Source organism: Verrucosispora sp. ts21, assembly GCF_002879555.1.
GTDB classification, from domain to species: Bacteria; Actinomycetota; Actinomycetes; order Mycobacteriales; family Micromonosporaceae; genus Micromonospora; species Micromonospora gifhornensis.
In genome coordinates, this window is sequence record NZ_PNOZ01000004.1 from 1 (window position 1) to 113427 (window position 113427).

Genomic DNA, 113427 nt, shown 5'->3' on the forward strand with positions numbered 1-113427 from the left:
CTGGACCTACACCCACCCCAACCCCGGCACCAGCCGCCCCCACGCCCTCACCACCGTCACCGCCACCGGCCCCCTCGCCGCCACACCCACCCGAACCTTCACCTACGACAACGCCGGAAACACCTCCACCCGACACACCGAAACCGGCACGGCACAGCAACTGACATGGAACGCCGAAGGCCGCCTCAACACCTTGACCGAAGGCACCGACCAAACCACCTACATCTACGACGCCGACGGCAACCGGATCATCCAACGCGCCCCGAACAAGACCACCCTCTACCTCGGTGCCACGGAGCTCACCCTCGCCAGCGGCGGCAGCCAACCCGACGGCACCCGCTACTACAGCGCCGCAGGTCGCACCATCGCCGTGCGCACCCTGACCGGCCTCGTCTGGAGTGGCAGCGACCACCACGGCACTGAACAAGTCCAAATCAACGCCGACGACCTCACCACCAGCCGCAAGCGCCGCCTGCCCTACGGCGAAGACCGCACCACTCCTCCAAGCATCTTCCTCGGCACCCGCGGATTCGTCGGCGGCACCCAAGACGACACCGGCCTCACCCATCTCGGCGCCCGCGAATACGACCCCACCACCGGCCGCTTCATCAGCGTCGACCCCATCCAAGACCTCACCGACCCACAACAGTGGAACGGCTACAGCTACGCCAACAACAACCCCACTACCTTCAGCGACCCAACTGGCAATATCTGGACAGACTTCTTAGTCGGCAGCGACCCGCACTTCAACGGCCCTGGAGCAGGAACAAAGTCGTACGGCCCAGTGGGTACGGGTGCTACCTCCAAGACTAGAGAAACCAACCACTGCGCCAACGGCAGCCCTTACTCTTGCCAAGCGGCCGCTGACAAAAAGGCCTACGCATCCGCCAAGATTAAAACAAAACCGCATCAGGAACTCGGATTCGTCGGTCAACTTCTCACTGACGTCACTTGTACAGTGATGGTCATATGCCGGCTAGCCGACACGGGAGTCGGCATCGCCACCATCGTAACCGCGGTCTACCATGGCGACTTCGCAGCAGCCGGCGACGGAGCCCTCGGATTCCTGCCGGGTTGCACCAGAAAATGCGGCGACTACGCGGGCGACACCTACAATTGGCTCCAAGGCAAACGCGGCAAACGAAGCGCCGGTGCCTGCATCGTGCCCAGCACGGGGAACAGCTTCGCCCACGGCACCGAAGTCGTGATGGCAGATCGCACCACCAAACCCATCGAAGAAGTCAAGATCGGCGAGTGGGTCCTGGCTACTGATCCCGAGACCAGCGAAACCTATCCTCGGCAAGTCACGGCCACGCACATCAACCACGACACCGAACTCGCGGACATTACGGTCAAGCTCCCCGGCGGCGGAACCGCCACCATCAACACCACCCAACACCACAAATTCTGGAGCGAGACCCGCACCACCTGGATTGACGGCGGCGCACTCACCGCCGGGGAAGACCTCCTCAGTCTGCACAGGCACGCCGTCCCCGTCGTCGCAGTAAAGGCATACGGCGGTGTGGCTACCATGTACGACCTCACCGTCGACCAGACCCACACGTACTATGTGCTGGTGGGCGAGACGCCGGTCCTCGTTCACAACAGTAACTGTGACGTCTCGGATCTGGCCTCGAAGATCGATATTGAGAACATTTCGATGACCAAGACTGTCGAAAATCACACCTGGGACATTGCTGGTACTCGGGACGTCGATGCCCCCAACTTCGGTAAGGCAGCACGTCCTTACATGAACGGCAATAACAGGTTGCTCCTTCGGGAGATCATGGAGGGATCTGCACCCAGGATGGATTCCCGTGGCGCTCCTGGGGTTGTCGAGTGGAGAACGCCTGGAGCGATGAACGGAAGCAACGGGATCTGGGAGCTCAACATCGACGCAAATTCCAACAGAATCGTCCACTTCGTCTTCAAGAGCACAAAAGGCTAGCCCGAGATGAAATTCTCCATCCAAGACGGATCTCCTCTTGAGGGTGTCCTCAGTTACGACGAGTCCGATTATGGATTCTCCTTCAGTGCGCAGAGCGGGGAGTCGTTGAGCGAGAGGCTCGGCTCGGAGGGGGTTGCGAGTGTGCTGATCGGCACGCTCCAACTCGAGGTCGATATTGAGTCCCGGGAAGTCCTGTTCGCCTGGGGGTACTTCCCGAACGTTCGGGGCGTGGTGGCCGAGTTGACTGCTCCACAGTTCAATCCCGGGCGGGTATTCATCTCGTCGGACCACTCTTTCGAGCCTGGGGTTTCTTTCGAGGTTCCTGGAGACAGGTGGCGGGTTTCGTATGATCCTTCCTCCGGGTGGGTCGCCGTTCGTCTGAACGATGCCACCGACGCTAAGTTCGTCCAAATCGCTAGCGGAACTGTCTTGGGCGTCGACAACGGTGATCTGGTGTCGGTCTGGCTTAATCCGGTTTTTGCCGAGTGACAGGCGCTGAGTCGCACGGTTAAGCAGAAGATCCGTTAGTGTCAGCAAAAATGAAGCCCCGCCAGGTGTGCCCTGGCGGGGCTTCTGCATGCGGTGACGGCAGTAGTTGACGGCAACGTCAGCGGACGGTGGCTCCGCACAGCGGCGGGTCGTCGCCGTCGTTGCGGGTCGACTCGTCGTTGGCAGGGCCGTCAAGGGCGGTGCTCAGGGTGTCGGCGCTGGAGGCGGAGCCGGACGTGGGCGTAGAGGTGGCGGTGACGCCGGTGGGCGTGGCCGAGGAGTTCCTTGATTACGACGAGTTCGACGCCCTGTTCCAGGAGGAGGGTGGTGGTCGAGTGGCGGACGTCGTGGAAGCGGATGCGGCGGAGGTCGGCTCTGCGCAAGGGCGTGGTGAAGGTCCGGGTGAGGTTAGTCGGGTCGATCGGCCTGCCCTGAGGCGTGGTGAACACGTACCCGTTGTGCTGCCACTCGGTGCCTGCCGTTTGCCGTTCGCGCTGCTGCTCCTCGTGGTGGTGCTTTAGCGACTGGAGGCAGCGGGCGGGGAGGGCGATGCGGCATTCGGAGGCCCGGGTTTTGGTGGGCAACGTGGTGAGTCCGGCCGTGTTGGTGCGCTGCAAGGTGCGGCGGACGGCAGCGGTGCCCCGGTCGAGGTCGAGGTCTTCCCAGAGGAGGCCGAGAAGTGCGCCTTTGCGGAGTCCGGTGTGAAGCGCGAGTTCGAACAGGGCATGAAAGTCGGCGTCCGCGCCCGGCCGCGAGGAACTGGCTGGCTTCGTCGGCGGTGAGGAGTTCAAAGCGTCGGGGCCGGGATATGCCGGTGCGGACGTTGCGGGCGACCTTGCGCGGGATCTCCTCCTCACACACGGCATGCTCCAGGGTGGACTTGAGCACGGAGTGGATGTAGGTGAGCGTCAGCGGAGAGAGCAACTTGTGGCAGCACTGGCCGGCGGCGCAGCAACGGGGCTCATCACGCCGGGCATCGATACCGCGCGAGCAGCACTGGCAGGTGGTGCGGAGCTGGTTGAGCCAGGTACGGACATCCTTGGCGGTGAGCTTGGTGAGCTTCTTCTTGCCCAGGCGGGGGATGAGGTTGTACCTGCCGAGAATGTCATCCGGGCAGCTCAGGCGGCATGTTCGTACTCGTGAAGTACGCCGCCGAGACGGTCGCGTCGGTGGATGTTCAGGTGGGCGAGCCGGTTCGGATCGGTGATCGCTTCGGGTAGCGGTGCGAGTGGCCGGGCGTCGGCGATGCCCTGATGAGGGCGATGCTCGTTGTAGAAGGCTTCGTACTCGCGTAGCGCGTGCAGCAGGTGCCGCTGGTTGAGGCTCAGGGTCCGGTCGAGTAGCTCGCATCGGCAGGTCCGTACCCAGCGTTCCATGATCGCGTTCATCCGGGGCATCCGGACACCGGTCAGCACGACATCGATACCGGCGTCGGCGAGAATCGTGTCGAACAGGGCCGGGTACTTGCCGTCGCGGTCGCGGATCAGATATTTCACCAGGCAGCCGGTGTCTTCGAGATCCATGACCAGGTTGCGGGCGTCTTGTGCCACCCACGCCGCGGTGGGTGCGCGGTCGCACCGAGAATCCGGATCCGCCGGGTGGCATGGTCGATGGTCGCGAGGACGTAGAGGCGGGCACCGGTCAGGGTGGTCGTTTCGAAGAAGTCCGCGGCGATGATCGCGTGGCCTTGGGATCGTAGGAACGCCGCCCAAGTGCTGCTGGTGCGCTCGGGTGCCGGATCGACACCGGCATCCTTGAGGATCTCCCAGACGGTGGACGCGGCGACCTTCACGCCCAGCACGAGGAGTTCGCCCTGGATGCGACGGTAGCCCCAGCCGGTGTTCTCGCGGGCCAGCCGCAGGACGAGCCGACGGATCGCCCGGATCGTGGGTGGCCGCCCGGCCCGTTTGGGCCGGGAACGTCGGGCGTGTCGGCGGGCGATCAGATCGCGATGCCAGCGCAGCACGGTCTCCGGGCGTACCAGCAGCCGTAGGCCGTCCAGCGAGGTACGGGGCAGTGGGTGCAGCAGAGCCGCGAGCCACGCCCGATCTGCAGAGGTGAACCGGACCCGGTCGCCGTGCAGGTGCCGTTCGAGCACCACGATCTGGTGCCGCAACGCCAGGATCTCGGCGTCCTTGTCGCGGTCGCTCACCGGCAGCAGCCGCAGCAGGGCCAAAGTGTGGTCACGCCGAGGTAGGCCAGTCGAAACAGCACACCCCTATCGTCGCGCAGCGCTCGATGTCGACCACTGCCGTGACTCGGCCGAACGAATCCGCGCCGGGAACCGGCCGCTCCAATGCCTGGTGATCACATCGCTGTGACCAGGGCGGATTAGGTTTTCGGCGTCCACAAGGTGCAGGCAGTGGCGTTGGAAGTCAGGGTCGGCGTGTTGCGCTCCTCGCCGAACTCGCCCAGACGGTTTTCGGAAGGGCTGGCGCGGCTTCTCGTCCGATCGTGTGTCGGCTATCGGTCACTTCGCTGGTGATGTCCTTCCTGGCTGGTTCGGTAGCGCGGAGGATCTGTCCGACCGGAGGGCGACTGCGGGGGAGTGTTCGTGACCGCGATGCTGGGTCCGGCGTGGACACTGAAGCCGGACACTCCGGATGACACCGGCCGTCAACCGCTTGCTGTTGAAACCGTGATCGGGGCGCATGCCGCAGCTCTGATCCCTGGTGTCATCACCACCACTCCGCACGCCCGTTATCTGGCTCTGCACGCACGTCTCGCGATCGAAGCGCAGCGGCGAGGCTGGACCGGTAGCAAGGATGTGCAGGCTTTCCATGCGCTGGTTCGGCGTAGCGAGGTCGTCCTCGCTGCGGTGTCAATCGCGCACGGTGAGGCGGAGGATGATCACCACCTGCGGGCGGGGCCTTTCGGGGTGCACGGCGTGAACACGATCCGGCCCGAGCTGCAGCGTCACCGTCTCGTGGATGTGGGCCGGGCAGCTGACAGGTACAGCCGGGTCCGGGGCGGCTATCTGCAGACGTACGCGGGAATCGAGGCGGTGCTCGGTCTCACCGATGGGGGACGAGTCCCGCTGCCCGGGCCCGCGGCGGATACCGACCAGATCGCCGCCCTCGACGAGGTGTTGCGTGTGGCGGAACGGGAGAAGCCACTCTCGTTGGCGGATCTCGACGGCTTGCGTCACTTGTGCGTGTGCGCCATGGGCGACACGCCCGACGGTGAGTGCGTGCGCAATGCCTACTTCATCGGCACGGAGCGCTCTGGTCACGCGCAAATCCATCGAAGCAGCGCGGCGTTGCTGGTGAGGGCGCTGGCTGGCGAGCATGTCGACGGCGAGTCGATCGACATGGCCATGGACCGGTGGTGCTGTTTCCGGCCGGGTCTGCGGGAGTTGGTGGGTGACGATCTGTACGCTCATGCCCTCGTCTGGCGCGGCGCACTGCTGCGTAACTGGTCGGTCTGGGCGTGGCGGCTGATCTGGGCGAGGTTGGTGTCGCCGTTGTCCGATACCGGCACCCTCGAAGAGGCGATCGCCGAGTTCGTCCGCGGTCTTCCGGACGCCACCGTTCGCGAGGCCCTCGTCGACGGTCTTCCTCAGGTGATTGACGGTGCCGGCACCCCGCTGCCGGTCGAACATGACCTGTACGACGAGGCGTTGAACAGCGAGGACTGGACGGTGTTCGGCATGCTGCGGCTGCTCGCCGTCGGTGCCCGGCGTGTGGAGCACCTTGACCCGATCACCCGGGATGCCTTTGTCGGCGCGTTCTCCGATGATCTGGGGCCTGGCTCTGTGACCGCGTGGCTGGCCCGCAGTGGTGAGCGGCCGTTGGTCGATGCCGTCTCCGATCTCGCGGGGGTGCTGTTTCATCGGGCCGAGGCGGTGAGCCGGCAGAAGATGCAGTGGACCCGGCACGGGCTGCGGCTTCCCACCCGGCTGCGGCGGGTTGGTGACCGATGGCGTTTGGAGGGTCGAGAAGGGCGGGCTGCGGTCTCTCTGCGGTTGCCGACATTCACCAATGTGATGCGGCAACTGGGTGTGCTCTCGTACGACGGTGACACCTGGAGTGCTGGCCGGCACGCCGCTGAGGTGAGGTTATGACGGTGTGGGAGGAACTGCGGGGCGCGGCACCGCCCGCGCTGCTGCGTGGCCGCCTGCTTGCGGATGTGGAGGAGGTCCTCGTCCTCACATACACCTGTGACTTGTCGTTCTTCGAGGACGTCTGCCTGCGGGAGGCGCAGGCCGTTCGAGCCCGCACCACGGTTCTGTACGACGCCGGCCAGCTCACCCAGCTTCCTGGCCGGGCCGACTACCTGGCCTTGCCGGTCGTCTGCAAGGCAGGCGGAGCTTTCCACCCGAAGCTCGTGGTGATCGCCTCCAAGACCGACGCAGTGGTGGGCGTTGGTTCCGGTAATGCCACCGCGTCGGGCTGGCACCACAACGCCGAGGTCTGGACGACGCTGCGTGGCGAGGGCCCGACAGTGCCGCAGATGTTCCATGATCTCGCTGACTGGCTGCGTCACCTGCCCGCCGTGGTCTGGATGGAGGAACTCGGCCGGGAACGCCTCGACCGCGTCGCGGAGTTGCTCACCTTCCGTCCGGCAGAACAGGCGCCCGACCAGCCTGTGCTGGTGACGACGACGGCACGTCCGATCATCGAGCAGCTCCCGGTGCCGAAGACGTCTGTCTCCTCGCTGGCGGTCGCCGCCCCGTTCTTCGACCCGAAGGCGAAGGCGCTGCGTCGGCTGGTCGACCGCTTCGAACCCGCCGACCTGCAGCTCCTGCTCACCCGGGACGTGCAGTGCGATCCGGACGCCCTCTCCCACGTGGTCAAGCGGGCCGGCACGAGCGTGGTCGCGACCCCGCAGAGCAGTCGCTACCACCACGCGAAGATCGTGGAATGGCGCACGGAGCGGCAGTCGTGGGCGCTGACCGGCAGCGCCAACTGCAGCACCGCCGCCCTCATCAAGACCATGGCTGCGGGTGGCAACTGCGAGCTGGGCTTGCTGACCGGCATGTCGGAGCCGCTGATCTCCGCCGTGCCGGCACACGAGGTGGACCTCGAACAGCCGGCTGACCTGCACATTCGGGAAGCCGCCGAGCGTGTCCCCTCGGGGCCCTCCCTGCGCGTACTCGGCGTCCGAATAGGCGAAGGGAGCGTGGAGGCGACGGTCCTCACCGACGAGAACCAGGCCCCGGCCTGGCTCGTGGTGGAAGGGCTACGACTCGACCACCAGCGCAGCGACGGGAAACTCCACCGCTATGCCGGATTTCCGGATCCCGACTGGTCCGTCGCGTCCGATGGTCATGCGACCACATCCGTGGTGACGGACACGGGCACACAGATCCGCGACGTCGTGGTGACCGATGTCGGCGCAGCGCTGTCACGCATCGACCACCCATCTCCGCTGGAACACACGCCCCTACCGTTCGTCATCGCTGACCAAGCGCACCAGGCCGCGCTCTTCGAGGCGCTCGCCCACCTCGCCTCGGTCCGCCCAGACAGAATCGCCAACTCGTCTGCTGACAATCGGCGCCGTCAGGTGGAAAACCGGATCACCACAGCCGTCGGACCCGCGCTGCTGCGTTTCACCCTCGGCACCAACCACCAACGCAGATCCACCCCGGCTGACAGCGAGATCTTCGACCCGAACGACGAGAACGACACGTCACCGTCGACCCGGCAGAGCGAGAACGAGACGGCATGGCACACCTCGCCGGCACATCCGGAGACCGTCGCGACCGTGCTGGACGCTCTCACGACAGGCCAACGCACCCGCCTCCGACGTGAGATTCAGGAACTGGTCGATGCATCGGAGGACTGGCCGCTACCGGCGAAGCTGGCCGTCAGCCGACTGGTGCTGACCGTGGTCGCCGGCGGACTCTGGGAAGACGCAACCGACTGGTCCGACCTGCTCTACTGGGTAGTGCTGCAACTCTGGCTGGCCGACCAGGAAGAAAGCCTGGACCACGAGCACGCAGCCCTCGCCACCATCGGACTCATCGCGCTGCGCAATGGTCTCGACCGTCGCAACGAACCGGACAGCGAACTCACCGCACAGTTCGAGGAACTACGGCAGGCATACACGGAGCGGACCGGCTGGCTGGCAGCGGTACCGGAAGAAACGATCCGACGCTATGCGGCAGGACTGAGCGGACACACCTTCGGCGTGCTGTTCGAGCACACCAACTTCGTCACCGAACTCGACTGGATTCTGCAACGCTCTGCGCTACACGACGCGGTGGACCGGCTCGCCAGCGCCCAACTCGACGGTACCGTCGTCCGCGTCGCACGCGGCCGAACCACTCGCCAGGCGGTGCTCGCCGCCCTGGATGCTCTGCGTAACTTCCCCGACGTCCACGTGGTGTCCGACGACGAGCCGACGGTGCACGGCTGGTGGAACGGGCGCCGCCTGCTCCTGGTCACGAAGGCGGGCATCGGCTGGCGAGCCGAGCGCTGGGAACGCCTGATCACCGGCATCGCCGCCTACTCACGCGGCACCCCGCTACGCCCGCCGGACCGACGCTGGACACCATCCGGACCCGACGATCCCTTCGACTCGACTGCCCTGACGCGTGGACGCATGCTGTCTGTGTCGGTTGAATGACCCCGCCCGCACCGCGATCACCGGCAGTTCGAGGCTGGACGCGGCGGCGACGGTGACCCGGCTTGGTGCAGTGGTGACCCTGATAAGACAGCTTGGTCGGCGTCCGGGTGCGGCCGACGACGCCTGGCCAGGGGGTGGGCGACGGGAGTCAGCAGGACATCGCCCCCCGTTTACCCCCCGAAAACCCTCACCAAAGGTCGACAATCAGTGACAAGAAGCGCCCAGTGCCTGGTTGTGTCTGTGCAGCTCAACGCCTGATTTTGGCAATCAACGACAAGTCTGATTCAGCTACGTTCCGTAACAAGGGGGTTTTGGCGACCAATGACAAGCCCCGACGAGCGTTGCTCGACAAGAGGTTTCGGTGGGTTCAAATCTCCTCGTTCGCCACGAGAGTCTGGTGTTTCGCCGGGGATGCGCCGGTCGAGAACTCTACTACTGGAAAGTGCCTCTCGGCGATTGCGGACGCCGCGCAGAGGAAGGTGTGCAGGTTGGGCGATTCGGTCGTCTGGATCGGTGATCCGCAGTTGAGACGGTTGTCGCTGCTGGAACGGCCAAAGCTGTCGGCGACGAGGTGGTCCCCGGTCTCTCCCTGTGATCTTCCCGGCCTCGGTGCCTTGCAAGTCTCGGTGAACTGCTCGTCAGTCTATGGAAGTTATGCCCAATTATTCTGATTGCAGATGACTTGTGTGTTAGGTCGTGGGCCGCCTCGGACAGTAACCTTTCTTGCTGAGAATTTTCTGAAGATCGCGTTGCGTGAAGGTGTTGGCTGGGCGGGTGGAGAGGTAGGCCCTTGATGCGTGCTTTGTGGCGGTATTCGGCGGCAGGTGTGATCCGACGGCCCGTCTGAGGGACTCTACTGTCGAGGGAGGTGACGTTCTACGACACGTACACCGTCGAGGGCTCCCAGACACCGTTCGATGGCAACATTGCCGAGAAACGTGTCTACACCAGCCCGAGCACCTATGTGTCCAGCGGACGCAGCACCTATGACAACACCGGCCGCCTCTTGACCTCGACCGATCCGGCGGGGCTGACCACCACGACTACCTACAGCCCGGCCGTGAACTGGCCCGACAACGGGATCACCAGCACCATCGGCGGTGGCTTCAACCACACCACCACCACACTGATCGACCGACACACCGGCCAACCATCGAGAATCACCGACCCGAACAGCAAGATCACCGATTTCGTCTACGACCAGCTCGGGCGCATTGCCGAGGTGTACCTACCGGGTCAGGCCAAGTCGTCCGGGGTGCCGTCGCTGCGGTTCAGCTACCAGATCAGCTCCAGCGGCATCGGCCAACCCACCGCACCCGCGCGCACTAGGACCGAAACGCTGCAATCCCACAGCGGCAGCCCCGTTTACCTGAACTCTTACCAGTATGTCGACGGCCTTGGCCGCATCAGGGAAGCCCAGCAGCCGGGCCCGAATGGTGGACGGATCGTCACCGCCACCACCTACGACGCCCGTGGCAACGCCTCCGCCACCACTAGCCCCTTCCACAACAGCTCAGCAGCAGGGTCCGGGCTGGTCAATCCGAACCTAACTACTGTGCCGGCTGTTCACGAAGCCAGCTACGACCACCTCAACCGGGCCACCACCCAGGTGGACAAGAAGCTCGGCACGGCGTGGCGGCAGACGGCAACCACCTACCACGGCGACCGCGTCACAGTCATTCCCCCGACCGGTAGCACCAAAACCGTCCGCCACGCCGACGTACGCGGCAACGTCACCCGCTTGGACCAGTACACTTCGGCCACCAACCCGAACACCTTTCAGAGCACCACCTACACCTACGACCTGCTCAACCAACTCACTAAAGTCGTCGACTCCGCCGGCAACACCTGGACCAACACCTACGACCTCGCCGGCCGTCTGACGCAGAAGGTTGACCCGGACGCCGGCACGAGCACCACCCACTACGACAGCGCCGGCCGGCTCGCCTACACCATTGATGGCCGCGGCCAGAAAATCTCCACCGAGTACGACACCATGTCCCGGGCGAAAGGCCGCTGGTCCGGCGACGTCGGTAGCGGCACCAGACTGGCCAGCTACGTCTACGACACCCTTGCCAAGGGATACCTGACATCCTCCACCCGCCACCACGGCGGCAGCGACTACACCACCGCCGTGACCGGCTACACCAACAGCTACCAGCCCACCGGCACCACCGTGACCATTCCGGCGGCCGAGGGTGCCCTCGCCGGCATCTACGGCAACATGTTCACCTACGACAAGGCCGGGCACCTCACCAGCAGCAGTCAACCCGCCGCGGGCGGGCTGCCCGCCGAGACCCTCACATTCGGCTACGACAACAACGGCTACCCCACCACCATGACCGGCGCAGCCACCTACATCGCCGCCACCAGCTACTACGCCAACGGCCCCACCCACCAACTCCTCCTCGGCGCCACCGGCAAACGAGTCCGACTGACCAACACCATCGACCAGCAGACCGGCCGGCTCGACGCCACCAGCATCGACCTCGAAAGCACCCCCGGGACCTTCACCACCAAATACGGCACCGCCTACCGCTACGACCCCATCGGCAACATCACGTCCATCCTCGGCAGCACCAACGGCACCGCCGACCAGATCGAATGCTTCCGCTACGACCCCCTACGCCGACTCACCACCGCCTGGACCGGCAACACCCCAGCGACAACCGCCTGCGACCAAACCCCGCAACGAGGCGGCAGCATTGACCCCTACTGGCGATCCTGGGAATTCGACACCGTCGGCAACCGCACCACACAAACCGACCACAACACCGCCGGCAACACCACCTGGACCTACACCCACCCCAACCCCGGCGCCAGCCGACCCCACGCCCTCACCACCGTCACCGCCACCGGCCCCCTCGCCGCTTCCTCTACCCGCTCCTTCACCTATGACACCGGTGGGTACAACCTCACCCGGCACACCGACACTGGCGTGGCGCAGCAGTTGGAATGGAACGCCGAAGGGCGGCTCCACACCCTCACCGAGGGCGCCGAGACGACTTCATACATCTACGACACCGAAGGTAACCGACTCATTAGTCGGGCCTCCGACAAGACCACCCTCTACCTTGGCGCCACCGAACTCACCCTCAACGCCGGCGCCACCCAAACCGGCGGCACCCGCTACTACAGTGCCGCAGGCCGTACCATCGCCGTCCGCACCCAAGCTGGCCTGGTCTGGAGCGGTGGTGACCACCAGGGCACCGAACAAATCCAAATCAACGCCGACGACCTCACCACCAACCGCAAGCGCCGCCTCCCCTACGGCGAAAACCGCACCACTCCTCCAAGCATCTTCCTCGGCACCCGCGGCTTCGTTGGCGGCACCCAAGACGACACCGGCCTCACCCATCTCGGCGCCCGCGAGTACGACCCCACGCTTGGGCGGTTTATGAGCATCGACCCGATCATGGACCTCGCAGACCCGCAACAGATGCACGGTTACGCGTACGCCAACAATTCCCCGGCTACTTACAGCGACCCCAGTGGGCTCTATTTCGAAGAAGGCAGCCATGGTGGCGGTCAGCGCGGCTACGTCACCAAGACCTCGTCGGGGAAAAACCAGGTGAAGGTTGCTGGCAAGAGCGTGGCGGTTGGATGCTCGAGCTTCAAGTCCTGTGAACGCGAGGCCGACCGCTCTTCCAGCTGGGGTAAAGCACCGATAGCCCCAAAGCAGAAGTCAAAATTTCTACCAGCTCTTAATAAGCTCCTTCCGTCGAATTGCTCGAACGGTTCCGACAGCAAGTCTGGGTGCGGTGGGCCGGCTATGTGGATGCTCGACGCCGTGCGATATGGCGTGGAGGCTGGTGTAGATCCGCGGCTTGTTCTGTCCGTGCTTATGGCAGAGGTTGCGAACTCTGAGGATTGGGGCTTCTTCGAGAGACCGTTGCAGCGAGCCTCGGTTGTCGCTGATTGGCTTGGCATCTATGGTCCGCTCAAGAGCTTCGTTGGCAACGTCACCGGGTTCAAGGATGGGGAGGGCAGTAATCCGCCATCGATTGGATGGGGGAATATTCAAAAGCAGACCTTCGAGAACGTCAAGAAGAATCACCCGGAAGCGCTGGGTGCCGTCGGATGGACCGATCTTATCGGTGATAACTCCCTGGCGATCCGGGTAACTGCCTATGCTCTTGCGGACAATCAAGCCTTGGCGGAGAGGACTGCTCCAGCGAGCATGCGGCGGACCTGGACTCCAGAGCAGGTGGCAGCGGGGATATATAATATCGGAGAAGATAACTATGCTGCAGCTGTCGGGAGAGGAGGCTTCGGCCCCGTGGGCTCCACTTACGCTTCGACAATAGGCCGGTATATGCAAAGGTCAGACGCCTTGATCTGCGGATCGGGTGTGTACAGTTGCTGATCCGGGGGCCTCTAGCGACCGTTATGTTGACTCCGTTATTGGCTGTCGGAATGGCCGCCTGCGGAGTGGAGCCCAATGAATCAATCGATTACCAGCGGCTGATTTCGGTCAGCAATTTCGACTTGATTCGTGAAGGCTATTCAAAATCTGCTTTTGGGGTTTATGTCGGCTCGGCGAAGGTCAGCCTTGTTGACTCGGTGTCTGGCCCCGGTTTGACGTTGGCAGCTGGCCCGGTCGACCTTTCGAACGGGTCATTCAAATACATAGCCGAGGGCAGGGGGCGCGCGGATAGCACGGGCGACTGCTGGGTCTGGTTGTACAGCCTGGACTCAGATCCGTCTACCGTGGAGTACGCTGGTGTCGACCGGCTAACACCCGCCCAGCGTGCGGGCGTATTAGACGGTTCGCTTGTTGTTATCAGGCTCAATGTGCTATGCGACGCCCAAGCTGACGGTTAGCAGGGCAGGGTCATTGCGTTCTAGCCGTGCGGGCGTCTGAGCTGGGGTTTTCCGAGGTGTATTGCCTCTGTGGAAGCGGGTGAAGCCCCCAAGGCGATCATGGAGTTCTCACGCTGCACGACAACCGAGGACTTCACCCGCCGATGACATCATCTCTGATCTCCGTACTGACCGTGACAACCCCCGGGACCGACACGCCACCAGAGCCGATCACCGACAGTGAATGCGGAGGGCTCCTGGTCGCGGTGAGCCTGGTCCCGGACCCACGGAGCCCGCGCGGGGTGCGGTATCCCTTGGCAGCGTTGCTGACCGTCGCGGTGTGTGCGGTCCTGGCCGGTGCCACGTCGTTCACGGCGATCGCCGACTGGCTGTACGACCTGGACGAACCGGCCCTGGTCCGGCTCGGGTTCACCCGTCGCGTACCCGCCGGCACCACGGTGTGGCGGCTGTTGACCCGCCTGGACGCCGCCCTGATCAGCACCGTTCTGGCCGGCTGGCTGCGTTCCCGGGCACGACCGCAGGCCGTACGGCCACGCCGCTACCGGACCGTGATCGCCGTCGACGGTAAGACGCTCCGGGGCGCCCGCCTGGGCGACGGCCGTCAGGTGCACCTGCTGTCCGCGCTGGACACCAGCAGCGGCATCGTCTTGGCCCAGGTCACCGTCGACACGAAAAGCAACGAAATCCCCCGCCTTCACCCCACTGTTGGACGCCGTCGAGCGCGTGCTCGGCAGTCTGGACGGCGTCCCGTTCGTCGCCGACGCCCTGCATACCCAGACGTCTCACGCCGAGCAGATCACCGCCCGCGGCGCTCACCTGCTACTGCAGGCCAAGGGCAACCAGCCAACCCTGTTGTGGGTTTAAATCCTCTTGTGCTGGTGCTCTCCGTCAGAGCTCGGCGAGGGTGAGCAGTCGGTCCATCTCGGCCAAGGGTAGCGCCGTTGCCGGGTCAGGTGCTGCGTGTGGCGACGTGGCCGAAACCGCGCCGGTAGCGCATTAGCCGGCGAACGAACCCGGCCGGCAACGCCGGATTCTCGGCGAGACCGTCCAACACCTTCGTCAGGTGGGCCGGCGTCGGGGCGTCCTCAGTCATACGCCGCACATCCCCGCGCCCGTTGCGCCGTCACGAGTCTCGCACGTTCAGCACAAGGCGGGAATGCCCCAGGTCGGTGGCTGAGGGCAGCAATCAGCGGCATCCTGGAATGGTTCGCTAAGAGGGCGTCTGATTCACGTAGTTTGTGTGTTATGTGGTTTCATGTTTCTCGCCAGGTCGGTGTGGTTTCGGCGGAGAGTCGTTTGGCAAGGTTGTCGATCATTGCGATGGTGATCATGCTGGCGGAGTTGTCGGGACGGGTCTCGTAGTCACGTACGAGATGACGGTGCTGCATCAGCCAGCCCAAGGTGTGTTCGACCACCCATCGGCGCTTGACGACGCTGAAGCCCTTGACGCTGGGGTCTTTGGTGACAACCTCGACGTCAACGCCCAGGCGGGCACCGTGTTCGACGACGCGGTTTTTGAAGCCGGCGTCGACCCAGGTCTTGGCCAGGGTGGGATGGGCGGTGGTGGCCTGGTCGAGCAGGTCCATGCCGATGGTGTAGTCGCTGACGCTGGCGGCGGTGACGATCACGGTGCGTAGGAGGCCGAGGGTGTCGGTGATGATGCCGCGTTTGCGGCCGACGATCTTCTTGTTCGGGTCGATGCCCTGGGTGGTGGTCGGAACGTTGGTGGATGTCTTGACGCTCTGGATGTCCATTATGGAGGCGGTCGGGGTGGTGGTCCGCCCGTGGTGGTCACGGACCAGGCCGGTGAGGTGGTAGTTCAGTTCGGAGAAGATGCCTTCCTTGCTCCAGGCGGCGAAGTAGGCGTAGACGGTCTGGTAGGGCGGCAGGTCGTGGGGCAGGTGTCGCCAGGCGATGCCGGTGCGATTGACGTAGAGGATGGCGTTGAGGATCTCGCGCAGGTCGCGGGTGGCGGTGCGGCCGCCGACTCCGGCGTCGGTGCGGGCTTGTCGCCAGGCGGTCAGTCGGGGTGCGATCAGGGCCCAGCGGGCATCGGACAGGTCGGACGGGTAGGCGCGACGCTCAGAGGACCCGCCCGGTCATCAGAATCGATATATGAATCCGCCGCTCTCGCCACGAGCGTGGACTAAACGTCCAGTCAGGGGTGTGCCGGAACCGGCGAACCTGCCGTCCCACTCGCACCTCCCATACGTCGGTGCCCAGGCCACCGAAGCTGGTCCACCCCCACCGTTCTGTGTACAAGATCGCCGCGAGCCGCTTCACGAGACAACTCAGGTCCACGGCTGGAGAGCGTCAGGCCTCTGCCTCCTTCGGCTCCATTTGCACGTACCCCCGGGCGACGAAGAACCGCTCGAGCAGGTAGCACCACCACAGGAGGATCAGGCCGGGCACCACGAACACCGCGGGCATGAAGTTCCAGATGGTGACGCCCCCGAGGACCACGGCGATCCCGAGCAGGAACGTCAGGCTGGGCGTCGTCAGCCCCAACGTGAGCCCGTTGAGCACCTGGCGCCAGGTGGGGTTGGTGAAGCGGGCTACGAGGGGGAGGCACCAGAAGACCAGGAGCAGGAGGAAAAGTCCGACGACAATGAGCGACACCCAGACCTCGGCCAGCCCGCGAGTGGGCAGGTAGGAGAGCGAGAGGATGCCGACGGCCGCGACCGGGACGGCCAGCAGACCGACGACGGTCGCCTGCCTCCAGCTCTGCCGCAAAGCCTTCGCAGCAATGGCCCGGACGCCACCGTCCTTGCCCAGGACGTACCGGCGGCACACCTCGTAGGCGACCACCGTTCCCGCTCCCGCCGTCACGACAAGGCCGAGGCTCAGGAGCCAGAACAGGCTGATCACGATGATGGAGCCGAGCGAGTCCAGGATGCGCCACAGTCGCGACGTGGGGTTGAAACGGAGAATGGTCGGGGCCTTTCAGTGTGCGCAGTTGCGGGTCCTGGGGACGGGGTCGGCCTCCTGCGGTGGGCGGGAGGCCGACGCGATCAGCCCTTCACGGAGCCGATCATGAGACCGGACACGAAGTGCTTCTGCAGGAACGGGTAGACGAACAGGATGGGGACGGCCGCCACCATGGTGATCGCCGACCGCAGCGCGATCGGTGTGGTGACCTGCCCGCCAGAGGACGCGGCGCCCGTGGCGGCCACGGAGTTCACGCCGGCGTTCATCGAGCTCGACAGCAGCTTCTGCAACTCGTACTGCAAGGTGGTCAACGCCGGATTGCCCGAGGCGTAGAGCAGGGTGTCCAGCCAGGCGTTCCAGCTGCCCACCGCCACGAACAGACCCACCACGGCCAGCGCGGGCTTGCACAGCGGCATCACGATCTGCCACCACGTGCGGAACTCGCCCGCACCGTCCATCCGTGCCGACTCGATGATCTCCTCAGGGATCGACTTCATGTACGTGCGCAGGATGATCAGGTTGAACGCGCTGATGATCGTCGGCACCCAGTAGGCCTGGAAGGTGTTCAGCATGCCCAGGTCCTTGATGAGCAGGTAGTTGGGGATCAGCCCGGCGTCGAAGTACATCGTCAGCACGAAGATCACGGTGATCGGGCGGCGGAAGATGAACTCTGTGCGGCTGAGCGCGTAGGCGAGCATCGAGGTGAAGAACAGGTTTGTCGCCACCACCACGACCGTCTTCAGGACGCTCATGAAGAACGCCTGGTAGATCGTGTGCATGTTGAACACGACGTTGTAGTTCTGCAGCGAGAAGTCCCGAGGCCAGATGCCGATCCCGCCACGGACGGCGTCCATGCCGTCGTTCAGGGAGATGGCGAGCGTGTTCAGCAGCGGGTAGACCATGACCGCCGCGAGGGCCAGCAGGAAGGTCGTGTTGAGCGTCGTGAAGATAATCCGCTCGGTCGTCCACTTGCGACGCCGTGACCCGCCCCGTGATGCGCGCCGCGCCGGAGGCTTCGCGACAGTGGTGCTTGACATGAAGTCCTCCTAGACCAGCGTCTCTTGGTTGAGGCGCTTGGCCGCTTGGTTCGCCGCGCCCACCAGGATGACGGCGACGATGGTCTTGAAGATGCCCGCGACGATGGCGAGGCTGTAGTTGCCCAGCTCGTAGCCATAGCGCAGCACGAAGACGTCGATGGTCTCGGACCTGTCGGACACCAGGCCGTTGCCGAGGAAGTACGGCAGCTCGAAGTTCGTGGACAGGATCCAGCCGCTGTTGATGATGAGCAGCACGACGATCGTGGGCCTGATGCTCGGGAGCGTGATGCTGAACATCTTGCGAAAGCGGCCTGCTCCGTCGACCTCGGCGGACTCGTACAGGCTCGGGTCGATCGCGGTGATCGCGGCCAGGTAGATGATCGTGTTCCAGCCCAGTTCCTTCCACAGGTTCGTCCCGGCGACGATCCCCCAGAAGTAGTTCGGCTCGGTCAGGAACAGGATCGGTTGGTCGACGATGTGCAGGTTCATGAGGCCCTGGTTGATGAACCCGCCGGAGGAGGGCAGCGAGAGCGCCACCGATGCCATGCTCGCCACGATCACCCAGCTGAGGAAGTGGGGCATGTAGGTGATGTTCTGAAGGACTCGCTTGAACGGCAGGTTCTTGACTTCGTTCAGCAGCAGCGCTAGGACGATGGCCCCGAGGGTACCGACGGTCAGGGTCAGGAGCGACTGTCCTATCGTGTTGATCACGACCCGGATGAACCGCTCACCCATGACACCGGTGAACAGGTTGTGGAAGTTCTCGAGGCCCACCCACTGCTGGTTCCAGAGGCTGCGGGGACCCGGCCAGGGGCTGCTGCCGCGAGCCGGCTTGAAGTCCTGGAAGGCGATCGCCCAGCCGTAGACCGGGACGTACTTGAACAGGATCTGGTACAGCAGCAGCGGGACGGCCATCGCGAGCAGGGCTCGCTGCGCCCAGACCAGGTCCCAGGTGATCTTGCGCTTGGGATCCTTCGCGGCATTCTTTCGGGCCTTGCGGTTCCGGGCACGCGAACTGCTCGCGGGCTCCGGGGCCGGTTCGAGCCCGGTGGCGGTCACGGGGATGCCGACCGGGGCGTCCGTCATCTGTCCAACCTCGTCGTCAGGAGCAGTGGGTGGTAATCGAGAACGCGTCGTGGTGGGGGGCGCACGCCCCCCACCACGACTGCTCGCAGACTGTTACCAGTTGGCCAGACGGTCCTTGATGCCAGCGGTGACTGCGTCCTCGTACACCTTGACGTCGATCTTGCGGATGGAGTCGACGTAGGCCTGCCAGTTCTTGTCGAAGTCGGCGGGCGGGCCGGCGATGATCCCCGGCAGCTTCTGCACGCTGGTGTCGGTCAGCTGCTGGTTGACCTGGTTGGCGTCGTCGGAGAGCGTGAGGTTCCACGCCGGGTAGTACTTGGGGTTGTCCGGTGCCTTGTTCACGAAGTCAAGCCAGGTCTTCTTGCCGTACTTCGCCATGAAGTCCTTGTCGTAGTCGCTCAGCGTCGCGTAGAACTCGGCGGGCTGGTCGTCGGGGCTGTAGGCGTTGCCGTCGGAGAACTGGCCGTTGCGCTTGGGCAGCATGTCGAGCAGCGCATCGAGACGGTTGGAGGCACGCCAGGTGAGGTCCTTGTAGTTCTTCCGCTGCTCGTCCGTGCGGGAGAAGACGCCGTCGGCGCCGACCTGGTAGTCCTCGCCAGCGATGCCCCAGGAGAGCGTCTTCTGCCACTCTTCGCTGAGCATGATGTCGAGGAACTTCAGTGCCTTCTTCGGCTGCTTGCTGGAGACCGAGACGCCGAACCCCTGGTTGGTGTTCATGACGGGGCGGTCGGCGTACCAGGGCTTCACCCCGTCGTAGACGGGCATGAGGGGCACGTAGGTGTACTCGTCCTTGCCGGCGCTCTGCAGCGACTGGGTGGCGGTCTGGAAGTTCCAGCCCTGGTCGTGCATGCCGAGGACGGTGCCGGTGGCCAGCTTCGCGGTGTACTGGTCGAACGTCAGGGTGAAGGACTCGGGGTCGACGACACCCGAGTTGTACTGCTGGTTGAGGACCTTGTAGAAGTTCTTCGCGATGTCCTTGTCGGCGAAGATCGACGCGTTGTTGTTGCCGTCGACGACGACGCCACCGTTGTTCGGGAAGCCTGCCAGCTGCGCCGGCGGGTTAGTCATGCCCCACTCACGGCCCGTGGACGCCAGAATTTCGAAGCCGACGGTCGGGGCGCCGGCGGTCTGGGGGTGCTTCGCCTTGTAGTTCGAGATGAGCTGGAAGTAGCGGTCGAGCGTCATGTTGCTGAGGTCCGGGTAGCCGGCGTCCGCGAGCACACGCTTCTGGATCCAGAACGCGGGACCGTAGTAGACGCCGCCCGTGACGTCGCCGTAGAAGCGGTTGTAGTTCGGGAGGATGTACAGGCCCTTGTCCACCTCGTCGCCCGAGTAGCTCATCTTCTTGATGTCGTCCTTGACGTGCTCGGCGAGGTTGGGGTAGTCCCCCTTGGCCAGCATGTCGTCCAGGCGCCGCAGAGCGCCGCCCTGCAGGAGACGCTGCTTCAGGTCGCCGGTGCCGATGAGGTCGGGGAACTCACCGCCGGCGAGCATGACACCGATCTTCTGGTCCTCGTTGTCCGGCGTGACGATCTCGTACTTGAGGGTGACACCGAGCTTGTCCTTGAGCAGCTTGGTGATCTTGTTTTCGGGTGCCGGGGCCTGCTGGGCCGACGTGATCCAGACCGTGAACGTCGTGGGGTCACTGGGGGTCAGCGTTCCCGAGTCGTCTTCGGGGTTGTCGGCAGAGGTACATCCGACAAGTCCTACTAACACGGCTGCAGCCAGGACAACAATTGACAACTTCGTTCTTGTGGTACGCACCGAGGGCTCTCCCTTGAGAACAGTTCCGGTCGTCCTTGACTGGAATTTGTGGGCATATCGACGCGAGTTGGGGCTTGGCGGCCTCATTCCGAGCGGATTTTAGCGTTAAAGTAGAGAGTCGATCGTGTTACGTCAAGGCCCGCCCCGGCGGGTGGATGGGTGGCGGGCTTCTCGCCAGACGACGTTGCTGAGCTGGCAGAATGCCGCGATAAGGAGGATATGTGGTAAGGATGGCGGACGTCGCCCGTGAGGCGGGCGTCTCGGTCATGACCGTGTCGAACGTCGTCAATGAGCGCCTCCCGGTCAACGAACCGACGCGCGCCCGTGTCATGGCCGCCGTCGAGGCGCTGGGGTACGAGGTCAACCTGACCGCGCGCCACCTGCGCGCGGGACGGACCGACACCGTCGCCTTCATCGTGCCGAGCTTCCACGACTACTTCGGTGAGGTCTCCGACAAGATCGCGCCGCTGATCGAGGCCGAGGGGCGGCACCTCGTCCTTGAGCGGACGAGCGGCTGCCCCGAGCATGAGATGGCGGCGCTGAGCGTCGCGCGACTCCAGCTCTACGACGGCGTCCTGCTGTCCGTCGTCGGACTCGACCGCGACCAGCTGGACCGCGTGCGTACCGCCAAGCCCATCGTGCTGCTCGGCGAGCGTGACGTGCCCGACCGGTTCAACCACGTGCGGCTGGCGAACGAAGAGGGCGCCCGCCTCGCGACGGCGCACATGATCGAGCACGGCTCGCGGCGCATCGTTGGGTTGGGCTGCACGTTCGACACCGCGCACATGATGACGTCGGACCGCCGCATTGGCTGGGAGCGCGCACATCGCGATGCCGGCCTCGATGTCGACGCACGCTATGTGGTGCCCATCTCCACGTTCACGTCGGCGGCCGGACGTGATGCCCTGCTCGATGTGATCGCGTCCGGTCTGCCCTTCGACGGCGTCTTCGCCGTCACCGACGTCGTCGCGCTCGGCGCGGTCGCGGCCCTGGCAGAGAGCGGGCTCCGGGTGCCCACCGACGTCCAGCTCGCCGGGTTCGACAACCTCGACATGTCAAGCTTCGTCCCGCCCGGCCTCACCTCCGTCGACGCGAACCATGAAGGTGTCGCTGAGACCGCGGTGGGTCTGCTGCACCGGCAGATGGCGGGCTGGACCGGCCCGGCCGAGCACGTCGTCGCGCCCGTCCGTCTCGTGGTACGTGGCTCCACCCGCGGTGGGGCTTAGGGCCGTGCAACCACCCGCGCCGTTTAGCCCGTTTCGGTCGAAGGAAACCATGTCGAGCACCTATGGGCGCACGTCCGCCTTGCGCGCCTGTCCCCGCATCCCCGATCACCGGGACGCGGCACCGGCCTCCACGACCCCGACACCGCCACCGAGCTCGTCGACGAGCACACGGTGACAGCGATCCCGTTCTCGACCTGGGGCAACCGCGCCCCCGGCCCGATGCGGGTCTGGCTTCCGCGAGCTCCTCGCTGAGGCATGCAATGACGGAACACGCAACTGATGGGGAGACAATGACGACGACCACGACCGCAGTGATCGACCTCGACCTGCCCGGCGCCACGATCAGCCGGCACGTGTACGGGCACTTCGCCGAGCACCTGGGGCGGTGCATCTACGGCGGGTTCTGGGTGGGTGAGGACTCGCCGGTCGCGAACGTGCGGGGCATCCGCTCGGACGTGGTCGAGGCGTTGCGGGCGATCTCGATCCCGAACCTGCGTTGGCCGGGCGGCTGCTTCGCCGACGACTACCACTGGCGTGACGGCATCGGCCCGCGCGAGAGCCGCCCGCGGATGGTCAACTCGCACTGGGGCGACGTGGTGGAGGACAACGCGTTCGGCACGCACGAGTTCATGGACCTGTGCGAGCTGCTCGGTGCCGACCCGTACGTGTCGGGGAACGTGGGGTCCGGGTCGGTGGCGGAGATGTCGGACTGGGTGGAGTACCTGACCCGGGCGGACGACTCACCGATGGCGGCGCTGCGGCGGGCGAACGGGCGCGAGAAGCCGTGGCGGGTGCCGTTCTGGGGCCTGGGCAACGAGGCGTGGGGCTGCGGCGGCAACCTGCGCGCCGAGCAGTTCGCGTCTCTGGCCCGGCAGTACGCCACCTACTGCCGCAACCACGGCGGCAACCTGCTGTACCGGATCGCGGCGGGCGCGAACGAGGCCGACCTGCACTGGACCGAGACGCTCATGCGCTCGTTCGACGACCTGGCGGCGGACCCGGCCGGGTCGGCGGGCCCGTTCCAGGCCGTGTCGCTGCACTATTACACGATGGCCGGGTCGTGGTCGGACAAGGGCGACGCCACCGGGTTCAGCACCGACGAGTGGTACGTGACCATGGCCCGCGCCCGGCGCATGGAGGAGCTGCTCACCCGGCACTCCACGGTCATGGACCGCTACGACCCGCACCGCAAGGTCGGCCTGGTCGTGGACGAGTGGGGCACGTGGTGGAACGTGGAGAAGGGCACCAACCCCGGGTTCCTGTACCAGCAGAACACGCTGCGCGACGCCCTGGTCGCCTCCGTGCACCTCGACGCGTTCCACCGGCACGCCGAGCGGGTGGTCATGGCGAACATCGCCCAGACCGTCAACGTGCTGCAGGCCATGATCCTCACCGACCCCGACACGGGGGCGCTCGTGCTCACCCCGACATACCACGTCTTCGCTATGAACACCGGCCACCACGATGCCGCCGCCCTCGCGGTTCACCTGCGCGACGTCGAGACTCGCGCCGTCGACGCGACCGAGCTGCCGCTGGTCTCGGCGTCCGCGTCGGTCAAGGGCGACACCGCCCTGGTCTCGCTGTCCAACCTCGACGCCGAGACGGACCGCACCATCGTCCTGGACCTGCGCGGCCGCGACGTCGTCGGGCACACCGCGCGGGTGCTGACCGCCACCGCGCTCGACGCGCACAACAGCCCCGAGCAGCTCGACGCCGTCGCCCCCACCGACCATGCCGGCGTGGGCCCCCATCCCCGGGGGCTCGAGGTCGACCTGCCCGCCCACTCCTACGTCACCGTGGCGCTCGAGCTGCGCTGATGGACCGATCGAACGTGAACATCCGCGACGGCGGGGCGGGGCAGACTTCACCAACCCTGTCATCTTCGCGGACGTGCCCGACCCGGACGTCGTCTTCGACGGCCGGTACTACTACATGGTCAGCACGACGATGTACTTCGCGCCGAGCGTCCCGATCATGCGCTCGAGCGACCTGGTGCACTGGTCCATCGCCGGGTACGCTGCGGCGATCCTCGACGACGCGGACGCGCTGGCGCTGCGCAACGGCCAAGACGCGTACGGCCAGGGCAGCTGGGCAGCGAGCATCAGGTTCCATGACAGGACCTACTACGTGTCGGTCGGCAGCCTCACCACTCAGCAGACGTACGTCTACTCGACTCCCAACATCGAGCACGGGCTGTGCAGCAGGTCGGTGCTCGACGGGTACGCCCACGATCAGTCGCTGCTGTTCGACGGCGACGACGTCTGGCTTGTCTACGGTGGCGGGTCGATCGACCTGCGCAGGCTGCGGCGGCACGACGACGGGACCCTCGGGTGGGACGGCCCGGCGACGCGGCTCGTCGAGGACGCCAACGTCGACCAGACCAGCGGTCTGCACGCCGAGGGCGCTCACGCGTACAAGATCGGGGACTACTACTACGTCTTCATGATCGAGTGGCCGTCGGGTGGCGTCCGCCAGGAGGTGCTGTGGCGGTCGCCGTCCCTCACGCCGCAGTCGGCGGGCGGCGCGTGGAAGGGCCGGGTCGTGCTGAGCCAGGGCGTGACGATCGGGGGCCGGCCCGGAACCGGCGTGGCCCAGGGCGGAGTCGTCCAGACGTACGACGGGCAGTGGTACGCCATGCTGTTCCAGGACGAGGGCCCGCTGGGTCGTTCGCCTCAGCTCGTCGGCGTGACCTGGGACGACGACGGGTGGCCGGTTTTCACTCTCAATCCGCAAGCGCCCGCGGCGGCGCACGGACGGCCGGCGACGGGGCCGCCGTCGTTGCCTCGGACGACGTCGACAACCTCCGTGAGCGCGCGGGCTACTGGAACACCACCAACGCGGATTTTCTGACAGAGTCGGCCGAGAACGCATGGAACGGGTCGAACCTGGGGCTGCAGTGGCAGTGGAACCACAACCCGGACAACCGGGGCACCGGCATGACCGACCACGCCCCGCCCGTCCCCGGCCACCGTGATCTTCGGACGTGTTGCGGTAGACTTCACCCAGCAAGTGCCTTCCGTGACAGGAAACTCGGACCCTCAGCAAGTCCAATTTCCCTGATCAGAAGGCACTTCTCCGTTCCCGGTCCACTCCTTGGACAGCCCTTAACGAAGGGCCGAGGCTAACGACTTTGCCGGGGCCTTGGGAGTGGGGCGGGCATTGTTCGGGTGTCCTTTCGCGGTCCCAGTAGGGCTGGGATCGGGAATCGTTTGCGTTGTCGCTGCGATGAATGGTCGCGAAACTGGTCCGTTGTGGACCTCTATCCACCCGCTGTGGGCCTGGGGTGTCAAGCCTGCTGTTGATCTCTGCCACCGTGAGGCGATGTGCGTTCTGCGGCTCGTTCGAGTGGGCCTCCTTGCCCTGGCTCTTCAGGCATATCGCCGGGGGAGCAGGCAAGTCCGCGGGTGGGGATTGTGAGGAGTCGCGTGAAGTCGCGTAGGGCTCGGGGGTCTGAATGGGTGTTGATCCGTCTCGGGTTTCCGGCTGATTGGCTTGGTCGAGATCTGCACGAGTGTGCAAATTCTGAAGAGTTCCCATGGTGGATTGCCTTTCGATGAAGGTGAGGTGCTCGGGGTAGGCGCTGGTTCGGTCGTGTTCTGCGGGAGCGCCACGTGTCGGCCGTCGCGGCCGAGGGGAAGGAGTTCAAGACCCGTACGCCGGGCAGGCTTTGTGTCGGCACACCCGTCGCTCGGGCTGGCCGATCTGCCTGCGGTGGGGTCGAGTACCTGCTGGACGAGATCGAGGGCTGCGGGCACAAGAACGCCCAGCTGCGGCTCCCGCCTCCGAAGGCGGGAGCCGCAGCTGGGCAAGGGCTGATGGATGAGTGGGAGACGCGCCGGCACGCTCTCCATCCGTGCGCAGCTACGCATCGACCTGCCTGGAGGCCGAGGTCAGATGCGAGTCGAAATGGGCGGCGGTTGGAGTTGGTCGAGGTGAACTGGCGCAGTTCCCTTCGCCGGCTACACGTATGCCATCGCACGGGATCGCAGACGCTGCCGGCCAAGGCCGTCACACCTCGTCCGGGGCGGTTCAGATCCGCCGGCCGTTGCGTCGTGGTATGAACGTGCCGTGCCGATCACCGTTGATGATGATCTGTTGAATCGTGCGGGTGAGCTGAAGCAGCGGCTGGTGGCGTTCTCGCAGCAGCGACGTTATGCCCGGGCGTTCGATGATGTGCTGGCGGACCAGCACGACGGGCGCGTTGCACTCGATGAGCACGCTTTGATGATCCTCTGGGACTACTTCGTCCTAGAGCATCGGCTGCGTAACGGCCGGACGGTGGTGGAGCAGTTCGTCGCCGCGCACCCGGACTTGTCCGAGCCGGAGCGTCAGATGCTGCTCGGGTGGCGGGATGTGGTGCAGGGGCCGTTCGAGGTGCAGGGGCGCGACGGGGCGGCGTTGATCGTGGTCAACCTTGTGGATGAGTTGACCTACCGAGTGCGGTCCAACATGGGGTCGTCGGTGTTCCGGCGTACGCCGCGTCGGTCGTTCCTGCTCGCTCGGCTGGTGGCGGTGGGCGAGGAGTGGATGATCAGCGGCCCGATGAACGTATGGCGTCCGCAGGAGCGAGACATCGCCTACCAGATGGCGTTGGAAATGTCGCTGCGTGCACCCGAGGCGGTGTACCGAAACCCGGAGAAGCTGGCCCAAGCGTGGGAGCTGCAACGTCAGGATCGGAACCGGTTCGTGCGGTTCTTCGGCAGCGACCTGGTGGTGGTGACCGGTGATCAGATCGTTGACCGGATGGCCGACTACCACGCGTTCTGCCGTGCGGAGGTGTCGGCCACGTCGCCGGCTTCCGAGCGGGCCGTACAGAAGACACCGATGTTCGAGTTGCCGCCGGATGTCGTGGACGCGGAGACGGTGGCGATGATCTACGACGAAGTCGACGGATTGGGCTTCTACGCCGAGTTCGCGCTGGTGGAGGCAGCGTTCGCGGATCCGGACCTGCTGCGCCGCCGCCGCTATCGGGAGCACACGTCGGCCTACCTGCACGATGACAGCGTCGGCCCGCTGGTGCTGCGGCGGCTGGCCGCGCGTGATCCCGAGCGGGCGAGTGTAGTGTTCCGGCGGCTGCTGAAGAAGCCGCGTTTCGACTGGACCCGCGACGGTGAGGATCTTCTCCGCGCATACAAGCCGGAGCACTTCCGGCAGGTGCCGCGACCGCGGATCAGCCCGGTCAGCGAACGGCTGGCCGCGTACGCCCGCCGCCGCTGAGGCGCAGTCAGGTGCTGGCCCAGGCCCACTCGGACCTGAACCGGGCGGGGAGCGGTGTGAGGCTGAGGTGACGCCGGTAGGTGGTGTGGATCCGGGCGGTGACCGTGTCCGGCGGGAACGTCAGGCCGGCGAGGGCGACCTCGCCCGTGTCATCCGGGCCTTGGCAGGTGGGCCACGGTGCCTCATTCGTGTAGTCGGTCGAGGCGACGGTGACCGGGGTGTCCAGCAGGGTGGCCGCGGTGGGCTGGTGTGTCTCGTCCTCGATCACGGCGAGGACCGCGTTGTGTTGCTCGTCGGCGCCGTAGGCGTCGTCGACGATCGCCTCGATTGCGTGGTCCAGATCCTGGTCATCCGGCACGCCCCTCAGCTTGGGGTGGCGCGTTCCCGACGCCGGGTCGCGGTCTGCTGAGATGGAGAGGTGACCGGTGACGAACTGACGGTGTTGGTGGACCGGCTGCGCTGGGATCGCCGACGAGATCCCTACCGGGGTCGACGGGAGTACTCGAAGATCGCCCGCCAGGTCGCCGAGGAGTGTGATCGGTTGGTCGCCGACGGTCGGGCGGATCTTGCGGTGCCGGTGTTGCGCAAGGCCATCGACCGCATCACGCGGGCCCTGATGTATCTGGATGACTCTTCCGGAATCATCGGAGACGACCTGCAAGAGCTCATGGACCTGTACGCGAAGGTATGCGTGGCGGCACTACCGAACCCGGTCAGTCTGGCCGGCTGGCTCGTGAAGCTTGCGTGCGACGGTCCCGGTTGGCCCCGCGTCCGCCTGGCCGACTTCGCTCCGGCGTTGGGGAAGCGGGGGATCGCGGAGGTGGAGCGGCTGGTCGCCGAGCGGGCACGTGTCGCCGACCCGGAGTCGTGGACCGCCGGGTTCGCGGTGCGTGACCTGCGTGAGCAACTCGCTGAGGTGTCGGGCGACGTCGACCGGTACGTCGCGGTGCTGGCCGAGCACCTGACCAGCGCCGCGCAGTACCAACGGATCGCCGAGACGCTATGTACGGCCGGGCGTCGAGACGAGGCGATCGGCTGGGCCCGGCGGGGCGTGGCCACCAACGCGGGCTCGCCCTACACCGACCGGCTTCGCGACCTTCTGGTCAACATGCTCCTCGCCGCTGGCGACACGTCGGGTGCAAGGCGGGTCCGGCGGAAGGAGTTCAGCCGGCATCCCACCGCTGCGGGGTACCGATCGTTGATCGACACGGCGGGGGCGGCCGGCGGCGACGATCCGACGGGTTGGGCGTTGGAAGTGCTGCGCGACCGGGTCGACCAGGAGCCGGTGTACGCCTCGGAGTTGGTCGGCGTGCTGGTGGCGGTGGGCCGCGAAGATGAGGCCTGGCAGGAGGCCCTTCGCCACCGGCGGTGGCTCGGCGGGCCGCAGTGGCAGACCCTGCTGGAAAGGCGGGCCGTGATGCATCCGGCGGAGGTGATCCAGCCGTACCGGGACCTTGTCGAGCAGGTGATCCTCAACTCGGCTGACAAACGGCGCTACCGACGGGCCATCGCGTTGCTCCCGGCCTTGCGGGCCGCGTACCAGGCGGCAGGAGAGCCCGCGGCGTTCGGGCGGTACCTTGCGGAGCTGCGTATCGCGCACAAGCGCCGGCCGACGTTCCTCAAGACTCTCGACGCCGCCGGGCTGTAGCTGACCGGTCTCCCGATTCCGGATTGCTGGAGCAGTAGTCACCTCACGGCCTCGGTCCCCATGCTGATAATTCACCGGGCCGGCGGTCTCGCCGGCCGAGAGGGAAGCGGATCTACCGTGGTTGCCGACGACCACGGCAACGGGAGTGGACATCATGCTCGACGTACGCCACCTCGATCTCGAGGAGATCGCCACGGCGCTGCAGGACCAGAGCGCGTACGAGTACCGCTGGCTCATCGATCCGGCCAGCGGAGAGATCGTGATGTGGACGGCTGACGGCGGCATCGACGGGAAGACGCCGATGGACCTCGATGAACTCGACCTGGTTCCGATCGAGGCGTTACCGCCCTCCGTCTGGCACCGCGACATGGTCGACTTTGCCGAGCGGGTCAGCGACGAGCAGGCGGGCCGCCGGCTCTTACGGGCCGTCCAAGGCAAGGGTGCCTTCCGACGGTTCAGGGACGAACTGCACGACGAGTATCCGCACCTGCTGACGGTCTGGCACGCCTTCCACCAGGCTCGGGCAACCCGCAGGGCCATTGACTGGCTGCTCGACAGCGGCCTGATCGATGACGCTGCCGCGAGCCTCCGTCGGATCGAGCACCCTGACCCGGACGTGCCGTGAGTCGAGCAGGCCGAGGAGACGGGGGCAGCAGAGCAGGCTGATCGAACCTTTTCGACTTCTCGGAGCAGGGCGGTCCGCCATGCAGAGACGCGAGCCCGCATGTCGGCGACCTCACGCGGCGCCAAACCGTAGTCGGTGAAGTCTTCGTCGTCGAAGCGGTCGACGTGGCGAAGCATCGCGGCGAACCTGCTCCGGTCGAATCCGTTGTCGGCGGCGTGCGCGAGGTCGCAGAGCTGGTCGAGGGTGTACCGGCCGCTGCTGATGGCGGCATCGATGTCGAGGAAGTCGCGGGCGGCTGCCCGGTTGTAGAGGGCGTCCATCTTGCCGGCCATCACGTCATCGGGGTGCAGGACCGGACCGATGTCCATCTGGACTGGCGGCTGGGCGCGCCAGTTCGCGACCAGTTCCACGCGGTGCTGCTGGTCTGGTTGGGCCGGTTCGGTGACGTGTAGCCGAGCGAACGTGTCGAGCCACAGGTCGATGTCGACGCGGAAGCCCTCGGCACGATAGGCGGTGATCACCTCGTCGACGGCGGTGGGGAAGTCGGCGCGGCGTTGCCAGTCGGCGAACAAGATCGACGTCTTCACTGGGGCGCTCGAGGATGCCATGGGCGGCGATCGCATGCCCGCCGGCCAACGCGAACCCGTACTGGCCGCCGACCTTCAGGGCGATCTGCGCCAGCTGGCGATGGATCGGCGGGCTCTGCTCGGCCACTATGCGGCGTGCCGGCGTGCTCTGGCCAGGTCGGGAAACCGCGCTTCCCACAGATGGCGAACCTGCGGAGGCAATACCAAGATCGGCCACAGACGGAGCAACGTCGCGCCGTCCAGCCATTGGGTGAGGTCATCGGGCGCGGTCGCCTCGCGCAGCACGGTCTCGTACATGCTGGCCAGGCGCCGGGGGCTGCTCAGGTCGTAGCGTGCCCGCCCGGACCAGTCGAGCCGGCGATCCAGGCTCACGACGCCGCTCGTTGGTCCCCGTAGATCGTCGAGCTGGTCGGCGACGACATAGGGCCGCTGGTCGGCGTAGTGGGAACCGGCGGGGGCTCCGCCGGTGTTGGCACCAACCATGATCGACCAGCCTCCTCAGGCTGCTTCGTGACGACAACGTTCAGGACCACGGTAGTGGACGGTGCGACGGGCGAAGGACTCGCGCACTTTGTCGGACCCTATCCAGCCTGACATCGATGATCGGCCACTGGCGGTCGCGCCACGTCGCAGGCCCGCCGGACTGCCGAGCAGAGGAAATCCTTGACGATCCGCGGTAACGAGCCCGGTAACGGGGGGATTGCAGCGAGCGGATGAGACGGCAAGGCGCGGTATGGGACGGCATTTCGGGGCGTCACTCTTGTCCGATTCCGCGGACGTTTCAGCCTGTTCCGGCATGGCGTGACAGAATCGTTGTCAAACTGGGGGTCAAGGGGTCGTCGGTTCGAATCCGGCCGTCCCGACGCAGGCCAGAGGGCTGATCCGGATATCGGGTCGGCCCTTCTTGGCGTTCTGGGGACCAAGATCAGTCAAGTTGAGGCGTGCCTAGGCTAGCGCTGCTTGACCGCTGGTCAAGTCTCAGGTGGCTACCTGACAGACGACGAGACCATGAAGACCTCGGGGCTCCGCCCCGAACCCCGGCTCTCCTCAGAGATTGGCCGGCGAGGTGATCGCGCCGCTACTGGTATACGGATTTGCCCGTCCTGTGCATCACGAGCCATCCCACCGCAAGTGACAGCAACACCGCTCCCTGCTGAGGCGCGATCAGCCAGAACCACTCTTCGTTGCGGTAGACCTGAACCAGGTGGGCCAAGGACAGGAGAGCAAGACCGGCAGCCCCGAAGTAGCTGGCAAACACAGCTCGGGGCAGGTTGGCGGCCTGCCCCCATGCCCGTTCGCTGGCGCGCTGGCCTTTCACGCCGACCAGGATCACGGCATATGCGAAGACGACCGCCCCCGCGCACCCCACGGCGGCAATAACGGCCGCGAGGATCGCTCTGATCAGCACTCAGTCAGGGTCCCACAGCCGTCAAGTGATCCTGCCAGCCGGCAGCGGATGAAGGCTTGGCTCTACAGCCATCGGCGGCGGTCGCTGCGAACCCCCCGGCATGCCATTGGGTGAGGTCAGCGGAGGCCCGCGAGACTGCCGAGACCAGGTCGTCAAGCCCGTGGCCTGGCGGAGATCGGCAGCTCTCAAGCGGACAGTCGGCCCATGCCCGTCGCGATGGGCAACGGCGGTCAGTGATTGTCAGATCCTGGACGTAGATGCCGGTATGGGGAGCAGGCCGAGCCAGGCCATTGCCGAACGACTTCGGGTCGTGCCCACACTTCCTGAACCGTGCGCTGCGGTCATCGAACGGGTCAGCGTCCCGGGAACCAAGTAGGGACCACACGGCCTGCGCGATTGTGCGCGGCACGACGTTGACCGCACGGCCTGATCTTGGGATAGCGTGCGTGAACGTGTGGCGAGTCGTCGGTCAAGTGCGCCGCCCGGTAGCGCTCCTTGGCCGGGACCGCTGGTCATGTCTAAAGCGTCAGCCGGGATGGTTGACGAATCGTTCGCTGTTTGGATCAGGGCGGCCCGTAGAACGGAGCGCCTCCCGGGGCCCGGTCCCGGCCTGCTGGCCGACCTGCGGCCAGCATTGGCCCGGGCCGGCCGGCCACGCTGATGGACGACAAGAACCATGAAGACTTCGGGGCTCTGCCCCGAGGCCCGGCCCTCGGAGATCCGCTAACACCTTCGGGCGAAGGTAGGTGGCAGGACCGGGCATGATGCTCGGATGACATTGGCCGAGATCTGGCCCGTGCGCGGTCTGCGGGTGACGACGTCCGTGCTTGAGTTGGCTGTACCGGGTGAGGATGAGCTTGCCGAACTGGCGATCCATGCGGCAGCCGGCATCTACGATCCGCAGAACCGCTTTCTGGCGCGTACGCCCGTAGCGGGATGGGAGTCGGGACCGTCTCCCCTGGCCGAGTGGTCGTTCCTGCGGTACTACTGGGCGTCCCTGGCGGACTGGCGGCCGAGCAGATGGAACCTGGTAATGGCGGTGAAGGTCGATGGCGCGTGCGTCGGGGTGCAGGAGATCGGCGCGCAGGATTTCGGGATCACCAAGACCGTCTCGACGGGGTCATGGATCGCGCGGCGGTTCCAGCGGCGTGGTTACGGCAAGGAGATGCGGGGCGCCGTCCTGCACCTTGCGTTCGCCGGGCTGGGAGCGGATCGCGCGGAGTCTGCCGCCTGGTCCACCAACGCGCCGTCGCTGGGAGTCTCGTGGTCGCTTGGCTATCAGTCGAACGGCACCACAGTCCGGGCTTTCGACGGTGCCCGCCAGGAGCAGATCAACCTGGTGCTCGACCGCGAACGGTGGGAGAGCCACCGTGACGACATCGCGATCCACGGACTCAGCGACGAGGTGCTTGAGCTGATGGACGTTGAGCGGGCAGCGTCCCGGTGATGGCCGCTGCCCGCGTGGCCGCACGTCCGTTTGGGTTGTGCAGCCATCGGTACAGCCGAGCAGGCCGACAGGCGTGGGTGACGAGCGATGGCAATCGACGGGTTGGGCAGGTCAGCCGCGCGTCGGTCGACAAGGTCGCTGCCCGCCACCATCCATCAGGGCTGGAGGACATCGAACGCCGCGACCATCGGGTCACGTCCGCGCGAGTGGTGTAAGAGACGGCCATCGCGGGATCCGGTCTGATGTTATGCGGCGATCGGGGTGGGGTCGGTCTGATCGTTGTGGTGTTGGTCGGTGTTGATCGTGACCATGCGGGCTTTGGCGAGGAGTTCCAGGCCCATGTAGCGGCGTCCTTCGGTCCATTCGTCGGTCTGCTCGGCCAGGACCGCGCCGACGAGGCGGATGATCGCCGGGCGGTTGGGGAAGATCCCGACGACGTCGGTGCGGCGGCGGATTTCCTTGTTCAACCGTTCCTGCGGGTTGTTGGACCAGATCTGGCGCCAGATCTCCCGCGGGAAGCCGGTGAAGGCAAGCAGGTCGTCGCGGGCGGTGTCGAGGTGCTCGGCCGCGGCGGGGAACTTCGCTTCGATCGTGGCAACGACCCGTTGGAACTGGGCCCGGACGGCGTCGGCGTCGGGCTGGTCGAAGATCGTGCGGACCAGGGTCGCGATCCATGGCTGCGCCGACTTCGGCACCTTTGTCAGCAGGTTGCGCAGGTAATGGGTGCGGCATCGTTGCCAGGAGGCTCCGGGCAGGGCAGCGCCGATCGCCTGCACGAGGCCGGCGTGGGCGTCGGAGATGACCAACCGGACGCCGGTCAGGCCGCGGGCGGTCAGCGACCGTAGGAACGCCAGCCATCCGGCGCCGTCTTCGTCGGAGGCGACGTCCAGGCCCAACACCTCGCGTTGGCCGTCGGCGTTGACCCCGACGGCGATCAGGGCGTGGACGTTGACGGTCCGGCCCGCTTCGCGGACCTTCATCGTCAGCGCGTCCATCCACACGAACGTGTAATGCCCTGAGTCGAGGGGCCGGTTGCGGAACGCCTGCACCTGCGCGTCCAAATGGGCGGCCATCTCCGACACCTGCGACTTCGACAGCTGCCGGATCCCGAGCTGCTCGACGAGTTTCTCCACCCGCCGTGTCGACACGCCGAGCAGATACGACGTCGCCACGACCGACACCAGGGCCTGCTCGGCCCGCCGCCGATGCGTCAGCAACCAGTCCGGAAAGTAGCTGCCCTGCCGCAGCTTCGGGATCGCCAGGTCGATCGTCCCGGCCCGGGTGTCCCACTCCCGAGGGCGGTAGCCGTTGCGGGAGTTCACCCGCTCGTCGCTGCGCTGCCCATACCCGGCGCCGCAGATCGCGTCCGCCTCGGCGGACATCACCGCCTGCGCGAACGTCTTCACCATCGCCTGCAACACGTCCGGCGACGCGCCCGCGATCTGCTCGCACAGCAGGTCAACAGGGTTCACACTCTCAGATGCGGCCATCGCGCATCACTCTCCTTCGTTGGATTTAGCCGTCTCGAAGGATCGCGCGGTGGCCGTCTCCTATCTACGCAACACGCCCAACACGGGCAAGTCGTACACCACTTCCGTGGACGCAACCGACCATCGAGCTGCCCGTCATCATCGGACCGTCGATGGACGCTGACCAGCGCGGCCGCTGTCGGTGATGTCGGGTACCAACAGCAGCCGGCTGGACTGGCGGTCAGCGAGCGGTGGACAGGAACTCGGTCTGGGCGTGTCTGAAGCTGGCGAGGCCGTTGGGTACGGGCACGCCACAGGGACCGTAGGGCTCGGTCGACGTTGTCGTCGTCAGATGCGCCGAGGAGCAGGCGGAGTTCGTAACTCAGCCGCACAGGTCGCGGCATGTCCGGATGGCGCTGGCGGGCACAGGTCCGGGTTTGCCGCTGACTTGTGCGATGTGGAGTCGAGTCGGATGGGATTCGCTGGACCGCTGCGCGGCTCCCGGCTCGGGTACGTCCCCACAGTTCGAGTCGGTTGTGGGCGCATGGTCAAGGCCGGCGGGCGAGAGCGCGTGACCGGGCAGCCGGGCGTAGCGTCGCAGGGCTGCGCCGACGTCGTTGTCCTCCGGGGTGACGAGGGCCTTCAACCGGTGCTGACGTAGGGCGTCGTGGCCGGTCGGTGGCCGCAAACGGCGAGGACCGAGCCGGCCCGACCCCACGTCCGGACCGCGCCAGCCGTCTGATCCTTCGGTCGTCACGATCGACACGTGGCGAGCCAAGCGGCGGCCGACGCGGGACAGCCGGCATGTCCCCGATGGACCCTGGCTCCTTGACCGGAAAGGCGATTTACCGGCGGGTACGTGACACGGCCGACCTCGGGACGATCCGCGGGCTTAACGAAGGCCTTTTAGCGTCGTCGATCAACCCCACACCCGGAGGCCTGATGAGCCAGACCCGCAGGGATTTTCTCCGTCGCGTCGGTATCGCCGGTGGTGCCGGCGTCATGCTGCACAGCATGGGTGCGCTCGGTCTGACCAGCGCCCACGCCGCGGAGACACCGCCGTTCACACCACCGAAGAAGAGCGACCTCGGCCGGCACGGCCGCAAGACGGTCATCGTGATGGGCGGTGGCATCGCCGGCCTCACCGCAGCATACGAACTACTCAAGGGCGGGTACGAGGTCACCGTCCTGGAGGGGCGCGACCGGCCCGGCGGCCGTAACCGGACCGTCCGGGGCGGCGACACCACCACCGACCTCAAGGGACAAACCCAGCGGGCGACCTTCTCCAAGGGCCAGTACATGAACGCCGGCCCCGGCCGCATCCCGCAGATGCACGTGACTATCGACTACTGCCGGGAACTCGGCGTCCCAATCGAGGTCTTCACCAACCAGAACGCCGACGCCTTCCTCTACCGCGAGAACGTGCCGGGTGCCCTCAACGGCGTCCCGGTCCGGCACCGGGCCGCCAAGGCGGACGCTTACGGGTACACGGCCGAGCTGCTCGCGAAGGCGACCGACCAGGGCTCGCTCGACCAGTACCTCACCGCCGAGGACAAGGAACGCCTCCTGGCCTACCTACGCAGCTTCGGCGCCATCGGGAACCGGGTCGCCGGCGACCCGGCGGCCAGCTTCCGGTACACCGGCGGCGGGCGGCGCGGCTACGCCACGCAGCCGGGCGCCGGTCTGGAGTCGGGCACCACCATCCCGCCGTACGCGATGTCTGACCTTCTCGCCTCGACCGTGGGTAACTACTTCTCGTTCGAGATGGGCTTCGACCAGGCGATGATGATGTACCAGCCGGTCGGCGGGATGGACAAGATCGCCTACGCCTTCGCCTCGGCGATCGGTGCCCGCCGGATGCGTTACAACGCCGAGATCGTCGAGTACCGCAACACGACCTCGGGCGTCGAGGTCGTGTACACCACCCCGAAGGGTCCGAAGAAGGCGGTCGCCGACTTCGCGATCAACACTATTCCGCCGCACATCGCCGCGAAGATCAGTTCCAACCTGCCCACGGCGGTCGTCACTGCCCTCGGGTCGGTGAGCGTCACCAATGCCGGCAAGATCGGCATCGAGTACGACCGCCGGTGGTGGGAGGAGGACTTCCGCATCTACGGCGGCATCACGAACGCCAACACCAACCTCGGGAACATGTGGCACCCGTCGTACGGCTACAACGGCGAGCGGGGCACCATGATCGGCTACTACAACACCGGCGGGAACGCGAACTTCTACGGCAACCTGTCCCCGGCGGAGCGACTGGCCGAGGCGGTACGGCAGGGCAAGAAGATATTCGGTGACGTGTACGGCGAGGGAATCACCGCCTCCTACTCCCGGGACTGGGCCTCCACGCGGTTCTCCGAAGGGGCGTGGGTCGGCTGGCCCGGTGCCATCGGTGGGCAGACCGGTGCCGCGTACCGCAGTCTCCTGGAGCCGGCCGGCAACGTCTACTTCGCCGGCGACCACCTCAGCCACGCCATCGCCTGGCAGCACGGCGCGATGGTCTCCGCCCGTGTCGCCGTCGAGTCCCTGCACGCCCGCGTCACGGCCGCATGAGCACGCCCGCCACCCCCGGTCGCCCCGGCAGAAAGGTCCCCACCGTGCGCCGAAGCGCCATCCTCGCCTCCGCCGCCGTCGTCCTTCTCGCCATCCCCGCCAGCGCCGTCGCCGGCGGGCTGTTCCCGCCCCGGCCCGGTACCACCGTCACCCTGCTCCCTGCCGGACAGGACAACCCCTCGATCGCCGACGGTGTGGCCATCGGCAAGGGCACCGCGCTCTACAAGTCCAGCGGGCTCGGCCCGGCCGCCCTCAACCCGGCCGCCCCGGCCGGGTCGGAGGCGCGTTACATCGACACCGAGGTGTTCCCCGGCGGTGTGCTGCCGCCCGGCGTGACCATCACCGAGGCGCAGGGCATCAACGTGCTGCGCCGGATCGGGGAGAACCTCGCCCGCGCGGGCCTGACCTACCAGGACGTCATCAGCATGCGGGTGTTCCTCCAGAATCCCGACGGCCAGGAGCGGATGGACTTCAACGGCTGGAACCGGGCGTACCGCCAGTTCTTCGCCAACACCAGCCTGTCGACCGGCAAGCCGGTGCTCGTGCCGCTCGGGTCGGCCGCCCCGGCCCCGCCGATGGTGGTCAACCCCGCCCGGCCGTCGCGGTTCGCGATCGAGATCGAGAACCTGCCGGTCAACGGCTGGCTGGTCGAGGTGGAGGTGGACGCCGCCTACCCCGCGAAGAAGAAGTGACTCCTCGTCACAGGCGCACCGTCGACCGGCCGCCCCAAGGTCATGGAGGAGCGGGAGGACCTTCAAGCCGCCGCGGAGCGCGGCCGCGGGACCGTCGAGAGCGTACCGACGACGTCAAAGCGGCCTCGCGGCTCCGATCTTCCCGTCTGGCGGGAGGGTGGTGATCCTGTGTTGGCAACCTGCGGATTCACAGCGGAAACACCGCTTGGACAACACGTCGTGCGGTGCGAGATCAGGTCGCGTCGCGCAGCCAGGTTCGGCAGAGCCACCAGGCGGTCATGGCACCGAAGGTGCCCGCCGGGTCGATGCCGGTGACGGCGGCGAAGCGCCGGACCCGATTGCGAACCGTGTTGGGGTGCACGAAAAGGTTCGCCCCGGCGAGGTCGACATCGCGGTCGCTCTCCAGCCAGGCGAGCACGGCGTGCGCCACCGATTCGGCAGTCGGTCCGAGTGCCGCCCAAGCGGGCGCGTACCGGTCGAGCAGCACCGTTGCCAGGTCTGCCCGCTCGGTCAACGCCGCCAGCCAGGCCACATCGGCAATGTGAACCAGTCCGGTGCGGCCGGTGGACTCGGCGGCGGTCAGGGCCGCGGTGGCGAGCCGCCGCACCGGCGCGAGTTTCTCCGGTTCGGCCGGACCGGCGAGCCCCGCCACGGCCCCGATCCCCTCCAGGCGGGCGGACGGAGCCCGGGACAGAACTCCGACCATCAGGTCGTCCACGGTTGCGCACAGCACCGGCGGGTGCTCGCGTACGGCTCGTTCGATGCCGGCGGCGGTTTCTCCGGGCCGGGCGACGAGCACCCACAGCCCGTCGGTGACCGGAAGGCCGGCCTCGGCGGCTGCCAGCGTGGCCGCCGAACCACCCTGGAGCAGCCGCCGCAGCAGTGCCGTGTCCCGGCGCCCGGGAAGCGGATCCGTGCTGGCTCCGGTAGCCCGATGCGCGCTGATCAGCCGGGCCCGGACGGCCTCGGCCCAGTCGTCGTAAAGGTCCCGGACGTCCAACAGTTGCTCGGCGCTGACGCCTTGGTCCCGGGCGAGTTCCCGGGCCCGGGCCCAGATCGCGCGCTCGGCGAAGTGGATCGCGCCCAGCACCGATTCGATCGGCACGCCCTGCCGGGCGCGGGTGACACCGAGGTCCGCGACGAACGACAGCTCAGCTTCGGTGGGGCCGCGCCGTGCGGCCAAGGCGCGGGTTGCGGCCACCAGCAGAGCGCGGGTGTGTCCGGCGATGTCGGAGGTGGGCAGTGCGGAGACCTCCCGCACGGTGGTACGGACTCCGGCGACCACCGACGGCAGCAGTTCGTCATCGCCCACGACGCGTTCGATCAGGTCCACCACTGTCGTCCAGCCGTCCGGATGCGTCATCCTGTCATGCTCCCCGCCGTTGTGGTGCGCTACAACAAGAACCCGAAACTGCGTGCTCCACGCCATGTATTCGCCCTGTGCCAGGCTCTACGGTTTGGCGGAAGCTACAACCGTCGAGGAGCACCGTGGCCGTTTCGAGTCGGGTGGCGGTGATCGGTGCGGGAGCAGCCGGTCTCGCCACGGTGAAGGCGCTGCTCGACGCCGGTTGTGCGGTGGTGGCGTACGAGAAGGGTGACCGGCCCGGTGGCCTGTGGGTCAGGGACAACAGCAGCGGCTTGTCCCCGGCGTACGCCTCCCTGCACTTGAACACCAGCAAACGCCGCACCGAGTTCGCGGATTTTCCGATGCCCGCGGACTGGCCCGACTATCCGTCGGCCAGTCGCGTCGCCAGTTACCTGGCCGACTATGCGCAGTCGTTCGGTCTCATTCCGCACATCCGGTTCGGGAGCACGGTCACCCGCGTCGAGCGTGACCGGCTCTGGGCGGTGACGACCGAGTCCGGTGACACCGAGCGGTACGACGCCGTGGTGGTCGCGAACGGCCACAACTGGGATCCGCGCTACCCGGATCCGGCTTATCCGGGGACGTTCCACGGCACCCAGATGCACGCCCACGACTACCGCACGCCGGACGTCTTCCGGGATCGGCGGGTGCTGATCGTCGGCATGGGCAACTCGGCCATGGACATCGCGGTGGACGCCTCGCACGTCGCTCGAGGGCCGGTCCTGCTCTCCGCCCGGCGCGGCGTCCACATCGTCCCCAAGTACCTGTTCGGCCGCCCGGCCGACGCGACCGGTGGCGCCCTCGCCGCCCTGCCGTGGCGGCTGCGGCAGCGTATCGCCGAGACCCTGTTGCGGCTCGCCGTCGGGACCCCGCAGAGGTACGGCTTACCCGCCCCGGCCGGTGGCCTGTTCCAGAACCATCCGACGATCAGCGACACGATCCTGCACCGGCTCACCCACGGTGAGGTGACCCCGCGTCCCGGCATCGAACGGCTGGACGGGGAACGGGTGATGTTCACCGACGGCAGCGCCGACCCGGTCGACGTGATCGTCTGGGCCACCGGGTACCGGGTGAGTATCCCGTTCCTGTCCCCTCAATGGCTGGGCCCCGACCCCCAGCAGCTGCCGCTGTACCAGCGGGTCTTCCATCTCGACGACCCCAGCCTGGCATTCGTCGGCCTGATGCAGTCCACCGGTGCCGCTCTGCCGGTCGTGGAGGTCCAGGCCAAACTGGTCGCCGCGTATCTCTCCGGCGACTATGCCCTGCCCAGCATCGACGAACAGCAGCACGCCGTGCAGCGAGCCTTGCGCGCCGCGATCGAGCGGTGGGGCACGAACGCGCGGCCGCACATGCGTATCGATTTCGACAGGTACGTCGCCGACCTGCCCCGGGAGATCGCGGCTGGCCGCAATCGCCTCGCCCGAGGCGGACGCACCTTCACCGCCCAGGAGAGTGTGGTTTGAGCGCCCGAGACCCCCGCGGATTGCGTGTCCTCGTCACCGGTGCCTCCGGCACGTTCGGCCGGGCCATCTGTGCCCGCCTGGACGAACTCGGAGCCGAGGTCGTCGGGTTGGACCTGGCACCCCGCGCCGATGACCCGGTCCGGGTCCTGGCCTGCGACATCACCGACGACGACGCGGTGCCGGCGGCGGTACGCGAAGCAATTGACCACCTCGGTGGGCTCGACCTGCTGATCAACAACGCCGGAATCGGTGGGCCCGCCCCGGCCGAACTGGCGCCGGGCACGGAAGTACGCCGCCAGCTCGACATCAACCTGCTGGGCACCTGGCGGGTCACCGCCGCATGTGTGGACGCGCTGGTCGCCTCTGGTGGCCGGATAGTCATGCTCAGCTCGCGGATGGCCGTCATGCAGTTGCCGCTGGCCGCTGCGTACGGCGCCTCCAAGCGCGCCCTGGTCGCGTACGCGGACGCGCTGCGTCTGGAGCTCGGCACCCATGTCGGCGTCACCTGCGTGTACCCGTCGGCGGTACGAAGCCCGATCCACGACTCGACGGCAGCGGCCGGGCTCTCGCTGGAGGGCATGAGCCAGTACGAGCCGCTGGACGGGGTGGTCCGCACCGTGCTGCGCGCCGCGCTCAGTCGCCGTCCTCGCCGTGATCTACCCACCACCCGGCGGGGCGCGGTCGAGTTCTTCCTGGCCCGTCACCTGCCCGCGCTGACCGATCGGATCGTGGCGCGCACCCTCGCCGGCCGGGTCCGCTCCGGCGCGTTCCAGGGCGCCGAGCTGGCCGCGGGTGTGGTCGCACGCCACGAGGCGACCCGATGACGGCGCTGCGCGGGACGGCGGGCGAGGTGCGGACCAGGGCAGGTGACCTGACCGCGTACGCCACTGGTTCGGTCGGGATGGGCGTCTGGGTGACCGTTCCCGGCCTGCTGTTGCTCTATTTCCTCACCAATACGCTCGGTGTCTCGCCGTTCCTGGCCGGTCTCACCCTGCTGCTGCCGAAGATCATCGACATCATCGTGCATCCGATGCTGGGCAGCCGATCCGATCGGGAAGCGCGCAGCAGCGGACACCGGCTCGGCATGCTGCGGGTCGGCCTGCTGCTTCCGGTGGCCATGGTGGCGATGTTCTCGGTGCCCGCCGGTTTCTCCGGCGCATCGGCGGCGCTCTGGGTGGGCGGCTGGTTCATCGCCGGCAACCTGCTCTTCGCGTGTTTCCAGGTGCCCTACCTGACCACCCCGTCCGATCTTCGAGTCGGGTACCACGAGCGCACCCGGGTGTTCATGTTCCGGATGCTCTTCCTCACCCTCGGGTTGCTTGGTGCCGGTGTGGCCGCACCGGCGCTGGTGGCGTCGGGACGGCGCGGCGACTACGGCTGGATGGCCCTGCTGCTCTCCGGCGTCATGGTGATCTCCGGGCTGGTCGCACTGACCGGGGTACGGCGTCTCACTGCCCACGCCGGTTTCCGGATGCCCGACCAGCAGGCCGCCCACTCGACCATCGGTGACATCGCGGTCGCCTGGCGGGACCCCGACTTCCGCGCGCTGGTGTTGTCCTACCTGTTCACCGGCACCACTACCCACCTGTTCCTCGCAGCGCTGCCGTTCTACACCAGGTACGTCTTCGAGAACTCTGGGCTGACCGCCGTGTTCATGGGGGCGTTCCTCGGTCCAGCGGTCGTCGCCGGTCCGGTGTGGATGCAGGTGTCCCGGCGCATCGGCAAGCAGCGTGGCCTGCTGATCTGCCAGGCGGTCTTCGTGGCCGGTTCGCTGGCGCCGCTGCTCGGCTACGGCACCGGGCCGGCTGTCGCGGTGGTCGGCGTCCTGGGCATCGCGTTCGCCGGGCTGCAGCTGTTCGCGTTCTCGATGGTCCCGGATGCGGTCGCGGCCGCCGAGCAGCGCGGTACCGTCCGGGCTGGCGCCTACACCGGTGTCTGGACTGCCACCGAAGCCACCGGCACCGCAATCGGCCCGTACGTGTACTCGGCCGTGCTCGCCCTGGGCGGCTTCATCTCCACCACCGAGGGGCAGACCGTGACGCAGCCGGAGTCCGCCCACACCGCCCTGTTGATCGGCTTCACCGTGGTCCCGGCGGTGCTGATGGCCGCGGCGCTGACATTCCAAGTGCGCTGGAAGCTGGATCGGACACGCCACACCGGTTGATTACGTGCTCAGGCCGGCACCGGTCGTCGAGCGAAAGCTCGCATGGCCAGCGCCCCGAGCATCGGGCGGGGGAGCCCAACGCCAGCCGACGGCGTCGGCCAGGAATGCCGCGACGGCGGCGGGCGGGGCGGTGATGGGCTTCTCCCTGAGATGTGGACACCCTGAAACTGGACGTTGGTCCAGAGGAAGGGGTGTCCCCGTTGGGGCGTCCATCGAAGTACACGGAAGAGTTTCAGCGTGATGCGGTGGACCTGGTCCGTTCGTCGGGGCGGCCGATTGGCCGCCGTCATGGTTCCGCTGTTACTGGTGAAGGTGACGAGGAGCCAAGCCTGGCGGGCGCCAACGTCAGTGAGGAAGAAGCCGGCTACCGGCTTGCGTGTGTGGCTTCAGCTACGGCGATGACGGAACGGACTCGGGCGGGGTGGTAGGCGTGGCCAGAACCGTGCAGATTCGTACCTACACGGTGCGGGATGGGCTGTTGGACGAGTGGGTGGACCGGTGGCAGCGCCTGGTCGTTCCGCTACGTCGTGATCTCGGTTTCGAGATCCACGGTTCGTGGAAGGATCACGCGCGTAACCAGCATGTATGGGTGATCTCCTATGACGGGCCTGGGTCGTTCGAGGAGGCAAACGCCGCTTACTGGGCCTCGGAGCGCCGTAAGACGCTTGGGCTGGATCCGGGCGACTACCTGGTGGGGGAGGAGACCCGCGAGGTCGAACAGACGTTATGAGTCCGCGTCGACCGGCAGCAGGTGAGCACGCCGCTCATCGTCGGTGAGCCCGCGGAACACCCGGGTCCGCGCCACGGCGGTCAGCTCGTCTAAGTCGACGCGGTCTGCCCAGACGCGGGTGGTGCCGTCCGCCGAGCCGGGGACCGCGCCGTCATCGGTAGGCTGCGGCAAGCCTTCGGAAGGGGAGGCGATGACGCGGTACGCAATCGACGAGATTCGTAGCGAGTTGATGGCCACCTGGGTAACTAGCTGTGCTCTGTCGCGATCCGGGTCGCGGCGCTGCCGGCGAGCGCGACATCGAGGCAGCGGATGGCGTTGGCAGCCGAGTTGTCACGGCTGTTGGAAGCCCTGCGACGCTGCTATCCGCATCCGACGAGCGCCGCCGACAGCTTGGAGCTCGATGCCGGGTAGTACTCGACGTCCTCGGCTGCCACCTTCGCGTGAGGGGTGGCGACGAGAGCGGATCCGTAGCCAGTTCGCGTCGGTGACGGCGCACCAGCAAGGCGAACCTGCCCGACGGCGATGGCATGCCGGCGGTCGCGTACGACCCTGTCGAGGAGTACGCCCACCGGGTGGGCCGTTGCCCTGACGTCGTCGTGGACACCGACCTCACCCGATCCCGACCGACCGTCCGCTCGGCGCAGGCACGTTTGTCATCGGTGTGCATCGTTGGCGGCGGGGGTGGAGTCGTTACACGGGAGGCATCATGAGCAGTACGACTAATCGCCACGCTGTTGGTGCGGCTGTCGCCTGGATGGTGTTCGTCGCTCAGGCGCCCTTCGTCTACGCCGGACTGATTGTGTACGCCTGGAACACCACCGGGGATCTAGGTGGCCCATTCGCTCTTCCGGCAATGTGCTGCTCGCTGACGTGTGTGGGTGCCGCCCTCGTGCCGTTGCTGTTCGTGCCGGCGGGCTGGGTTGGTGAGATCACCGCGAAGAGCGGACACCTTCACATGAAGTTGCTGGTCGCGTTCGCCGTCGCCGCGGTGCTGGCAATGATCTACGTGGCTGGCATAACAGTACTAACCGGCGGGCCGACGGCTGTTGGCACACTGTTGCTGTGCTTGTGCGGCACGGGCGCTGTGCTTGGTCCTACTGCGGCCTACGTCGGCGTAATCCACCGCAGGCCGAGAATGAGTCCGAGCCACCTTGATCGTTAGCCTGTGGCCTGGCGTTTCCGTCCCAGGTGTTGCTTGACGGTTGGTCCAGGTTCCCTGCGTTCCTCTTCCTTTCCGAACTGATCGTCGAACAAGGCGTAGGTGACCAGGACGGCGTGCTCAGGGGAAGTGAGGTTCCCCCCGGGATGTGGACACCGGGTTATGCCGCGACCTGATGCAGCGTAGTCGGTGCGAGGGTCTGTTCCGAGGCGACCCGATGCGCTTCCGCTCGCGCCATATGCTGCTCGCCCCACCTGGCCAGGGGCCGAACTGCCTGCAGAAGGTTCATGGCGTGCGAAGTGGGCGTGTAGTACACCTGCACCGGTGAGCTCGGCACGACGGTCCGGGCCAGGAGCCCGAGTGTCTCGAGCTCCCGAAGCCGCAGGGTGAGCATTCTGTCGGAGATGCCATTCACCGTCCGGCGGTACTCTCGGAACCGGCGCGCCCCCGATACACCGGCGGTCAGGATTTCCCCAGTCCAGCGGCGGCCCAGCGTCTCGAGTACGCCCTGCACCCCCTGCATGGCTTCCTTGGTCTCCCGGCACTCATCCATCACCCTCACAAAGGCGAGCGTTCCTAGCCCGGGCCGGTTTCGCAAGGTTCACGTGACAAGCATCGCCACCGTCGGCAGACGCCTGCAGCCGAACTCTGGGCGGACAGCGGCGAGCAGCACGCGGACTCATGAGCCGGGTGATCGAGCCCGTCTTGCCATCATCAGGCCAGAGCGGGGACGCCCGAGAGGCGTCCCCGCTTGGTGACCGTCGGCCGACGACTCTCGGCCGCTGCCTCAATCTCCCAGGGCGGGCTCGAGGTTGATGACCGGTGTCTGGCCACGCTCGGCCTGTTCGTCCGGGCGGGGGGTGTGCCGGCCGTCCGCCGCGCGCAGTCCGACGATGACAACGGCGGCCCCCACCAGCAGGATCACGGCGCCGATCAGGAAGCCCCGGTCGAAGCCCTCGACCAGGGCGTCGTTCGGGGTGGCGCCGCCGGCGATCAGATCGGCCGTGTACGCAGCGGCGACCGAGCTCAGCGTGGCCAGGCCGATCGCGCTGCCCAGCTGCTGTGACGTGTTGATCAGACCGGATGCCAGTCCGCTCTCCTCGGGCCGCACGCCGACCGACGCGACCAGGAACAGCGATGCCCACGAGAAGCCGGCACCGATCGCGGTCAGGAGCATGCCGGGGAGAATCCCGCTGGCGTACGAGCTGTCCGTCTCGAGGAAGCTGAGGTGGAACAGACCAGCCCCCACGATGACCAGGCCGATCGACAGCGGGAGCTTCGGACCTGCCTTGGCGATGACCTTTTGAGCCACTCCACCCACAGCAGCCATCGCGATGGGCCACGGCAGGTACGCCAGGCCCACCTCGATCGGGCCGTAGCCCTTCACCTGCGCCAGGTACAGCGTCGGGAAGAACATCATGACGAACATGCCGCCGGTCATGAGGATCATCGCGATGTTCGCCGACGCCAGGGCGCGGCCCTTGAAGATGCCCAGGCGCACCAGGGGCTGCTTGGATGCGGCTTCGACGACCAGGAACAGCCCGATCAGGGCGGCAGCTCCGGCGATGATCAGCCACACCCGGGCCGAGCCCCAGCCCCAGTCGACCGCGTTCACAACCCCGTAGGCCAGAAGCATGAGGCCGGCGGTGATGATGACCGCTCCTGGCAGATCCATGCGGGTCTGCCGCGCCGCTTCGTGTCGGTTGTTCGGGATGGTGCGCAGCGCTCCGATGATCGTGATCGCGACGATGGGCACGTTCACCAGGAAGATTGCCCGCCAGTCGAGCCATTCGGTGAGGGCGCCGCCTGCCAGCATGCCGGCGGCGCTGCCGGTTGCGGTGACAGCGCTGAAGTACCCGAGCGCCTTCGCGCGCTCCCGTACCCCTTCGAAGGTCACGATGATGATGGACAGCACGGCGGGCGAGGTGAGCGCGGCGCCGAGCCCCTGTACCGCCCGACCGACTATCAGCGTCTCCGGATTCTGCGCGATGCCGTTGACCAGCGACGACAGTCCGAACAGCGTCAGGCCGATGATGAACAGGCGCTGCCTGCCCAACAGGTCGCCGGCCCGCCCGCCGAAGAGCAGGAAACCACCGAACAGCAGGATGTACGCGTTGATTACCCACTGGAGTTGTAGCTGGCTGTCGAAGTGCAGCCCCGTGTCAATCGACGGGAGCGCCACCGTCACGATCGTCCCATCCAGCACGACCATGAACTGGGCAGTAAGGACGGTCCAGAGGACCGCCTTGGACCTTGCCATTGTTCCCCCACATCTAGAGACGCGCCGACCGGAGGTCCGGCCGCGTTATCCAGAATCAGTGAGGTCCGGGGCGGCAACAAATTGCCCTTAAGTTACTTACTTTTTGCCGCTGTTTTGTTAGTGCTCCAGATGGAACCCGGTAGAGTCGTGAGTTTTCGCTGGTAGTTGCTGTTCTGGCGCGGTATTGGTGTCGCTATTGTCATCGTGACCAACGATGTGTTTGCCGAAGGGTCGGATGGTGGTGACCAGGTGTGCCCGGAAACGGTAGCCTTCGCCCAGGGTCAAACGGGCCACGGCTTTCTTCGCGTTAGTGTCAAAGTGATCCGGGTGTCCCGACGAGGATCGCTCGTTAATTCGCTGTCCCGGCCTGTGGGTGGCTTGTCCTGGTGCGCGGTCCTGCCGGAACTCCCACGTCGGTCGCGGAGTGGCTTGATGGAAGCCTGACGATCGTTCCACCGGCTTGACTGGAGATGGAAGTCGACGATCGCGGCGTTGCGGGGGTGCAGCGGGCGGATCATGCCGAAGCCGTTCATCCACGAGTTCGTCGGGGCGCCGACGGATCCGAGGGGGATGTTGTGGTCGTCGACGCCGGCCCAGCGTTTCATGCCACCCTTGCCGCCGACCGGCCGTAGGGCTAGCGTGCACGCCGAGCGGAACGTTCGATGCTCCATCTCGTCAGCGGCTGCAGGGCCTGCGACAAGGCCTTGCCGTCGGCACTGAGGTCGTACCGGATCTGCACCGGCGTGCTGGGGATCACGGTCCGCTCGATGAGCCCGTTTGCCTCGAGCTCCTTCAGGCGCTGCGTCAGCATTCGGTCGGAGATGCCATCGATGGCGGCGCGGTACTCGCCGAAGCGGCGAGCACCTTGAGCGGCGGCGGCCAGGATCGAGCCTGTCCAGCGGCGCCCGATCAGCTCGAGCGTCTCCTGGAAGCTCGGGCACGTGTCATCGTTGATCGAGTTGCGTTCCGGGCGCAGCTGCTGCGTGTTGATCATCTTGCGGCTCCCGAGTCGACATCTACTTACTAAAGATAAGCATCTTACCGGTCGTTTGTTCCGACGTGCCGTCCGCCGCATCGTGGACCCATGACCGACTACGGACGCCCTCTCGCCTTCGGGCTGAGCCTGGATCCCTCGGCCGCGTCACTGGACCAGACCCGGCACCTCGCGCGTCTGGCCGAGAACGTTGGCCTGGACCTCCTCGCCGTGCAGGACCACCCCTACCAGCCGGGGCACCTGGACAGCTGGACTCTGATCAGCAGCCTCGCTGTCGCCACGGAGCGCATCTCCTTCTTCACCGACGTGGCGGACCTGCAACTGCGCCCACCGACGATGCTCGCCAAGGCCGCCGCCTCGCTGAGCGTGCTCACCGACGGCCGCATCCACCTCGGCGTCGGCGGTGGCGCCTTCGCCGACGCCATCGCCTCAATGGGCGGTGTGCCCCGACGCGGCGGACAGATGGTCACCTTCACGGAGGAGTCGCTCATGCTCCTGCGGGCGGCCCTGGCCGCGGACCCCGTACGACTGCAAACCCCCCATCACTCGGTGACCGGCTATCGCGCCGGCCCTCGGCCGCCCAAGCCCGTCGGACTCTGGCTCGGTGCCCAAGGGCCCAAGATGCTGGCGGTCACCGGCAGGGCGGCGGACGGATGGGTCTCGCCGCTCAACATCTACGTTCCGCCGCAGCACGTGCCCGCCCGCCAGCAGATCATCGATGAGGCGGCTACGGCTGCCGGACGTGCCCCGGAATCGGTTCGGCGAATTTACAACGTGATCGGCGCCATCGGGCATTTCCGGGGCGCCCAGGGACTGGTGGGTGGCGTGCGCCAATGGGTGGACACGCTCAGCGAATGGGTGGTCGTCCTCGGGTTCGACACCTTCGTGTTCTGGCCCGTGGCCGACCCCGAAAACCAGCTCTCGATTTTTGCCGCCGAGATTGTCCCGGCGGTCCGCGACCGCGTCGAAGCCCTCAGGAGTACACGATGACCACGCGCCTTGGCGCCGTCCCGGCCGGCCTGACCGGCAAAATCGTCACCGAGGGTGATCCTCGCTACAGACTGCTCCGCTCCACATACACCACCGTCGGCCAGCCCGCAGCAGTCGTCCTCGCCAAGTCGGCCGACGACGTCGCCGCGGCGCTGCGGCTCGCCCGCGAGCGGAATCTCCCCCTCGCGGTCCGCAGCGGCGGGCATGGCCTGTCCGGAAGCGCCACGAACGACAACGGACTCGTCATCGACCTGAGCGAGATGCGCCGCGTCGACGTCCTCGATCGCCGTACGCGCCTGGTGCGGGTGGAGGCGGGCGCCCGCTGGGCGCAGGTCGCAAAGGCACTCGCCCCGCACGGACTGGCTATCAGCTCCGGCGACCACGGCAACGTCGGTGTCGGAGGCCTGGCAACGGCGGGCGGCATCGGATGGCTCGTCCGGCACTACGGACTCACCATCGACCACGTCCGCGCAGTGGAGGTGGTGCTGGCCGACGGCACCCAGGTCCGCGCCGATGCCGACACCGAGCCCGATCTGTTGTGGGTGATGCGCGGTGCGGGAGCCGGCGCGGGGATCGCGGTGGCCTTCGAGATCGAGGCCATCGAACTGCGTGACGTCGGGTTCGCCCAGCTCGTCATGCGAGTGGATGGGGCCGGCGGTAACCTGCAGCGCTGGGGTGCCGTCATGGCAGCCGCGCCACGTGCCCTGACAACGGCGGTGATGCTGACCTCCCAGGGCAACACGCCGGTCGCCTCCATCACCGCCGTCGTGGCCTCGGACAAGCCGGCCACGATCCAGCAAGCCCTTCAGCCGCTCCTCGATATCAGGGGAATCGCGGTCCAACAGGCACAGGTCCTGCCGTACCCGAAATTGGTCCCACCGGCGCATCTGCACCCGAATACCGGTCAGATGCCCACTCACACCACCAACGGCCTGTTCGCGGGCATCAACCGCGACGCGGCCCGCGCCCTGGTGAAGGCGGTGACGGGCCGCGACCCGGTCCTGATCCAGCTGCGCTCACTCGGCGGCGCCGCCAACGACCTGGACCCGGACGCCACCGCCTACCCACATCGTCACCACAAGACGCTGGTCATCGCCTCGACGTTCCCACCGTACGGCCGGAAGGCCCTTTCGACCGCTTGGGGTGCCTTCGCACCGCACGTGGACGGCGCGTACGTGAACTTCGAGAGCCATCCCGATGCGACGACATTCGCTCGCGCCTACCCAGGGCCGACCGGCGCCCGGGTCCACGAGCTGTGGAAGCGCTACGACCCCGACGGCATCCTGCACCGATCTGCGAAGGCCTGACGAGCGTCCTCCCTGAACCCTCCACAAGCCCACGCAACAGGGCGGCACCCGGCTGCCCTTCCCTGCACAAATCCAAGGAGTAGCAGATGAGTTTCCCGTTCCCCGTGCCCGACAAGAACGACCCGCGGTGGACCGCTCGCGGCGGCATCTTCGTCCGGCACTCCGAGGGCACCCACAGGTGGCTCGCAGGCGACACCTACACCATCAAGGTCACCGCAGACGACACCAACGGCTCTCTCGGGTTCATCGAAGCCACCGTGCCACCCGGGGCGGGACCGGTGGCACACAGCCACGGCAACGAGGACGAAGCGTTCTACGTGCTGTCGGGCCGCCTGGAGTTCCTCAACGGCGATGAACTCCACGTGGCCGAGGCCGGTGACTTCGTCTTCATCCCGCGCGGCAACCGGCACAGGTTCACAAACGTGGGCGACACCGACGCCAGAATGCTGGTCATCTTCACCCCGGGCGGACACGAGAAGTTCTTCGTGGACAACGGAGACGAGCCCCAGCCCGGACAACAGCCACCCCAGTGGGGCCCGGAACGCTACGCCAGGCTCGTGGACCAGCTGCTCGCGCAGAACGTAACCATTCTCCCTGAGTAGGCGTCCGGGAGCCCTGGTTACCTTGCCGCCAGTGCGGACGATGGCAACACCGGCCACTCGCTCATGCGTCGGGACGGTCAGGCGCCGGGGCTCCCTGCGGACCGAGGCGGCTGATCTCGTACCCGTCGGGATAGCTCTTGGTTTTGATCCCGTCGGCGAACAACGGCGTCGTCCGGGGCGCCCCGAACCAACGCTGCAACCGCGAGCGCGTCTTCAGACCCAGGTGCAGGCCAGCCCGGACCGGCCACGCCGGCGTATCGAGCCGCATCGCCCGGCGGAGTGGCGCGTCATACATGGCGCTGACCAGGGCGTTGCCCAGCGGCGCGAGAGGCTTGGGGATGCGGGTGAGCATCAGCATGCGGGTGGCCCGCTCGATGGCGGCCGCGTCGTCGTTGGGCTTCAGGTGCGCCGCGTCGTGGGCGTCGAACCAGGCCTCGAACGCCTCGTAGGAGTCGGGGATGTCGTGGATGCCCATCCGGCGGCCGAGCTCCCGATAGAAGAGGTAGGTGGCCTGCCGTTCGTGGCAGCACGGGCGGCGCCAGCCGTACCGCTGCAGCCAGCGAGTCGGAATCACCACCAGACAGCCGAGGACGTAGAGGTAGTCGTCGTTGCCGATGTCATACGGGCGGTGAATCTGGTTGACCCGTCGCAGCGCCTCCCGCCCCCGCGGCTGGTCGAAGCCGTTGAGCATCATCTCGTACATGAGGAGTCCGGTGTCGTCGATGCGCTTCTGCGCACGTTCGGTCAGCTCGCCAGTGGCGACGTGCACGGCCGAGATCGACGGGATCGAGAAGGATCGGTTGAAGGCGAGGTTGAGCCCGAGCTTCATGTCCCACGGGAACTCGTACCGCAGCATCGTCTGATAGATGGCCAGGTAGTCATGCTCGGGGCTGTGGGCGCGGATACGAGCGAGGTTGGCGTATCGAGCTCTCATCGGCTGGTGCCTCCAAGGATGGACTGCGAGGCGGGCAGGTGCCGGGAGGCAGCAAGCCTCCGGGCTACCACGAACGACCGGGTGTAGGTGATGGACACGACGTCAGCCAGGCGATCTCGCCAGCGTAAGCGCCGCAGGGGCGTGCAAGTCATCCGAGGGTAGAGGGAGCGTGACCGCAGCGCCTGCGCGGAGGGGGTTGCGCGAGCGCGCAGGCCAATGTGCGCCTCCTCAGCGGCTCGTGGTCCTCCGGTGGCGAGTCCGGCCCGCTCCGTGAACTGCATGGCCAGCGCGGTCACCCTGGCCATGTGCGGGCGTAAGGCGAGTCGCGCGTCCCGGATCTCGGCGACTCGGCGGGTCAGGGCGTGGCCGATGTCTCGAACGGAAGACCAAGAACTCGGTGCGCACCGAGGTCAGGCCACTGACCAGCCGCCGGCCGGGCGGGACGGCTCATCGGTGGGCGGCGGGACCGTGGCCACGAGACCGGCGGCCGCGCCGCGATGGACCGCCTCATCGAGCCGCCCTGCACCGTGCCTGGTGCAGGGCGGGCGGACGTGGTCGATGCGGGGCGGTCGGGGCCGGCGGAGCCGAAGGTGCTCATGATGCGCTGAACCGGCGGGACCCCGTCCCGTTCTACCCAATGTGCAAACCATGCCAAGCTCGAACACCCGGGATGATCTCTCGGCCGTCATCATCAGGACCGACTACTCTGACGAAGCCACCTGGCAGACGGTGCGGCGAGAACTGCAGGCCGGTGACCGCAGTGGCCTGCTCGACGGGGAAGACCTCGACGGGGAAGTTGCCGTTGTGCCCCCTCTGATCGTCGAGGACCCGGCCTGGGCGGGGGCATCGGTGGACGACGTGCTGGCGGCCATCGGCGACGACGACCTCGCCGTCGTGTTCATCGCGGACGCGGCCACCCTGGCCGACCCTGAGTACAAACTGCTCGCTGTCGCGGTCACCAGCGGACTGGACCCCCAGGAGGCCGAGACGATCCTGGAGTTCGGACGGGAGTTCCGGATCGTGCCGGGGTGGATCGAGGTCTTCAACAGCAACCTGGCCCTCGGAAACATGGACTTCGACGAGTACGCGGAAGTTGCTCGGGCCACTGCCGACGGAGCCTTCCGGGGTTTCCTGGACTGACCGAACTCGCAGCAGGTCGACGCCTGCACGCGAGTTCGTGTCCGGGAGGACGTGGAAGTGCACCTACTGGTGGCGCGGCCCTGCTACTCGCGCAGGGTCGACCCGGTGCTGCCCGCGTCCCGATCCGAGCGACGGGAGCGTATAGCTGCTGGTCGTCGGGCACCGCTGCCTGCTCCTCGGACCACTCCTGATGGGTCTGACCATCGGCACGATAGCCCTCTGGTCCCTGAAGCCGCCGGTGGTCTGGGGAGTCTGCTGCACCGATAGGTGGCGGTGGTTGGTGGCAGGGGCTAGGAACCCGGCCGAGGATCTTTGGGTCTGTCGTCGGTGAGCAGGATGGTGGCGTGGTTGTCGAAGGATTGTGCGAGGCTTGTCAGGAGGGCTTGGCCTTTGGCTGGGGTGCCTGCTGATGGTTGGCCGATGACTCCGGTTTTCGTGTAGGCGCGCATTCCTTTGACGAGCAGCATGGTGCGGTCGTCAGCGGTGTGGTCGCCGGTGGTGAAGTCGGTGCCGACCGTGTGGGGTAGGACGTGCAGGAGGATGGATACTTCCAGCTCGCCGGCGTGCATGTCGTGGTGGGCGTCGGTGTCCAGGTGCGCGTCCTGTCGGGCCTTGTCCCAATCGGTGCGGGTGGGGAAGAGAGTCATCGAGCCGGGGGCGGTGGCGTTGGCGGTCTGCACGATGTTGGACAGCACGTAGTTGCCGCCGTGGCCGTTGACAATGGCCAGCCGGGTGATGCCACTCGCGGCGAGCGACGCGCGGATGTCGTCGATGAGTGCGGAGAGTGTCTGGTGGCTGATGCTGACGGTGCCGGGCCAGCCGGCGTGTTCGTGTGAGCAGGACAGTGTGATCGGCGGTAGGAGCAGCACGTTGTGTCGTTGTGCGATGGCTGCGGCGATGGCGGTGGCGACGATCGTGTCGGTGGTCAGGGGCAGGAACGATCCGTGTTGTTCGAAGCTGCCGATGGGCAGAACTGCTACCTCAGGTGCCCGGGCTGCGACGTCGGTGCTGGTGGCGGTCGGTAGCAGGTCCATTCGGTCATTTTGTCACTGGCGCGTCACTGCGGTGCGATGCCCGTTGATGAAGCTGCGGACTGCAGGGAGCGTGTGGTGCTGGCGTAGCGCTATCGCGAGTGGGCCGATCGCGCGGATGATCCGGTAGGAGGCGGTTTCGTCTGCGAGGCGAAGCGCGCTGCTGCCGTGGTGGGCGGCGCGTTCGGGATCGTGGTGCAGATAGCATTCGCCGAGGTGGGCATGCCAGAGCCCGATATCGATGAGAGTGACGGGTGGTTGATCGTCGAGGAGTTCCTCGAAGATCATGGTGGCCGATGCTGCGTCGCCGAGTAGGTAACGGCAGCGGGCGTCGACGGCGGCAACGTAGCGCAGGTCGCAATGCCGGGCGAAGTGGTCGTCGCCGGTGGTGGCGCCGACGTTGGTGAGTTCACGGCGCGCGGCGGTAATGGCGGCGGTGGTGTCGTCGTCGTTGCCACTGGCGGCAAGGGCTTCCGCCATGCGGGCTAAGCACAATGCGCGGGTGCGGGCCGGGACCGGGCCGGGTGTCAAGGACCGCCGTGAGAAGGTGATCGCGACGCGGATGTCGCCGTTGTCGAGAGCGCGCTGGCTGTGCCGCATGCAGGCGTAGGCGGTCAGTGGCAGGTCACCAGCTTCGACGGCACGACGGCGCGACCGGTCGAGCCATACTCCACCGTCAGGAGCGATGGTGGTGTTGTCGGCAATCCAGCTCATGAACTCCGACCAGCGGGCGTCCACGCCTGCGAGGTCCGGACGGGTACCGCCGCGTTGCAGGGCGTCGAGGATCTCTAGGCGTTCCCGTACGCGGATTCCGAGTTCAGGCCACGTCTGTGGAGGCTGGGCGGTGAGCTGATCGAGTTCGTCATGCCACGCCTGCGGATCAGCGCAGGCGAGTTCATCGTCCAGGAGCGATCGACAAATTCTTGGACGGTCCGGTATCGGGCGACGTGGGGTGCTGTCTGGTGTGCGTCGCGGACTGTAGAGGCCGAGGTCGGCGTCAGTGGAGGCAGAGAGCACCTGGCGTAGGGCGTCGCGGCGCTCCCGGCTGGGCCAGCGATGCTCCCCACGCTCAAGTTTGCCGACCCACCGATGATCGACATAGTAAGCGGCCAGATTCTGCCCAGGGTAAAGGCGGTCAAGGGCAGCGTTGACGGCGTCGGCCAACTCGGCACGGGACATGCGCTGGCCAGCGCGGCGCGGTGAGATCCGCCGACGGCGCGCATCGGCAAGCAATGAGTTAGGGATTATGGCCGTCTCGGGATGGCGGGGCACCGACACCTCCTTCACGCCACGGCCAGCACGTCTCGTCACACACGCTCAGGCGATCAGCCCGCCTGGAATTCGCGTAGGCCGTCCAGCGCAGTTTGCCGCTGTCGGTCCGATCGACCTGACTGGCAAGTCAATCTTACGGGAGGATCATGGGCGATTTCGTGGGCGACACTGCGATGGTCGGCGGAGTCTGCGGCTATTCGAACCTACCTCTCCTCTGTGAATGGCGAACTATTCGCTGGTCAGGTGCTGGTCGGACCGTAGGTCGGTATGTGAGGTCGGACCGGAGGTCGGCTTCCCTGTTTGTGGGTTGGTCCGTGATCGTTGAATCGCCATTAATGTCGGCAGTGGATACGGGCTCTGGCACGATGTTCGTGAGGGCTGGTGCGGCTATTCGGCCAGGATGACCCGGCGGCGGAGGAGGTCGCGTTGGCGCGCCCTGCGTGGTGCGCAGGGCGTGTTCACCGCCATGGACGGAGACTGTGCGGGGAGGGTGCGGGCTGACCCGCGGGCGACGGCGTTACTCCCCGGAGTGCTGGTGGCCCTCGACGCCTCGCATCGTGGCAGCATGAGCCGGCTACTCGCCGGCGCGGAGTACCTCGCTGAGCCGGTCGTGTCGCCGCAGCGCCGCCTCGACCGGGACGACTGCGGCGGCCGCCGCCACCAGTGCCACACCTGTCAGGCCGAGCAGCCACCACGGCAGGACCGTGGCCGGGTCGGCGGCTTGGCCGGTGAGCAGCCGTAGCTCGAGCGGGCCGAGCGTCAGGTGCGCGAGCAGGGCCCCGAGTAGCGGGCCGCACATCGCGGCGACCACGACCGGTGGCAGCAGTTCTCCTGCGGCGACCCAGCGGGCGTCGCGTGGCCGCAGGCCGAGGGTCCGCAGTCGGGTCAGGGTCTGCCACCGCTCCTGCGCACCGGCGGCGGCGGCGAGCGTGAGGCCGAGCAGTCCCAGCGCCAGCAGCACCGCGGCGGTCGTCCATGCCAGCCGTAGTGTTCCTGCGGTCAGTGGCGCGACTCGTTGTGCCTGCAGGATGTCGGTGCGCAGCACGATGTCGGCGGGGACGCCGCTGTTCGACACGGCCTGTGCTGTGCCAGGTCCGGTCACCCAGATGGTGTTGGGTACGGCGGGCAGCCCGGCCTCGGCGAGGGCGGCGGCGTCCACGATGACGACGTCGCCGGCGCCGCCGACGGGGGGAGCGGTGCCGACTGCGGTGAGGCGGATCGTCGGGCCGGTGTCGCGGGACAGTTGTAGCTGCGTGCCGGTGTGCAGGTCGCCGGTGCTCGATCGGACCAGCGCGGGCACGGCGGCGGGGTCAGGTCCGGGTGCGGTGAGCTGGGCCAGTGCCGGGGCGTCGGGTAGCGGGGTGGTGGCCAGGAGGCGGCCGAACGCGGCGGCGTCCACGATGACCAGGCGTGGGGTGAGCAGTGTCGATTCGGTGAAGAGCGGTGCGGAGTCGGTTATCTGTGCGGCGACGACCTGCTCTATCCCTGGTGCGGCGGCGATGCGTTCGGCGAGTGCGGGGGTCGCGGCCTGGACGTCGCTGCTGATGTCGAGGCGGGCGTCGGCGCCGGTGGTGTGCCATGCGCCGTCGTCGAGACCTCGGGTGATGGTGGCGCCGACGACAAGTGCGAACGACGCGAGCGCCGTGGCGCTGATCAGCACCAGCAGCGGCAGCGCGCGTGCGGCGGTGGTGGCCGCCCGGGCAGCGCCGAACACGGCCAGCGGGCGACGCGAGCGCAGGGCCTGTCGGAGGGCGAGCCGTAGTCCGACGGGCAGCAGCCGCAGCACGACGAGTGCGCCGGCGAGCGCGCCCAGGGCGACGGCGCTGATCGGGAGGATCAGGTCGCCGGTCAGCTCACCGGTGTCGCCGTTGGCGGTGTCGGGTAGGAGTCCGCGCTGGTGCAGTGTGCCGACGGCGGCGACCGCGGCGATCAGTACGGCGGTTTCCACGGCGGCGCGGCGCAGCCGGCCGGTGGTCAGGATCCAGCGCCGCGCGGCCGGGTTGGCGGGTTGGTGTCGGTCGCGGCTGGCGCGGGCGGCGGCGAGGGTGCCGAACGTCGGTCCGGCGAGGGCACCGGCCAGGACCACGGGAATGGTCCAGGTCCAGGAGGCGCCTGGTGCGGTGGTGTGTGCGAGTGCGAGGCCGACGGCGGCGGCCGACAGGGACACCACGGTGGACTCGATGATCAGTTCCGCGCCGAGGTCCGGTAGCGCCGCACCGCGTTGCCGGGCGGCGCTCAGCGCCGGGGTACGGCGGCGGACCAGCAGGTCGGCGGCGAGCAGCAGGACCAGTACGGTGGCGGTCAGGACTGCGGCGAGCAGGACGGCGGCCTGGGTGAAGGCGGCGCTGATCTGGGTGCGGGCGTCGCGCAGGACGCTGTCGAGCTGCGATTCCCATTTCAGGGAGCCGTCGCGGGCGGCTGATGAGCCGGAAGATGCCTTGAGTTTGACCACCTGGTCGGCGAGCGTCGCGGTGGCGTCCCAGGTGAGTGCGTCGGGTGCGGGGGCGAAGTGGACGGTGCGCCGCAGTTGGTCCTGGTCGAAGGCGAGTCGGGCGTCGGGCAGCGACTCGCGTGACAGCAGGGCGGCGACGCGGGTGGTGCCTGGGCCGTCGGCGCCGGGCACGGGGCGCAGCAGCGCCGGGGCGAGTCGCCAGGCGGGGTCGGTGCTGTCGGCGGGTCGGTAGATCCCGCTGATCCGGATGTCTTTGTCGCGTCCGTGGTCGTCCTCGGCCGGGATGCGGTCACCGGGGCCGACCTGGAGGGCGGCGGCGTCGGCCTCGGAGAGGCCGACCTGCACCGGCCAGGGCGGCCCGTGGTAGGGGATCTCGATGGACCGTTCGGGGATTGCGGGGCCGGGTGCGTTGCCGGCGATCCAGGTCACGTCCGGGCCGTCGAGGTCATCGGCCAGGTAGGTGAGCTGGACGGTACGTGGCAGGTTGCCGTCGGTGATGCGCAGGACCGGGCTGTTGACCACGGCGATGGACGGCAGCAGTGCGGTGTCCAGGTCGGGTCCGAGCGTGTAGGTCGCCCGGGCGCGGAGGTCGTCGACGTCGTCGGCGAGGCGGGATATCCGCAGCCGTCCGCCGGTCGGGCCGTCGTCGCGTTCCCAGTCGGCGTGGACGAGGAGGTGCGACTCGTTGCCGGCGCGGCGGACCGTGTCCTGGACGGCGTCGTCGGCGGCGGCACGCAGCATCGCCGGCACGGCTGCGGCGAGCAGCGCGACGACGGCGATGACGGCGGCGGTGAGCAGCAGTGCGCCCGCGTCGGTGCGGCCACGGCCGCGGACGCTGGGCCAGTGCGGGGCCGGCCACCGGCGGGTCAGCCACCGGTTCACGGTGCCACCCGCAGGTGCGCGGCGTCGGCCCGGCGGACCTGGACGCTGACCACCGCGGCGACCGTCAGCAGGCAGCCGGCCAGCAGGACGGCGAGCAGCGTGGCCTCGGCCGGCCACGGCCAGTGCGGTTGGGCGGCCGGGATGGGTGCGGCGCCGGTGTCGGAGCGTACGAGCAGGGGAGCGACGAGGCGGGTGGCGAGTGCGCCGACGGCCGTGCCGGCGGCGAGCAGGGGCAGCAGGATGACGGCGTGCTGGCCGAGGAGTACGGCCCGGATGCCGCGTCGGGTCATCCCCAGGCCACGTAGCCGAGCCACCTCTACGGCGCGGACCTGCAGATCGCAGGTCACGTGCGCGATGATGCCGGCGAGCAGCAGCAGGGCCGAGGCGGGGACGACGAGCCGGAGTGCGGCGGGCAGCGCGGCGTGCAGCGGGCCGCTGGTGAGGCGGGCGGTTTCCGCGTCGCGGGTGGTGACGGTGCCCAGGTGCAGGGCGGTGGCCCGCTCGGCGGCACCGGGGCCGGTGGGGTGGCCGACCCACCAGGCGTCGACCGGGAATGTCAGGTCGCCGGTGACGGCGCGGGCGCGGGACAGGGTGTCCAGGTCGGCCAGGACGGCGGCGGCGCCGGGGGCGGACGGTACGGTCGGCACGATCTCGGTGACGACGATCGGGACGGGCGTGGTGCCGACGGTGATGCTGAGTTGGCTGCCGATGTCGACGCCGACCGCGGTGGCGAAGCGGGTGCCGACGGCGACGGGCACCGGACCGGGGTCGGGGAAGGCGGTGGCGACGAGGGTGCGGGCGGCGTCCGCGTCGCCGAGGTCGACGGTCGCCGCCATCCGCAGCGCGGTCCCCGCCGCGGTGGCGGAGAGCACGACGGTCGGGTTGCGTAACTTGGTCGGGATCGGCGGCGCGGACGTGGCCGTCCACTGCGATCCGTCCGCCGATGTGGTGGGCGGCACGGTGAGGGTGACGGCGATGCCGATGGGGCTGCCGAGTGGGGCATTGGGGTCGGCGGTGACCGGCAGGGACACCGCGACGAGGTGCAGTCCGTCGGCGGTCGCGCACTCAGGTAGCCGGTGCGTGCGGCCGTCGAGCGGCACGGGGGGACCGGTACAGGGTGTGCGCAGACCGGTGGCGTCCTGCAGCAGCAGCTGGGGTGTCACGGTGAGTGGGGGGCCGCCGGTCGTGGTGCCGCTCAGGACGAGTGGGGCGCCGGCTGCCACGGGCAGGCCGGTGACTCGGGTGGGTGGGGCGAGCGGTGCGCCGATGTCCGTCCAGGTGCGGTCGTGGTCGAGGCGTCCGCGCAGCAGCGCGTCGGCGCGGGTGGTGTCGACGGCGACCAGGCGCGGTGCGTCGCCGGCGGTGCCGAGCCACTGACCGACGGCGGTACCCCGGTCGAGGACGGGACTCACCGTCCCGGCGGTGGCTGCGGCGAGGTTCGCGCCGTCGCCGGGCACGGGCGTCGCGTCGAGGGACACTGCCAGGTCGGTGCCGACGGAGAGCGCGGCCTGGTCACGCTGCGACTGGTGCCAGGTGGTGTCGAAGGCGAGACCGAAGGTTGCGGCCGCGCAGGCCAGAGCGACGAGGAGCCCGGCGGCGACGGCCTGGGGTCGGCGGGCGGCCTCGGAGGCCGCCAGCGTCAGCGCCAGCCCACGGGTCCGGTACGCCAGCCGGTCGGCGCCGCGCAGGGCGGGCAGTACCACCCGCAGTGCCAGGGCGGCGCCGGTGGTGAGCAGCAACGCCGGCGCGAGGATGCGGACCGTGTCGGCGCGGGGGCTGGCGGTGGTGGGCTGCGCGTACAGCTGCCACCATGCGGTGGCGGCAAGTGCGGCGAGGATCAGGTCGGCGCCGGATCGGGCCAGCAGTTCACGGCGGGTGCGGCGGTCGCCGGGTGCCGGGCCGGGTCGGATCGCCAGGACGGTGAGGATCGCGGCGAGGACCAGCGCGCCGCCGACGATCGTGAGGACCTGGGCGGCGGTGACGGTCGGCGCGGTGGTGAGGTCGGCGTCGTCCAGGGCAGGCAGGTGGGTCAGGCCGGCGTGCAGGGCCGACGAGGCCGGTATCGCGAGCACGACGGCGACGGCGGCGACGAACCCGCCGTCGAGTGTCGCGGTGGCGGCCAGTTGGCGGCGGCTGGTGCCGAGGGCGGTCCGGAGGGCGGTTTCGTCGGCGCGTATGCCGGCGGTCAGCCGGCCGGCGAGGACGAGTGCCGTCGCGGTCAGGACACCACCGAGGACGGCGATGGCGAGCACGAGGGCGGCGGTGGCGTGCCGTTGGTCGTCGGCGGAGCGCAGGGTCGACGGCAGGTCGGAGGCGACCCGTGCGAGCCGGACACGGTCACCGAGGGTACCGGCCAGCCGACGGTCCGCGTTGCGGACGGCGCCGGCCACGGTCTGCAGGTCGCGTCGGTGGGCGTGGGACAGGTCCGGATGGGCGGTGACCTCCATCCGGCCGATGGTCGCGCCGCTGGTGAGCAGGTCGGCGAGATCGACGAGGAACGGGCCGTAGGCGTTGACCGGCTGCTGGAAGCGGCCGTCGTGGTAGCCGGTGGCGGAGCCCGCGGCGGCCAGCGGGTCACGGTCCCAGCCGCGCCCCGGCAACGGCCGCACCACACCGACGACCCTCACGTCGATGGCCGGGACGGGCTCGTGGGCCAGCTCGGCGCCGAGGCGCACCCGGCGACCCGGGGTGAGGCCGATCAGCTGGGCGGTGGACTCCAACACCACCGCGTCACCACGCTCACGCGGCCAGCGCCCGGTGACCAGCTCAGCTCGGGTCGGCAGGTCGTCCAGCCCCGACAGGTACGCCTGGGCTCCGACGGTGGTGCCCGGGGCGAGTGCGGGTGGCAGCGCCCGCAGCACCGTCGACGCCCGCGTAGTGGTGGTCACCGGGAACGGTGCGAGCGTGGCGGCCAGCACGGTGCGGGTGTCGGCGGCGACGGACTGCGCGTCCGGGCCCTCGACGGTGCCGGTGTAGACGGTCACGTCGACGGCGGCCGGGGCGGCGCGAGCCATGGCGACCTCCAACGCCCGCTCGGCGGTGCGGGTGCTCAACAGAGTGCAGGTGCCCAGCAGGGTCGCGCCGACGGTGACGACCCCGACGAGGGCCGCCAGCAACGGCCACTGCGCGCGGGCACGCCGCCGGACGAGCCTCAGCATCGCCGGCGTCACCCCGCGTCCGGCACAGGCTCGCCCAGCTGCCCGGCTGCCTCGTCATGGAGGTGACCGTCGTGGATCCGGATCACCCGGTCCGCCAACGCCATCATCACCGGATCGTGGGTGGACACCAGCGCGGTGACACCTTCGGACTCGACCACCCCACGCAGCAGAGCCATCACCGACAGGCCTGTCTCCGCGTCCAGTTGCCCGGTGGGCTCGTCGGCGATCAGAAGCCGGGGCGAGGCGGCCAGCGCGCGGGCGATCGCCACCCGCTGCTGCTGCCCGCCGGACAACTCGGCCGGCCGCTGCCGGGCATGGTCGGCCAGACCGACCAGATCCAGCAGCAACTCGACCCGCCGCTCCCGCTCGGCCGCAGCGACGCGGGCCAGCCGCAGCGGGGCGGCGACGTTCTCCGCCGCCGACAGCACCGGAATCAACCCGAAGCTCTGGAAGACGTACGACACCTTCTCGCGCCGCAGCCGGGACAGGCCGTCCTCGTCGAGCGCGGTGACGTCCGCGCCGTCGACGTGCACTGTGCCGGCGTCCGGGCGATCCAGACCACCGATGACGTTGAGCAGGGTGGTCTTGCCCGAGCCGGACCGGCCGACGAGCGCCACCATGCAACCGGCGGCCACGTCGAACGACACACCGCGCAGCGCGTGCACGACGGTCGGCCCGGTGCGGAAACGCCGATGCACGCCGCGTACGCGCAGCAGCGGCTCGCTGCTCATTCGCCGTCTCCCGACGGGCGGATCGTGATGTGGTCGGCTTCCAGGGCCAGCCGGACCCGTCGGGTCAGCGCCAGCGCCTGACGGAAGTCGCGGGGCACCTGCACCCGCCCGGCACGGTCCATCACGGCGTACTCCTCGGCGACCATGTGCGTGTCACCCACCGCATCGGTGGTGGTGCGGCGCAGCACCTCGCTGCTGGTACGCCCATCCCGGATCGCGACGGTCCGCTCGACCTGGCCGCTGACCTCCGGGTCGTGGGTCACCACGACAACGGTGACGCCGTAGCGCCGGTTGACGTCCCGCAGCACACCGAAAACCTCCGCGGACGTGGCGGCGTCCAACTCGCCGGTCGGCTCGTCGGCGAGCAACACTTTCGGCCGGTTGGCCAGTGCCACCGCGATCGCGACCCGCATCTGCTGCCCTCCGGACAGTTGCCCCGGGCGGCGATCGGCGCAGTCGGCGACACCGAGGCTGTCCAACAGCTCAGCCGCACGCTTGCGGCGCTCCTCCTTGCCGGTACGGGCCGCCGTCATGGGCAGGTCCACCATCTCCCGTGCCGTCAGGTACGGGATCAGATTGCTCGCCGTTTGCTGCCGGACGAACCCGACGGTGTGCCGCCGGTAGTCCACCCGGTCCGCGCGGGACATCCCCAGCAGGTTCCACCGGTCGACCCGCACCCGCCCGGCGGTGGGGGCGTCGATACCGGCCAGGATGGACAGCAGCGTCGACTTGCCCGACCCGGAGGCGCCGACGACGGCGACCAGCTCCCCGCTGTCCACGGTGAGGTCCAGTCCCTGCAGGGCCTGCACCTCGATGGAACCGGTCTGGTAGATCCGCACCAGGTTCTCGCAGACGATGAGCGCGTCCCGACCGAACTCGGACGCGCGCGCCGGCGGCTGCGGCAGGGACAGCGGTGCGCGGGACATTGCTTCCTCCGTCCGGGTCGTGCCGACGCCGAGCCCGGCCCGGCTGGTGGTCAGGCCCACCGGCCGGGGACAGGGTGTCGCCTGGCCAGTACACATAGCTGCCGAGGTGTTTGAGAGCCCCGATTGCCCGTGCTGGCCCAGATTGAAGCAGTTTCGCAACCAGCGGCGGCGTTGACCATGCCCCGAGGCGACTTTCTGCGATACCGGAACGAGGGTCTGCTCGTGAACGCGTCGACGGGCCGGCGACTCTTCTCGGTGCACACCGATGGCCCGGACATCCGGGATCCGCTCGCCGGAAGCAGGCGGAAGACATCTCCGGCAGCTTCGCTTCCCGATGTTGTTTTCCGCTGGCGAGCGTCTCTAGGCTGCCACCGTTGGGTGGTAGGCGCGAGGCGTTCGAGCGGGGGATTGGGCGATGTCGCTGACCGACACCATCGGCGTCGACTTGCTGGCGATGACCGCGGGTGTAGACCGGTCACAGCATGAGACCGCGGCGATCGACCGCGCCATCGAGCAGGTCGCCGCTCGGGCGGTGGCCTCTGGCTTTATTGGTATCGCGGCCGCTCTCGGCCGGGCACGAGAGGTGCTTGGGCAGGCCCGGTCCCGGTTGAACGAGGCATCGGGCGTCCTGAGTGAGGCATCGCGGTCGGTAGGTTCTGTGGCGCAACAATCGTCGCCACAGGAGACGAGCCGTGCTCGCCCCGGTAGTCGCGGCGTTGGATACGGTGGATGGCAGCGTGGCAGCGGCGGCGTCCGCGGTCGACGAGGCGCGGCGGCTCGTCGTGGCAGCGTTGCAGGGCGGTCAGCCCGGTCCGACGCTGGCGCGTCTGCAGCAGGTGATGCAGATTCTGGCGGGGGTCCGTACTCGAAAGGCTGAGGCCCGAGGCCGTGTCGACGCGGCGCTGGCGCAGGCTCGGCAGGTCGGTGAGCTGGGAAACTGACGACGGGCGGTGGTGGCCCCATCAGCCAACCGCCCACCCGCCGCGACACCTTCAGCAGTGTTACCGAGGACTCTGCCCCGTCCGAACCGCTTCCCGAGTGGCTGACGGACGCCGCTCGCGACCTGCCTCGACGGGAGGCAAAGGATCCGACCTCCGGTGTGGCGCTGATCAATGGACAGCGGATACCCATGAAGTCTGGCCGTGACTCGGCTGCCGCCGTCGACCTCAAACCGGCCTACCAACTCATCGCCACCACGACCGATCATTTGGAGGCCAAGTTCGCCGCCCGGATGCGCCGCGAACACGTCACTCGGGCGGCCGTGGTCACGAACAATCCGCCCTGCGACTACACCCCCTACGGCTGCGAGAAGATCCTCTCCCGGTTGCTGCCAGCCGGCGCGCAGTTGGACGTCTACGTACGCGACGATGACGCGCAGGTACGCCACTGGCGCACCTACACCGGCAACGGAAAGGCGATCGCATGAAGGTGACCTGGACCTACGACCGGGGCGACCACCGCGACAACCACGAGGTCGACCTGACCGACCCCGCGGCCCTGGAAGCCCTCCTGCGCGATATCCACCAGGCCGGCGAGGCCGTCGTCGTCACGATCTTCAGCGACATCACCGACGACTCCGACGACCTGCCACCCGGCGTCCAGATCGGGCTCGGCCACCGCGCCCACGCCTTCGCGGTACACATCGCCGACGACGGCGGTTACCTCAACGACCCCACAGTGCCACCGCCTGACCAGGAACTCCACTTCGACCTGGGCGGAGTACCCACCGAATACCCCACCGAGCATCTCCGGCTGCGACCAGACACGGCCATACAGGTAGCGGGCACCTTCCTCAAGACGGGCGGCGCACCACCGCGCCTGCCCGCTGCCAGTGAGTAGCGCGGCGTGCGGCGGCAGTTCGACCAGTGGCCGATCGACGGGTTGAAGGAACTGGCGGTGGTCACCCGCGACGTCTCGGCGTACCGAAGAACCAGGGCGCACCAAGCACCTGTGGACAACCTGGCAATGCACGACGTCATCACGGGTGCTCAGGGCAGCACAAAAGGTCCGCTTCCTGGTGCCGCGCGCGGTGCGCGCTGCCGTCTCCCCGCAGCGGCGCGGCACCACGCCTACGGCACCGGCCGGTGTGCTGACTGGCCGGACGTCGAGCGGCAGCGAGTTGGGTAGACCGCATCTACATAGTTGTCGTCTACGTAGATCGGGATTACCTGATGGCGGGGTTTTCGTCGGCCGAGCGGCCGAACTTGCCTTGTTGCAAAAGCGATTGGACCGGCTCGCAACAGGCAGGGCCGGACTGGCGGTCACCATTCGGGGTCGGCACCAGGTCGGTAAGTCGCGCCTCATCCCAGCAGTTCTGCAACCGCGCCGATGCAACCGTGCCGAAGTGCCCTACCTTTTCTACACCGCAACCAAGGGCGCCTCCTCCACCGAGGCGATCTCCAGCTTCCTGGCTGAGTAGTTGACGGGCTGTCTATCTCCAGGACTGCGGCGTGACATTCCTCGACGGATCGAGTTCGAAGTCGGCGAGGAGACGGTCGATCACCGCCTCCTCGTGGATGGCGGTGGCGGTTTGCGCCATCGTGGTGGAGAGCGCGGGATCCCATGGAGTCTCGGCGGCACGGCCGATGAGTGGCTGCGGCGGCGTCCCCCGTTCGATGGCCTGCGCGACGGCCCAGCGGTAGTCGGCGGCCATGAACTGCCAGGGTCGGGCGTCATAGCGCTGCATGATGCGGTCGGCGATGGCGATGCCGGGCCAGTCGAAGTCGCCGTGGTAGAGCAGACGCACGTCTGGCGACTCCATGATGGCGTCGAGGAGGGCGAGGGTCACGGTGGTGGGGTTGCCCATCGTGCAGACGATCGCTGCCGCAGCACCGGCGTCCGCCGCCGCCTCCAGGACCCGCGGGTTCTCGCACACGTACACGGTTTGCGGGTGAAGCCGTAGGGGAGTGAGGCGACGGATCTCCCGGAGCGTCAGATGGGTCTCGGCGCCGCTGTCGGCGCGCAAGCGGAGCCAGTCGTTGCCGAGGGGACGTAGTCCGTAGGTGAGCACGGTGGTCGCCACGGTGTCGCTGGCTACCCCGGCGGCATCCCAGAGGGCGCGGCGTTGCGCCGCACCCTGCGGCAGATCTGAGCCTCCGGTGAGGGCGAGGGCGAGTCCGCGTAGGACGAGACGGGTCAGCGGGCTGTCATCGTCGAGCCCGTGGGCGCTGCCGGTGACCCGTTGCGCCAGTTCGCCCCGGGACCAGGTGCGCGCCTGTTCACCCACGGTGAGGCCGAGCGTCATGGCTGCCTGGCTGACGGTGCGCCGTACCTCGTCGGTGGGTAGCCGGGCGGGTAGGCCCTGCCGCCACAGCTGGTCCAGCCACAGGGTGGTCCAGGGGCGGTCGGTCAGGCCGGCGGTGACGAGGGCGGCGTTGGCGTGCTCGCGCAGCAACGCTCGCCGGGCCGACTCCGCGTCGGCGTCGGCGCGCCGGTCGGGTACCGCACCGATGACCGTTTCCACCACGCCGAGCAGTCCGGTTCCCGCGGCGCTGTCGCGCAGCCGTCGGTCGAGGTCGGCCAGTTTTATCGTGGGTGTCGGTCCGACAGCCTGGCCGAGGAGGTGGCCGACGGCTTCGCGTTGCGTGTCGGTCAGCCCGGTGAGGGTCAGGCGTCCGGTCACCAGCCGACCGTTGCGGACCAGGCGGGCGTGTACCGCGCTCCACAGTGGTCGTAGTCCGGTGGACCGGAGATAGTCGAGCGCCCCGGCCGGGATCATGAGGTGAGCACCGTGCGGCGGCGGCCGTCCCAGCGGAAGTGCAGTGTGGCGACGCCGGGTTGGGTCGGGTCCCGCAGGCATTCGTAGATGCCCAGCGACGGCACCTCAGGGAAACACCCCCACAGGCGTTCGCTGGTCAGAACGGCATCCAGATCGAGGTCGACCAGCAGGCCGAGCAGGCGTCCGTGGGTGGGCTCGTCGACCTTGGCGAATGCGTCGTCGAGCAGGATCAGCCGTGGGGCCTGTGGATAGGACTCCCCGACGGAGGTGAAGTGCGCGGCGGCGGCAGCGAACAGCACCAGGTACGACACCACCCGCTGCTCGCCCTGCGACATGGCGGTACGCGCGGACAGGGTGCGCTCCCGGTTCGGGTTGGCCTGGTCGGTGACCCTGACGGTGAAGCCGAACCACCTGCGGTAGTCCAGCGCGGCGCGCAGGTGGACCGCGTACCCGGCGGAGGGGTCCGCGCGTCGAGCATCCTCGACGCGGGCGGCCAGCGCCGCGCGCAGCCGGTCGTTGTTCTCCCGGGTCCGTAGCTCGAACGGCGTGCGCAGCAGTGCGACGGCGGTACGGGTGTCCGCTTCCGCGTCGTCTTTCAACGACCACACCAGCCGTGCGCCGAGCCCGTGGGAGGTACGTACCCCGGCGAGGGTGGTGTTCATGGTCGACACCAGGCTCTCCGCCGCACGCATCTGCCGGGACAACGCGTCTCCCAACTCGCCGAGCAGGAAACGCTCGAAGGCGTGCCGTTCCCGCTCGGCCACCGCGGACCGCTTCTGTTCCAGCTCCGCGCCGAGGCGAGCGGTCGCGACAGCGGCAGGGTGCTGCCCGATGTCGTCGGCGATCTCGACGACCTTGACCCCGGCGCGGTCCTCCCAGATGAGGTCGAAACCGCCGGGCAGCCGGCTGCGGACGTCGTTGTAACGCTGATGCAGGGCGTTTTCGCCGAGGTCCTGCTGGGGCCTGCCGAGCGCGTCGCGGAGCCGGCCGGCGAGCTCGTCGAGCTGCCGGATCCGCTCCGGTGGGGTCCCGGTGCCCGGCGCGAAGGACATGTCACCGGCCAGCGCGAGCGCGTCACCGACACCGGGCAGGGTCAGCACGCGGGGCAGCGCGGTGCCGGCGTCCAGGGCCACCTGCTCCTGCTGGGTCAGCAGTCGCCGGGTCTGGTCGCGTGTCTCCTCGGCCCGGACCCGGTGGTCGCGGGCCTGGTCGTAGCCGCGGCGAGCCGGCGGCAGTTCCGTCTCGGCGGCACGCAGCCGTGCCTCGGCGGCGGCCTCCTGCCGATGGATCTCCGCCGGTTCGGCGTCGAGCGACCGTTCGAGCACGGCGAACGCTTCCGCCGCGGCCAGGTGCGCCTCGGCGGCGAGCAGCGCCTCGTCGGCAGTGCTGGTGGCGGTGTCCACGGCCTCGACATGCCGGCCGATCAACGACTCGTACGGTGCGAGTTGGTCGATGAACTGCCCGATGTCCCGGGTGTAGCGGGGCATCTCGGCACCGAGCTGGCGCAGCCGCTGATCGATGCCGTCGAGACTGGCACGGTCGTCGGGGAGCAGATGGGCCTGCGCCACGGACTGCGCGCGGCCTCGACGCTCGTCGGCGACGCCCCGCAGCTCCCGCGCCCGACGCCGGGCCTCGGCCGCCCGGCGGGCGAGCCGGTCGGCCGTCGCCTCCGCCTCATCACGACGCGCCCACGCCCGGCTCAGCGCGCCACCATCGGGCAGTGCCCGCAGCGCGGCGGCGAGCGCCTCGCGGTGCCGGTCGTTGACGTCGAGTTGCCCGTCGAGGTCGCCGAGCCGGCTCGTCAGCGTGTCCACCTGCTGCTGCAGGTCGGCGAGGCGACGGCGACGCAGAGCGGCACGGTTGGCGGCGCCGACATACTCGGCTGCCGGTTTCGTCCAGGCACCGTAGGCCACCCCGAGCCGCCACCGGCCGTCGTCGGCGATCCAACTGCCCGCATCCGAGGCCGACCCGAAGCCGATGCTGCGCAGGATGCCCGCCACATGCTCCGCCCCGGCCACCGCGACCAGCGCCTGCTGCACCGTGGGTGCGACCTCGGGCGGACCGGGCCGCAGGATCACCTCACCGCTGGCCGCGTCCACCACCGTGCCGTCCTCGGCGAGCAGAGCGTCGAGCAGCCCGCTGGATTCCAACGCCGCCTCGATTCCGGCCCGCTGCCGCTCGTCGAGGTGATCGGCGAAATCGATAAGCCGGTACAACGGCACACCCTGCCGTGCGGGCGAACCGCTACGGAACCGGGACCGAGGCGGCTCCGGGTCGGTCATCGCGCTCCACCGCGCGTGCTCTGCGCGTACCTCGTCGAGGTGGGTCTGGGCCTGGAGACGCTGGGCGCGCAACGTATCGCGGCGGGCCTCGGCCGCAGCCCGCAACGGCTCCGCGGCGGCCTCAGCCGCCGCGCGCACCTGCGCCGGTGCGTCCGCCGGCAACGGGTCATCACCGAGCAGAACCTCCCGCAACGGTGCGAGGTTCGCGCCGGCCAGGGCCGCAAGAGCCATCCACTCCTGTACGGCATGCGCGAAGGCGCCGCTGGCCGTGGCGAGGGCGGCGGCAACCTCACCGAGGTGCTCCTGCGCGGTGTGCTGCTGTTCGTCGAGCAGATCACGATCGGCTTCCGCCCGGAGGGCGACGGCGGCGGCCGTGTCCGCCTCGTCCAGGCGCCCTTGGACGTCGGCCACCGCCGTACGCCGGGCCCGCGCCGCCGCTTCGGCCCCGGCGACGCGCACACGGTGCTCCCCGAACTCCTCAGCGGCCAGACGGTGGTGCAGCACCTGGACCGAAGGGTCGGCGGGAGCGCCGAGACCACGCGACTCCGGTACGGCCCCGAGATGCCCGACGTCCAGGCCCGACTCGGCGGCGAGGTCACGCAGTCGTCGGTGACTGTCCCGCAGCTCGCCGATGGTGTCGGTCAGCCGGCCGGTTTCCGCGACGAGACGTGCCACGACGTCGGTGACCGTCTGCCGGTCCGCGTCCGCGGCGCGGGCCGCGGACCGGGCCGCCGACTCCAGCGCCCGCACCGCGAGACGACGCTGCCCCAACTCCTGCACGGCCCGGTAGGCGGCGCTGTCGCGCAGCGCCCCAAGTTCGGCGCGGGCCTGCCGCTGCGTCTGCTCCCAGCCGTCCACCACCGCCTCCGCGGCCCGCTGCGCATCGAGCGCCGCCGCGACCTCCCGCTCCGCCTGGCCGGCCTGGCGGCGCTGGGCACGCAACTGGGACAGGGCATCGTCGACCGCCTGCACCCGGCGGCGCAGCTCACCGCGCAGATATCCGCGATAGGCCGTCATCAGGTCGGCCAACGCGGCATGAGTGGCTTCCAACCGACCCAGATCAGCGCGGACGGTCTCCAGGTCGTCAAGGTTGTGCGCGACCGAATCGAGGACGTCGTCGTCGACCGACGGCAACGCCTCGCTCAGCTCGGCGGCGAGCTGACCCGCCTCGATCCGGTCACCGATGGTGGGACGACGCAGCCGGTACAGCAGGTGCACCAGATTGCGGTACCGGCCCGCATCGGCGATCCCGAACAGCTCACGACCCACCCGCGCCCGGTAGTCCCGCGCACTGCCCAGCAGCGCCGCCTCACCCAGTGTCTCCCGCAGCCGCTCGATCGGCACGGGCTGCCGATCGACGGCCAGATCGACGTCGATACCGACGCGCCGCGCAGTGACGACATACGTGACCCGTGCCTCGGCGGTCGAGGACGACCACCGCACGACCGCTCCCAGCGTCAGAAACCGCGGCGACCCGTGCTCATCGACGCGCCGCAGCTCCAGCCAGACGAAACCCTGCCGGTTCACCCCGCTGGCACCCTCACTCATCAGCCACCGAAACGTGGTGCGGCCCGCGCCAGTGGCATCCAGCCGTTTGACGTCACCATCGAGCAGGAACGGCAGGAGCAACTCCAGGGCCTTCGACTTCCCGGCGCCGTTCTTCCCGCGCAGCAACAGCCGGCCCTGCTCGAACTGGAACACCTGGTTGTCGTACTGCCAGATGTTGCAGATCCCCGCACGGTGCAGGCGGTACCGGTGCGGATGCGATACCGCGACCTGCGTCCCGGACGCGGCGACGGCCGTGCTGCTCATGACCGCACCGCCTCGCTCGCGGCGTAGCGGGCCGCGGCCGCGAGCAACACCAGACCACCCTCGGGGCTGTCACCGCGAGCAGCGCGCGCGTCGACCGCCCGCTCGGCGGCGATGGTCTCGGTGGATTCGGCGTCGGCGACCGTCGGCGCCGACCGCGCCAACAGCCCCATGGTGATGAGCAACGCAACGACCGCCTCTCGCAGCAACAACAGATCCTCGACATACCGGCCCGCCCACCGCCGGGCATGACGGTCGACCAGGTCAGCCAGAATCCCGTCCAGCACGTGCTCGGGTACGGGCACCCCGATCACCAGCCGCCCCGGCGCCGGACGTAACTGCTCGACCAGCGCAGTGATCGTCAGCAGCGCGGCCTGGGCGACCGTGCCGACCCCCGGAAAGAGCACGTCGGTGAGTCCGTCGTCGGGGTCGAGCAGGGCGACACCCTCGGCGCGCAGCTCCGCCTGCAAACCGGCGTACTCCAGGAACGACCGCTCCTCTCGGCGCTGTTCCCGACGCAACCAGGCCCGCTGCGCGGCGGTCAGCTCGTCGAGGTACACCACCGGTTGCTCGGTCAGCCGCCGCCGTACCGCATGGCGGGTGCCGCCCGGACCGGGCTCGGCGGCAGCACCAACGAACTCCGCAGCGGTGCCGCTGCGGCCCGGTGGGGTGGCCACCAGGTGCGCGACGATGTCACGGTTGACGGTGAGCAGGGCTTCTGCCCGGTCATCGTCGGCGTAACCGGCGACCGTCCCCTGCTCCTCACGCAGCGCCTGCCAGGACACCAGTTGCCGCAACGCCGCGCTGAGCGCACGACGTTCGGTCGGCCGCTGGGCGTCACCGAGTGCGATGCCGGCCTCCACCGCCGCCGCCCGAACATCAGCGATGAGCTGGGACAACAGCACCTGTTCAGGGCAGGTGAGCAGCACCGCTACGCCCAGCGTCAGGTACGTGTACATGCGGGGGGTGAACGGCCCGCTGGCGCGCAGCAGCGGTCGGCCTCGCCCCGGGCCCAGGCCGGGCTTGAACAGCCGGGCGAAACCGGCCTCCACCACCAGCCGGTAGCCGAGGAAGTTTCCGAACCAGCTCTTCAACCATTCGGCATGCCGACGGACCAGCGGAAAATCATCGTCGGTGGCGAGCAGCAGCGGCGCGGACAGCAAGGCCCGCACCGCCCGGCGGCGCTCGACCGCCAGCGCGATGTCGTGCTCGTCAGCCATCGGTGTCCTCCAGGCGGATGATCGAGATCTCGATGTCCTGGGCGGTGAAATCACCGACGGCCGAACGGAGGGTCAACACGTGACGCGGCTTGCTCAACAGTTCGCAGCGCAGCTGCAGATCGACGACCAGAGCCACCGCGTTGCCCAGCAGTGGATCACCGGCACCGAGAGCCTGCGCCATCAGTTCGAGCAGCAGATGAATGGCCGGGGCGGACAGACGCACCGCCCCCAGATCGGGGGCGGCGGACAGCAACTCCGCCGCGGCCGAGACCCGCCGCTCATGAAGAGCGGCAGCCTGTGCGATCAACGCCTGCTTCTGCGCGCCGCGGTCGGCGATTGCGGACGCGCGTCCGCGCGGCGCCCGCCCACCACGCTCGCGCAGCGCGACGGGAACCTGCACGGCAGGCGCCGGCCACCAACTCGCCGTCGCCGGCACCACCACCTGCGCCTCGGCGGCGAGACCGAGGTGCCGGGCAGGATAGAGGCCGAACGCCGAGGTGAACAGATCAGCGGCCGTCTCCTCATCGGCGGTGTCCAGCCAGGCCGCCAACCGCAGCAGCTCCCGACGGCGAGAGGCACCGTTGCCGGTGGAACGGACCATCCGCTTCGCATTGGCCAGCAGCGACTGCAGGGCCCGCATAGTGGCATCGCGCAGCTGCGTGACCTCGCTGCGGCGACCGTCGACGTCACTGAACCACGCCCGCAGCGCAGCCCAGTCAGCGAGCTCGTGACCACGGCTGCGTTGTACGGCAACGCCGAGGTCGGCGGCGGCCCCGGCCAGCCCACCTTCGCGCAGGACATGCACCAGAGCGGGCAGGTGCGGCCCCAGGCGGTGCAGGTGCCGGTCGATGCGTGGCGCGAGGAGCACAATCTCCTCGGTGATCGACTCGACGTAGTCCAGGAGCAGATCCTTGAAGCCTCGGTACTCCGCGCTGTCCAGGTCATAGCGGGCCAGGACCTGCCCGAGGAACGCATAGAAGTCGCGTACCGAGTCACGGAACGCCCAGAACTGGGCGAAGATCGTGGCGACCGCCTCGCGAGCCGTGCCGGCATCGACGCCGCCCGGCTGCTCGACCCGATCCACCAGGTCACCCAGACCGGCGGCGAGCAGGCCCAGCAGTTCCCGACTGATCTCTCGGGCGGCGTCCGCGCTCAAGAGCACCTCATCGGCCTGCCGCTGCACCCGTTCGCCGAGCGGAGACAGTTGATAACGGGACCGGGCGCGCTGGTACTCCTCGATGCTCTTGACGCGCACCGTGTGTGAGCTGGGCAACAGGTTGCCCCACCCGACAAGCTGGTTCAAGCGGCTCACCGCAGTGTCGAGGGAAATGTCTATCTCGTGGGCGGCGAGTTCCTCGACCACCTGTTGCGCGGAGAGGTCAGTCATCAGCGACGCCGTGAACAGACGCATGATCGCGAGGTAGACGCCGCGTTCAGGCACCGTCAGGTAGGTGAAGGCATCAAGGCGGCCAAGGTCATCCGCCGGCTCACCCATCCGGACAGGATAGGCGACGGTCAGTAGCCGCGACATGCTGGCAGCACGGGAACCCGGGACCCGTAGCAGGGCACGGGCTGATGCATGAGGGGGAGACGCGTCGCCACGCTCCCGATCGACACGCCACCACGCATCGGCCTACGGGCGCAGGTCCGGGTCAGATGCAGGCCTGACGGTGTCGGGGCGGCTGCCGCATCAGGTCCTGTGAGCCGGTGTGTGGGCGCCGACGTGTTGGACGGTGTGGGAGCTGGTCTGGACGGCGGTGGTGATGGCGTCGGGTAGCGCGATGTTGCGGGCGAGGTCGAGGGCGAGGCTGCCGAGGAAGGTGTCGCCGGCTCCGGTGGTGTCGATGGCGTGGACGGTGGGCGCGGGTACGGTGGCGGCTCCGTCGGGATGGGAGTAGGCGGCACCGTGTTGGCCTGCGGTGACGATGACGGTACGGGGACTGAGGCGTTGTAGCGCGGTTGCGGCGTTTACGGGATCATCGGTGGTCGTTTGGAGGATGGTGGCGGCTTCATGGTGATCTTTTTAGGGAAGTATCGCGGCCAGGATGCAGGATGGCATTCCCACACTGTTGTCCTTAAAGATGGCAGAGTTATTGACGCGTTCAGCGGCAGGACGGGCGTGCCTGTTGCTGAATACAAACGCGCCTGGCTGGACCGTGAACTTATTAATTTCGGATTCTGAGGTGAGGGCATGGATCTGAAGCGCACTCTAGAACTTCTCCGAGATCACCCTGCGGTGCTTGGCGTGGATGGATCATTCGGGCAGGCGGCCGCGTTCATAGAAGGTGTTAACGTAGGTCAGCAGGGTGGCATGCTTGCGGGTTTTCGTGAGTGGCTTGTAGTTCGAGCTGGTGATGGCGCCAATCTGAATTGGCGCGGGCTATTGCTGCGACTCGCGTTGCCCGATGGCTATCAAGGAGGGCTGGCTGGCCTGTCTTCGGACGATGAGCAGAAGCTCATCGGGATGCTTTTTGATCAGTTGGGTGAGTTTCTCGCCGCCCGCGAGTCGGCGGACGGCCTGCTGAGGATATATGACGCCTACCTGAAGTGGCTCCGGAATCAGGATTGGTACACGTCCGATAGTCCGAGCTACCTCGAATAATGACCAGCCAGGATGCGTAGGTTGGCAGGAACACGAGGTCGACCTGGTTGGCGGCGCACCAGGGGGCGCTTGCGCGGGAGAAGTCGTCGCAGAATCAGGTACAGACGCTGGTCGAGGCAGCGGCAGCCCGCGGTGGGCCGCGGTGGGCCGGATCCCCAGAGGCCCGGACTCGTCGAACGCGAAGACCCGGTCCGGGAAGCAGTCCAGCACCTGCTCAATCCGGTCGAGCTTGGCGTTGCGATCAGGGTCGGGCGACTCCTTCCAGGTCTTGGTGCGCTGGAAGGTGATGCCGCGGCGTAGGGACCAGAACGAAGGGGGCATCTCGGCAGCGCCGCCGCGAGCCGAATCCTCCCTGAAGTGGACCCGGCAAGCGGGGCTTTCGGACGAGCGCGTGTAAGGGCAGGAAGAAGGGGAACGCGTCGCCGAAGTTCCTGGGGTCAGTGCGAGGAAGGAAAGAGATGAATGCATCTAGTTCGCAGGTGGGTTCCCGGTCGGGCAGAGGTGGCACGACCGCGAAGACCAGCGCCGCTGCCACATTCGCCCTGGTGTTCGGGGTCGCTGCCCTGATCAGTGTCCTGACCGCGATCCTGGCGTCAGTCGGACTGGTGTTGGGCATCATCGGGATCATCCTCGGCGTCATCGGCCTGCGGATGGCCGGTCGACCGAACGTGACTGGCCGGGGTCTCGCCGTCGGCGCACTCATCCTCAGCGTCCTCGCGGTCCTGATCGCGATCGCCTTCGCCGCCGGCCTCACCACCTTCCTCAACAACGAGAACGCGGTGAACCGACTCGAACGCCAGGTCGAGGACCTACGCGACAAGCTACCCCGCTGAACCGTGAGGCAGCCTCCTCGCAGTGCACGTCACAAGCTGCATCGCACACCCGCCTACCTCTCGGCCTACGGGGCGCTTCTGCTGCACGCCGCAGTGGCGGCAGCACGTGGCACCAACGCCCGCACCGCGTACCTGAAGCCGCCGAATCCGCCGCCGACCGACTCCGCCGCAACAGCAACGAATTGTGGACAGCCTTCGGCCCCACCAACGTCCAGCTACACCGAATCTCCGTCGCGGTCGAACTCCAGGACAACCAGCGTGCGCTCCGTACCGCCGATCAGCTTGATACCTCACCGCTCCCAAGGGCGCTGACCAGCCGACGCGCCCAGGTACACCTCGACCTTGCCGCAGCACACAGCGCCACCCGCGACTCAGACCCACAGGCGATGCTCCAGCTTCTCGAGTACGAGCGCCTCGCCCCCGAGGCGATCAGGCTCAACGCCACAGCCACCGGCCTCATCACGAAACTGCTCCGGCGGGAACGCCCCCGCCACACCTCTGGCCTGCGAGCTCTTGCCGGCCGAGCAGGAGTACCAGACTCATGACCGAAGCCGACCCGGTCGCCCTCCTCGTCGTGTGCGCCGCGCCGCCGGCCGCCAAAAGTAACCGAACTGGCCGAACGCCTCCGCGCAACCGGCTGGGACGTCCACGCCGCAATGACCGAGGCGGCAACGGCCTGGATGGACCCGGCGTCGCTAACGCAGGCCACAGGTCATCCCGTCAAGACCGAGCCCCGCGGCCCGCACAGCACGCGCGTGACCAGTGCAGGCGCGCCACCTTCGACCGCATCGCGATCCGACCGTTGTGAACAGCTGAGGAACGGGCGGCACTCACCGGGCTACTCCCGGACAGCACGGCTCCACTGCGGGTCGTCTCGACGGCCCAGGTGCCGTCCGTGCTTGCCTATGGGCGAGCCGACTCAGGACAAGCCCTGTCCGAAAATCCGCGTTCCGCTGCTCCGCTCACCCACGCGTCCGCACCTACCGGCCGACGCGATACTCGATTCGCAGCACTGGCCCCGGACCAGATCGCGGTCACCATCGTCATGAAACGCAAAGCCAATGACCGCTTCCGTTGCCGTCCGGTGACGGCGACGAGGGCTCTGCGGCATGTCCGGGTACGCGGTCGTGGGTTGATTCTGCTCGTGGCGCTCGCGCCAGGTCGCCGATGGGTCTGCGGCTGCCCGTTAGCCGTCACGCTTGACCAGGTCAGCGAGGTGCGCGCAGGGCTGCTCGACCTCACGGTGCCAGGCGCTGCCGATCACGGCGACGGGGTGGCTGACCTCCCTGACCCTCCCGTCGGCGGCCTCCACCGTGAACCGGGTCGATAACGGCTCGCTGCCGAACGGGATCGAACAGTCGATGCGCACCTCGACCTCGATCCAGGCGGTGCCGCCGGGACGCAGCAGCGGAGACTGCCCGGCACCTCGCACCCGGATACCCGGCAGCTGACCGGACGTCGCGCGGACAGTGATCGGCGCGGGCCCCGCATTGATCACCGTCAGTTGTCCTGCCATCTGGTAGATGCCCCTGGCGTCCCCACCCCCGCTACCGCCGGATGCAACGAAGGCCACGAGTGAGATCGAAGAGTTCCGCTCCCGTTCCTCCCGCGAGTCCCGCAACTGGTTGACCGCTACACCGCCAAGCACCATGCCGACCACAAAGGCAGCGACGAGCCGTACACCCATCTTTCGTCTGCCTGTAACGCGGTCAGGGGCTGGCCGGCCCGAGGACAGTGACTGGTGATCGTGGTCGCCTAGATCAATGAATCCGCGCTCCGCCGACATGGCGTGAGCCTAGAGAACACGCTCGAGGGCCACGATCGTTCTACACCCGCAGACTCGGATGCCTGAGCATCGTCGGGTCCGGCAGACGGACGGGGAACGAGCCCAGACGGCCGAAGGACCGATATACCGAAAGTAGCGGTCACCGACACGGCAACGCCCGGCCGGCGACAGATCCGGATTCTTCTAGGTGACGGCTACGTGGGCAGTGGGGATCATGGGTGGCATGACTGGGTTCGGTTACAAGACATCGTGGCTGGCGGTCCGGAACCGGACCCCCGTCGAGGTCGCCGACGCGCTGGGACTGTACGACCGGGAACTCCTCGATTGGGCAACCGGCACTGGCCGCGCCTACCAGCACGGTGTGTATGTGGCCGCGCCTGTGCCGGGCTGGACCCTTGCTCACAGCCGCCGGCATTTGCCGCCGGGTTTCGACGCGGCGGAGTCATCTTTTCCTGACTGGCTCACCGCGCTCAGTCGGCAGCTGGGGGAGGTGCAGTTCTTCGCCAATGAACGGGTCCCGGACTATCACGCCTGGGCTTGGGCCCGGGATGGGGAGCTGATGCGCGCCTACTGTTTCATCGGCGAGCTAGGCGAGGTGCCGCTGTTCGTCGGTGCTGCGACGGCCGACGAGATCGAGTTGGGTATCGGCATTCGTGGCCTGACGCCGGGGTGCGAGAACTGGTCTGATGAGGAGTGGACAGCCTGGTACGACACGACGCCGTGCGAGTCCGACGTGCTGGCGATAGCCGGTCGCTGGAGCATCGCCCCGACTGCTATCGACGATGCCACCGTGACCACACCCGGCATCTACGGCATACCACCATCATTTTCCAGCGTCCCACAGTGACATCCAGGTTGAAGGCCCCTCCACCCCGTAGGCCTACCCTTTCGAGCCGGTAGCGCCGTACGCGGCGTGAGCGTGCCCGCTCGTGGCGCCATTCGGTCGGCCAGGACCCGAGGCGGGGTTGTCCCTTGACTCTCGACCCGGTCGAAGGATCACCCTTCCTGGGTGATGTCTGAAGAGCGCGACCGACGATCGATCCCTCTCGCGATTGACCTGGAGATGCTGCGGCCGGTACTGCGTGGCGGCTGGGGAGCGGATACCTGCGACCCGCACGATGTGCGGGATTGGCACACCGGCAACCCGGCCCGTGGTCAATGCGGAGTGACTGCCTTGATCATCCAGGACCTGCTGGGCGGAGAGCTGATCCTCGGCGAGGTCCTCGCCGGAGACGTCAGGGTCGGCTACCACTACTGGAATCGATTGGCCGACGGCCGCGAGGTCGACCTGACAGCTGACCAGTTCCAGCCACCGGAAGTCGTTGTCGGCGGTCAAGTCCAGCAACGCCCGCCGGGCCCACCTCGGCGATGCCGCCAGCAGTACGAGATCCTGCGGGACCGCGTCTTCGTGGCCCTCTACGGCGGGCGAACCAAGCAATCCACGCAACAGTGACGGCCGGCGAACGGGCCGAGCCTACAAACGGCGGCAGAGCCCGAAGTCCGCCGTGCCCTCTGGCTGGAGAGCGAGCCTGTCCCATCCCTGTGCTCTGATCCCCTCATGCATGTCGTCGTCTGCGGCGCACTCCTGCTGAACCGCGCGGTCCTGCTGGTACACCGCAGTGCGACCCGCCGGGCATACCCGGATCTCTGGGATCTGCCCGGGGGCCATGTCGAAGCGGGTGAGCCGGAACTGCAGGCCCTCGCGCGTGAGATGCGCGAGGAGCTAGGGGTTCACATTGTGGCGGCGTCCGCGTCACGGCTCGGCGACTGGCATGCCGGCAGTGGCGAGGACGCCGTTCACGTGGGCGTCTGGCACATCAGAGAATGGGTCGGCTCTCCCACCAACCGCGCACCGGACGAGCATGACGACATCGCATGGGTCGGGATCAGCGAGCTAAGCGGTCTTCCCCTCGTGTTTGGCGCCCTGCCGGCATTGCTTGGTTCCCTGCCTGAGCCTGACCGGCTGCCTCGCCGTGACGAAGCACGGACATCCGCATCGCCGAGCGGCCCGTAGATCCATCACTGCTCGGCACCCTCCGGTGGAATTCCGACATCCGGTCATCGGCAGGATCGGATGTCGGCGGTCGTCACCGACGCCACCTTTGGCCGCGACCGCTTTGTGTGGCCAGATGAGGTTACTGGTCCACCGTCCGCCAGTGGCCGATCGAAGGTCGGAGGGGAGATGCCTCGATTGCGTTAGATGTGGCCAGTCCAGGGTTTCCCGATGTCCGCGCGTGTCGCGCTGTGTCCGGGTGGTAGGTCAAGGACGTCGATCAGGCTGGGATCCTCGTCGACGGCATGGTGCAGGTGTCCGAGTTTGCCGGTGCTGCCTGTCGCGTCGGTGGCTCCGATCAGCTGCCAGACTCCGTCGTCGGCGTCGTGACTGATCAGCAGGACAGGCTCGTGACGTTCGAAGACTTCAGGGGTTTGGATACAGGTGGTGCCCAGTAGCCAGTGAAGCATCCACCAGGCTCGCCGATCGTGTTGCATGACGTGGTCGGTGACCCACCACACGAACGGCAGGTCCTCGTGGGCGCGTGACTGGTCTGCGGTCAGGTCCGGACCGCCCTGCGGGACCCGCTCGAACGGCTCGTCGACGAGCGAGAACGCGTGCGTACCCTTGTTGGCGAAGATGACGGCGTGGAAGGTGCCGCCGCCAGGATTGCCGGCACCAATCCCGATGGACAGACGGGCGACGTGCGGGTCCGAGCCGGTGGTCCAGCCGAACGCGTACGAGGCCAGCTCACCGCCCGGTCCCACGAACTCGCCGAACGCACGCCGGTCCATGCCCGTGACATCGGCCGTCGGCACCTCAACGAGCGCACCCTCCAGCACCTGGATCTCCACGCCGGCAACATAGCTGATCGAGAACAGCGGGTCGGTCCGGGTCGAAGACCTGAGTCAGTTCGCGCTACTGGAAACGGTGTACCGGCCGGGATCTGAGTTCCACCGGGATCGAGCCCCGGCCGTCCACCCGGGAGTGGTACGTCCTGTGGATCTGTCAAGGTTGCGGGATGTCCTTGAGTCCTCACCCGCCGCCGAATCGCGACCAGATCGAGTCGATGCTCCTGGCGCTTCTGGACGGAAGTCAGTCACGCGACGAGGTCGACCGATGGGCAGCTCAGTGGGTCACCGACCCGGATGGCGGCGGTGTGGAAGACGCGGATGTCTGGTGGGCGTTGACTCAGCTGCACGGCATCGACCTGCGCCACGCCAAGGACGGCCCGTACCTGCACGACGACGAGCAGATACGACACTGGCTCCATGCCTTCCGCGCGCGCCGTCCCCGGGCGTCCTGACCACAGACCCGCCCGACGAGCGGCAGAACCGCACGTTTGCATGGGCAGGTCTGCGTGAGCGCTGCGCTTCGCGTCGATCGCCAGCTTCTGTCGATCGTGCCCGAGGGGCAGCGGGGGAGCGTGGGCAGGAGGTTTCCTACTTGTCGTGCTGTCGGCGCACCATCTCGGTGATCCAGATGGGCGCGAACGGAGACGTGCAGTTCGGCGGAGTCGGGTAGTCCTTGAGTACCTCCAGGCGCTCGCCGATGTCGATCGCACGGGCACGTTGTTCGGCGTGCTCGATTCCGATCTGAGCCAGGCAGTGGTTCATCGCCCATTGCAGGCGATCCGGGGCGTCTTTCATCTCCGCCTCGATGACATCGAGCAGTCCTGCGAGGTCGAGGCTCTCGGGTTTCTTCGTCACGCGTTCGGTGGTCAGCGCCCAGCCGGCACTCGCGATCACCGGATCCGGATCGGCGGACCAGGCCAGACGCAGCTCTTCGGCGTGCGGGTTCTTCTTCACCACATAGTTGACGAACCAGTCGTGCACCTTGGGTGTGCGCGCCTCGCGCAACATGACGTCCAACTCGTCACGCTCGAACGCCTTCGGGCGGCAGATCAGGATCGCCAGCAGCCTCGCCGCGGTGTCATCCGTCTCCCAGAGCTGGCGCGCGAGTGCCTGCTGCGTTTTCAGCCGCTTCGCGAGCTCGCGCAGCTTGCCGAGGTGCACACCGTGGTCGTCCCCGTGTTTCTCGTTCACCTCGCGTGTCTTCGGGTCCTCGATCGCGGCCAGCTCGGCCATCACCTCGGCCACTGTCGTCTCAGTCAGTTCAGCCTCCTGTCCATCATGCGGGGGTCACTCGCGCAGCGGGTGCCATCCGCTGGTCGTCCGTGTCCGTCGGGGTTCGCGGTGGGGCGGGCGCGGACGGCTCGGCCGGTGCGCCCGGTGGGAAGCCGTCGGCGGGGTCGGCGGAGAAGGCGGCCGCGCCGAGCATTGCGCCACCGAACACCGGTCATCCGTGGTTCCCCAGGTACCGCCCGGCCGCACCGCCGGGCCAAGGGTCCGGTGCAGCCCGATCACACACGCCACGATCAGCAGACCGCTGACCACGAGGTTGGCGATCTGGATTCATCCTTGGTCGCCGGTGCTCAGCATGCTGGCCGGGTGCCGGCTGCTGTCAAATCCGTTCCTGGTGAGCATCTGCAGGACGACCACGACGATGTAGAGCGGTCCGGCGACGCAGCAGCCTCGTCTCCCGGCCGGCGGCGCTGGGCCCCCGGCCGGCGGCGGTGGTGATGACAGCGTGGGTCATCAGCTGTCGCCTCCGGTGTCGGGGGCGTAGTGCTGTACCGCGAAGGCGATGGCCGCGGCGATGTCGTCGTCGCTGGTTCCCCAGGCGGCCTGGATGGCGGGAGCCCAGGCCTGGCAGCTGCGGATGGCGAACTCCTTCACCTCGGGCGTGTCCTCCCACGTGGCCGGGTCAACGCTCACGCCGTGCAGGAAGAGGTCGAGGCCGAGCAGCGCGAGGTCCCAGCCGCCGCCGATTCCGATCGTTCCACCGGGACCGTAGGTGCGCACCAACTCGTCGACGATCTCGGCGGGTGAGGCGTGTTCCAGCTCGAAGACGGTGCGGCCGTTGTCGCCGGGTGCCAGGCGCACCTCGACCTCGGTCGACATGCCCTCGCCGAGGACCCAGGTCACCTTGAGCAGGTGGGGTTCCTCGCAGCGCAGGATTTCGCCGCCGGCGTTGTCCTTGAGCTGGAACGTGCCGCCGACCCGCAGGTCGCCCTCGATCGGGCCCAGCCAGCGGCTGAGCCGCTCCGGTTCGGTGCAGGCGCTCCACACGTCCTCGATGGGGGCGTCGTAGACCCGCCGCAGCAGCAGCGATCGCCCTGCGCCGGCGGCAACCGCCTGGTTGCCGATCTCCCGGTGGGTGGCGTTGACCTGGTTGATGATGTCGATCACGTCGACTCCTCGCTATCTGACTCGGCTGCCTGACGACGTTCCGGTGTCTCGCCGGCGTTTCCAGGGTTGTCGCGCGGTTCGCGGCGTTGACGCTTGCCACGGGTGAGTTCGGTGGCCAACGCGTCCAGTCGCTGGCTCCAGAACTGCCGGAAGCGTCCGAGCCAGATGTCGACCTCCTGCAGCGGCGCGGGCTCCACGGCGTAGAGGCGGCGCGTACCGTCCGGGCGGACGGTGACGAAACCCGACTCCCTCAGCACTCGCAGGTGTTGCGACACCGCAGGTGCTGAGATGTCGAACTCTGCCCGGACCACCTCGCTGACGGCCCCGGCGGCCTGTTCGCCGTCGGCGAGCAGCTCCAGTATTCGGCGCCTGACCGGGTCGCCGAGGACATCGAACGCGTGCACCCGGGGAACTATCCCAGCCCATACTTAATTAAGTCAAGGCTGAACTACGGCGTGGTGCTGTTCTCGTCAGCCGTACACCATGCGTTCGGCTGACGAGGCAGCCACCTGGTCGAAGCGGACGGCTTTCAGGCCGCCGCAGCCCCCGCTGCTCCAGCGGCCGCTTCCGAGCCGACCTCGGCCCAGGACCACCCGCTTGGTGACCGCGCTGGTCGACGGCGTCGCCAGTCGGGCGTGGCTTGCGGTTACCATGCCGTCCCCGGGAGTCTGACCACGGACATGCCCGACATGCAGCAGACCAGGACGCCCAACCCCCCGCTGCCCTCGTCGCTCCGTCTTCGCAGAGGGCTCAGCTGCTGGAGTGTGTGGCCGGCATTTCCGGTGGCTGGGGGGTCGTCTCGTCGTCCGGGTGTGGAGGCGGCTGGAACGCGATGTCGGTCACGTCGGCGATCAGTTCGGTGAAGTCGGTGCCGTACGCGGCTGGCTCGATGATGCGCAGCACCAACGCGAACGGCCGGTCGGTGCCGAACGTCCGGGCGAGGTCGGGGTGGTGTTTGGTCAGGTATCGGGCGCCGGCGAGGTTGCTGCCCGCGGTCAGGCCGCCGATGAAGAAGACCGGGCGCCCGCCGGTCGGCCCCCAGAACCGGGCGAGCAGGACGTAGCTGGTCTCTGGGCTGTAGACGTACTCGGTGCCGCCGACGGTGAACGACATCCGGCGTTTGTCCTCGTCGAAGATCTCGTACGTCACGCCACGGAGGATCGCGCGTACGTGTGTGGCGCTGCGCGGGCTCGCGCCGGGGCCGCCGACACAGAACTCGGTCAGCCGGCCGATCTCCCCGGTCGGCTGGTTCTCGCCGACCCGGTCGGCGTGGGCGCCGCATTCCCGGGCGATGGTCGCCAGTTCCACCAGCGCGGCGACGTCGCGGCGGTGGACGCTGAACTCGCGCGGCGACGACGCGTGCCGGGACACCACCAGCAGACAACTCGCCCCGGCGGTGAGCCCGAAGAAGGCGCGTGCCCGGTTCAGCTTGCGCCGACGCAGCAGGAACCCCGTGAGCCAGACGGCCGTGCCGGCGATGACGCTCGCCAGCAGATTGATGAGAAGATCGCCCATGCCTCGATGATGTCCGACCGAGCGATGACGTCGAGGACGGTCTCCAGGCACACCGTTGGCGGGGATCGGGGAGAGCGCCTGTACCTGAGGACTAACCTGCCAGCTGGCAAGGCTCCGGCTTGCCGCGGAGTCTGTTGCCAGGACTTCTCAGCGGCCCTGCGTGTCGTCTGCGGTAGATGCGGTAACGACCTCGCGGTCCCGGTGGTGACCATCGGTGCCGTACCGGGCAACCATGGTTCGGACGGCTTCTTCCACCACCGCGGTCGTGCGGGCAGGGGACACTGTCCAGTCCGGCAGCAGAAGGCTCGGCCAGAACAGGTAGTTGGAGATCATCCCGAGGAACTGGGTAGCGGCCATCTCCGGGTCAGCGATGTCTGCGGCTCCCGCGTCGTGCTCGGCCACCAGGTAGATCCGGACGGTCTCGAAGTACGGCAGTTTGCCCTGTGAGAAGTGCGCCTTGGCCAGTTCGGGAAACCGTGGCAGTTCGGCGATGACGATGCGGAACAGGTCGGTCATCTCCGGCTGGCTCACCAGTGTCGCGTAGCGCCGTCCCAGAACCGTCAGGCCGGCTGCCAGGTCACCGGTGGGTGGCACGTCGGCGACGTCGTTCTCGGCCCATGAGTCGATGACGATGGCATCGAACAATGCTGCCTTCGTCGGGAACTGCTTGAACAACGTTGCTTTTGACACGCCAGCACTGTCGGCAACACGGGCCAGCGACGTCCGGTCGTAGCCCAATTCGAGGAAAAGCTCAGTAGCGGCCTGCACGATGAGCGCGCGCTTCTCCTCCGCCACGCGCTGGTGATAGGCCGACGGCACTGGGGTCATGCGCCCATCATAGCGAGGCGAGTGGGTTGACTCACCATCTGCAGGGGCGTAGCTTCGGCAAGGTGAGTCGCTCGACTCGCCACCTGGTCTCGGGTGTCGCCCCATACGTACTCGGAGGAACTGATGTCCCGCTTCGCCGATCAAACCGTTCTCGTCACCGGTGGCACTGGTGGGCAGGGGGCCAGCCACGTTCGCGCCTTCCACGCCGAAGGCGCCAACGTCGTCATCGGCGGCACAAATGCCGAGCGTGGGGCTGGCCTCGCCGCCGAGTTGGGAGATCGGGCGCGTTTCGTCCGCTTCGACGTGTCCCAGGAGGAGTCGTGGGCCGCCGCCGTCGCGGAGACCGAAAAGGCATTCGGCGCGCTCACGATCCTGGTCAACAACGCCGGGGTGCAGAACCCGCCGGTCCTCATCGAGTCCACCGACCGGGCCACGTGGGCTCGCATCCTCGACATCAACCTCACCGGCACGTTCCTCGGCATCAAGGCCGCCGCACCGGCGCTGCGGCGCGCGGGTGGAGGAACGATCATCAACATCGCTTCCACCGTGGGCATCGGCGGTACTGCCTTCTACGCGCCCTACGTCGCCAGCAAGTGGGCGGTCCGAGGGCTCACTCGAACTGCTGCCCTTGAGCTGGGCCGCGACAACATCCGCGTCAATGTCATCCACCCCGGCGTTGTCGCCACCCCGTTCATCACCGAGCCGGCGGCCGGCGCCGACACCCCGATCGCCGACTTCTACTCGCCCGAGCCGTTCGCCGTCCCGCGACTCGGACAGCCCGCCGACATCACTGCGCTGCTGTTGTTTCTCACATCGCCGGACGCGACGTTCATCACCGGCGCCGAGTATGTCATCGACGGCGGACTGCTCCTCGGCCCCGCACTGCAGAAGGAAGCATGAACCCCGCAGCCACCACGGCGAGCGCAGGCACTATCACCGCGGTTGCTGACGCTGCCGGACGGATTGCAGCACCGCGTCGAGGCCGTTCAGCCGCAGCACGCTCCCGCCGCGCAGGTGCGCCAGGTCCGTACTGCCGTCCCCCGTGCACTTGAGGAACGCCACCTGCTCGGTCCATTCCAGACGGGTGCCGTCCGTCTCTGCGTCCAGCCGGACGGTGACCAGTGAGGTCCATCGCAGGTCGCCGTCGACGATGGCCTCGTAGCCGTAGACAATCCGGTGTGCGTCCGCGATGTCGATGTACCGCGACCGGTACTCCAGCCGCTCGGGTGCCGTGTCCAGCCCGGTGAAGGTGCTGCTTGCCGTCTCGCCTCCGCCCACCCGGAAGTCGTGCTCGTATGAAGCCCCGCTGCCAGGAAGCCGGAACCATCCCCGTCTGATCGCGGTATCGGCGAACGCAGTAAAGACCTCGCCCGGCGGCACGTCGAGGTGCCGCGAGATCGTGAAGGTGTCGTGTCGGACCATGCCGTCCTCCCGCTGTCACAGCCACCAAGGGGTGGCCGCACGAACGTTACGATCAGTAAGAAACGTGCGGCCGGCGGATTTAGTCCGGCTCGCCCATACGCACTTTGAAGTCAGCTACTGACGCACGAGGAACAGAGAGCCGTGACAAGCCTCCTCGGCACCGAACTCGCACAGCGTGGGGTCGCGCCGGACTGCATCCAGACGATCGAACTCGTCCGCGACGTGCTGGCGCGGGTGGGCGACAAATGGACGCTGCTGACCATCACGGTCCTGGCGTCCGGGCCACTGCGCTTCACCGCGCTGCACGAGCAGGTCACCGGCATCTCGCAGCGGATGCTCAGCCAGACGCTGCGCGCCCTCACCCGCGACGGGCTGGTGGCCAGGACCGCATACCCGCAAGTGCCCCCGAGGGTTGAATATGCCCTGACGCCGCTCGGCCGCTCACTGAGCGAGGCCGTGGACGGACTCGTGCACTGGGTCCGTGGCCACCAGAGTGACATCCTCCGCAACCGCCACGACTTCGACCAGGCACCCGCCGAGAACACCCCCACCCCACCCCACGCGTAGCGGCGCCCTGTCACCCTCGACTGCCGCACAACGATCTCAGTCGAGTTCAGCCACACTGTCATCGGCAAAGCCGTGAGCGGCGCCGCGACGTACGGGCGCAGATAAGTCGTAGGCCCCCTGGGCGCGGACATCCGCCCGTCGGCCCCACCGACCGTTCGACCTACCCCGGCATCCCGTCACGCATCGCGACGCCCGGCCGGCAGCACATCCCGCACCCTACGCGTTCGCGGAGCCGGTCTTGCGAACCAGCATGTACCCGTACCGGGGCCCCTCGTCTTCGGGTGGGGCTTCGCCCTGAAAGACCAGGGCGAAACCGGCGGCGGTGAAGCGGTCCTCCATCTCCCGGGCCGAGAGCCAGTACCGATCGAAGTCGATGCCAAGACTGCCGACGCGGCTACCAGGACCGTTACGATGCCCAGTCCCGTCGCCGTGCTTGAACGCCGCCACCAGGTAGCCGCCCGGCCGCACGACCCGGGCCAGCTCGGCGAACGCCCGTACCCGGGCGCCCGGTGCCAGGAAGATCAACGAATACCAGCACACTACCCCGGCCAGCGACGCGTCCCCGAACGGCAACTGCCGCAGATCGGCGACCTCGTACCCGAAACCCGGATGCTCCCGCCGCGCCACCTGCACCATCCCTGGCGACAGATCCACCCCGCGCGGCGACAGGCCCCGGCTCGCGAGGTACGGCAGAAGCCGCCCGGTGCCGCAGCCCACGTCCGCGACCTCCGCGCCCACGGTCAAGGTCAGCTCGGCGAACAGGTCGAGCATCGCGCGTTCGACAGGCATGCTCTCCAGCACCCCGACCAGGTTCTCCGCGTACCACTCCGACAGCACGTTGTGCGCGTCCCGCAGTTCCTCGGTACTGGCGTCCATCCCCCCGCTGACCCTCCCCGTTGTCGGCCGTCGCGGCGGCGAATCTACCGCAGGCCGCCGAGCTGATCGATGCTCGCGGGCACCGGGCAGAATATTCGGGTGGCAGGCTCAGGAGTCGTTCGGATCTATCACGGCGATGAAGGCTGGGGCGTCATCGATGGGGCCGAGGTTCCCGGCGGGTGTTGGGTCCATTTTTCGGCTATTGCCATGAATGGGTACCGGCAGCTTGCTGCCGGACAGGGGGTCTCCTTCATCGCCGAGCCGGTGGCGCAGGACGGGTTCGCGTATCGGGCGGTAAAGGTGTGGACGACCGAGACAGAGCCCCTTGACGAACAAAGCGAGAGTGCCCAGTCCCGCGCGTACCACAGCACGATGACCCTGGCCTTTGACGAACCACCCGAGCGCGGCGGGCGCTGACAACCTGTCCGACCCAGCGGCCACATGGTCGAGCATCCCGTCGATCGGCCACCGCACATCAGGGCAGATCCGTGGCGGCGGGATTGGGATACTGCCGCGGTGACGGTCAAGGCGCTCATCTTCGACTGAGCCGCCAGCGTGTATCCACGTAGATTCCCTGGCCGTGGACGAGGATCGCTTCGAGCGTTACGACCGGTACGAACGGGCACTCATAGAAGTTCTTGACCTGCTCGGCGTTGCGTACCCGCCCGCACCGTCCGGCGACGAGCGCACCAACCAGAAGGTCCGCCGACACTGGCAATGCCACGTAGCCCTCATGATCATGCGGGAGGCGGCGCCACAGCAGCCCGAGGAACTGTTCGAACCGCTCATGCGCGCCGCCGTCTACGAACCCGACCCCAGCCACACCCAACGGCACATCAGGCCAGCGCTGGCTGCCTTCGGCCGCAGACGCGTTCAGACGAGGCTTCTCGAACACCTCCGGACGGGAACAAAGTACGAGATCATCGGCGCGGCGGACGCCTGGTACTGCTCGTACCTCCGCGTCGCGGGCAGCGGGGTCGAGGACGATCCGTGCACCGACCTGCGGCACGACTTCCAAGAAATCGGCCTGCACATATACCTGACCAATGACGATCCACGAGTCCGCCGCCGCCTCATCTCGCTGCTGAACCTCCGCGCCGACAAGAACACCCCAGAGCTGCGCCCTCCGGTCGCCGAGGTGCTCCGAGTCGCCGACGCCCGCCCCGACGACACCATCGTCCATCGGGCCCGTGACGGCATCTGACAGCAGTGTCGGAGCACCGCCTTGCGGCATCGGCGGCACGAGGACCTCGCCGCGGCAGACTCGGGCTCTCGACCGACCGCCAGAGGTTACGGATACTGCCTCAATGATCAGGTTCCGGTTCGAGCTGTACCCACTGGACGAGGTGTCGCCGTGGGGCAGCGACCAGCCAAGCCTGCACTGGTTCGGGCTCACCGAGGGCTGGTACTGGCTCGAAACAAGCGGGCAGGAACTGCTGCGCCGCACCCGGCAATCCGACCCGCATCCCTACATCGACTACTACCTGGCCCGGCTCTGGGAAGACCTCATCGTCCTGACACCGGAGGTGCTGGAGCCGGTGCCCGACGATCTGCAGCCGTTCATCGCCTCCCACCACGCGCAGTGGACGTGTGACCCGCTCGAGTTCGTGGAAGAACCGGATGAGAATCGGCCCGACGACGGCAACGCGGACGTGCCCGACCATCCGGTCGTCACGGCCGCGGTCTGGCACGGCGAGCACCACCTGGACTTCGGATACCTGCGGAACCCTCCCACGCTCCGGCTCTGGCGCACCATCTGCAGCGATCGCGACGACGTCACCATGGACTGGCGGCACGAGGACGACGGCGAGATCGGCTTCACCGCCGACCCCACAGTCCGGCTCAGCCTTCCGACCACCGCTTACCTGGAAGCCGTACACATCCTCAACCGTGAGCTGATGGAGGCCATGGGGCAGCGGGTCGAGGATCTGGAACACCGCGGTGGGCTACCTGGTGTGGACATCGACCTCGTCGACCTGCGACGGGAACACGAAGACCGGCGGCATTGGCTTGCCAAGAACCTCGACCGTGCCCCGAAGACCGACTGGAACGCTGTCCGCCAAGGTGCCCGCCTGCTGCTCGGTGACGTTCCCACGGGCCGACACCTCCATAGACCAGGCAATCCTTCGGGCACCGGGGAACAGCATCCGCTCACCGGCAGTACCGGCAGGCTGAACAAAGCGACCTGATCACGTTCTGCAACACGCGGCCAGCGGCCAGCGGCCAGCGGCCAGCGGCCAGCGGCCAGAAGAGGATGGCCGCAGGGCTCAGCCGCGGCTGGCGTACAAGTAGACGGTCACCGCGTCGGGGGCATCGAGGTTGAACAGGACGGCTCGACGTGTGCCGTCGGCAGTGGGTTGCTCTTCATCGATGCCGGAGACGGACTTGGCGGCTTCGGGATCCCACAGGTCGCCGCCGCCGACGTTGTGTTTTGTGTCGACTGCCCGTAGCCCGGGTACGGGCGCCGCAGTGAACTTCGCCGTGGCGATGAAGACGTCGAGCTCGGTTCGGGGTATGCGAAACTTCGCCGACAGCAGAGTCTCCAGGCCGTTGCTGTAGGCGGCGGTAAGGAGCACGGTTCCGGGCGGCAGGGTCACCTGAGCGACCGCTTCCACCTGAGCGGCGCTGGCGACCTGCGGCGTGGACTGCACTGGGAGCAGGTCGAATCCGCTGGTGCTGGCGACGAGCCCGGCCCCACAGCACATGACCAGCGACAGCACGAGGCTGATGCACGCGAGTACCAACGCTATGGTGCCGCGCCGATTGCGGGTGGCCGGGACAACGGTCTCGCTCATCGCCGACACCATACGGTGTGCACGCTCATCGGCACGTCCCGATACCGGGTGGCCTCGGGACCAGTCACCGTCCGTGGCACACGGCCGGCGGTAGAAGCCGACGTTTCCTGGGGCTTGCCGATGGCGAGGGTTCGTCGGTACGTCGACATCAGTTGATTGCCGTTGCGCACTTTGGTGCATGACAGAAGATGGGCCTGGCCGGCCAGACAGGTCCTGTGTGGGCATGCTCGTGCCTGACTGGGCGTACCGCCGATCCGGACGCCTCGTCTTCAACGGCGAGTCAGGCTTACCCGGCCCGCCGAGCACCACGGCGCGGCGAGCTACCGCCTCTTCTTCGCCGGTCAGCATCGTCGTCGTGGCCCCGGTCGGATGAGAGCAGCTTCCGGTCGACCACGCGAAGACCCTGGCCGCCGCATACGAGGCACTGCCTCTTCGTTAAGCCGAGTAGTTGTCAGTAGCGACTACAGGAGATTGTGCTTACGGGCGAAGTCCGGGAACTCCGCTCCGGAGCAGGGCAGACGAGCACCCGTTGCTCTCAATGCCTCAATGAGGTTCCCCGCAGCCGTCAGGGTCTGCTTGCCGTCTCGGCAGGCCGCCGCGAGAAGCCAGATGGTGCCGTGAACGCGGGCACCGTAGGCACGGGCGACCTGCGTCGCGTTCCTGTCGTCCGTGATGGCCACGCCTTTCCGCAGTTCGGCGGCCGCGAGGACGGACGCTTCCCCGAGGTCGCGCTCACCTGAACCGAGTCGCGTGGCCCATTTGGTAAAGCACCGCACCTCATCGAGCGTGTCCAGCTGGGCAGTGGTCAGCCAGTCCGCCTCGCATGCGACGGCCAGTTCACGATGATCCTCAGATCCCGCCCGCAACTCCTCCCGGACCACCTGCCGTCCAACATGCGGCATTGAGCAGCAGATCCTGCAGGACGTCCAGCCGGTCAGCGAGAGTGAAGTGGCTGAGAACCATGGTGTCGAGCACAAGGACGGAGGTGACGTGGGGTGGGCGACTCACGGCGCGATTTCCAGGTCGTCGTCCTGCGGCAGGTCCGCCTCGGCGATGTGGCCATGCATCAACTCCAAAGCCCTGGTACGTGTGACTCGCCTGTTCCGCAACGCTCCCATCACGGCCTTTGCGTATGTGGGCGATACCCGTACCGATTCGAGGTCGGGCTGCGGTACCCAGCCCACCGCCTCCATGAACTCCGCGTGGGTTGGCCGAACCTGGCTCCAGGCCCTACGGGTCTCTGCGTCGATGGCCCCTGCCTGCTCAGCCTGCCGCAGTGCCAGCAACCAGGAGGTACGGTATCGAGCCGCATAGCTCACGATCTGATCCCGGCTCACCGCCCCACGGGCTGCGGCAATCGCTTGCACGGGCAGCAGCAGTTCGGCGGCGAAGGCGTCAATCACCGTCTCCCGTTCTGCACGTGAGGCACTCAGGCCGAGGTCGGCGGAATACTCATCACCAATGATGAGGTGCCCCAACTCATGGGCGGCGGTAGCCCGACGGCGGCCAGGATCGCCCGTGGTGCTCACGACAGCAACGGCGATGTTGCCCTCGATGAGCGATGCGCCGTCGCCTGGCAGGTCGGTGACGAGAACCCACTGACCTGCGCGCTCGCAGACGTCCATGATGCTGCCGATCGGTCCATCGCCGAGATCGAACCGCTGCCGCAACCACCGGGCTGTCTGACGCGCATCGTCCTCGGACGTCACCGGATGCGGGTAGCGAAGCAGCGGACGGGCACGCAGGACGCCAATGTCCAGCAATTGCTGGACATTGCGCAGCCACTCCACCAGGGCGATTTCGAGGCGTTCCGACGACCGTGCTGCCTCAGTGTCGGTTTCCTCGGTCAGCGGCGCCGCCCGTCGGGACAACACCGTTGGCGGCGGCTGAATCAAGTACTCCATCGACACCTTCAGCGCCCTGGAGAGCCTAGCCAGCTCCAGGCCGTCCAAACGGCGGCTGCCGGCCTCAACCTTGGCCAGCATGGTGCGGTCTAGCCCCACCATCGTGGCGAGATCCTGCTGTGAGATCCCCAACGAAAGGCGGGCTTGTCGTACCTGCTCACCGACGAGGGCCCAGTCCCAGCCATCAGCCATGGTGCGATAATCGCACACTCCGCGTCGGAATGGGTCAACACAGGGAAGTCCTGGATTCCGCGTATCCGGCTGACGCCGGAGGGGTACCGCAGGGGCATCGCACGTTTCGCGACTTCGGGGGCAGATCCGAAGCCGCGGACCCTGACGCCGAAGCTCGTCATCCGGCAGCACGGGCACCGGCCAGCAGACGCTCGACCGACACGCCCACCGCCGAGCAACTCGTCGTGCTCAGCTATTTCGCTCCGACAAGCACCGCGCTGCCTGCGGCCTTCGCGACGACATTCCGTTCTGGCAACCAGGGCCGCTACGCATCAGCCGCGAGCTGGCGCCACCTCGCAGGAGCAGCCGCGCCGTGGTGGCGCCCAAACAACTCCGCGTAGCCCAAGGTTCAGGTCGTCGTCGTACTCGTGTCCGCACCTGCGACCCCGCGCGAAGCTGTTGCCTATCCGTCCGCCAGTGAGCTCGTCGTGGCGAGGGCACGCGCGAGGCGTTGGGGCGCAGTGTCGCCTGGACCTCTTCGGTGGGACTGGCTGATTCAGTGCTCGTTCTGTTCCTGGAATTCGACGATGGCGGCACCGTTGTCTCGGGCCCAGTCGGTCAGGACCTTGATCGGCTCGACCAGGGTCTGCCCGAGTGGGGTGAGGCTGTACTCGACGCGTGGGGGCGCCTCGGCGTAGGCGCGGCGTTCGACCAGGCCGTATGCCTGCAGGCGGCGCAGGGTCTGGGTGAGGACCTTGTGGGAGATGCCGCCGATGAGGTGGGCCAGCTCGCCGGGGCGCCGGGGTTGCAGGCTGAGGGCGAACAGCACGATCACCGCCCACTTCTCGGCGATGATCTCGACGGCCAGGCGGGTGGGGCAGTCGGCGAGGAAGACCTGACCGTGGGCGTCGTGCACAAGGTCGAAAGGTACCAGCGGGTTCCTATCGGCTCCGTAGCGTTTTCCGGTGAAGCCCACCAGGAGCACAAGGAGCCATCCATGCCACGAGTAGTAGTGTTCGACGAGACCGGAGGTCCGGACGTTCTGCGCGTCGTCGATGAGCCGGTCGTCGAGCCCGCAGCCGGCGAGGTGCGCGTACGCATCGAGGCCTTCGCAGTCAACCCGCTCGACCAGATGGTCCGGGCCGGGCAGTCCCCGCGGCCTGTGCAGTTGCCGCACGCGCGGCTGGGCGTCGAGGGAACCGGTGTGATCGACGCGCTCGGGCCCGGGGTGATCGGACTGGCCGTCGGCGACCCGGTCATCCTCGGTGCGATGCCCGACTTCGAGGCCAGGGGCGCGTACGCGGAGTACACCACCCTGTTGGCCGACCGGGTGGTGCCACGGCCCGCCGGGCTGGAGCCCGTCGCTGCGGCGGCGCTGTGGGTGTCGTACTTCACCGCCTACGGCGCGCTGGTGGACAAGGCCGGGATGCGGCCGGGGGACCAGGTCCTGATCACCGCGGCGTCGGGCGGTGTCGGGCGGGCCGCGATCCAGATCGCCCGCCAGATCGGCGCCGTGCCGATCGCGGTCACCCGGCAGAGCGCCAAGGTGCAGAGCCTGTTGGCCGCCGGAGCCGCTGCGGTGATCGCCACCGACCGGGAGGACATTGGGGAGGCCACCCGGCGGCACACCGGTGGGGTGGGCGCCGACATCATCCTGGACGCCGTCATGGGCCCGGGCCTGGCCGAACTGTCGCTGGCCGCGAAGCTCGGCGGCACCCTGGCCGCGGTGGGCTGGCTGGACCCGCGGCCGGCGTCCTTCCCGGCGAATCCGTCGCTGACCATTCACCGCTACATGAGTTTCGCGGACATGGTCGACCCGCAGACCGCGCGGCGCGTCGCCGCGTTCCTGGCCGCAGGTGTCCGCACCGGCGTGCTGCAGCCGACGGTGGACCGGGTGTTCCCGTTGGACGACATCATCGAGGCGCACCGGTACCTGGAGAAGGGGACGCCGGCGGGCAAGATCGTGGTGACGCCGTAATCGGCGACGTGCGGTAGGCGTCAGCCGGGGTCAGGTACGGCATCTTATTGCGCCTGGTGTCTGCCGGCAGCGGCACGACGGAGGCTCCCGTGGCATTGACCAGACAGGCCGGTGGGATCTCGTGGGCGGTGACGCGCCCATCTGTTACCTGCAGATCAGTCGCTGTGGTCTGCTCAGGGCTCGGGCACCGGTGACGAGTGCGGATGCCATTGGTCTGCGTACTCTGTGAGCTTTGCCTGCCGCCGTGCCCGGCCCTGTCAGCTCCCCTGAAGGTGCGAGGTGAGCCTTGCCGCGGGTTCTTCCCGAGTGGTCCGGGTCCATCCGCTGAGGAAGGCCAGGGCCTGCGCGGAGCGGGAGTTCGGTTCCGCGGTGTAGACGAGCAGAGTTTGATCGGTCGTGCCGCGCACATCGAGGACCTGGAAGTCCAACGAGAGTTCCCCTGCGGTGGGATGGAGGAAATGTTTACGCCCTGACCGTTGTGCGCGAACGCGGTGGGTGGACCACCAGTGGCGGAAGTCCTCGTCCTTCATGGACAGCTCACCGACGAGACGGGCCAGTGCCGGGTCCTGCGGGTAGCGACCGGCATCCATCCTGAGGTAGGCCACGCATTCTTTGGCGACCGTCTCCCAGTCGCGGTAAAGGCTGCGTACTCGCTGGTCGAGGAACGCCAGCCGGATGTGGTTGCGGTGCTGCGGCGCAAGAACGCTGAAGTCTGTGAAGAGCGCGGCACCGAGAGTGTTCCAGCCGATGATGTCCATCCTTCGACCCAGCACCAGGGCCGGCACTGCGGTCATGCTGTCCAGCAGCACCCGGGTGGCGGTGGAGACACGTTGCGCGTCGGGCGGTGCAGGGCTCGCCCGTGCTGCGGGGCCTTTGGCGTCGGCCGCGCAGCGAAACAGGTATTCCTGCTCGTCAGGGCGCAGGTCGAGTGCCTGCGCCAGCGCCTGAAGGATCTCCGGTGAGGCCGTCTTCGCGCGGCCCTGTTCCAGGCGCACGATGTAATCCACGCTGACTCCCGCCAGCATGGCCAGCTCTTCGCGCCGCAGCCCGGGCACGCGGCGGTGACCGGTACTCGGCAGCCCGGCGGCCTCAGCGCTCACCTTGGCACGGCATGATCGCAGATAGTCACCCAGCTCGGTCATGGCTCCCTTCTTTCCCTATTTCTTGCCCCACGCCTGCACCCCTGTCTTCGCCTCCTCGCGGAGGTGACGGGGCCCGAAGCTCATCACCTCCGCAACGGCACAGCCGCATACCTGCCCCAGGTGTGCATTTCTCTTCTCAGACCAGGACGTCGTCGTAATCGGTGGAGAGCGCCAAGTCCCGCCAAGCCTCCGACTCCGTACGCAACTGGGTGATCTTGTTCTCCAACTCCTGGAGGCAGTCACTGCCCAGCTGAGCCCGCACTGGCGGATTCGCCGCGTCAGCGAGGGTCAGGAACGCCGCGGCACCCTTGACCGGATCCCCGGGCTGAGCGTGATTGAGACCGGGCACCGCGCCGCGCACCGCTCCAGCGGTGCCGGCGTAGTCATCGATCACGGTACCCTCGGTGCGCAGGCTCCGGTCATCGAGGAAGTCGGTGCGGAAGTAGCCCGGCTCGACCAACGTCACGGCGATGCCCAGTCCCGCGAGTTCGGCGCGCATGGCCTCGGAGATCCCTTCGACGGCGAACTTGGTCGAGCAGTAGATGCCGAAGCCTGCCGAGCTGCTGAAACCTCCCAGAGAGCTGACGTTGAGGATCCGGCCCGAGCGCTGCGAACGCATCACCGGCAGCACCGCGCGGGTGACGTTGAGCAAGCCGAAAACATTGGTGTCGTAGATCGCGCGAACTTCGGCATCGGAGGACTCCTCCACCGCGCCAAGCAGGCCGCGCCCGGCGTTGTTGACCAGAACGTCGATTGCGCCGAAGGCCTCGACCGCGCAAGACACTGCTGCGCGGGCCTGCTCCTCAACGGTGACATCGAGCGCGACCGCGAGCAGGCGGTCACCGTGATCGGGCAACGCCGCTGACACCGCCTCGGGGTTGCGGGCGGTGGCTACGACGTTGTCGCCGCGATCCAGCGCCTGACGGGCGATCTCCAGGCCGAAACCGCGCGAGGCGCCGGTGATGAACCAGGTAGTCATGAAGCGCTCCTTGAACTGAAGAGACCATGGGTCCCTTCGTGTGATCGATAGTCACTGTGTGCGTGGTGACCTCTTTCATGCTGGCCAGTTCGGCCGTGCTCAGCCAGGGAGAGATATGCATAGGAACAGCCAAGGCCCCCGGCCCGCCAATACGGGTGCAGCAGATCCGCGCGCGCTCGGCAGAAGACCATAGGTGTGAAAGCTGGCGTACGTCTGTCGTGGCAGGCGTCTGGCACCCGGAACTCGGGCCCGGTGTCGGCTCCCCTGGAAAGAACTGCGAACCAGGCACGGAAGGGGATCGTTGGAACTTCGCGCGTGCTCAGGCAGCAGATCCGGATGCCGGTTCGGTCCCTCAACGCCCCGGGCGTGACGGGTCGAGACTGTCGGTCGTCGCTCTTATGATCACGGCCATGTCGGCTGCCTTCACCGCCTTGTGGACCCATGACGTCTGCCGGGAGCTACGCAGGCACTGCGTCGGCCAGCGGCCGCCGGTGGCGTTCAGCGGGGTGCATCAGTCTCTGCCCAGTTGGACCAGCGTCGGTGTCGGCGACGATGTCTTCGCGCTGCATGTCAACCGACACGTGGTCTACGTGGTGAGTCGTCTGCGTGTCGTCGACAAGCAGCGGCGCGCCTGTTGCGGCGCTGCTCCAGCAACGTGGCGCGACCCGGCCTATCCCGGTCACGACGACTGGGCGATGCTCGGCGCCGGCGGATGCGGGGCGAGCCCGGTGCATGTCGAGGCGACGCCGATCCGCTTCGACGTCGCTGTTCCCGGCGACCTGCTCGGCGCGTTGACCTGGCGCAACCGTCGCGGAGAACAGCGCACCTTGAAGTACGTCGTCAACGGTCGTCTCGAACGCTCCATCAGCCTCCAGGGCGTCTATCGTCTGACCGACGAATCCGCCGCTCGATTGGGCGCCCTGCTCGATGGTTCACCGACCCCGACCGAACGGGGTAGACCCGCCCACGTACCTCAGGATCGGCAGCCGTCCTTGACGGTCGACGCGCTTTGACGGCGGATGTGGACGCCTCAGGGGCGCGGCCGAGGCTGATTAGACTGCTCAGTTGTGCGCTCGGCTGAGGTCCTCGGACAGCTCGACGCCGCTGCCGAGGAGTTCCTGTTTCCGGACCTCGGCCACGGCTACTACTACGCCGTCGATGCGCGGCTCCATGGGTACCGGGACGCTGGGCGGTGGGCCCTCATCGTCGAGACGGTCGGCTACTCGCCCCGGGCCGGCAACCTCATCGACGTGCTCCACGTGTTCGGCGATTGCCTGACCAGCGGCGAACCTGGCTACGGAAACGGTGACTTTCACGAACGAGTAGACAACTGGAACCAGATAGAGGACCCCGACGAGCCCGAAACCTACCGCGGAGGGCCGGTGGTGGTTCGCGGCCGGCCGATCGCAGTTGCTGCCGAGCCGGGCGAGGATCTGGTCAACGTCCTGCGTCAGCTTGTTCCGCGTCATCGCGAGTTGCTCCTGGCCGATGAGGGGGAGTTGCGGCGCCGGATCCCGGTCGACCTACCCGAGGTTCTGCGGCTCGACAAGTGGAACCACCCCGATCTGGTGAGCGGGCTACGTCCCAGCGAGTCTGAGACCTTCCACCAGCTCGCCGATGTCCTGGCGACCGGAGACCTCAGCCGATACGCGCCCAGCTTGCCGCCCAACACGCACTGGTCGAACTGGCCGGAGTCGGGGAGCCTGTAGCCGGGCCGCCCACCTTTCAGCAGTAGGGCGAAGCCCGTGCACATGTCGAACCAGCATCCCTCGGCGCGGCTGGAGCACCTCCCGTGCGTTCGAGCCAGCGTGGATCGAAATCCGCTCATCGGTACGTTCGGGCGCGGGGTCCGGGATCTCCGTCATGCTCCGTAGCGCCCTATCTGCGACCACGAGCGGATGATGGGCAGTGAATAGGGTGGGTGGCATGCGCACGATCGTTAGTGACCGCCTTCTCCTGCGTCCCTGGCAGGACGACGACGCCGACTTCCTCCTGGGCCTGGAGTCAGGCTCGCAGATCGTAGTCTCCTCCGGCGCGCAACCGACGACCATGAAAACGAGGAAGGACGCGCTCGCGTCGATCAGACGTCTGCGTGCCATCGAACATCCCATTCACGGGAACTGGGCGATCGCCACGGCGAACGGTCGACTGGTCGGCAACCTCCTGCTCCTGCCAATCCCCCCATGGGCGGAACAATCCTTCAGCGGGTCGAACGATGTCGAGATCGGCTGGCACGTGCACCCGGACGCTCGGGGGCAGGGCTATGCCACCGAAGCCGCGGATGCCGTCCTTCGCGATGCCTTCGGCCGTGGGCTGCCGAGGGTCCTCGCCGTGACGGAGCCGGACAACCATGCCTCACAGGCCGTCTGCAGGCGACTCGGCATGACTGCTCTCGGGCGTACGACGAGGTACTACGACACCATCAACGAACTCTTCGAGAAATTGCCCAGTTGATCGGAAGGCCGTGACGTCTGGCGCGCTTCGGGTAGGGCTTCGCCTGAAAACCAGGTCCTGACAGCCGCTACCTTCGGGGTGTGGACGATCCCGAACGCCCCAGCGAGCGCCTCGTCGAGCAACGCCTGCGCAATCGCGCCATGGAAGCGCTGGTCGCCCTGAGCAAGGGTGATTCAGGCGTTCGCAGCGTCGGCGTCGGCGACTACATCAACCTGTTCTTCGACGTGATCGACGACGACACCCCGTGGCAGTGGCGCGAATGGTCGTGTTTCACGCCCGAGGAGGTTGAGCGACTCGATGCGGTACATGGACTACTGCAGGCGGCCTGCGTGGTGACGCCCTGGAATGACACTGACGACGACTTCATCGCCTCCGGCTGGCCGGGCAGGATTCAACCCGCTGCTCGCGCGGCGTTGGACATCATGCAGGCACGGGGCAAATTCCGGGAGGACGCCGAGGAAGAGAATCCCTCCGAGTAGTACCGCTTAGCGACTGGACAGCGCTGAGGCGCGCAGCGCGGCAGATCCGGTCGTCGCGGGACAACGCTTCCGGCCCGGTGCGTGATTCTGCCGTGAGGGCGCTGGTAGGTGGCGGGGTGTGGCGTATCGGGCGGCGCTACTGACTGTCGTACCCCTGTGTGAGGCTGTGACGCATGGCGACTTTCGTTCTGATCCACGGTGGTGGCGGCAGTTCCTGGGACTGGCATCTGCTGGGCCCTGAGCTGGCCGGGCGGGGCCACGACGTGGTGGTGCCGGAGTTGCCGATCGGGGATAGAACGGCAGGTTTCGCCGAGTTCTGTGAAACGGTCGTCGATGCCGTCGGCGATCGCAGCAACCTCGTCGTCGTCGGACACTCGTATGGTGCGTTCACGGCGCCGCTGATCGCTGACAGGCTGCCTGTGCGGCTCATTGTCCTGCTTACTCCGATGATTCCGAAGCCGGGTGAGAGTCCCGGCGACTGGTGGGGCTGACAACTGCTGGCGTGTCGGTCGTCATTAGTGCTCAATAGTTGTCTATAGTCGGCATCGTGAACTTGAAGGAATGGGCGGCGGCCACGGGAATCTCGTACGCGACGGCACGTCGGCGTTACGAGTCCGGGACGCTGCCCGTTCCCGCCTACCGGATGGGCCGCCTGATCATGGTCGGCGAGCCGGTCACCGCAACGACGGCAGGGACCGGGCAGACCGTGGTGTACGCCCGGGTGTCGTCGGCCGATCAGAAGGCGGACCTGGACCGGCAGGTCGCACGGGTCACCGTGTGGGCCACCGGGCAGAGGCTAGGCGTCGATCGGGTGGTGACCGAGGTTGGGTCCGCGTTGAACGGGCACCGTAAGAAGTTCCTCGCCCTGCTCCGCGACCCCGCTGTGACGACCATCGTGGTTGAGCACCGAGACCGGTTCGCCCGCTTCGGTGCCGAGTATGTCGAGGCCGCCCTGACCGCGCAGGGCCGCCGTCTGCTGGTGGTCGATCCGGCCGAGGTCGATGACGACCTGGTCCGCGACGTGACCGAAATCCTCACCTCGTTGTGCGCCCGCCTGTACGGCCGCCGCGCTGCCGCGAACCGTGCCCGCCGCGCGGTTGAAGCCGCCACCGAAAGCGGCTCGGCGTGAAGACGATCCAGGCGTACCGGTTCGCGCTGGATCTCACCCCGGGTCAGGAACGCGACGTGCTCGCGCATGCCGGGGCCGCCCGCGTCGCGCACAACTGGGCGCTCGCGAAGGTCAAGGCGGTTATGGACCAGCGCAGCGCCGAGCGTTCCTACGGTGTGCCGGACGAGGAGTTGACGCCGTCGCTGTCCTGGTCCCTTGCCGGGCTGCGTAAGGCGTGGAACGCCGCGAAGCCCGACGTGGCGCCGTGGTGGGGCGAGGTGTCCAAGGAGGCGTTCAACACCGGCCTGGACGCTCTGGCTCGCGGGTTGAAGAACTGGGCCGGCTCCCGCAGGGGCACGCGGGCCGGTCGGCCTGTCGGGTTTCCCCGGTTCAAGTCCCGCCGCCGCACTACACCATCGGTGCGGTTCACCACCGGGGCGATCCGGGTCGAGCCCGACCGGATGCACGTGGTCCTGCCCCGGCTGGGCCGGTTGAAGCTGCACGAGTCGGCTCGCAAACTGGCCCGTCGCCTGGACAACGGCACCGCCCGGATCATGTCCGCGACCGTACGGCGTGACGGCGGGCGCTGGCACGTCTCGTTCACCGTCGAGGTCGACCGTGCCGAACGCATTCCGGCCCGGCCCGCATCGGTGGTCGGTGTAGATGTCGGGATCAAGCACCTTGCGGTGCTGTCCACCGGCGAACTGGTCGACAACCCGCGCCACCTGGTCGCCGCGCAGCAGCGCATGCGTGCTTTGGGTCGTGCGCTGTCGCGTAAGACCGGCCCGGACCGGCGTACCGGACGACGGGTGTCGAAACGCTGGGAGCGGGCAGCGGCCCGACTCGGTCGTGCGCACGCGCGGGTGGCGAACCTGCGCCGTGACGGCCTGCACAAGCTCACCACCCGGCTCGCCCGCGAGCACGGCACGGTCGTGGTGGAAGACCTCAACGTCACCGGCATGCTGCGGAATCGCAAGCTGGCCCGGCACATCGCCGACGCCGGGTTCGCCGAGATCCGCCGCCAGTTGGCGTACAAGACCGGGTGGAACGGTGGTCGGCTGCTCGCGGCCGACCGCTGGTACCCGTCCTCGAAGACCTGCTCGGGCTGCGGCGCGGTGAAAGCCAAGCTCGCCCTTTCCGAGCGTGAATACCAGTGTGAGGCGTGCGGCCTGGTTCTCGACCGGGACCGCAACGCCTCGCTCAACCTGGCCGCACTCGCGGCTGAGTTCGACACCGCCGGGAGTGGCCCGGTGGCAGCACGTGGAGCCGACCAGAAGACCCGCGTACGCGGGCAGGTGGCCGTGAAGCGTGAATCCGGCACGGCATCCGCCGGTCAGACCGGGACCGTCTTGCCGCAAGGCAGGACTACCGACCGTGTGCTCGCTAAAGCGCACTGAGAGGTAACGGCAACACCGCTCACCGCAGCGCGGAGGGGTTCAGTGAGGAGGAACAGTTCTACAATGGCGTGCCGGCCGAGATTGTCGCGGAGGCTTCGGCGCATGGTCGCGACCAGGTCAGCGCAGAATGGAACGAGCCGTGGCCCCTGGGTGCGTGGCCGGACGTGCCGACGAGGGTGCTCATCGCCCGCGAAGACCGATTCTTCCCGCCCGACTTCCAGCGCCGCGTGGCGGCCGACCGCCTCGATGCCGTACCGGATGAAATCGACGGTGGCCACGCGGTGGCGCTCAGCCATCCGACGCAACTCGCCGACCAGTTGACCGCGTACTTGCCGCGCTGAAGGCGCTGCGCCCGGTGCCGGCCCCGTGAATACAGGCGGCGCGGATCGCGGCATGAGAGTGAAGACCTCGGGCGTGAGGTCGACTACTTCGGCTTTCGCCGCCGGGCTGTCGTGTGGTTCACCGAGGACGAGGCCGTGGTGGAGTTGCCTGGTTCGTTGATGATGTGTGCGTGTATCTGCGCCGTCCAGTCGGCTCTCGCGTGTTCGCGGTGGTTGTCGCGGCGTTGCTGGTGGGATTCGACGCTTATCTGGTGAACCTGCAGTTCACTGTCCGCGGCTCGGTGTCCGGGCGGCTCTGCATCGGCGGGATCTCGCTGATCGTGCTGCTCGTGGTGGTCAGCTTTCTACGCTACAAGATCGAGGAGAGGCAGTTCGTCCGCGACCTGGCGAGCCTGGCCGGTGACCGCCTCGAGGTCCGCGACCACCGCCTCAACGCAATGCTGCTGAGCGAGGACGCCCGACAACGGCGCAACGGCGGGAAAACTCTCCCCGCCTTCCCACCTGGCGCGCAGGGCGTGCGGACACGGCGCTGGCTGAACCGGCGACGCTTCCTGCTCTTCGTCGGCTGGTACCTGTTCGCCGTCGTCCCCGCGCTGCTGCTCACCGGCTACACGGCCCAACTGCACGAACTGCTCGGCGCTGCGGTCGCGATCCTGGGCCTGCTCGCGGTCCTCGCCGCGTACGCCCAGTTCGTCACGCTGTTCAGCCATGCCACCGACCTCGTCGACACCGAGGTGACGATCGCCGGCACAGAACTCGTGCGGGTGATCGGCGACCACACTGACCGCGCCGACATGCACGGCGGCACAGTCGTGGTGCTGCCATCAGGGGCGAAACGCGGCTACGGCAAGGCATGGCTGCTCGGGTTCCCACACGCCGTGGCACTACTCGGCGATCCACGGACCGGACGGCTTCGCCACCACGACGACCTGCACGCCCTGTCGGCAGTGCTGCACCAGTCACCACACGCCACCGACCGGGCCGCCGCCCGGAACATCGACAGCCTCGCCGCGCAGTCCCAGGTCAGCGACCCGACACAGCCAGACGGCGCCGACAACTCCCGCCTGTGGATGTCGCTGACCAAAGCCGGCCGCATCCTGGCCTGGGCCGTCGTCGTGGGCTCCGTCCTGCTCACCGGTGGCTGGATGCTGGAAAGCACCCACGACCTGGGCGGCGCGGTCATCCTCATCGGTGTGCCGCTGGCCACCTGGTGGGCGCTGTACGCGCTGTACCGGGTACTCGCGCTGCTCGGCGAGGCGTGGCAAACGGCCCGGAACAACCACTAACCAGCTTCGTGCTGCTGATCACGCTGGCAGGCATTCTGCCCGCAACCACCCGCCAGCTCCCCTCGCCAGGAACGGCAGCCCACGAAGGCCCCCGGCGCTGCACCTTCTCGGCGGCAGATCCGGATACCCGAGTGTGGATCAGGCCAGCTCAGGATTGCCTTCCCGTGATGACCTTCAACTTCGGCATTGCTGGCTACCAGCCAGCCTGGCTGAACGGAGCTACTGAGGTCGCCGGTCGTCACGCTCAACGGCTGCGGGGCCTCGTCGGCCGTCGGCTGACGTGCAGCTGGGTGGTGTGGGATGACGACGACGACACCTGGTTCGCCGACTGCCCGGTGGTGCTCGACTTCGACGACGAACGCCTTGAGGTCAATCATCAGAAGTTCGACGATCTGTCGATCACGTTTGGTTCGATCGACGTGACCCGGACGCCGGTGTGGCCGACCGCAGACAGCTTCCTGCTCCGCTGGCGCAATGATGCTCCCGCCCTGTTGGCTGCTCGGCATGGGCAGAGGCTTGAGGCGGTCGAGCTTCTGGAGTGGACCGGCGGTGACCTGGCGGACGGTGCCGTGGCGCTAGGCCTGCGATTCAGCAACGGCTGGCTGACGATCTACAACGCGCTGGACGAGAACGGGATGGAGGAGAGTGATCCCTCTCCGCAGTACCGCCGACACCTCCTGGGGTGAGCCCACTACTGCCCGACTCGACCAAGCTTTCAGCGGCGTGTGCGGATGCTGATGTTGAGTGACGGTCGATGATCCCAGATATGTTCGGCGGATGGACGACCAGTTGCCCTGCGGCGGTGTGGAGATCCAGCCTGACGACGTAGCGGCACTCGAAGCCCGCTGGGCGCAATGTTGGAGGCCGGTCGATGTCGCACGGCGCTTGGTCGGGATCGATGTGCCGTGGTACGTCGCGGCGGGGTGGGCGCTGGATCTGTTCCGTGGAGAGCAGACCCGCGAGCACCACGACATCGAGATCGCGGTGCCGGCCGGACGGTTCCCGGAGATCCGCGAGCGTTTCGCCGAGTTCACGTTCGACGCGATCGGCGCCGCCCGGATCTGGGAATCGGCGACGCCGGAGGCGCTGACCGCCACCCGGCAGACGTGGCTACGCGAGCCGGACACGGGACGCTACCTGCTCGACGTCTTCCGTGAACCGCACGACGGCGACACATGGATCTGCCGACGAGACGAAACGATCAGGCTGCCCTATGCCGACATCATCCGACACACCTCGAACCGGATCCCGTACCTGACCCCCGAACTCGTCCTTCTCTTCAAGGCCAAGCACGTACGCCCCAAGGACCAGGCGGACTTCGACGGCGTCCTCCCGCTGCTGACTCCTGCCCAACGCGAGACGCTGTCCAGGCTGCTCAAGCAAGTGCATTCGGGACATGCCTGGCTGGCAGACCTGACGTCGAACTCTTCCCGCGCGCCCCAGCACCAATGACCCCGCACGACTCCTGCCCGATACCAGCAGATTCGCCCGCCTTTGCCGCGTACGCGTAGCACTCGGTGGCCGTGTTCCTCGCCGAGGTCGGTGATGTTCGACCCGCAGGCTTCGAAGATCCTCAGCCCGAGCAGGCCCAGGAGGGCGACCAGGGCGAAGTCGTTCGGGTTCGAGGACTTGCGGGCGGTGGTGATCAGGGCTTCGAACTGGAGGTGCCCGAGTCCGAGGGTCGGTGACTCGGCCGGCACGGTGGGCCGGCGGATGTAGTCTGCCGGCGAGTGCTCCAGGATGGCGTCGATGACGCAGATCCGGTAGAAGCCGACCACGACGGACAGCCGGCGGGAGACTGTCGAGGGCTGGTACCGGCGGACGTCTTGCAGCCAGCGCACGTACCGCTCGATGTCGACCCGCGCAGCGGCGAGCGGGCCCAGGTCTTGGTTGGTGCACCACCGGAGGAAGACACGCAGGTCGGACTCGGTGTGAATGCGAGTCTGGCCACGGTAACGGCCCAGGAAGGCCGACACTGCGGCGTGTACGACGAGTTGGTCGGTCGGTACGACGTGGGCGGAGACAGGAGAGGTAGCCATAAGTCACCGTGCGTCACCACCGGTGATGAACACCAGTCCTCCCGGAGCGGCAGGATCCGGACGTCATGTCCGGCGGGCCATTACCTCGCACATTCGGCCTGGCAACCTGCCGATGTGGAAGAGTGGACGTACAACGGAACGGCCTTCCAGATCAACTCGATGTACCTCCTGCCGGAGGACGCGTGGACCTACGAGCTGACTGGGTGGTACCGGACCTCCTGTGGGGTCGCCGTGGTAATCCCGGATACGACACCCGACGGCGATCCGTTCACGCCGGCGAAACGCGACCCATGCCTACGTGGCCTTCACCGAAGGGCCACTGCCCTGGCCGGTGTTGCTGCGCTTCATCCGCTTCGTTGAGGCATCCGGCGACATTGTGTCCGACCCGCCGACCGCGACCGTGAGCGGTGACCTCTCTCTATCCTTGAACTCGTGGCGCTTCGCGAGCCAGGCTTTCGAGGTCACGTCCTACCACGACGGCCAGCACGACGGCTGGTGCTACGAGCTCTACGAGGTCAACCCGACAAACAGCTCAGACGGCTACATCGACGTACGCATCCCCGACCTCCAACCGGGTGGCGGACCGTTCGTACCGGTCCCCGCAGGGCAGGTCACAGTTACCGGATACCGCAGCCCGACGTTCCCCTGGCCGGTCGTCCGACACTTCCTCGACGCGATCCTCGCCAGCGGTGACACCGGCGACGATCAGGAACGGCTGATGTCCTGACCAGTCGGCGGCACGCCCGACCGGCGGCATGTGCGCGTGTTGGTGGCGCGGCTGCCGGCAGGCGGTCATCCCCTGCGGGGATATGTGGAAGGCGGCCACATGTCGTGCCCACGTGGTGGTTGGACGTTCAGCGGAACAGGTCGGCATTCTCGACTGCCCACTCGTCGAAGCCGCGCAGCGGGCGGCCGATGATCTCGTGTACGGCCGGCCGTTGGTCGAGGGTCCACTGCGTGAGCTCGGCGAGCTGCGCGCCGTACTCCTCAAGGGCGTACAGGGTTACGTCTATGCTGTTGTCGGGCCAGCCGCGACGCCGCCAGTTCGCGCGGCTGTCATCGGGCGTGACCTCGACGGCGGCGATATCGCGGCCGATGGCTTTGGCGATGCTCGTTACGCGTGATCGGGTGCTGATCGGCAGTCCGACCGCTTCGACGATGGCGCCGACATGATCGTCGGTACGCAACGCCGCCGCCGCGACGGCGGCGAGGTCGTCCTCGTGGATAAAGGGATAGTGACCCTCGTTCAGACACGCCTCCCGCACGATGCGCTCGTCGCTGATCGTGTCCGGCCAGTCCGACCCCGTGGCCGGATAGGTGCCCTCGATCACCGCCCCCATCACCGCCGACGGGCGAATGTGCGTCCACTCCATCCCCGAGCGTTCGACGGCACGCTCGATGGCGAGCCAGAACCACGTCTCTGGTGGATAGGCCTGCTCGTACTCCGGCCCGTGCGAGGACAGCACGACGATACGCCGCACACCGGCACTCTGAGCGACCTTCAGCGCATCCCGCACAGTCGCCGGCACGGCTCCGGCGAGAAAGACACCGTCGACGCCGACGAAGACCTCGGCGTGCCCCAGTGGCCGGGTGATGGATCCCTCGACAACCTCGACCCCGTCGGGCCAGCCGTCGACCTGGCCGGGTTCGGCGAGCACACGCACCCGGTCGCCGGCGTCCACCAGTTGACGCGCCAGTCTCCGCCCGACGATTCCCGTGGGGCTACTGCCCGCGTCCTTCCTGGCAACGACAGCAGTCAGCAGGCGCAGACGGGTTTGCGTCGCACTCGTGACCCGCTTGAATCCACTCATGGCAAGATCCTCCAACGCAAGCGGAGATCTTGCGCCACCCCCGATGATCGGGCGAGGTTGCGGATCAGAGATCGCTCACACTACCAGCCGGCCGGTTGCCGGCGATGTCGAGGAAGACCAGACTGCGACCCGGCGAAGGCGACACCAGCCTCGGTCAACCGCCGGTAAGCGGCGTCGGTCCGGCCCCATGGCTGCCGCCAACCCAGATCGTGATGCTACGGAGCGATCATGCCGACAAGGTCCGGCCAACGGCGTAGCAGCTCGGCGCGGAACGCCAGGACGCGCTTATCCGCTACAAGACCGCCAGCCTTCTCGTCTGCGAGCCGACCAGTCAGCCGGCGGGGATTCTCTGTCGCCCCGGACGGCCAGAAGTACAGGTCGTAGCTCACCCCCACGGCAGCGTAGCGACCTCCAGATCGACGCATCCTCCCCGGCAAAGCCGAACGTCCGCCCCCAGCGAAGCTCGGCTACCAGCGGCGACGGATACACCGGCTGCCCACGCGCTCGATGCGCCAGAAGAGGGCGTTTACTTGTGATGGCTTGGTGGATCGTCATGAGTTGAGAAGGGTCGCGAAATCGGGCGGACCATCCCCGGCGACACTCTACAGCTCCGGCAGTTCCTCACCCTTACCCCGGCAACCCCCCCTCACCCAACGCGACTGCTCCTCGTCCAACAGGCGTACCGGGCCGCCGGCATCACGTTTCCCCGCCTTGCCGGCTCACGAGCGGACGTTGTCCCTGGGAGTCGGCGCAAGTACTTGTCAGACTGGAAAGTAGTTTCTACTCTCAGCTTCATGACCGAGAACAACCTCACCAGCGAACAGGCTCGGGAACGTCTCGCCGCCGCCGAGCAGTTCGCTTCCGCTACCACCCGTCGAGCCGCCCCCGTCGCGGCCATCACGACCGCCGGGGTCGGGGTCCTGGTTGCACTTGTGCTGGCGGTCTCGTACGCCACCCTGCCGGAGCACCCCGTCGCCTTTGCGGTGTCGCTCGCCGCGTACGGTGTTGCGCTCACGGCGCTGATGGTCTGGTACCACCGCAGGCAGGTCGTCGCCCAACGCGGCTTCGGCACGGCGTACGGTTGGGCGTTCACTCTGACCATGACGCTCTACAGCATCGGGATCGCCAGCCTCCGGGTGGACTGGCCGTGGCTGGTCGCGGTCGTATACTGCTTCGTCGTGGCTCTGCCCATGACGGTGGCCGCCATACGGATGGCTAGAGGCTGCCCGTGAGTGACGCGGAAATGAGGCATCCACGCCACCGTCTCAACGAGACGATTCACGCGCCGGTGCGGTTCAGCATCATGGCCGCCCTAGTCGCCGCCGACCAAGCCGAGTTCGGGTTTATCCGCGACACCGTTGAGATCTCCGACTCCGTGCTCTCCAGACAGGTGACGGTGCTGGAGGCGGCCGGACTGGTCAAGGTCCGTAAGGGGTACGTGGGCAAGCGCCCCCGTACCTGGCTCTCGCTTACCGCGACCGGCCGGCGCGCCTTCGCCGATCACCTGGACGCACTGCGCGAAATAGCCGACGGAGGGTAGGACTACGTCTCCACCTGCCGATCATGATCCGGTATGGCGTGCTGGGCTGGCGGCACCTGCGCACACAGCCTCCCAGCTGGTCCCCAACCGTTCAACAGCATCCGGTACCCCACACAGTTACGAGCGAGGCAGTTACCTGCGCAGCCTGCTGCTCCTCGATCCCGACAAGACGACAGGCGCGCTGCCGTCCCACCTGCTCGACTGTGAGCCGGACGTGCGGCTGTTGGCCGCTCAACACGCCCCGCTCACCGACCAGACACGACGCTGGCTGCTCACGCTGCGCGACGACCCCATAGAAGAGACATCCGTGCGTCGGGCCGCACACGCACGCCTCAACTCGAGCTGAAAGCGCAGCCAACGCACGTACCGCTCGACGTCGAGCCGCGTCGTAGTCAGCGGGTCCAGGGCGTGGTCGGTGCACCGCGTAGGAAGAAGTCCACCCGGAGCGGCAGATGCGTATAGCGGCCGGTCCAGTCAGGCGCTGATCTTGCAGGCAGCGCTTGCAGAGATGGCTCGGGCGGATGAGGAAGACTGGCAGGCATGGCTGATCTGGGCGACCCGAAGGCTGCGCTGCACCACTACCTGCAGGCGATGCGCGACAACCTGATCTGGAAACTCGACGGGCTGAGCGAACGCGAGGCCAGGCTGCCGCGCACCGCGACCGGCAACAACCTACTGGGCGTTCTCAAGCACTGCCTCAATGTCGAAGCTGGCTACTTCGGGCCCACCTTCGGGCGTGAGTTCCCGATGTCTGAGGAACTGGTTCCCATGCAGGTGTTCGAGGAGGACCCACAGGCAGACTGGTACGCGCGGGAGGGCGAGACGAAGGATGGGCTGATCGACCTGTATCGCCGTGTCGGGGTGTTCGCGGATCAGACGATCGAACAGCTACCCCTTGACGCGCCAGGGCATGTGCCGTGGTGGCGCCCAGGCGAGAGGGACGTGACACTGCACAGGATCATCATCCACGTGACCTGCGACCTTGCCCGTCACGCCGGTCACGCCGACATCATGCGCGAGCAGCACGACAGGGCGATCGGCTTGCGGCGGGAGAACGCTGGCGTTCCCCACGACTACGACTGGCCGGCGTACGTCACCAAGCTGACGAAGCTCGCTGACCGGTTCGGTTAGCCGCCCGGTCCCGTCGATACAGGCAGAGAGGGCAGTATCCGCCGCCGCGCTGACCGTGTTGTCACGGTGAGGTGAGCCTCGTGATGCTCTGCCCGACCGGGATACCTGGGTTGCCGGGCACGCCGATCGGCGCTTCGGCGACGACGTCAGCCATGCTCACGCGAATCGCGGACGCCCTGCAGTACTTGTGGCGTGATGATCAGGCACCACGCTCGCTGACCGGCCGGCGGCGCAGGTTCGGGTTCAGCAGGGCCGGGGGCAGGTAGGCCTGGTCGAGCCGGGTGACATCGGTGCCGGGCGTGACGATTTCGTCGATCCGGTCGAGGATCTCGTCGGTGAGCGTGACGTCGACGCCCGCGAGAAGGTTGTCGAGGTGCTCCATCGTGCGCGGGCCCAGGATCGCGCTGGTCACGCTGGGGTGCGCGATGGCGAATGCCATGGCGAGGTGGGCCAACGGCATGCCTGCGTCGTCGGCGAGCGGGATGAGTTGTTCGACGACGTCGATCCGGCGCTCGTCGGTGAGGTGCGTGGAGAGGCGAGCACGACGCAGATCGTTCTGTTCGCCCCTGCGGACCCGGCCGGTGAGCATTCCCTGCCCGAGTGGGCCCCACACCAGCGTGCCCATCCCGTAGCGCTGCGCCGCCGGCAACACCTCGCTCTCGTTGATCCCCGCGTCCAGCGCCTTGTGGATGACCTTGATCGAGTCGTCAGGGTCGGGGTTCCCGATCACCGTGGCGAACATCAGCGTGCCGAGCGCGTACGGGCTGACCTTCATGCCGGTGCGGCCCAGGGTGCGGTACAACATGAGCGTCTCCTTGCGGTATCGTGGCTATCCGGAAACCGTTTCCGGAACCAACTATACGGAAAAGCTTTCCGGATAAGCAGGGGAGATGCAGCGGTGTCCGACAACACAGCAGAATCAACTGCTCGCGAACGTGCTCCGCGCCGGATGCGCACCGACGCACGCCGCAACGTCGAGGCCCTGCTCGAAGCGGCGAAGACGGTCTTCAGCACCGCTGGCGTCGACGCCCCCGCCAAAGAGATCACCGATCTGGCCGGCGTCGGCGTCGGCACGCTCTACCGGCACTTCCCGCAGCGCTCGGACCTGATCAAAGCCGTCATCGAGCGCGAGATCGACGCCTGCGCCGATGCGGCCCCGGCGCTGGCCGCCGCGCACGAGCCCGGGGTCGCCCTCGCGAGGTGGCTCGACCGGTTCACCGCGTTCGTCGCCACCAAACGCGGATTCGCCGCAGCCCTGCACTCCGGCGATCCGGCGTTCGACGGCCTGCCCGGATATCTCATGCAGAAGCTAGGGCCGGCCCTCGAGTCCCTGCTCGAAGCCGCGACAGCCAGCGGCGAGATCCAGACCCGGATCAGTGCCCAGGACCTGCTGTACGCCGTAGCGAAACTGTGTGCGCCCATGCCGAACGAGGACCCCGACTACGGTCGGCGCATGGTCGCGCTCCTCGTCGACGGACTACGCTCCGGCGAATCCCCACACTGACATTCACCTCGGTGGGCGCCGAGGTAGACGCCGGCGTCGGCGAGACGACGCACCCGCTTGCCCAGCGAGGCATGGTTCCGGCCGCGGTCGTGGCATCGTGCTCAACTGGGCTGGGTGGCGGCGTCGGAATGGGGTACAGCGTGGGCCTGGGTCGCATGCGGTGGCCTGACTCTGCTCGCAGGGCCGTGGTGGTCAGTCGCGGTCGCCTCGACGTCCTCCGCTGCGAAGTCGACGTATAGCTGTTGGAGCACGGTCTTACGGGGGCCAGCGTTGCGGCTGGTAGTCGTTGACTCGTTGAAAGCCGATGAACAGCCCGTTGTCCCGGGTAAGCCCGGCGAACTCGTCGTCAGACTTGGGATGTGGTGGAATCCGGTGGCGCGCTGGTAGAACGCGGCCCTTTGAGGGGTAGACCCAAGATCGGGTGTAGGCATCTGGCACCGATCGCGCTTGCCGGCGAGGTGTTCCCAGAGACGAAGGCGACTTGCCCGTACGATCTCGGCCGTGCATACCACCCCGCTGCCTTCGATCGATGTGGAAGCGGTCTTCCCGCAGTTGCATGGGTTCGCGCGGACGACTATCCGGCTGCATCCACGCAAGGGCTCACCGTCGGTCGAGCAGAGCTCCGTGGGCGGGCCGCTGCTCTGGCCGGCGAACGAGCCCTGGCCAACCTGTGACGGTGGAGGTCTGGACGATCATCCCGCCGAGGCTGGGGTACCACTCGTGCCGGTCCTGCAACTACTTGCCGACGATGTGCCCGAGCTGCCATTCCCCGAGGACTCGGACGTGCTGCAGGTGCTGTGGTGCCCGTTCGACCATGACCCCTGGACTGCTCCGCTGCCACGCTTGCGCTGGCGGCGACGATCTGCGATCGGACCCCGGCTGACGGCCGTGCCCCCGCCCCACGAGGACACCGAAGCCTGGTACGTGCCCGACGCGTGCGTCGTCGATCCCGAGCGGGTCGTCGAGTACCCGTCGTACGACCTACCGCGTGAGGTGTGGTCGCAGATTCAGGAAACGGCGCGTCGGGTCGAGGCTGACCACGGCTGGCAGTACGACACCGACCTGGCGGTCGCTTCCGGGATCAAGGTCGGCGGCTACCCCGGCTGGACACAGCCGCCTGACTGGCCGGTCTGCACCTGCGGGGTTCGGATGGAGCACCTGCTCACCATCGCTACCTGGGAGTTCAGCCGGGGCGGCGAGCGGCGTTGGGTCCCGCTGGAGGACCGGCCCGCAATGGCCGGCTGGAGCTTTGATGGCCCGGATGACCATCCGTGGCGGTCACTTCAGAACCCGACAGGATTGGTGCTCGGCGACGCTGGCGGCGTCTACATCTTCGTCTGCACGTCATGTCCGGAGCGTCCCCACGACCATCGATTCGACTGCTCCTGACTCGACAGGAGTCACCGACAGCGTCCGAAACTAGCCGCGAGTCGCGCGCTACGCGACGTACGATGCTCGGTCGGATCGGCGTCCGGTCGTGCCGAGTTGACGGCGTCCCGTGCCACAGTAAGAACCCCCTGTTCTGCCACCTGATCGGAGTCGACGTTGAGAGAAGAGCCCGAGCCGGCTCTGCTATATCCGGAG

Annotated in this window: 109 protein-coding genes and 4 pseudogenes; 62 read left to right on the forward strand and 51 right to left on the reverse strand. The window is 67.6% G+C overall.

Annotated elements, in window-relative coordinates:
- A partial coding sequence (locus C1A38_RS02285; protein ID WP_286046007.1) for an RHS repeat-associated core domain-containing protein occupies nt 1-1948 on the forward strand: 1948 nt, incomplete at its 5' end.
- 6 nt (nt 1949-1954) lie between these two features.
- The gene (locus C1A38_RS02290) at nt 1955-2437 is read left to right on the forward strand and encodes a hypothetical protein (RefSeq protein ID WP_102656163.1); all 483 of its coding nucleotides are present in this window, start codon (nt 1955-1957) and stop codon (nt 2435-2437) included.
- Between the two features lie 191 nt (nt 2438-2628).
- On the opposite strand, the gene C1A38_RS32295 is transcribed toward C1A38_RS02290, so the two are convergent.
- The 3 genes from C1A38_RS32295 to C1A38_RS31560 form a co-directional block, all read right to left on the reverse strand.
- Nucleotides 2629-3303, reverse strand: a complete 675-nt coding sequence (locus C1A38_RS32295; RefSeq protein WP_353505503.1) for a site-specific integrase — start codon at nt 3301-3303, stop codon at nt 2629-2631.
- Between the two features lie 252 nt (nt 3304-3555).
- Nucleotides 3556-3960, reverse strand: coding sequence for an integrase core domain-containing protein (locus C1A38_RS02300; RefSeq protein ID WP_233196564.1), 405 nt, complete (start codon nt 3958-3960; stop codon nt 3556-3558).
- The gene (locus tag C1A38_RS31560; RefSeq protein ID WP_158244826.1) at nt 3930-4589 is read right to left on the reverse strand and encodes a hypothetical protein; all 660 of its coding nucleotides are present in this window, start codon (nt 4587-4589) and stop codon (nt 3930-3932) included. Before C1A38_RS31560 ends, C1A38_RS02300 begins: the two co-directional genes overlap by 31 nt.
- 402 nt (nt 4590-4991) lie before the next feature.
- On the opposite strand from C1A38_RS31560, the gene C1A38_RS02310 reads away from it, so the two are divergent.
- The 6 genes and pseudogenes from C1A38_RS02310 (at nt 4992) to C1A38_RS31570 (ending at nt 14695) form a co-directional block, all read left to right on the forward strand.
- The gene (locus C1A38_RS02310; protein WP_146017407.1) at nt 4992-6500 is read left to right on the forward strand and encodes a hypothetical protein; all 1509 of its coding nucleotides are present in this window, start codon (nt 4992-4994) and stop codon (nt 6498-6500) included.
- On the forward strand, nt 6497-9007 hold the full coding sequence (locus C1A38_RS02315) for a phospholipase D-like domain-containing protein (protein WP_102656167.1): 2511 nt from the start codon (nt 6497-6499) through the stop codon (nt 9005-9007). The genes C1A38_RS02310 and C1A38_RS02315 overlap by 4 nt, the downstream gene beginning before the upstream one ends.
- A gap of 868 nt (nt 9008-9875) precedes the next feature.
- The gene (locus tag C1A38_RS02320) at nt 9876-13373 is read left to right on the forward strand and encodes an RHS repeat domain-containing protein (protein WP_353505504.1); all 3498 of its coding nucleotides are present in this window, start codon (nt 9876-9878) and stop codon (nt 13371-13373) included.
- 50 nt (nt 13374-13423) lie between these two features.
- Nucleotides 13424-13831, forward strand: a complete 408-nt coding sequence (locus C1A38_RS30590) for a hypothetical protein (RefSeq protein WP_146017408.1) — start codon at nt 13424-13426, stop codon at nt 13829-13831.
- Between the two features lie 143 nt (nt 13832-13974).
- Nucleotides 13975-14460: pseudogene (locus C1A38_RS31565) on the forward strand (transposase family protein); the annotation flags it as partial.
- 76 nt (nt 14461-14536) lie between these two features.
- Nucleotides 14537-14695, forward strand: coding sequence for a hypothetical protein (locus C1A38_RS31570; RefSeq protein WP_233196582.1), 159 nt, complete (start codon nt 14537-14539; stop codon nt 14693-14695).
- 85 nt (nt 14696-14780) lie between these two features.
- Here C1A38_RS31570 and C1A38_RS31040 read toward each other — a convergent pair whose 3' ends face one another.
- From C1A38_RS31040 to C1A38_RS02350, 6 genes are all read right to left on the reverse strand, one after another.
- Nucleotides 14781-14924 (reverse strand): hypothetical protein, encoded by a 144-nt coding sequence (locus C1A38_RS31040; protein WP_158244827.1) that lies wholly within the window; start codon nt 14922-14924, stop codon nt 14781-14783.
- Nucleotides 14925-15084: 160 nt separating this feature from the next.
- Nucleotides 15085-15891 carry an IS5 family transposase gene (locus tag C1A38_RS02330; protein WP_102656169.1) on the reverse strand — a complete coding sequence of 269 codons (807 nt, stop codon included), beginning with the start codon at nt 15889-15891 and terminating at the stop codon, nt 15085-15087.
- Between the two features lie 253 nt (nt 15892-16144).
- Complete coding sequence (locus C1A38_RS02335; protein WP_102656170.1) at nt 16145-16699, reverse strand: YesL family protein; 555 nt, start codon at nt 16697-16699, stop codon at nt 16145-16147.
- A gap of 143 nt (nt 16700-16842) precedes the next feature.
- The gene (locus C1A38_RS02340) at nt 16843-17796 is read right to left on the reverse strand and encodes a carbohydrate ABC transporter permease (protein WP_102656171.1); all 954 of its coding nucleotides are present in this window, start codon (nt 17794-17796) and stop codon (nt 16843-16845) included.
- 9 nt (nt 17797-17805) lie between these two features.
- Nucleotides 17806-18882 carry an ABC transporter permease gene (locus tag C1A38_RS02345; protein ID WP_102656172.1) on the reverse strand — a complete coding sequence of 359 codons (1077 nt, stop codon included), beginning with the start codon at nt 18880-18882 and terminating at the stop codon, nt 17806-17808.
- Between the two features lie 93 nt (nt 18883-18975).
- Nucleotides 18976-20598, reverse strand: coding sequence for a type 2 periplasmic-binding domain-containing protein (locus C1A38_RS02350; RefSeq protein ID WP_102656173.1), 1623 nt, complete (start codon nt 20596-20598; stop codon nt 18976-18978).
- 278 nt (nt 20599-20876) lie between these two features.
- Between C1A38_RS02350 and C1A38_RS02355 the strand changes: the two genes are divergently transcribed.
- The 4 genes from C1A38_RS02355 to C1A38_RS02365 all read left to right on the forward strand — a co-directional run bounded on the left by C1A38_RS02355 (nt 20877) and on the right by C1A38_RS02365 (nt 24722).
- Nucleotides 20877-21872, forward strand: a complete 996-nt coding sequence (locus C1A38_RS02355) for a LacI family DNA-binding transcriptional regulator (RefSeq protein WP_102656174.1) — start codon at nt 20877-20879, stop codon at nt 21870-21872.
- 171 nt (nt 21873-22043) lie between these two features.
- Entirely contained in the window at nt 22044-22124 is an 81-nt protein-coding gene (locus tag C1A38_RS32300) for a hypothetical protein (RefSeq protein ID WP_353505311.1), read from the forward strand.
- 38 nt (nt 22125-22162) lie between these two features.
- Nucleotides 22163-23689 (forward strand): alpha-N-arabinofuranosidase, encoded by a 1527-nt coding sequence (locus C1A38_RS32135; protein WP_102656175.1) that lies wholly within the window; start codon nt 22163-22165, stop codon nt 23687-23689.
- Entirely contained in the window at nt 23604-24722 is a 1119-nt protein-coding gene (locus C1A38_RS02365) for a glycoside hydrolase 43 family protein (RefSeq protein ID WP_102656176.1), read from the forward strand. The genes C1A38_RS32135 and C1A38_RS02365 overlap by 86 nt, the downstream gene beginning before the upstream one ends.
- A 1179-nt stretch (nt 24723-25901) precedes the next feature.
- Here the strand turns inward: C1A38_RS02365 and C1A38_RS02370 are convergent.
- Complete coding sequence (locus C1A38_RS02370; RefSeq protein WP_102656177.1) at nt 25902-26090, reverse strand: hypothetical protein; 189 nt, start codon at nt 26088-26090, stop codon at nt 25902-25904.
- Nucleotides 26091-26096: 6 nt separating this feature from the next.
- Between C1A38_RS02370 and C1A38_RS02375 the strand changes: the two genes are divergently transcribed.
- Nucleotides 26097-27089 (forward strand): hypothetical protein, encoded by a 993-nt coding sequence (locus C1A38_RS02375; RefSeq protein ID WP_102656178.1) that lies wholly within the window; start codon nt 26097-26099, stop codon nt 27087-27089.
- 7 nt (nt 27090-27096) lie between these two features.
- Here the strand turns inward: C1A38_RS02375 and C1A38_RS02380 are convergent, their stop codons facing one another.
- Nucleotides 27097-27447, reverse strand: a complete 351-nt coding sequence (locus tag C1A38_RS02380) for a hypothetical protein (protein ID WP_102656179.1) — start codon at nt 27445-27447, stop codon at nt 27097-27099.
- Nucleotides 27448-27507: 60 nt separating this feature from the next.
- Here C1A38_RS02380 and C1A38_RS02385 point away from each other — a divergent pair, with 60 nt between their 5' ends.
- Both C1A38_RS02385 and C1A38_RS02390 read left to right on the forward strand, forming a co-directional pair.
- Entirely contained in the window at nt 27508-28737 is a 1230-nt protein-coding gene (locus C1A38_RS02385) for a DUF6880 family protein (protein ID WP_102656180.1), read from the forward strand.
- A gap of 154 nt (nt 28738-28891) precedes the next feature.
- Nucleotides 28892-29362, forward strand: a complete 471-nt coding sequence (locus C1A38_RS02390; RefSeq protein ID WP_102656267.1) for a UPF0158 family protein — start codon at nt 28892-28894, stop codon at nt 29360-29362.
- A 62-nt stretch (nt 29363-29424) separates the two neighbouring features.
- Here C1A38_RS02390 and C1A38_RS32305 read toward each other — a convergent pair.
- The 3 genes and pseudogenes from C1A38_RS32305 to C1A38_RS02405 form a co-directional block, all read right to left on the reverse strand.
- Nucleotides 29425-30076, reverse strand: a pseudogene (locus C1A38_RS32305) (nucleotidyl transferase AbiEii/AbiGii toxin family protein); the annotation flags it as partial.
- Nucleotides 30076-30432 (reverse strand): hypothetical protein, encoded by a 357-nt coding sequence (locus tag C1A38_RS02400; protein ID WP_102656181.1) that lies wholly within the window; start codon nt 30430-30432, stop codon nt 30076-30078. The gene C1A38_RS02400 and the pseudogene C1A38_RS32305, both read right to left, overlap by 1 nt.
- Nucleotides 30433-31027: 595 nt before the next feature.
- Nucleotides 31028-31357 (reverse strand): hypothetical protein, encoded by a 330-nt coding sequence (locus tag C1A38_RS02405; RefSeq protein WP_102656182.1) that lies wholly within the window; start codon nt 31355-31357, stop codon nt 31028-31030.
- Between the two features lie 772 nt (nt 31358-32129).
- On the opposite strand from C1A38_RS02405, the gene C1A38_RS02410 reads away from it, so the two are divergent.
- The gene (locus C1A38_RS02410) at nt 32130-32804 is read left to right on the forward strand and encodes a GNAT family N-acetyltransferase (RefSeq protein WP_102656183.1); all 675 of its coding nucleotides are present in this window, start codon (nt 32130-32132) and stop codon (nt 32802-32804) included.
- Between the two features lie 245 nt (nt 32805-33049).
- On the opposite strand, the gene C1A38_RS02415 is transcribed toward C1A38_RS02410, so the two are convergent.
- Nucleotides 33050-34294, reverse strand: a complete 1245-nt coding sequence (locus C1A38_RS02415) for an IS256 family transposase (RefSeq protein WP_102656184.1) — start codon at nt 34292-34294, stop codon at nt 33050-33052.
- A 921-nt stretch (nt 34295-35215) separates the two neighbouring features.
- Between C1A38_RS02415 and C1A38_RS02420 the strand changes: the two genes are divergently transcribed.
- Both C1A38_RS02420 and C1A38_RS02425 read left to right on the forward strand, forming a co-directional pair.
- Nucleotides 35216-36829 (forward strand): flavin monoamine oxidase family protein, encoded by a 1614-nt coding sequence (locus tag C1A38_RS02420; RefSeq protein ID WP_102656185.1) that lies wholly within the window; start codon nt 35216-35218, stop codon nt 36827-36829.
- Nucleotides 36830-36873: 44 nt separating this feature from the next.
- Nucleotides 36874-37521, forward strand: coding sequence for a Rid family hydrolase (locus C1A38_RS02425; protein ID WP_199180056.1), 648 nt, complete (start codon nt 36874-36876; stop codon nt 37519-37521).
- 232 nt (nt 37522-37753) lie between these two features.
- Here the strand turns inward: C1A38_RS02425 and C1A38_RS02430 are convergent, their stop codons facing one another.
- Entirely contained in the window at nt 37754-38884 is a 1131-nt protein-coding gene (locus C1A38_RS02430; RefSeq protein WP_102656187.1) for a PucR family transcriptional regulator, read from the reverse strand.
- Nucleotides 38885-39009: 125 nt separating this feature from the next.
- Here C1A38_RS02430 and C1A38_RS02435 point away from each other — a divergent pair, with 125 nt between their 5' ends.
- From C1A38_RS02435 to C1A38_RS02450, 4 genes are all read left to right on the forward strand, one after another.
- The gene (locus C1A38_RS02435) at nt 39010-40350 is read left to right on the forward strand and encodes a flavin-containing monooxygenase (protein ID WP_102656188.1); all 1341 of its coding nucleotides are present in this window, start codon (nt 39010-39012) and stop codon (nt 40348-40350) included.
- Nucleotides 40347-41174, forward strand: a complete 828-nt coding sequence (locus tag C1A38_RS02440; protein ID WP_233196565.1) for an SDR family NAD(P)-dependent oxidoreductase — start codon at nt 40347-40349, stop codon at nt 41172-41174. The genes C1A38_RS02435 and C1A38_RS02440 overlap by 4 nt, the downstream gene beginning before the upstream one ends.
- Nucleotides 41171-42514, forward strand: coding sequence for an MFS transporter (locus C1A38_RS02445; RefSeq protein ID WP_102656190.1), 1344 nt, complete (start codon nt 41171-41173; stop codon nt 42512-42514). Before C1A38_RS02440 ends, C1A38_RS02445 begins: the two co-directional genes overlap by 4 nt.
- A gap of 430 nt (nt 42515-42944) precedes the next feature.
- On the forward strand, nt 42945-43244 hold the full coding sequence (locus C1A38_RS02450; protein ID WP_102656268.1) for an NIPSNAP family protein: 300 nt from the start codon (nt 42945-42947) through the stop codon (nt 43242-43244).
- On the opposite strand, the gene C1A38_RS30595 is transcribed toward C1A38_RS02450, so the two are convergent.
- Nucleotides 43239-43481, reverse strand: a complete 243-nt coding sequence (locus tag C1A38_RS30595; RefSeq protein ID WP_146017409.1) for a hypothetical protein — start codon at nt 43479-43481, stop codon at nt 43239-43241. The two genes, C1A38_RS02450 and C1A38_RS30595, sit on opposite strands and share 6 nt — an antisense overlap.
- A gap of 469 nt (nt 43482-43950) precedes the next feature.
- Here C1A38_RS30595 and C1A38_RS02455 point away from each other — a divergent pair, with 469 nt between their 5' ends.
- Nucleotides 43951-44406, forward strand: coding sequence for a hypothetical protein (locus C1A38_RS02455; protein WP_102656191.1), 456 nt, complete (start codon nt 43951-43953; stop codon nt 44404-44406).
- Nucleotides 44407-44563: 157 nt separating this feature from the next.
- On the opposite strand, the gene C1A38_RS02460 is transcribed toward C1A38_RS02455, so the two are convergent.
- The 3 genes from C1A38_RS02460 to C1A38_RS02470 form a co-directional block, all read right to left on the reverse strand.
- Nucleotides 44564-44956, reverse strand: a complete 393-nt coding sequence (locus C1A38_RS02460) for a winged helix-turn-helix transcriptional regulator (protein WP_102656269.1) — start codon at nt 44954-44956, stop codon at nt 44564-44566.
- Nucleotides 44957-45190: 234 nt separating this feature from the next.
- Nucleotides 45191-46663 carry an MFS transporter gene (locus C1A38_RS02465; protein ID WP_102656192.1) on the reverse strand — a complete coding sequence of 491 codons (1473 nt, stop codon included), beginning with the start codon at nt 46661-46663 and terminating at the stop codon, nt 45191-45193.
- Nucleotides 46664-47297: 634 nt separating this feature from the next.
- Nucleotides 47298-47657, reverse strand: a complete 360-nt coding sequence (locus C1A38_RS02470) for a winged helix-turn-helix transcriptional regulator (RefSeq protein ID WP_102656193.1) — start codon at nt 47655-47657, stop codon at nt 47298-47300.
- A gap of 90 nt (nt 47658-47747) precedes the next feature.
- Between C1A38_RS02470 and C1A38_RS02475 the strand changes: the two genes are divergently transcribed.
- The 3 genes from C1A38_RS02475 (at nt 47748) to C1A38_RS02485 (ending at nt 50556) form a co-directional block, all read left to right on the forward strand.
- Nucleotides 47748-48647: an LLM class flavin-dependent oxidoreductase gene (locus tag C1A38_RS02475; RefSeq protein ID WP_102656194.1), complete on the forward strand. Its 900-nt coding sequence runs from the start codon at nt 47748-47750 to the stop codon at nt 48645-48647.
- Nucleotides 48644-49954, forward strand: a complete 1311-nt coding sequence (locus tag C1A38_RS02480; protein WP_158244831.1) for an FAD-binding oxidoreductase — start codon at nt 48644-48646, stop codon at nt 49952-49954. The genes C1A38_RS02475 and C1A38_RS02480 overlap by 4 nt, the downstream gene beginning before the upstream one ends.
- A gap of 86 nt (nt 49955-50040) precedes the next feature.
- Nucleotides 50041-50556 (forward strand): quercetin 2,3-dioxygenase, encoded by a 516-nt coding sequence (locus C1A38_RS02485; protein WP_102656196.1) that lies wholly within the window; start codon nt 50041-50043, stop codon nt 50554-50556.
- A 61-nt stretch (nt 50557-50617) separates the two neighbouring features.
- Here the strand turns inward: C1A38_RS02485 and C1A38_RS02490 are convergent, their stop codons facing one another.
- Complete coding sequence (locus tag C1A38_RS02490; RefSeq protein ID WP_102656197.1) at nt 50618-51490, reverse strand: oxygenase MpaB family protein; 873 nt, start codon at nt 51488-51490, stop codon at nt 50618-50620.
- A pseudogene (locus tag C1A38_RS32310) lies at nt 51487-51873 on the reverse strand (DUF6545 domain-containing protein); the annotation flags it as partial. The pseudogene C1A38_RS32310 and the gene C1A38_RS02490, both read right to left, overlap by 4 nt.
- A 265-nt stretch (nt 51874-52138) precedes the next feature.
- Between C1A38_RS32310 and C1A38_RS02495 the strand changes: the two are divergent.
- Nucleotides 52139-52630, forward strand: a complete 492-nt coding sequence (locus C1A38_RS02495; RefSeq protein ID WP_102656198.1) for a DUF6924 domain-containing protein — start codon at nt 52139-52141, stop codon at nt 52628-52630.
- Nucleotides 52631-52920: 290 nt separating this feature from the next.
- Here C1A38_RS02495 and C1A38_RS02500 read toward each other — a convergent pair whose 3' ends face one another.
- From C1A38_RS02500 to C1A38_RS02525, 6 genes are all read right to left on the reverse strand, one after another.
- Nucleotides 52921-53664 (reverse strand): creatininase family protein, encoded by a 744-nt coding sequence (locus tag C1A38_RS02500; protein WP_102656199.1) that lies wholly within the window; start codon nt 53662-53664, stop codon nt 52921-52923.
- A 12-nt stretch (nt 53665-53676) separates the two neighbouring features.
- Nucleotides 53677-54933: an NsdA family TPR-like regulatory protein gene (locus tag C1A38_RS30600; RefSeq protein WP_146017410.1), complete on the reverse strand. Its 1257-nt coding sequence runs from the start codon at nt 54931-54933 to the stop codon at nt 53677-53679.
- A 574-nt stretch (nt 54934-55507) separates the two neighbouring features.
- Entirely contained in the window at nt 55508-58267 is a 2760-nt protein-coding gene (locus C1A38_RS02510; protein ID WP_102656201.1) for an FtsX-like permease family protein, read from the reverse strand.
- Entirely contained in the window at nt 58264-61425 is a 3162-nt protein-coding gene (locus tag C1A38_RS02515) for an FtsX-like permease family protein (RefSeq protein ID WP_102656202.1), read from the reverse strand. The genes C1A38_RS02510 and C1A38_RS02515 overlap by 4 nt, the downstream gene beginning before the upstream one ends.
- A gap of 8 nt (nt 61426-61433) precedes the next feature.
- Nucleotides 61434-62156 (reverse strand): ABC transporter ATP-binding protein, encoded by a 723-nt coding sequence (locus C1A38_RS02520; RefSeq protein WP_102656203.1) that lies wholly within the window; start codon nt 62154-62156, stop codon nt 61434-61436.
- Nucleotides 62153-63082 carry an ABC transporter ATP-binding protein gene (locus C1A38_RS02525; protein ID WP_102656270.1) on the reverse strand — a complete coding sequence of 310 codons (930 nt, stop codon included), beginning with the start codon at nt 63080-63082 and terminating at the stop codon, nt 62153-62155. Before C1A38_RS02525 ends, C1A38_RS02520 begins: the two co-directional genes overlap by 4 nt.
- 692 nt (nt 63083-63774) lie before the next feature.
- Between C1A38_RS02525 and C1A38_RS31580 the strand changes: the two genes are divergently transcribed.
- From C1A38_RS31580 to C1A38_RS02540, 3 genes are read left to right on the forward strand one after another with little or no spacing between them, the layout of a single operon-like run.
- The gene (locus C1A38_RS31580; protein ID WP_233196566.1) at nt 63775-64023 is read left to right on the forward strand and encodes a DUF6244 family protein; all 249 of its coding nucleotides are present in this window, start codon (nt 63775-63777) and stop codon (nt 64021-64023) included.
- A gap of 20 nt (nt 64024-64043) precedes the next feature.
- On the forward strand, nt 64044-64508 hold the full coding sequence (locus C1A38_RS02535; protein ID WP_286046111.1) for a DddA-like double-stranded DNA deaminase toxin: 465 nt from the start codon (nt 64044-64046) through the stop codon (nt 64506-64508).
- Complete coding sequence (locus C1A38_RS02540; RefSeq protein ID WP_102656205.1) at nt 64505-64921, forward strand: Imm1 family immunity protein; 417 nt, start codon at nt 64505-64507, stop codon at nt 64919-64921. The genes C1A38_RS02535 and C1A38_RS02540 overlap by 4 nt, the downstream gene beginning before the upstream one ends.
- Nucleotides 64922-65513: 592 nt before the next feature.
- On the opposite strand, the gene C1A38_RS02545 is transcribed toward C1A38_RS02540, so the two are convergent.
- From C1A38_RS02545 to C1A38_RS02565, 5 genes are all read right to left on the reverse strand, one after another.
- Nucleotides 65514-66800: a TIGR02679 family protein gene (locus C1A38_RS02545; protein ID WP_102656206.1), complete on the reverse strand. Its 1287-nt coding sequence runs from the start codon at nt 66798-66800 to the stop codon at nt 65514-65516.
- Nucleotides 66797-70894 carry a TIGR02680 family protein gene (locus tag C1A38_RS02550; RefSeq protein ID WP_102656207.1) on the reverse strand — a complete coding sequence of 1366 codons (4098 nt, stop codon included), beginning with the start codon at nt 70892-70894 and terminating at the stop codon, nt 66797-66799. Before C1A38_RS02550 ends, C1A38_RS02545 begins: the two co-directional genes overlap by 4 nt.
- Nucleotides 70891-72111, reverse strand: coding sequence for a TIGR02678 family protein (locus C1A38_RS02555; protein ID WP_102656208.1), 1221 nt, complete (start codon nt 72109-72111; stop codon nt 70891-70893). Before C1A38_RS02555 ends, C1A38_RS02550 begins: the two co-directional genes overlap by 4 nt.
- On the reverse strand, nt 72104-73606 hold the full coding sequence (locus C1A38_RS02560; protein ID WP_158244832.1) for a TIGR02677 family protein: 1503 nt from the start codon (nt 73604-73606) through the stop codon (nt 72104-72106). Before C1A38_RS02560 ends, C1A38_RS02555 begins: the two co-directional genes overlap by 8 nt.
- 195 nt (nt 73607-73801) lie before the next feature.
- A complete protein-coding gene (locus C1A38_RS02565) occupies nt 73802-74110 on the reverse strand; it encodes a PfkB family carbohydrate kinase (protein ID WP_102656271.1) in 309 nt (102 codons plus the stop codon).
- Nucleotides 74111-74122: 12 nt separating this feature from the next.
- Between C1A38_RS02565 and C1A38_RS31050 the strand changes: the two genes are divergently transcribed.
- From C1A38_RS31050 to C1A38_RS32315, 4 genes and pseudogenes are all read left to right on the forward strand, one after another.
- Nucleotides 74123-74293: a hypothetical protein gene (locus C1A38_RS31050; protein WP_158244833.1), complete on the forward strand. Its 171-nt coding sequence runs from the start codon at nt 74123-74125 to the stop codon at nt 74291-74293.
- Between the two features lie 9 nt (nt 74294-74302).
- Nucleotides 74303-74713 carry a hypothetical protein gene (locus tag C1A38_RS31055; protein WP_158244834.1) on the forward strand — a complete coding sequence of 137 codons (411 nt, stop codon included), beginning with the start codon at nt 74303-74305 and terminating at the stop codon, nt 74711-74713.
- Between the two features lie 458 nt (nt 74714-75171).
- The gene (locus C1A38_RS02575; RefSeq protein ID WP_102656210.1) at nt 75172-75546 is read left to right on the forward strand and encodes a hypothetical protein; all 375 of its coding nucleotides are present in this window, start codon (nt 75172-75174) and stop codon (nt 75544-75546) included.
- Between the two features lie 24 nt (nt 75547-75570).
- Nucleotides 75571-76091 (forward strand): annotated as a pseudogene (locus C1A38_RS32315) (hypothetical protein); the annotation flags it as partial.
- Between the two features lie 641 nt (nt 76092-76732).
- Here C1A38_RS32315 and C1A38_RS02590 read toward each other — a convergent pair.
- Nucleotides 76733-77332, reverse strand: a complete 600-nt coding sequence (locus tag C1A38_RS02590; RefSeq protein ID WP_146017411.1) for a hypothetical protein — start codon at nt 77330-77332, stop codon at nt 76733-76735.
- Nucleotides 77333-77555: 223 nt separating this feature from the next.
- On the opposite strand from C1A38_RS02590, the gene C1A38_RS02595 reads away from it, so the two are divergent.
- The 3 genes from C1A38_RS02595 (at nt 77556) to C1A38_RS02605 (ending at nt 79346) form a co-directional block, all read left to right on the forward strand.
- The gene (locus C1A38_RS02595) at nt 77556-78179 is read left to right on the forward strand and encodes a hypothetical protein (RefSeq protein WP_102656272.1); all 624 of its coding nucleotides are present in this window, start codon (nt 77556-77558) and stop codon (nt 78177-78179) included.
- 165 nt (nt 78180-78344) lie between these two features.
- Nucleotides 78345-78785 (forward strand): YunG family protein, encoded by a 441-nt coding sequence (locus tag C1A38_RS02600; RefSeq protein ID WP_102656212.1) that lies wholly within the window; start codon nt 78345-78347, stop codon nt 78783-78785.
- A gap of 105 nt (nt 78786-78890) precedes the next feature.
- Entirely contained in the window at nt 78891-79346 is a 456-nt protein-coding gene (locus C1A38_RS02605) for an NUDIX domain-containing protein (protein WP_102656213.1), read from the forward strand.
- 182 nt (nt 79347-79528) lie between these two features.
- Here the strand turns inward: C1A38_RS02605 and C1A38_RS02610 are convergent, their stop codons facing one another.
- On the reverse strand, nt 79529-80179 hold the full coding sequence (locus tag C1A38_RS02610; RefSeq protein WP_102656214.1) for a hypothetical protein: 651 nt from the start codon (nt 80177-80179) through the stop codon (nt 79529-79531).
- A 167-nt stretch (nt 80180-80346) separates the two neighbouring features.
- Between C1A38_RS02610 and C1A38_RS31060 the strand changes: the two genes are divergently transcribed.
- Entirely contained in the window at nt 80347-80631 is a 285-nt protein-coding gene (locus C1A38_RS31060; RefSeq protein WP_158244835.1) for a YxzC family protein, read from the forward strand.
- A gap of 136 nt (nt 80632-80767) precedes the next feature.
- Here C1A38_RS31060 and C1A38_RS02615 read toward each other — a convergent pair whose 3' ends face one another.
- The 6 genes from C1A38_RS02615 to C1A38_RS02640 all read right to left on the reverse strand — a co-directional run bounded on the left by C1A38_RS02615 (nt 80768) and on the right by C1A38_RS02640 (nt 84919).
- On the reverse strand, nt 80768-81424 hold the full coding sequence (locus C1A38_RS02615; protein ID WP_233196567.1) for a DNA alkylation repair protein: 657 nt from the start codon (nt 81422-81424) through the stop codon (nt 80768-80770).
- Nucleotides 81425-81455: 31 nt separating this feature from the next.
- Complete coding sequence (locus C1A38_RS31065; RefSeq protein ID WP_158244836.1) at nt 81456-81620, reverse strand: hypothetical protein; 165 nt, start codon at nt 81618-81620, stop codon at nt 81456-81458.
- A gap of 302 nt (nt 81621-81922) precedes the next feature.
- Nucleotides 81923-82576: an SRPBCC family protein gene (locus C1A38_RS02620; protein WP_102656215.1), complete on the reverse strand. Its 654-nt coding sequence runs from the start codon at nt 82574-82576 to the stop codon at nt 81923-81925.
- Complete coding sequence (locus C1A38_RS02625) at nt 82573-82980, reverse strand: ArsR/SmtB family transcription factor (RefSeq protein ID WP_102656216.1); 408 nt, start codon at nt 82978-82980, stop codon at nt 82573-82575. Before C1A38_RS02625 ends, C1A38_RS02620 begins: the two co-directional genes overlap by 4 nt.
- A 346-nt stretch (nt 82981-83326) precedes the next feature.
- A complete protein-coding gene (locus C1A38_RS02635) occupies nt 83327-84091 on the reverse strand; it encodes a hypothetical protein (protein WP_102656218.1) in 765 nt (254 codons plus the stop codon).
- Between the two features lie 147 nt (nt 84092-84238).
- Entirely contained in the window at nt 84239-84919 is a 681-nt protein-coding gene (locus tag C1A38_RS02640; protein ID WP_102656219.1) for a TetR/AcrR family transcriptional regulator, read from the reverse strand.
- Between the two features lie 123 nt (nt 84920-85042).
- Here C1A38_RS02640 and C1A38_RS02645 point away from each other — a divergent pair, with 123 nt between their 5' ends.
- The gene (locus tag C1A38_RS02645; RefSeq protein WP_102656220.1) at nt 85043-85819 is read left to right on the forward strand and encodes an SDR family NAD(P)-dependent oxidoreductase; all 777 of its coding nucleotides are present in this window, start codon (nt 85043-85045) and stop codon (nt 85817-85819) included.
- A gap of 33 nt (nt 85820-85852) precedes the next feature.
- On the opposite strand, the gene C1A38_RS02650 is transcribed toward C1A38_RS02645, so the two are convergent.
- On the reverse strand, nt 85853-86341 hold the full coding sequence (locus tag C1A38_RS02650) for an SRPBCC domain-containing protein (protein ID WP_102656221.1): 489 nt from the start codon (nt 86339-86341) through the stop codon (nt 85853-85855).
- A gap of 141 nt (nt 86342-86482) precedes the next feature.
- Here C1A38_RS02650 and C1A38_RS02655 point away from each other — a divergent pair, with 141 nt between their 5' ends.
- Nucleotides 86483-86908 carry a winged helix-turn-helix transcriptional regulator gene (locus C1A38_RS02655; protein ID WP_102656222.1) on the forward strand — a complete coding sequence of 142 codons (426 nt, stop codon included), beginning with the start codon at nt 86483-86485 and terminating at the stop codon, nt 86906-86908.
- A 216-nt stretch (nt 86909-87124) separates the two neighbouring features.
- Here the strand turns inward: C1A38_RS02655 and C1A38_RS02660 are convergent, their stop codons facing one another.
- Nucleotides 87125-87784, reverse strand: a complete 660-nt coding sequence (locus C1A38_RS02660; protein WP_102656223.1) for a class I SAM-dependent methyltransferase — start codon at nt 87782-87784, stop codon at nt 87125-87127.
- Nucleotides 87785-87853: 69 nt separating this feature from the next.
- On the opposite strand from C1A38_RS02660, the gene C1A38_RS02665 reads away from it, so the two are divergent.
- From C1A38_RS02665 to C1A38_RS02675, 3 genes are all read left to right on the forward strand, one after another.
- Nucleotides 87854-88201, forward strand: coding sequence for a cold shock domain-containing protein (locus tag C1A38_RS02665; RefSeq protein WP_102656224.1), 348 nt, complete (start codon nt 87854-87856; stop codon nt 88199-88201).
- A gap of 163 nt (nt 88202-88364) precedes the next feature.
- Complete coding sequence (locus C1A38_RS02670) at nt 88365-88988, forward strand: hypothetical protein (RefSeq protein ID WP_102656225.1); 624 nt, start codon at nt 88365-88367, stop codon at nt 88986-88988.
- A 103-nt stretch (nt 88989-89091) separates the two neighbouring features.
- On the forward strand, nt 89092-89973 hold the full coding sequence (locus tag C1A38_RS02675) for a DUF5984 family protein (RefSeq protein WP_199180058.1): 882 nt from the start codon (nt 89092-89094) through the stop codon (nt 89971-89973).
- Nucleotides 89974-90051: 78 nt separating this feature from the next.
- On the opposite strand, the gene C1A38_RS02680 is transcribed toward C1A38_RS02675, so the two are convergent.
- The 4 genes from C1A38_RS02680 to C1A38_RS02695 form a co-directional block, all read right to left on the reverse strand.
- Nucleotides 90052-90579, reverse strand: coding sequence for a hypothetical protein (locus C1A38_RS02680; RefSeq protein ID WP_146017412.1), 528 nt, complete (start codon nt 90577-90579; stop codon nt 90052-90054).
- A 461-nt stretch (nt 90580-91040) separates the two neighbouring features.
- Nucleotides 91041-91460 carry a PIN domain-containing protein gene (locus C1A38_RS02685; protein ID WP_146017413.1) on the reverse strand — a complete coding sequence of 140 codons (420 nt, stop codon included), beginning with the start codon at nt 91458-91460 and terminating at the stop codon, nt 91041-91043.
- 123 nt (nt 91461-91583) lie between these two features.
- The gene (locus tag C1A38_RS02690) at nt 91584-92675 is read right to left on the reverse strand and encodes a helix-turn-helix domain-containing protein (RefSeq protein ID WP_102656228.1); all 1092 of its coding nucleotides are present in this window, start codon (nt 92673-92675) and stop codon (nt 91584-91586) included.
- Nucleotides 92676-93210: 535 nt separating this feature from the next.
- Entirely contained in the window at nt 93211-93570 is a 360-nt protein-coding gene (locus C1A38_RS02695; protein ID WP_013733128.1) for a winged helix-turn-helix transcriptional regulator, read from the reverse strand.
- An 81-nt stretch (nt 93571-93651) separates the two neighbouring features.
- On the opposite strand from C1A38_RS02695, the gene C1A38_RS02700 reads away from it, so the two are divergent.
- Nucleotides 93652-94632 (forward strand): zinc-dependent alcohol dehydrogenase family protein, encoded by a 981-nt coding sequence (locus C1A38_RS02700; protein WP_102656229.1) that lies wholly within the window; start codon nt 93652-93654, stop codon nt 94630-94632.
- Nucleotides 94633-94889: 257 nt separating this feature from the next.
- Here the strand turns inward: C1A38_RS02700 and C1A38_RS02705 are convergent, their stop codons facing one another.
- Entirely contained in the window at nt 94890-95774 is an 885-nt protein-coding gene (locus tag C1A38_RS02705; protein ID WP_102656230.1) for a helix-turn-helix domain-containing protein, read from the reverse strand.
- A gap of 136 nt (nt 95775-95910) precedes the next feature.
- Nucleotides 95911-96753: an oxidoreductase gene (locus C1A38_RS02710; protein WP_102656231.1), complete on the reverse strand. Its 843-nt coding sequence runs from the start codon at nt 96751-96753 to the stop codon at nt 95911-95913.
- A 65-nt stretch (nt 96754-96818) separates the two neighbouring features.
- Between C1A38_RS02710 and C1A38_RS31590 the strand changes: the two genes are divergently transcribed.
- The 13 genes from C1A38_RS31590 (at nt 96819) to C1A38_RS02770 (ending at nt 106584) form a co-directional block, all read left to right on the forward strand.
- Entirely contained in the window at nt 96819-97766 is a 948-nt protein-coding gene (locus C1A38_RS31590) for a hypothetical protein (RefSeq protein WP_233196568.1), read from the forward strand.
- Between the two features lie 54 nt (nt 97767-97820).
- Nucleotides 97821-98462 carry a DUF7003 family protein gene (locus C1A38_RS02720; RefSeq protein ID WP_102656232.1) on the forward strand — a complete coding sequence of 214 codons (642 nt, stop codon included), beginning with the start codon at nt 97821-97823 and terminating at the stop codon, nt 98460-98462.
- Nucleotides 98463-98679: 217 nt separating this feature from the next.
- Nucleotides 98680-99207, forward strand: coding sequence for a GNAT family N-acetyltransferase (locus tag C1A38_RS02725; RefSeq protein WP_102656233.1), 528 nt, complete (start codon nt 98680-98682; stop codon nt 99205-99207).
- An 80-nt stretch (nt 99208-99287) separates the two neighbouring features.
- Nucleotides 99288-99686: a hypothetical protein gene (locus C1A38_RS02730; RefSeq protein ID WP_199180059.1), complete on the forward strand. Its 399-nt coding sequence runs from the start codon at nt 99288-99290 to the stop codon at nt 99684-99686.
- A gap of 173 nt (nt 99687-99859) precedes the next feature.
- Complete coding sequence (locus tag C1A38_RS02735; protein ID WP_233196569.1) at nt 99860-100177, forward strand: alpha/beta fold hydrolase; 318 nt, start codon at nt 99860-99862, stop codon at nt 100175-100177.
- Between the two features lie 56 nt (nt 100178-100233).
- Nucleotides 100234-100815 (forward strand): IS607 family transposase, encoded by a 582-nt coding sequence (locus C1A38_RS02740; RefSeq protein ID WP_102656234.1) that lies wholly within the window; start codon nt 100234-100236, stop codon nt 100813-100815.
- A complete protein-coding gene (tnpB, locus tag C1A38_RS02745; protein ID WP_102656235.1) occupies nt 100812-102191 on the forward strand; it encodes an IS607 family element RNA-guided endonuclease TnpB in 1380 nt (459 codons plus the stop codon). Before C1A38_RS02740 ends, tnpB begins: the two co-directional genes overlap by 4 nt.
- On the forward strand, nt 102188-102532 hold the full coding sequence (locus C1A38_RS02750) for an alpha/beta fold hydrolase (protein WP_286046116.1): 345 nt from the start codon (nt 102188-102190) through the stop codon (nt 102530-102532). Before tnpB ends, C1A38_RS02750 begins: the two co-directional genes overlap by 4 nt.
- 251 nt (nt 102533-102783) lie before the next feature.
- A complete protein-coding gene (locus C1A38_RS02755; protein ID WP_233196571.1) occupies nt 102784-103818 on the forward strand; it encodes a hypothetical protein in 1035 nt (344 codons plus the stop codon).
- A gap of 8 nt (nt 103819-103826) precedes the next feature.
- Nucleotides 103827-104504 carry a hypothetical protein gene (locus tag C1A38_RS02760; protein WP_233196572.1) on the forward strand — a complete coding sequence of 226 codons (678 nt, stop codon included), beginning with the start codon at nt 103827-103829 and terminating at the stop codon, nt 104502-104504.
- 91 nt (nt 104505-104595) lie between these two features.
- Entirely contained in the window at nt 104596-105270 is a 675-nt protein-coding gene (locus tag C1A38_RS02765; RefSeq protein ID WP_102656238.1) for a nucleotidyltransferase domain-containing protein, read from the forward strand.
- A gap of 65 nt (nt 105271-105335) precedes the next feature.
- Nucleotides 105336-105506 (forward strand): hypothetical protein, encoded by a 171-nt coding sequence (locus C1A38_RS31270; protein WP_199180065.1) that lies wholly within the window; start codon nt 105336-105338, stop codon nt 105504-105506.
- A 649-nt stretch (nt 105507-106155) separates the two neighbouring features.
- Nucleotides 106156-106584: a hypothetical protein gene (locus tag C1A38_RS02770; RefSeq protein WP_233196573.1), complete on the forward strand. Its 429-nt coding sequence runs from the start codon at nt 106156-106158 to the stop codon at nt 106582-106584.
- A gap of 127 nt (nt 106585-106711) precedes the next feature.
- Here C1A38_RS02770 and C1A38_RS02775 read toward each other — a convergent pair whose 3' ends face one another.
- Nucleotides 106712-107668, reverse strand: coding sequence for an NAD(P)H-binding protein (locus C1A38_RS02775; RefSeq protein WP_102656239.1), 957 nt, complete (start codon nt 107666-107668; stop codon nt 106712-106714).
- A gap of 794 nt (nt 107669-108462) precedes the next feature.
- On the opposite strand from C1A38_RS02775, the gene C1A38_RS02785 reads away from it, so the two are divergent.
- The 3 genes from C1A38_RS02785 to C1A38_RS02795 all read left to right on the forward strand — a co-directional run bounded on the left by C1A38_RS02785 (nt 108463) and on the right by C1A38_RS02795 (nt 110339).
- Nucleotides 108463-108900 (forward strand): hypothetical protein, encoded by a 438-nt coding sequence (locus tag C1A38_RS02785; protein ID WP_102656241.1) that lies wholly within the window; start codon nt 108463-108465, stop codon nt 108898-108900.
- Nucleotides 108901-108956: 56 nt separating this feature from the next.
- Nucleotides 108957-109208 carry a winged helix-turn-helix domain-containing protein gene (locus C1A38_RS02790; RefSeq protein WP_233196574.1) on the forward strand — a complete coding sequence of 84 codons (252 nt, stop codon included), beginning with the start codon at nt 108957-108959 and terminating at the stop codon, nt 109206-109208.
- 540 nt (nt 109209-109748) lie between these two features.
- Nucleotides 109749-110339, forward strand: a complete 591-nt coding sequence (locus tag C1A38_RS02795) for a DinB family protein (RefSeq protein ID WP_102656242.1) — start codon at nt 109749-109751, stop codon at nt 110337-110339.
- 199 nt (nt 110340-110538) lie between these two features.
- On the opposite strand, the gene C1A38_RS02800 is transcribed toward C1A38_RS02795, so the two are convergent.
- Nucleotides 110539-111144, reverse strand: a complete 606-nt coding sequence (locus tag C1A38_RS02800) for an aldo/keto reductase (RefSeq protein ID WP_102656243.1) — start codon at nt 111142-111144, stop codon at nt 110539-110541.
- A gap of 144 nt (nt 111145-111288) precedes the next feature.
- Between C1A38_RS02800 and C1A38_RS02805 the strand changes: the two genes are divergently transcribed.
- Entirely contained in the window at nt 111289-111843 is a 555-nt protein-coding gene (locus C1A38_RS02805; RefSeq protein ID WP_102656244.1) for a TetR/AcrR family transcriptional regulator, read from the forward strand.
- Nucleotides 111844-112344: 501 nt separating this feature from the next.
- Nucleotides 112345-113232 (forward strand): YwqG family protein, encoded by an 888-nt coding sequence (locus C1A38_RS02810; protein WP_199180060.1) that lies wholly within the window; start codon nt 112345-112347, stop codon nt 113230-113232.
- Nucleotides 113233-113427 lie beyond the last annotated feature (195 nt).

What these genes read in the sequence shown, in the direction of transcription:
- C1A38_RS02415 (WP_102656184.1), bottom strand. Translation starts at nt 34,294, where the DNA reads ATGGCCGCATCTGAGAGTGTGAACCCTGTTGACCTGCTGTGCGAGCAG.
- C1A38_RS02795 (WP_102656242.1), top strand. Translation starts at nt 109,749, where the DNA reads ATGGCTGATCTGGGCGACCCGAAGGCTGCGCTGCACCACTACCTGCAG.
- C1A38_RS02315 (WP_102656167.1), top strand. Translation starts at nt 6,497, where the DNA reads ATGACGGTGTGGGAGGAACTGCGGGGCGCGGCACCGCCCGCGCTGCTG.
- C1A38_RS02520 (WP_102656203.1), bottom strand. Translation starts at nt 62,156, where the DNA reads ATGAGCAGCGAGCCGCTGCTGCGCGTACGCGGCGTGCATCGGCGTTTC.
- C1A38_RS31040 (WP_158244827.1), bottom strand. Translation starts at nt 14,924, where the DNA reads ATGACTGAGGACGCCCCGACGCCGGCCCACCTGACGAAGGTGTTGGAC.
- C1A38_RS02560 (WP_158244832.1), bottom strand. Translation starts at nt 73,606, where the DNA reads ATGGGTGAGCCGGCGGATGACCTTGGCCGCCTTGATGCCTTCACCTAC.
- C1A38_RS02355 (WP_102656174.1), top strand. Translation starts at nt 20,877, where the DNA reads ATGGCGGACGTCGCCCGTGAGGCGGGCGTCTCGGTCATGACCGTGTCG.
- C1A38_RS02420 (WP_102656185.1), top strand. Translation starts at nt 35,216, where the DNA reads ATGAGCCAGACCCGCAGGGATTTTCTCCGTCGCGTCGGTATCGCCGGT.
- C1A38_RS02375 (WP_102656178.1), top strand. Translation starts at nt 26,097, where the DNA reads ATGATCCTCTGGGACTACTTCGTCCTAGAGCATCGGCTGCGTAACGGC.
- C1A38_RS02470 (WP_102656193.1), bottom strand. Translation starts at nt 47,657, where the DNA reads ATGATCAACACGCAGCAGCTGCGCCCGGAACGCAACTCGATCAACGAT.
- C1A38_RS31055 (WP_158244834.1), top strand. Translation starts at nt 74,303, where the DNA reads ATGGATCTGAAGCGCACTCTAGAACTTCTCCGAGATCACCCTGCGGTG.
- C1A38_RS02485 (WP_102656196.1), top strand. Translation starts at nt 50,041, where the DNA reads ATGAGTTTCCCGTTCCCCGTGCCCGACAAGAACGACCCGCGGTGGACC.
- C1A38_RS02540 (WP_102656205.1), top strand. Translation starts at nt 64,505, where the DNA reads ATGAAGGTGACCTGGACCTACGACCGGGGCGACCACCGCGACAACCAC.
- C1A38_RS02300 (WP_233196564.1), bottom strand. Translation starts at nt 3,960, where the DNA reads ATGGATCTCGAAGACACCGGCTGCCTGGTGAAATATCTGATCCGCGAC.
- C1A38_RS02710 (WP_102656231.1), bottom strand. Translation starts at nt 96,753, where the DNA reads ATGACTACCTGGTTCATCACCGGCGCCTCGCGCGGTTTCGGCCTGGAG.
- C1A38_RS02665 (WP_102656224.1), top strand. Translation starts at nt 87,854, where the DNA reads ATGCTCGCGGGCACCGGGCAGAATATTCGGGTGGCAGGCTCAGGAGTC.
- C1A38_RS02775 (WP_102656239.1), bottom strand. Translation starts at nt 107,668, where the DNA reads ATGAGTGGATTCAAGCGGGTCACGAGTGCGACGCAAACCCGTCTGCGC.
- C1A38_RS02400 (WP_102656181.1), bottom strand. Translation starts at nt 30,432, where the DNA reads ATGGTTGGTGCCAACACCGGCGGAGCCCCCGCCGGTTCCCACTACGCC.
- C1A38_RS31050 (WP_158244833.1), top strand. Translation starts at nt 74,123, where the DNA reads ATGGTGATCTTTTTAGGGAAGTATCGCGGCCAGGATGCAGGATGGCAT.
- C1A38_RS02475 (WP_102656194.1), top strand. Translation starts at nt 47,748, where the DNA reads ATGACCGACTACGGACGCCCTCTCGCCTTCGGGCTGAGCCTGGATCCC.
- C1A38_RS02345 (WP_102656172.1), bottom strand. Translation starts at nt 18,882, where the DNA reads ATGACGGACGCCCCGGTCGGCATCCCCGTGACCGCCACCGGGCTCGAA.
- C1A38_RS02800 (WP_102656243.1), bottom strand. Translation starts at nt 111,144, where the DNA reads ATGTTGTACCGCACCCTGGGCCGCACCGGCATGAAGGTCAGCCCGTAC.
- C1A38_RS02765 (WP_102656238.1), top strand. Translation starts at nt 104,596, where the DNA reads ATGGACGACCAGTTGCCCTGCGGCGGTGTGGAGATCCAGCCTGACGAC.
- C1A38_RS02390 (WP_102656267.1), top strand. Translation starts at nt 28,892, where the DNA reads ATGCTCGACGTACGCCACCTCGATCTCGAGGAGATCGCCACGGCGCTG.
- C1A38_RS02515 (WP_102656202.1), bottom strand. Translation starts at nt 61,425, where the DNA reads ATGCTGAGGCTCGTCCGGCGGCGTGCCCGCGCGCAGTGGCCGTTGCTG.
- C1A38_RS02575 (WP_102656210.1), top strand. Translation starts at nt 75,172, where the DNA reads ATGAATGCATCTAGTTCGCAGGTGGGTTCCCGGTCGGGCAGAGGTGGC.
- C1A38_RS02735 (WP_233196569.1), top strand. Translation starts at nt 99,860, where the DNA reads ATGGCGACTTTCGTTCTGATCCACGGTGGTGGCGGCAGTTCCTGGGAC.
- C1A38_RS30590 (WP_146017408.1), top strand. Translation starts at nt 13,424, where the DNA reads ATGGCCGCCTGCGGAGTGGAGCCCAATGAATCAATCGATTACCAGCGG.
- C1A38_RS32135 (WP_102656175.1), top strand. Translation starts at nt 22,163, where the DNA reads ATGACGACGACCACGACCGCAGTGATCGACCTCGACCTGCCCGGCGCC.
- C1A38_RS02785 (WP_102656241.1), top strand. Translation starts at nt 108,463, where the DNA reads ATGACCGAGAACAACCTCACCAGCGAACAGGCTCGGGAACGTCTCGCC.
- C1A38_RS02705 (WP_102656230.1), bottom strand. Translation starts at nt 95,774, where the DNA reads ATGACCGAGCTGGGTGACTATCTGCGATCATGCCGTGCCAAGGTGAGC.
- C1A38_RS02650 (WP_102656221.1), bottom strand. Translation starts at nt 86,341, where the DNA reads ATGGTCCGACACGACACCTTCACGATCTCGCGGCACCTCGACGTGCCG.
- C1A38_RS02680 (WP_146017412.1), bottom strand. Translation starts at nt 90,579, where the DNA reads ATGAGCGAGACCGTTGTCCCGGCCACCCGCAATCGGCGCGGCACCATA.
- C1A38_RS02465 (WP_102656192.1), bottom strand. Translation starts at nt 46,663, where the DNA reads ATGGCAAGGTCCAAGGCGGTCCTCTGGACCGTCCTTACTGCCCAGTTC.
- C1A38_RS02290 (WP_102656163.1), top strand. Translation starts at nt 1,955, where the DNA reads ATGAAATTCTCCATCCAAGACGGATCTCCTCTTGAGGGTGTCCTCAGT.
- C1A38_RS02545 (WP_102656206.1), bottom strand. Translation starts at nt 66,800, where the DNA reads ATGATCCCGGCCGGGGCGCTCGACTATCTCCGGTCCACCGGACTACGA.
- C1A38_RS02460 (WP_102656269.1), bottom strand. Translation starts at nt 44,956, where the DNA reads ATGGATGAGTGCCGGGAGACCAAGGAAGCCATGCAGGGGGTGCAGGGC.
- C1A38_RS32295 (WP_353505503.1), bottom strand. Translation starts at nt 3,303, where the DNA reads ATGCCGTGTGTGAGGAGGAGATCCCGCGCAAGGTCGCCCGCAACGTCC.
- C1A38_RS02430 (WP_102656187.1), bottom strand. Translation starts at nt 38,884, where the DNA reads ATGACGCATCCGGACGGCTGGACGACAGTGGTGGACCTGATCGAACGC.
- C1A38_RS02725 (WP_102656233.1), top strand. Translation starts at nt 98,680, where the DNA reads ATGCGCACGATCGTTAGTGACCGCCTTCTCCTGCGTCCCTGGCAGGAC.
- C1A38_RS02455 (WP_102656191.1), top strand. Translation starts at nt 43,951, where the DNA reads ATGAGCAGTACGACTAATCGCCACGCTGTTGGTGCGGCTGTCGCCTGG.
- C1A38_RS02555 (WP_102656208.1), bottom strand. Translation starts at nt 72,111, where the DNA reads ATGGCTGACGAGCACGACATCGCGCTGGCGGTCGAGCGCCGCCGGGCG.
- C1A38_RS02675 (WP_199180058.1), top strand. Translation starts at nt 89,092, where the DNA reads ATGATCAGGTTCCGGTTCGAGCTGTACCCACTGGACGAGGTGTCGCCG.
- C1A38_RS02500 (WP_102656199.1), bottom strand. Translation starts at nt 53,664, where the DNA reads ATGGACCTGCTACCGACCGCCACCAGCACCGACGTCGCAGCCCGGGCA.
- C1A38_RS02550 (WP_102656207.1), bottom strand. Translation starts at nt 70,894, where the DNA reads ATGAGCAGCACGGCCGTCGCCGCGTCCGGGACGCAGGTCGCGGTATCG.
- C1A38_RS02365 (WP_102656176.1), top strand. Translation starts at nt 23,604, where the DNA reads ATGCCGGCGTGGGCCCCCATCCCCGGGGGCTCGAGGTCGACCTGCCCG.
- C1A38_RS02595 (WP_102656272.1), top strand. Translation starts at nt 77,556, where the DNA reads ATGACTGGGTTCGGTTACAAGACATCGTGGCTGGCGGTCCGGAACCGG.
- C1A38_RS02525 (WP_102656270.1), bottom strand. Translation starts at nt 63,082, where the DNA reads ATGTCCCGCGCACCGCTGTCCCTGCCGCAGCCGCCGGCGCGCGCGTCC.
- C1A38_RS02495 (WP_102656198.1), top strand. Translation starts at nt 52,139, where the DNA reads ATGCCAAGCTCGAACACCCGGGATGATCTCTCGGCCGTCATCATCAGG.
- C1A38_RS02645 (WP_102656220.1), top strand. Translation starts at nt 85,043, where the DNA reads ATGTCCCGCTTCGCCGATCAAACCGTTCTCGTCACCGGTGGCACTGGT.
- C1A38_RS02490 (WP_102656197.1), bottom strand. Translation starts at nt 51,490, where the DNA reads ATGAGAGCTCGATACGCCAACCTCGCTCGTATCCGCGCCCACAGCCCC.
- C1A38_RS02605 (WP_102656213.1), top strand. Translation starts at nt 78,891, where the DNA reads ATGCATGTCGTCGTCTGCGGCGCACTCCTGCTGAACCGCGCGGTCCTG.
- C1A38_RS02660 (WP_102656223.1), bottom strand. Translation starts at nt 87,784, where the DNA reads ATGGACGCCAGTACCGAGGAACTGCGGGACGCGCACAACGTGCTGTCG.
- C1A38_RS02700 (WP_102656229.1), top strand. Translation starts at nt 93,652, where the DNA reads ATGCCACGAGTAGTAGTGTTCGACGAGACCGGAGGTCCGGACGTTCTG.
- C1A38_RS31060 (WP_158244835.1), top strand. Translation starts at nt 80,347, where the DNA reads ATGTCCTTGAGTCCTCACCCGCCGCCGAATCGCGACCAGATCGAGTCG.
- C1A38_RS02340 (WP_102656171.1), bottom strand. Translation starts at nt 17,796, where the DNA reads ATGTCAAGCACCACTGTCGCGAAGCCTCCGGCGCGGCGCGCATCACGG.
- C1A38_RS02690 (WP_102656228.1), bottom strand. Translation starts at nt 92,675, where the DNA reads ATGGCTGATGGCTGGGACTGGGCCCTCGTCGGTGAGCAGGTACGACAA.
- C1A38_RS02590 (WP_146017411.1), bottom strand. Translation starts at nt 77,332, where the DNA reads ATGTCGGCGGAGCGCGGATTCATTGATCTAGGCGACCACGATCACCAG.
- C1A38_RS02410 (WP_102656183.1), top strand. Translation starts at nt 32,130, where the DNA reads ATGACATTGGCCGAGATCTGGCCCGTGCGCGGTCTGCGGGTGACGACG.
- C1A38_RS02480 (WP_158244831.1), top strand. Translation starts at nt 48,644, where the DNA reads ATGACCACGCGCCTTGGCGCCGTCCCGGCCGGCCTGACCGGCAAAATC.
- C1A38_RS02640 (WP_102656219.1), bottom strand. Translation starts at nt 84,919, where the DNA reads ATGACCCCAGTGCCGTCGGCCTATCACCAGCGCGTGGCGGAGGAGAAG.
- C1A38_RS02445 (WP_102656190.1), top strand. Translation starts at nt 41,171, where the DNA reads ATGACGGCGCTGCGCGGGACGGCGGGCGAGGTGCGGACCAGGGCAGGT.
- C1A38_RS02805 (WP_102656244.1), top strand. Translation starts at nt 111,289, where the DNA reads ATGCGCACCGACGCACGCCGCAACGTCGAGGCCCTGCTCGAAGCGGCG.
- C1A38_RS02600 (WP_102656212.1), top strand. Translation starts at nt 78,345, where the DNA reads ATGTCTGAAGAGCGCGACCGACGATCGATCCCTCTCGCGATTGACCTG.
- C1A38_RS02635 (WP_102656218.1), bottom strand. Translation starts at nt 84,091, where the DNA reads ATGGGCGATCTTCTCATCAATCTGCTGGCGAGCGTCATCGCCGGCACG.